Genomic DNA, 115,343 nt, shown 5'->3' with positions numbered 1-115,343 from the left:
CGCTCAAACATTCGCTTATAGGTTAATTGAATATTGAGCTGTCCTTCTTGCACAGAAGCACCAGACGTTGTTTTTAACAAACGGCCAAATGCCAGTTCGTCTTCATCTAATATCGCCAGCGCTTTTTCATACTTGCCTAACTTGATACGTTCAAGAGCCAAGCTCTCTTTTAAAACGTCTAACTCCATATTCAGAATGAGAGTCGATCGTTGGTTCCGCCCAGCTTTCGGATGCCAGCTCAACCACGCCTTCTGCTGCATTTGCGTTAGCAGGCTACGAGCATGCCGAGAAGAAGTGAACATGATGTCGGCAATGTCCTGTAACGTGGTTTTTGTTTCATCACCAACGCTAAACGAGAGTAATCGTTGGTAATAGCGAAACAAATTGAGATCAGACACTGAATCAACCTTAGATCTGTGAAGTTTGTGGATAGGAATAGTTTACTTAAGTTGGCGGTAATAAAATAAGAAAACTTCCTAATTATCTGTTCCCCTTTTCCACAATTAACCTCCAAATTCGGCTTTAAAGCTCCATATATTTACGTTATTAGGAAAAAAGCCAACAAAAGCACTCTCTTTTTTATATCCCCTTTTATACACATAATTTACTCGTCAGCTAAAGGAGGAAAAAATGAAGAAGCCAATGATGGCGTACTTTTTTCAGCAACGCCTAGCTCAATCGAGTAATAAAATAGAAGTGATGACTCTGGTTTATCTTAACGATATGTTCCAGTGGTCATAGCCTAACCTCAAGCAGAACTTAGCTCCTGATACTACACCCCCACTTCGTTGTATCTTAAGTTCTGCTTTTTCATCTTTTGCACTCTAATACCTTATTGCAGGTTACTAAAAGTTAACTAGTTGAAACACCGCAAAACAGAGTCTACATTGAAGTCTCATCCCCCAATCGCTTTGTTGAGAAAGGGGCATTCATGGATATACACCACCAATTCGGGAGTCAATATGGCAACTTCAGTGAAACTTAAAGCGGGCGACAGCTTCCCTCATCTTCAAGCCACTTTGCTAGATGGTTCAAGCGTAACGTTGGGTCAGCCGCAAGGTGATGCGACTTGGCAAGCAGTATTCGTTTATCGTGGTAAACACTGCCCTCTTTGTACTAAGTACCTCAACGAGCTTGAGAGTTACAAACAGGCTTTCGCTGATGCTGGCGTCGATATTCTTGCCGTTTCTGGCGATTCAAAAGCACAGCTAGAGGGGCATCTAGAGAAACTCGAAATCAGCTTCCCTATCGCTTACGGCCTGACCGAAGAACAAATGAAAACGCTAGGCTTGTATGTATCTATTCCTCGATCTGAACAGGAAACCGATCATAATTTCGCAGAACCAGGTCTGTTTGTGGTGAATGAACACGGCGACTTACACGTGGTGGATATTTCAAACAACCCGTTTGTTCGCCCTGAGCTTGGCGCGCTATCACGCGGATTGGCATGGATTCGCGATCCAAACAATAACTACCCTATCCGTGGCACATTGGATTACTAATATCTTCTACACCCAAGTAAACTTTCTATCCTTAAATAAGCTAGGATTCTTGCCTTAGTGAGAATAACTTGGAATGCATATCAGATCCGTGAGATCTGATATGTATCAACAAGTTGGAAATAGAGTCCTTGTTCATTATACAACGCCTTGATGAAAAACAAGATCAGTGAAGTTCAGGCTCCCCTCAAACAACGTTAAGTATTTACTTCTAAGTCACTTTCACGATAAACACATGAAATTAAGACTAAAAACTTAGACTTAACGGATGTATAAATCATAACGATACCTACACAAGTAGTTAGCTAGCGATTATTATCCTACTGCAACTCACTATTGTGCACTTCTAACAATTCACACCATAAATGAAAACATAGATACCGTAAGAGACAAAATAAAAGCAAACGATTAAATTAACAATAAAACACCGTTCAATTAAAAATAAAAAACATTTCACTTTATAAAAATGTAATTAATCGTTATTTGCAATCACACATCTTAATTGAGAAATACAGTATGAATAAAATCTCTTTGCTTTATATGGCCGTTTGTATCGGATTAGTTGGATGCGGTTCAGGAGGAAGCGACAACGATCCAGCAAAAGATATACATCCCACCATTTCAAATCCGGAACAAGTCAACGCAATGACGGTGGACAAAGGTCATTTCTATTGTTCTGTAAACCAACAAAAACTGGAACACGGAGGGACATCTGCAACTATGTCCTACCTGATTGAAAAGACAAGAAATTCTACGGTTGTCGACGATTATGAATGTACCGAATACGGTTTGAAGAAAGGTGAGTCAATTATCGTCACTAAAAGTGCAATTGAAAACTTTTCATACTCAAAACATTATAAAAGCACGAAGAAGAATGACATTAATGGGTTTAAAATCATCTACCCTACAGGGCTTACGACTCCGATTAATAAAGATTATGAAAAAATTACGATCACGTATAATACGGAGAGACCTGACGTTAACATTAAGATAATTCAATATTTTGACGAAAAGTCTAAATTATATACCATCAAAAAATATGAAAGCCACGTTAACGACAACTCACCAATAGGTTTAGTTGAGAAAGAGGAATTCGATAAATATTCCGATTTTGAAAAGAAACTGGAATTAAATAGTGCTTTTTTAAATTCAACTGAAGTGAGTGATTTATTCTACAACTTATTAAGTATGATAAGATAATAACTAAAAATCAAAAACTTAAAAAGTACGATTATGCTCAAGTAGCTTCGATATGCCTGACTCGAAAGAGTACGTTGTTTTACGAAACAAATTACGATTTGAATGAAGCACATCTAAGTTACTTGGGTATAAACGGCGATGTATTGTTAATCAGCTTTCAAAAGAGAGTGACGTTTGCGATTAACTACTTTGGTCTTAACGAAGCTCAATTTGATGCTTTTCAGACCAAATTCGCAAATCATCAAGAATCTTAAGTGCGGTACGGCCGAACTCTGTTAGTTCATAGCTGACTGCAATTGGGCGGTCGCTGATCACTTTACGCACCACCATACCTTCCGCTTCTAGCTCTTTAAGACGTTGGTCGATCATCTTTTTACTTGCACCGCCTAGCATGCGTGCTAAGTCATTGAAACGAACTGGGCCGTCTTTCAAATGATAAATCAGAGAACCTTTCCATTTACCACCAATTAAACGCATCCCTTTCTCGATAGCACATGGCTCCGCACATACGTTCGCCACTGACTTACGACCTTTGCTATCTACACTGATTCTGCTTTCCACAATACACCTCAAGATACGCACCTAATCTAGGTAACGAAAAGTAAGCTAGATACATTTAGTGCTTTAGAGTAATAAAAACGTCACCTCGCCGCAAACAAATAAAAATGGACCGCGTACAGCAGTCCATCTCAATTCATCATTCAGTTCGCACTATCTTTCTAAAAGGATTAGAAGTTTTCGTTAATGTGAGCTTCGAAACGAACAAAATCGTTTTCGATATCTGCGTTCTTCATCACGTCGTAGCAAGCGAATGTAGGTAATGCTGACATACCAAAGAAGCGGAAGTTAGCGTGCATGTGGAACATCAAATCATCCACGCCTTTACCTTGGAATAGGTATTCGCTCTCATCATCAAACGATTCTTCTGGCGCGTTGAATGTCAGTGAAAGCATGTATTTGCTGTTGGTTTGAGTACCGCCTGTACCATAGTTTTTCTTTGGTTCTTCTGCGCTACGGCCATCAAATGCACACAGTGCGCCGCCCATACCCGCAGTAAACACGTCGTCCATGTATTTTTTGAATGACCAAGGCACAGACATCCAGTTGATTGGGCTTTGGATGATCACGCGATCAGCCCATTCAAAGTGTGCGAGTTGCTCATCTACGTTGATCTCATCTTGCATTGTCACAACGCGAACTTCATGGCCTTTTGCTTGCAGAAGCGTCTGTGCTTTGTCGACAAGAGAAGCATTTAGACGACCTTCTGAATATGGTGATGGTTCGTGTGCATTGATGATCAGTACGTTGCTCATGGGATTACCTTTAAATAAGTTCACAAGATGACGCAGTAACCATTGTGCGTCGGATGTGGTTTATTATGGTAACCTAGAAATATAGTGCAATTAGTTAACTTTTAGTAACCTACTTAATTTTTAATTATATCACTGTTTTTAAAAGATATATTTTTTCAACTTTTTATCCATCGTTATTTCACGATTAATTTTTTCATCGACTTGTTGCATCTTCCACAGAGCAGGCGTACACTTTATCGCAATTCGACGATTAACTATTAAGGCCAGCGAATGAGTGATAAGTGCAAGGACACGTGCGAAGTCGTTTTTCAGACAACGCAACAACAGCTCGAGAAAGAACAAACTCTAGCAGCGCAAGCAAAAGCTTTGTCGCATCCAGCACGTTTGCGCATTCTGCATATCCTGCACACGCTCGATACCATGGGCGGTTGTTTGAACAGTGATTTGGTTTCTGAACTGGGTCTTGCGCAATCTACTGTTTCCGAGCACTTGCGTATTCTAAAGCAAGCAGGCTTTATCAGCGCCGAGCCAAACCCACCTAAGGTGTGTTACCGCATTCAACGCGACGCGTTTGATCAGTTCAATCTAGGATTTTCCAAGTTATTTGATTAATGCCCTTTGCACGCTGTTCAGGCGTGCAGAGATAAACTATACCTTTAACTATCGCCTTTCGACGATAAACGAATAAGAGAACACTATGACTACTCAAGTTTTAAATAGTGCCAGCGACAAAATGAGCTTCTTGGACCGTTACCTAACGGTGTGGATTTTTGTGGCAATGGCAATCGGTGTAGGTATTGGCGCAGCATTCCCTCAAGTTGCTGAGTGGAACGAGTCAATGTCAGTTGGTAGCACAAACGTACCGCTAGCGATTGGTTTGATTTTGATGATGTACCCGCCACTCGCAAAGGTGAACTACAACTTGCTAGGCACAGTGACGAAAGATAAAAAAGCGATCACGCTGTCTTTGGTCATGAACTGGATTGTCGGCCCTATTTTGATGTTCATCCTTGCATTGACTTTCCTAGGTGATCATCCGGGTTACATGGTTGGTATCATTCTGATCGGTCTTGCTCGTTGTATTGCGATGGTGCTTGTCTGGAACGATATCGGTGGCGGTAACAAAGAATACGGCGCAGCCCTAGTTGCACTAAACAGCGCTTTCCAAATCGTGACTTACAGTGTGATGGCATGGTTGTTCATCACTGTGTTGCCACCAGTCTTTGGTTACGAAGGTTTCGTGGTTGATATCTCGATGATGGACATCGCGGAAAGCGTTCTGATTTACCTTGGTATCCCATTCCTAGCGGGCTTCCTAAGCCGTAAATGGCTGGTCGCTGCGAAAGGTGAACAATGGTACAACGACGTGTTCATCCCACGCATTTCACCGATTACGCTTATCGCCCTGCTTGCAACCATCGTACTGATGTTCAGCTTGAAAGGTGAAATGATTCTTGAACTGCCAATGGATGTATTCCGTGTAGCAATTCCACTGGCTATCTACTTTGTGTTGATGTTCTTTGTCAGCTTCTTCGTTGGTAAGAAAATGGGCATCGACTACGACAAAAACGCATCGATTGCTTTCACGGCAACAGGCAACAACTTTGAATTGGCAATAGCGGTTTCTATCGCGGTGTTTGGCCTAAACTCAGACCAAGCTTTTGCTGGTGTCATTGGTCCACTGATCGAAGTGCCTGTATTGATTGCTTTGGTGAACGTAGCATTGCGAATGAAAGCCAAATATTATGGCTAACCTAAAAAGCACAAAAAATAAAAAAGCGGTAAAACATTAACTCACTACCGTTTTAATATACTCGCTGGGCGTTAGGCCGAACTTACTTTTAAAGCGTTGGCTAAAACGCCCCTCTGACTGATAACCACACAACTGTGCAAGCAGCGCAACGTTATACGAGCCATTTTGCATCAAGTAAAGTGCGTGATTTAAGCGCACTTCTGCCAATACTTCGCGATACTGGGTACCTTCTTGTTTCAGTTTTCGTATCAATGTTGCTCGGCTCATAGAAAAGTGCCCCGCGACCATGTCTAATGAATGCTCCTCCCCTGGAGAGCGCGATAAGTAACGACTAAGTTTCTGACTAAAAGAGATATGTGAACTCGAGAACAACCGATGCAATAACCCTCTCTCAGCTAGCTGCTGATATAGGCCCATAATCCAATAGCGTTGTGTCGCTTCACTTAAGCTTTCCCGCTCAAACGAAAACAAAGCATTTAACGTCGCTTGCAATGCTTTATCTGTCTCAACAACGGGTACATAGTTTCCTAATGCGTTGCTCATGCTTAGCTCCAACATTTCATCGCTAGGCACACAGTGAAAACTGAACATTCGAGAAAGAAATCGCCCTTGTAGAGGAAGATTTTCAAAATTTAGGGATGCATTTGCTTCACAAAGCATGATATTTGGATGATGGATGTCGAGTACTTCGTCTTTCCAGAAAAGATGTTTACTCCCCTTAACAATCTGAATAATGCTTGGGGAGTGAATCCTGACATTACGAAGCTTCTGCTGCTGCTCCGCACGAAACAGCGTAACCTGATATTGGTGACCCATTCTCTCCCCTTATATTCAATTATCGCGTGTAAGTCGTGGTTAATGTCGCTTTACCCAAAGCAACACTATTCAAAGTAAACCCTACAATGGCTGGTGGCGTGTTTTCATCCAAATTCAGTTCTTCAGTTGGCAATGCCCACACCGTAAACTGGTAACGATGCATCCCATCATTCTTTGGAGGACACGCGCCGCCGAACCCCGTTGTGCCGTAGTCAATACGAGATTCTTTGCCGCCTAACTTGTTCATATCAATGCCTCGAGGCAGCTCGCTAACGGTGGATGGAATATTAAACGCTATCCAATGCCAAAAACCACTGCCTGTTGGCGCATCGGGGTCATACACGGTGATCGCAAAACTTTTTGTGCCCTTTGGAGCTTCTTTCCACATCAATTGTGGTGATTGATTCCCGCCATCACATCCCCAACCAGAGTATTCAAATGTCTTCGCCATCGGGTGGCCTTCTTGAATATCTCTACTCACGAGTTCAAATGCATGGGCAGAACCGACCGCAAAAACACTCAATGCCAAAACTGATTTGTAGATCGCTTTCATGTTTTTCTTCCTTTCAATGAATTCAACACTAGTGTAAGTACCCAGCAGTCCGAATCCTTGTCAGTAAGTATCAAAAAACACAAAATAATCTATAATTTTGACACTTTAAGATTCTAACACAAATTTCTTACTCTCTTAATTGCACTTGGTTTATGCTAATTAATCGCTCACGGAATAAGGAAGGAAAATGGAATTGGATATCTACGTGGTGGACGCCTTCACCGATACGCAATTCAAAGGCAACTCAGCAGCGGTGGTACCGTTAGAGGAATGGCTAGCCCCAGAATTGATGCAAAATATCGCGACAGAAAACAACTTGTCGGAAACGGCTTTTCTAAAATCCATTGGCGCAAACCGATATGAGATTCGTTGGTTCTCTCCGATTACTGAAATCGATTTCTGTGGACACGCAACACTGGCCTCTTCGTTAGTTCTGTTTGATGAGTTTGGCATTAATGGCACGATTGAATTTCATACTCTGGAAGTAGGGACCCTCACCGTAGAGAAGAATGCGCAAGGTAAGATCGAGATGACGTTCCCTGCTCGTCCTCCAAAAGCCGTTTCTGATATTCCCTCGGCATTGATTGATGGCCTAAGTTGCGATGTGGAACGCGTACTGCTTAGCCCTCAAGCGTATTTCGTGGTGGTCGGCAACCAGCAGGAGGTACTTGAGGTTCAATACCGTTCAGAGCACCTCAAGACACTCGCTCCTTACGATGTGGTCGTTACCGCGAAAGGTGATCAACAAGACTTTGTATCGCGTTACTTTTGGCCTGCAAATGGTGGTGACGAAGACCCCGTAACTGGCTCGATTCACGCTGGGTTAGCACCATTCTGGGCAGAAGCGTTAGGCAAAACATCACTGGTCGCTTACCAAGCTTCTCAGCGCGGAGGCATTTTGCACTGTGAAGTTACTGGCGAACAAGTAAGAGTATCTGGCGACGGCGTGCTCTACATGAAAGGCAAGATTTTTGTTTAAATGATATTCATGTAATCAACTTAAAAGAGCCAAGTAAAGCACGGCTTCAGCAGGATAAAGCCAGTTTCAATAATTAATCAATTGATGAATATTGAAGGAATTAACTTCCTAGCCGGACAAAACTGACTCACGTTACACTGAATGCAGTCCCACACTCTTCTATAGCTTGATACGAATTCGAGCTCACCTTCTTAGAGGAAGCGTCGCATGATGAAGCGAATCATTCTTGGCACCCTAGCCCTGACTCTTTTAACTGCCTGTTCCAAAGATGACGGACAGCAAGCCCTTGGCACACTGGAACGTGACCGCGTAACCTTTACTGCAACCTCTAGCGAGATAATTCGTGCCCTACCCATCAAGGAAGGCAGCCAAGTCACCGAAGGAGAAGTGCTGGTTCAGCTCGATACAAAGAACCAAGAAGCCGTTTTAGCTCACGCCGTAGCCGAACAAGCCAAGGCTGACGCCTATCTTTTGAAATTGACCAATGGTGAGCGACCAGAAGACATTGCCGCAGCGCAAGCACGCGTTGCCAGAGCGGAAGCTCAATTGGTTGAAGCGCAAAAGAACTACCAACGTAAGGCGGAGTTAGTTCGTAAAAAACTCATCAGCCAATCAGAAAAAGACACCGCTTTAGCAGCCAGAGATTCTGCCCGTGCAGAGCTAGACTCCTCACAAGAAGAGTTCAGCAAACTGACCGCTGGCTCTCGTCCTGAAGATATTGAACAAGCAAAAGCCGCACTCATGGCAGCAAAAGCCGATGTGGCACTACAAGAACAGAAACTGGCAGAACTCACCATCACCGCCACGCGAGATGGCTTGTTAGATAACCTACCGTTTAACCTTGGCGAACGCGTTCCTGTGAATGGTGTAGTTGCTGTAATACAAGCCAGCCGCGTCCCATACGCTCGCGTTTACGTTCCTGCCAACTACCGAGTCGATTTTGTGCCGGGTAAAACGGTTAACGTGCATGTAGATGGCGTTGAGCAACCATATAGCGGCACCGTTCGTTGGGTTGCGACTGAGCCTTCATTCACGCCTTATTTCGCGCTTACCGAGGAAGAACGATCGCGTTTGATGTACCTAGCAGAAGTCGACCTTCAAGACTCCGCACAATCCTTGCCTTCAGGTATACCAGCGCAAGTGGATTTGGTGGAGTAAGCCAATGACCGAATTCGCGATTCAAGCTGAAAATGTAGTGAAGAAGTTTGGTGACTTCACCGCCATCAACAACATCACGCTCAATGTGCCCAAAGGCAGTATTTATGGTTTTCTTGGCCCGAACGGCTGCGGTAAATCGACAACCATTCGTGTGCTGACGGGCTTGCTTAGCCCAAGCGAGGGCAATGTCGATGTACTCGGGCTAGAGATCCCAAAACAATCTGAGCTTCTGCGCCTCAAGATTGGCTACATGACACAAAAGTTTTCCCTCTATGATGACCTGACGGTTCAAGAGAATCTTGAGTTTATTGGACAAATCTTTGGTATGGAAACCAAGGCCCTAAAGGCTCGCATCGAAGAACAACTAGCCACCTACGGTCTCGACCAACTGCGTAAACAGCGCGTCGGAGGAATGAGCGGCGGCCAGAAGCAACGCTTGTCTCTTGCCGCAGCCACTATGCACAAACCAGACTTGTTGTTTCTTGATGAACCCACGTCTGCGGTTGACCCAGAGAACCGACGCGATTTCTGGGAGCAGTTGTTTGACCTCTCTGACCAAGGCACGACGATTTTGGTCACTACGCACTACATGGACGAAGCAGAACGCTGCCATCGTCTGGCGATTATGGAAGCGGGGGAAATCCGCGCCGATGGTGAGCCAGAAGAACTCATGGCGCAAATGGGCGTTAACATCGTCGAAGTCAAAGCGGACAACCTACGCGAGCTAAAAGAGAAAGTCATTCAGCGTGAAGAAGTCCGCTCAGCCGCACAGCTAGGCATTCGCTTACGCATTTTAATCCACCAGCACATCGAACAACCGATCGAATGGTTAACCCAAACCTTTCCTGAGCTTGATGGCTGCGAGATGAACATTGCTCGTCCTAGCTTGGAAGATGTGTTTGTCAGCGTGACGGGAGAAGGTCGCCAATGATGAAATCTATTGCCCGTATGAAAGCGGTAATGATCAAAGAGATCCGTCAGCTTTCACGTGACCGCATTACCTTTGGCATGGTCGTAATGATCCCCCTGATTCAGCTTCTGCTATTCGGCTTTGCCATTAATACGGATATTCGCGACATCCCCGTTGGCGTCGTCGATCAAAGTGGCAGTACTGCCGGGCGTGTAATTACCGAGTCCGTTAAAGTAACGCAAGTGGTCGATGTGGTCGAAACCTTCGCTACCGCATCAGAAGCAGAACAAGCCATTCAAGACGGTTTGGTGCGAGCGGCTTTAATTCTGCCTAGCGACTTAACCCAACGTATGGTGCAAGGGCGAGAGCTTGGGCAGTGGATTGTAGATGGTTCAGACACCATGATCAGCTCGGCAATTCTCTCACTACAAACCATGCCGTTAACGGATTTTGATTTTGAGATACGCCCTGCCCCAACCAAAACCTTTGAAGTTGCGCTGTATTACAACCCGAGTCGGCGCTCGGCGGTGAACATTGTCCCCGGTTTATTGGGCGTGATTCTGACTATGACGATGATCTTGTTCACCAGTGCAGCCATTGTTCGAGAACGAGAACGCGGCAATTTGGAGTTACTGATTACTACGCCAATCCACTCCATCGAGCTCATGGTGGCGAAGATCATTCCCTACATCTTTGTTGGTCTGATTCAGGTGTTTATCATTTTAGGCTTGGGGCACTGGATATTTGGTGTGCCGATAAACGGCGCCATTAGTCAGATATTGTTTGGCACGCTGTTGTTTATCGCCGCGAGTTTAACCTTAGGTCTGGTGATATCCACCATTGCGACGACACAACTTCAGGCCATGCAGATGACGGTGTTTATTCTTTTGCCGTCGATTCTTCTGTCCGGATTTATGTTCCCTTATGAAGGAATGCCCGTCGCGGCACAATGGATATCAGAAGCGCTGCCTGCTACCCACTTTATGCGAATTATTCGTGGCGTGGTGCTGCGTGGTGCAGACCTAATGGAGCTATGGCGAGATACAGTTTGGTTACTTGGATTCACCGTTATCGGCCTTATTGTCGCTTCATTTCGCTTCAAAAAATCACTCGACTAATTCCACGATATTGCGTTTATTCCTTAAAAACAAAAATAGCCCCAACGAAGGGCTATTTTTTGTTTCTGTATTCATACACTGCGCTATCGAGCTCAACTCTCAGACAATATTAATAGTACTCACCGTAGGAACAATCTCGTAAATCGGAAATATTGTAGTTTTTCAAAGAGTTTATTTTAAAGTTGAACACTACCTGTTTACAGACAACGCCTTCGCGATCCGTGTACGTGATAATACCTTCACTGTACGCACGCTGACCATCAGAGGATGTCACGTCAGCAACAAGTTCCAAATGGCCCTTGTGCGCGTCTACGCGATTCATCATCTCAAACACATCGACCCACTCTTCGCGATTTGCCATTTGTATTAGCATGGACTTCGCCTGTGTTTCCAACTGCTGGGGGTATACATAATAACGGTTGTAACCAAAGTATGCGCACATAAGTAATAAAACGAGTGCAAATGAGGTTGTTCTTGTCATACAAGCTTCCTCTTGTTGTTATAAAAATCTTGCTTCGTTAATTCAGTATAGGAAGCGAGCAAAGTTTAGGTTATAGAACTTGCCCAAATAACAGGGGACAGTCAGAGACAGTCAATTCTATGACAAGCTCAACAACAAACTTTATTGCACTCTCATCATGGGCTTGAACAAAAATACGCCACAGAGACAGTAAGAAGTAAGAAGTAAGAAGTAAGAAGTAAGAAAGGAAAACTAACCGGAGCGCGGTGATAACAGAAAAGTAAAAGGAGTTGGAAGAAAAAGACAATCCGAGTGAATGTAGTGAGAGCGGAAATCAAGATTAGATTATCCGCCCATCAACTAGGCTCAAATTGTCAGTGACCACAACAATGTGACTCACCGAATTTAAACGTGTTGGTAACTATCTTCGAGAGACTCTGTCTGCGTTGTTTTTTCGCTCACTTCCACTTTAACCGCAGCGACCTTGAACTCAGGGATCTTCGCATGCGGGTCCGTCGCCGTTGTCGTTAAACGGTTCACCGGCGATTCAACAAAGTGGAAAGGAATGAACACCACACCTTTTTGAATCCGCTTAGTCACAAAGGCATCAATCTCAATGCTGCCGCGACGTGTAGACACCGTCAGACGCTGACCATTACTGATGCCAAGTGCCTCTGCGTCTTCCACGCTCACCATCGCACGAGGGCCAGCAAGATTATCCAACCCTTTGGTTTTGCGCGTCATGGTTCCAGTATGGAACTGCTCAAGTACGCGACCCGTCGTTAACACAAGTGGGTACTCTTCATCTGGCAGCTCAGCCGCATAACGGAACGGTACACCCACCATTTGCCCTTTACCACGAGTAAACTGGGTTTGGTGCATGATGCGAGTACCCGCAGGGTTGTTCTTGTTGCTAGGCCATTGCACACCGTTTGGCGTAATGGCATCCCAACGAAGACCCGCGTATTGAGGTGTCACTCGTGCGATTTCATTGGTGATATCAGACACGCAGTGGTAATCCCAATCACTGCCCATGGCATTGGCAATTTCTTGAATAATCCACCAATCTTCTTTCGCTTCACCCGGTGCCGTGACAACCGGATTCACACGCTGTACACGACGTTCTGTATTGGTGAAGTGACCCGCTTTCTCTGCAAACGAGCAAGAAGGCAGAACCACATCCGCGTATTGCGCAGTCTCCGTTAGGAAGATGTCTTGAACAACCAAGAAGTCGAGTGCTTCTAAACCTTCAATCACATGCGCTTGGTTCGGGTCACTCAACACTGGGTTCTCACCCATGATGTACATACCACGAACGTCACGATGGCAAGCCGCATCAATGATTTCTGTCAGGGTTAGACCTTGCTCAGAAGGCAGATTTGGCGCATTCCATTCAATCGCAAACTTCTGACGCACAATTGGGTTGTATACCTTTTGATAGCCCGGGAAGCTGTTTGGCAAAGCGCCCATATCACACGCGCCTTGCACGTTTGATTGACCACGCAGCGGATTGATACCACCACCTTCAATACCGATGTTGCCACACAGTAATTGCAGGTTAGCGATAGAACGCACGTTGTCATGACCTGTCGTGTGCTGAGTAATACCCATCGAGTAGTACACAGCTGTACGATCTGCCGTACCAATCATACGCGCCATTGCTTGAATGTCTTCGGCTTTTACGCCCGTAACCAATTCCACTTTATCGAGGTTGTAAGCTGGCGACATCACTTCTTGCAGTAAGGTATCAAAGCCGTCGACACGTTCTTCGATGTACTCTTGATCGTACCAGCCGTTCTTAATGATCTGCTGCATGACACCGTTTAGGAGCATCACATCCGTACCCGGACGATGCGCCATATACAGCTCAGCATGCTCTGCCATATCGACACGTTTCGGGTCAGCCACAATCAAGCGAGCGCCGTGGTGACGAATTGCTTGTTTGATGTGTGAAGCGATGATCGGGTGTGCTGATGTAGTATCCGAACCGATAATAAAGATCACATCCGAGTGCTTAATGCTTGGAATGTCGTTGGTCATTGCACCACTACCGAGTGATGCCTCAAGACCGGTTACACTCGATGCGTGACACAAGCGCGCACAGTGATCGACGTTATTGGTGCCTAGTTCACGACGGACAAATTTTTGGAACGCGTAGTTGTCTTCGTTGGTGGTTTTCGCTGAAGAGAAACCCGCCAATGCGTTGCTGCCAAAATCTTGCTTGATGCCAGAGAACTTGCTTGCAATCAGTTGAATCGCCTCTTCCCAACTCGCAGGCTGCAACCAACCGTCTTTACGAATCAAAGGCGTGGTAAGACGCTCTTCACTGCCGATGAAATCAAAACCAAAGCGCCCTTTCACACATAGCATGCCTTGGTTCACTGGCGAGTCACCGCCCTTCACGTAACGAATCGTATTGGTTGCTTCGTCCACGAACATAGTCAACTTACAACCCACACCACAGTACGTACAAATGGTGTCGACCGCTTTCAGATCTTCAGTACGACCTTGTGAGCGGTCACGACTATCGACCATCGCGCCCGTTGGACACACTTGAACGCACGCGCCACATTGCACGCAGTTCGAATCGCCCATTAGGGTTAAGCCATTCTTGTTACTTCCAAAGTGTGGACGGTCGTCAGGACGTAATGCAGGACGACCTTGTTTGTCGCACACAAAGTTCAGTACGCCGTGCACGGCTTTGTCACGACACGCTTGGATACACTGACCACAGCTAATACAGCGGTTGGCATCAAACTCAATAAACTCAGAGCTGCGGTCAACTTCGTACTTATGACGCAAGTCTTTCGCACGAAGATCTAACCAATCTTGATGTGATTTAATCTGTAAGGAGAAATCAAAGCTTTGCTCAGCTTCATATTCGGTGGAGTAATCACGCAGCGCACAATCGGTATTTGCCTGACAGCCACATTCTAGACAGCGCGCCGCTTCTTTCATCGCTTCTTCGTTATCAAAGCCTAACTCCACTTCAGCGAAGCTTTGCTCGCGTTGTGCTGGAGTCAGCTCAGGCATGATAGATCGAGCGACTTTCTGGATGTTCTCGAAGTGAAGCGGATCAACTTGAGAGAGTTTCTTCTCTTTACGCGAGTTGAACGCTGCCTTTGGCATATCCGCCATATCGCCATTCAAAAACAGGTCAATGGCTTTTGCCGCAACGCGACCATCACCCACGGCTTCAACTGCCGTTGCTGGACCACGGCGGAAATCACCGATACTGAAGATGTTACCCGTACCGGTGTGCATGGTCTTTTCATCGGCATCAGAGGTATTCCATCGCGTAAGTGGAATCGATAAATCTTCGCCTTCGAGGAAGCTCAGGTCTGGCTTTTGCGATACTGCCGCAATCACGGTGTCGAACTCTTCGGTAAAGAACTCGCCAGTTGGTTTAGGGCTTCGACGACCAGATGCATCCGGCTCACCCAACGCCATGCGCTCTAGACGAATCGCATTCACGCGTCCGGTTTCATCGGCAAGGTTTTCTGCAGGGTTGGTCAAGAAGTGGAATTTCACCCCTTCGTGTTCCGCTTCGACAATCTCGTAGTCTTCTGCCGGCATTTCGTCACGGGTACGACGATAAATCAACGTGGTGTCTGCACCAGCACGACGCGCAGTACGAGCACAGTCAATTGCTGTATTACCACCACCGATCACCGCGACTTTCTGACCCGTGACGTAGTTTTGCTCGGTAACGTAATCTTTGAGGTAATCAACACCTAAGTAGCAACCTTCAAGGTCACTGCCTGTGTAGTGCATTTCAACCGCTTGAGACGCGCCGACCGCCAAACACACTGCGTCGTATTCTTCGCTCAATTGAGAAAGCGTGAAATCCACACCCAGCTTTTGATTGGTGTGAACTTGCATGCCATTGCGGCACATCAGTTCGATTTCTTTATCGAGAATGTCTTTTGGTAAACGGTATTCTGGAATGCCATAACGCAACCAACCACCCGCTTTTGGCATGGATTCAAAGACCGTAACGTCGTAGCCTTCGTTCGATAGGTAGTAGCCAGCTGTCAGACCACCAGGACCACTGCCGACGACAGCAATGTTCAAACCTTTGCTTGGTTTCTTTTCTGGTACGTAGGCTTCATGCGCAGACAAATCCGCATCCGCGGCATGACGTTTTAGCTGACGAATTGCAATAGGCTCATCGACTAACGAGCGGCGACATTCACTCTCACAAAATGCCGGGCACACACGGCCAATCGATAACGGCATAGGAAGCGTACGCTTAATCACTTCAATCGCTTTTTGATGATCGTTCTGTGCGATGTGATAAAGGTACGATTGGATATCAACGCCCGCTGGACACGCGGTTTTACATGGCGCTTCACAATCGGCGTAATGGTCCGTCATGATGCGGTTGAGTGCTTTTCTGCGGTGCTCGCTTAATTGTTCTGATTGCGTGACCACATTAAGGCCCCGGTAAACTTCAAGTTCACACGCACGCTTAGTACCGCCGCTTTCGACTTCAACCACACACAAGTCACACGGTACTTTTTCATTACTTTTGTTCATTCCGCACAGCGATGGGATCTCGACCCCACACACTTTTGCTGCTTCTAAAAGGGTTAGACCCTCTTCTACAATTCTATATTTTCCATCGATGACAATTTCTATCATGCAACCCCCGCAGCAAAGCAAATCCAAATCTGCACAAGCAAAACCATGCATTCTATAAGGATAATCATTTGTAAGACAAGTTAGTGTGATGTAAAACTTATAAACCACATTTTTCACGTGTCATAAAAAGCGAGGGCTTCTTTCGCTAACTTTCAACACTCGGTGTTTAACAAACGTTTTACTCCCTCGAAAGTGCGAAAACAGAAGGGTTGGACTATTTTGATAATAAGAGTAATAAATGATTGACCTTACCCTTAGGTTAACCTTTAGAATCGAAGGGTTTTCATCATTTTCATCAAACACATGGGAAAGGGTATGCACTTAAAATCGCTGCATACAATCTGGTTAACTCTCTTCACGACGCTAGTGCTATTGGTATCTAGTGTGGCGAACAGTGAGCCGTTGATGAATATTCAAATGATGTCTATTGGCATGGCTCACCATCCTTCTATGATGAGTGACAGCGAACACTGCGGTATGCCTGGCATGATGGACGTCTCCATGACTGACGCTTCTATGTCCGAAGATGGCGATGCAAGAGAAACCAGCATGAACTGTGGTGGTGGCTCCGGCATGGTTCATACCTGCTGTACTGCCGCGTGTACGATAGTTTTCGTCCCCCTACCGAATCCTGTCAATAGCCCGATGCCCGTCGTCTATCGCGCAACTATTACTCCTGAAGTTGCTTCCCCTGTCGTACACGTCAGCCGCGACCTGTACCGACCTCCTATAGCCTAAATCCGTCCTAGCATTCGACCCTGCGCGTGTATCGCAGGTTGTTTTAATGCGCCTGAACGATGAGGTAACAAGGCTTTACTGTTCCCGCAATAAAATCCGCACCTCCATCGATCCGGCGAACACTGGATTTAGATTATGGATATCAAACCATACCGCTTAGCTGCACCTATTTTTATGGTGGCTCTGGTCGCTGCGCCAACCTTGGTTAACGCCGCAGATAAAGAGACGCACGCAGCACAAAATTCCGCATCAAGTGAGCGAGCTTCAACGACCAAGCTTGCCCAACTGATCAACGTCGCTTTGAGTAACGATGGCAATCGTAAGCAATACTCAGCGCAATCTGCTGCCATGCGTGAAACGGGCGTCGCGAGTGCGACCTTGATGGACCCAAAACTAAAAGTAGGTTTTGGTGGCTTGCCTGTCGACAGCTTCAAATTCGATGAAGACCCAATGACCAACATCTCCGTTGGTTTAATGCAGCAGTTTGAGCGTGGCTCTACGCTTGATTTACAGCAGAAGAAAGCCAATCAACAAGCCGACGGCCTTGGTCTTCAAGTGCATGCTCGTGAGCTTGAGGTAGCCAACAGCATGACTCAACTTTGGTTAGAACTTGGTTACCAGCAACGCGCGGAGCAAATCATGCTTGAGAACCGCAAGTTGATGAAGGAAATGGAAAGCTTTATTCAAACCAACTATTCGATTGGTAAGAGTGAAGCGCAAGATCTGCTCAACGCCCAACTTCAAGTCAGCAAGTTGGATGAGAAACTGCAAGCCAACGCACAAATGCAACGTCGTCTTATCTCTCAACTCTCCGAATGGTTGGGGTCAGATTGGTTGGCAAACGAACAGGCTCTGCACGCGAGCAATCAATTGAACTGGGACACACTGAACAGCAAACTTGCTGCGAGTCAGGGTTCCACCAAGCATTATCAGCAACTCAGCCAACACCCGATGGTTAAGATGGCCGACGTCAGTATTTCTGCCAATAAAACGCAGGTGGAAATTGCTGAGCAAGCCTACAACCCACAATTTGGCGTCGAAGTAATGTACGCCTACCGCCAAGCCGACAACATGATGGGTGAACCCGCCTCCGATTTGGTCAGCGCTTACCTAACCATGGACATTCCGTTGTTTACGGGTGACCGCCAAGATCGCAATCTCGCGGCCGCTCAATACCAAGTTGGCGCGGCACAATCACAAAAAGACACCTTACTAACGCAGATGAATGCCAAGGTGAACACTCTGTTGGTTGATCGCGGCAACTTAACCCAACGCTTAGAACGTTATCAATCCACCTTATTGCCTCAAGCGAAAGCGCGCATTCAAGCCGTTGAGCGGGGTTATCAAAACAACACAGCGCAGTTTAACGATGTGATTTCCGCCACGACTGACGAGTTGGCTCTGCAATTGGAGCAACAACGTCTACTGACCGATCTCAACATCGCAAACAGCAATTTAGCCACCCTACTCGGTGGTTTCGACTATCAAGTGGCTTCACCGGAAGCTCGCTCTATTTCGACATATTAATTTGTGATTCCCCAAGACAGTTGGGGCTACAGCTAGGCGGCAAACGAGAGAATCCCATGAGCACTTTCCCTAACAAACTAAGGGATCCTCTATGTGATTTGGGTGAACGAGAGCAGGCAACAACGCTGTAGCGTCAAATGTGAAGGGGAAAATAAGGTAAAACAATGAAAACATTAAAAATTGCAACCATTGCGCTGATTGTTGGTGGTGCTTTAGGGTTTGGTGCTAATCATTTTCTTACGGGCTCGGCTCACGACATGAGTGCGATGGGTGGTGAACCTGCTTCAAGCTCTAATGATCCGCTTTACTGGGTTGCCCCAATGGATCCGAACTACAAACGCGACAAGCCGGGTAAATCCCCAATGGGCATGGATTTGATCCCGGTTTACGCAGAAGATCTATCCGGTGAACAAGACGCACCGGGTACTGTGACTATCGACCCTTCAGTAGAAAATAACCTCGGGGTTAAAACCGCAAACGCGTCACTGCAACAGCTATCACCACGTATCGAAACGGTTGGTTATATTGCCTTTGATGAAAGTCTGTTATGGCAAACCAACGTTCGTGTGGCGGGTTGGGTAGAAAAACTCTACATCAATGCTGTGGGTGAGAAAGTGAAGAAAGGCGATGTGCTTTTCACGCTCTACTCTCCAGAACTGGTTAAAGCACAAGAAGAATTGCTGAATGCGTACCGCACTGGCCGCAAAGGTCTTGTAAAGGGGGCGACCGAACGCTTGGTAACGCTTGGTGTTGACCGTGCTCAAATCAAATCCATTACTCGTAGCGGGAAAGCATCACAAACCATTGAAATCAAAGCACCTGCTGATGGCGTTATCGCGAGCTTAAACGTGCGTGAAGGTGGCTATTTATCCCCTGCTCAAGCGGTGATCAGTGCAGGTCCCTTGGACAATGTTTGGGTTGATGCAGAAGTCTTTGAGCGTCAAGCACACTGGATGAAAGCAGGCTCTCAAGCCACGATGACCCTTGACGCGATTCCGGGCAATGAATGGCAAGGTGTTGTCGATTACGTGTACCCAATCCTCGATCCGAAAACACGTACGTTGCGTGTGCGTCTTAAATTCCCTAACCCAGATGGCGCATTGAAGCCAAACATGTTTGCCAATATTGCTTTGCAGCCTGTCACTGACGACGCAGTTTTAACGATTCCTAAATCATCTGTTATCCGCTCTGGCGGTATGACTCGCGTTGTTCTGGCGGAAGGTGATGGCAAATACCGTTCTGCTCGAATTGAAGTTGGCCGCGAAGCTGGCGAACAAATCGAAGTATTACAAGGACTTAAACAGGGCGACAAGATCGTTACTTCATCTCACTTCATGCTCGACTCTGAATCAAGCCAGTCGGCGGATCTGTCTCGCATCAATGGTGTAGAAGCAGCGGCAGAAACGGCATGGGCCAAAGGTGAGATCACGGATGTGATGAAAGATCACCGCATGCTGACCATCAACCACCAGCCTGTACCAGAATGGGATTGGCCGGGCATGGTAATGAACTTCACTTTCGCAGATGGCGTTGAAATGGGTGACTTGAAAAAAGGTCAGGCTATCGAATTTGAAATGCAAAAGACGGAGTCCGGTCAGTACCAAATCATCGACTATAAGGCAGACAACAGCGTCATTGCCGCAGAAGTTTGGCTAACTGGTGACATTAGCATGCTGATGGCTGATTTTGGCATGATCACCTTAAACCACCTACCGGTTGCAGAATGGAACTGGGATGCTGGCGAGATGAACTTCTCTGTGGGTGAAGCCGTTGATCTATCGGGTTTTGAAGAAGGACAGAGAGTTCGGTTTCTAGTTGAAAAACAAGGATCTGACTACGTTCTTAAACAGCTAGTTCCTGCAACAACAGCCGTCGAGGGTTAATTATGATCAATGCTATTATTCGTTGGTCACTGAGCAACCGATTCCTAGTGTTGGTCGCGACCTTAGCCCTTGTATTAGGCGGACTTTACAGTGTAAAGAATACGCCTGTTGATGCGATTCCGGATCTTTCTGATGTGCAAGTGATCATCAAGACAAGCTATCCGGGTCAAGCTCCTCAAGTCGTCGAGGATCAAGTCACTTACCCACTCACCACCGCCATGCTTGCCGTGCCGGGTGCTGAGACAGTTCGTGGCTACTCATTCTTTGGTGACTCTTACGTTTATATCATTTTCAACGATGATACCGACATGTACTGGGCACGTTCACGCGTGTTGGAGTACTTAAGCCAAGTAGCACCCAAGCTGCCACCGAACGCAAAACCAACGCTAGGTCCTGATGCGACAGGCGTAGGCTGGGTTTACAGCTACGTATTACAAGACAAAACTGGCAAGCATGATTTGGCTGATCTTCGCAGCCTGCAAGACTGGTTCTTGAAGTACGAGTTGCAAACCGTGGATGGTGTTTCTGAAGTCGCGACCGTGGGCGGTATGGTTAAGCAGTACCAAGTGCAGATTGACCCTGCCAAGCTGCGTGCGTACAACCTCACTTTGCAGCAAGTGAACATGGCAATCCAAAATGGTAACCAAGAAACCGGCGCGTCCGTTATCGAAGTGGCCGAAGCCGAACACATGGTTCGTACCACGGGTTACCTAACCAGCATCGAAGACATCAAATCACTGCCTCTCAAAGTCACTGAGAAAGGCACGCCGTTGCTATTAGGAGACATCGCAGACATTAACCTTGGCCCACAAATGCGCCGTGGTATCTCAGAGCTGAATGGCGAAGGTGAAGCGGTAGGTGGCGTTATCGTGATGCGTTTTGGTGAAAACGCCAGTGAAGTGATTGCGAAAGTCAAAGACAAACTTGCAGACCTACAACGCAGCCTACCAGAAGGCGTAGAAATTGTGGCAACCTACGACCGCTCTACCCTTATCGATTCAGCGGTAGAAAACCTATGGAAGAAGCTTGCAGAAGAGTTCATCGTCGTTGCGATTGTGTGTGCGTTGTTCCTGTTCCACATTCGTTCTTCGTTGGTTATCGCTCTGAGCCTACCGGTTGGCATTCTCACTGCGTTTATCGTGATGCATTGGCAAGGCATCAACGCCAACATCATGTCCCTTGGTGGTATCGCGATTGCCATCGGTGCCATGGTAGATGGTGCAATCGTGATGATTGAAAACGTTCACAAGCACATTGAACGAACGCCACTGACCGAAAAAAACCGCTGGCAAGTAATTGGCAAAGCCGCAGAAGAGGTCGGCGCACCGCTGTTCTTCTCGTTGCTTATCATCACTCTTAGCTTCGTACCGGTGTTCGCCTTAGAAGGCCAAGAAGGCAAGATGTTCTCGCCGCTTGCGTTCACTAAGACGTACGCCATGGCAGCGGCAGCAGGTTTGGCGATCACACTCGTCCCTGTTCTTATGGGCTACTTCATTCGCGGTAAGGTGTTACCGGAACACAAAAACCCGGTTAACCGCGGCTTGGTCGCGCTGTACCGCCCGCTGTTGAACACCAGCTTAAAATACCCTAAGACCATGATTGTTATCGCATTAGGCCTAATGGCATCGGCTTACTACCCAACCAGTAAACTGGGTAGCGAGTTCATCCCTCCGCTGGATGAAGGCGACTTGATGTACATGCCAACGACCTATCCGGGTATCTCAATTGGTAAGGCGCGCGAGCTTCTACAACAGACCAACAAGCTGATCAAAACCGTTCCAGAAGTGAAAACCGTATGGGGCAAGATTGGCCGAGCTGAGACTGCAACCGATCCAGCGCCACTCACCATGATTGAAACCGTGATTCAGTTGAAGCCACGCGATCAATGGCGTGAAGGGGTAACAACCGAGTCACTGCGCAAAGAGTTCGACAAGTTGGTTCAGTTCCCTGGTCTTACTAACGCTTGGGTAATGCCTATCAAAACGCGTATCGACATGCTAGCTACGGGCATCAAAACCCCTATCGGCATTAAGATCGCGGGCCCAGATCTGAAAGTGATTGAGAAGATCGGCTCTCAGCTAGAGCCAATTCTTAACGGCGTACAAGGCACGGCATCGGTTTATGCAGAACGTGTAGCAGGTGGTCGTTATGTCACGATCGACATTAAACGTCGTGCCGCAGCGCGTTATGGCTTAAGCATCAAAGACGTTCAGCAAGTGATCTCCACTGCGGTGGGTGGCATGAATGTGGGTGAAACCATTGAAGGCTTGGAGCGTTACCCAATAAACGTTCGTTACCCACAAGACTACCGTGATTCAGTGGTTAAACTGCAAAACCTGCCGTTAGTTACACCAAATGGCGCCCGTATTGCGCTGGCTGATGTAGCGGACATTCGTTACGAAGACGGCCCTCCGATGATCAAGACAGAAAACGCGCGTCCAAACGGCTGGGTATTTGTCGACATCGATGGTCGTGACCTTGGCTCTTACGTCGTAGAAGCACAACAGGTTGTTGCTGATCAATTGGAACTTCCTGCGGGTTACTCGCTGGCTTGGTCTGGTCAATACGAATACATGGAGCGTGCGAAAGACCGCTTGAGTGTCGTGGTACCAATCACCATCGCCATCATTATGCTGCTGCTTTACTTCAGCTTCCGTCGTGTCGGTGAAGTGATGATCATCATGCTTACCCTACCACTCGCTATGGTTGGTGGTTTGTGGCTCATGCATATCCTCAACTACAACTTCTCGATTGCCGTTGGGGTCGGCTTTATTGCCCTAGCAGGCGTCGCGGTTGAAATTGGGGTCATCATGCTCGTCTACCTCAACCAAGCATGGCACTACAAAAAGCTGGATGCGGAAGAGAGCCAACAGAAGCTTGAGGCGAAAGACCTAACCGATGCCATTCGTGAAGGTGCAGGCCTGCGTGTTCGCCCAGTAATGATGACGGTACTAACAGTAATTATTGGTCTGATTCCGATCATGTACGGCGAAGGGACAGGATCAGAAGTGATGCAACGTATCGCTGCACCAATGATTGGCGGTATGGCATCAGCACTGCTGCTGACGCTGTTAGTGCTTCCAGCCATCTTCAAGCTGTGGAAACAACGTGAGTTGCGCCCAAGCAATGCGACTAATCACCAAGCTAGCACTCAAGCTAGTGATGTAAACAACAACGCTTAATCCCTACCTTCCTCTCAAACATGCCGTTTGAGGGGAAGCAACCAAGTTATTAATGAATTAAAACAAGGATATAAAAATGAAAAAGACACTAATCACTCTTGCTCTAGCCCTAACAACAACGACTGCGTTTGCCCAAATGGATCATTCAAACATGGACCACGCGAACATGGACCATGGCAACATGAAGCATGAAAACATGGACCACGGCAGCATGAAGATGGACCACAGTAAAATGGACCATTCAAACATGATGGATATGCCGGGCATGTCGGCAGTAGGTATGCCAGCGAAAGGGGCAAAGCCAGACAAGGTGGTACACGTAATCTTGGGTGATGACATGACCATCAAGTTCAAGAAAGACGTTAAGATTGAGCCAAACGATGTGGTGCAGTTTGTAGTCATGAACACAGGTAAGATCAACCACGAGTTTACGATTGGTTCGGCTAAAGAGCAGCTAGAACATCGCGAAATGATGAAGACAATGAGCGGTGATCATATGCACGACTCGGGCAACTCTGTGACGGTCGAACCAGGCAAAGCGAAGCAGTTGTTGTGGCATTTCCACGGTGACAACAACGTTGAGTTCGCGTGCAACATTCCGGGCCATGCAGAATCGGGCATGGTTAAAAAGATTGAACTGTAAGTAATTATCCAACTAGACAAAGGAGCTGATGATTCAGCTCCTTTTATTTCTCTGGATCAAACTATTCGTTAGCTCATGATAAGAAATTCTGAGCCAGTGTCTCACGCTAAGATATTTTTATGACCGAATCACCGACGTAATATATAAGCCAAACTACGGGCCTTGATAGCAACACTCTTCTCCTCATATTGAGACCGTATAAGCGTATTGCAAAGAATCCTACATAAAATAGACATAGATTTAACAGTGTTTAGAGTATTGGCTCGTTATAGTTTACGTGACATCGCTACGGTGCGAACTAAAACTAAAATTGAAGAACACGATCCATGAAAAAGTTATTTTTGTTGGCTGGGCTAATGGTTTGCTCAACCCTAAGTTACGCGTCCCAACTGAATGAGGACATTTCTCTCCTCGAGCAACAAACCTCAAGCAGAATTGGGGTGTCAGTTTGGGATACCCAAGCAGACGAGCGTTGGGACTACCGTGGCGATGAACGCTTCCCACTCATGAGCACATTCAAAACCCTAGCTTGTGCCAAAATGCTAAGTGATATGGACAGCGGTAAGCTAAGTAAGAATGCGACCGCAAAAGTCGATGAGCGCAGTATCGTTGTATGGTCTCCAGTGATGGATAAGCTCGCAGGCCAAAACACACGCATAGAGCACGCGTGTGAAGCCGCTATGTTAATGAGTGATAATACTGCAGCCAACTTGGTATTAAATGAAATTGGCGGCCCTAAAGCCGTAACAATGTTTCTGCGAACAATTGGAGATAAAGCAACGCGCCTAGACAGAATAGAACCTCGCTTGAACGAAGCCACACCAGGCGACAGCCGCGATACAACCACACCTAACGCCATACTAAACACTCTGCGAACCTTGATCGAAGGCGAAACGTTGTCTTATGAGTCTCGTGTACAATTAAAAATCTGGATGCAAGACAACAAAGTTTCAGACTCGTTAATGCGTTCTGTATTACCAACAGGTTGGTCTATTGCAGACCGTTCTGGTGCGGGAGGTCATGGTTCGCGTGGCATTAACGCGATTATATGGAAGGAAAATCATCGACCTGTTTACATTAGTATTTATGTCACAGAAACCGAGCTCTCACTTCAAGCTAGGGACCAACTCGTTGCGCAGATAAGTCAGTTGATTTTACAAAAGTACAAAGACAATTAAGTCATCACTCACCTGACCCTATTTGTATCCTTTTCTAGCCCTTCTCTTCCAGAAGGGCTCATTCTGTACTTCCATCTTAAAAACACCACTTATTGAGTAATGACTTACTTATAAATAGGTATAAGATTTACTTATTTAGGGTGAGTTAACGCCCACATTAAGCAACCAAATTCACACAAATGGCGATAATTAAACCATACTCTTACCAAGAAGCACATTTTCTACAAAATAGCTTCACGTAATTTATTGTTGTTATTTGCAACATTGCCAAGGAGATGTCTATTGAGACTTGAAAGAACTTTTAACCCTGATGACTTATCGATGCAAAACATGGAAAGTCCGATATGTATGCCGATAGGGTTTGTTCACTTTTTAGCTCAATCGGAAACACTACAGCAAGTACTTGATACGGTGGCAGAATGGATAAATCGTATATTTAATTCTGACCGTGCGAGTATCACACTTTATGAAAACAATGATCATTTAAAGGTCTACTCTTTCTCTGGTAGTAAAGCGATTCCCGCTGAATTTTTAGTGCCCATTCATCAAGCGTTTGTTGGCCGAGTGTTCAAAAAGCAACAACTGATGATCTGCGACGATGTTACGCAATCTGATGAGATCGATTGTGTGATGCTCGCATCCAATGGTATGGGTACGTGTATGGACGCGCCTTTAATGCACGGTAAAGTCTGCCTAGGAACGCTTAATGTTGCGCATCATCAAACGCACATTTACACAAACGAACAAGCGGCACAGCTTCAGTGCATCGCTAATTGGATTGCTTTAAACATTGCCCTTCATATACAGATTATGAAAATGGAACACCTCGCCACGACGGATGATCTAACAGGTATTCCAAACCGCAGAGAGTTCATGCGACAAATCGAAAGCCGCCTAAATGAATACCGAACCCTGGGCATTGACTTCCATGTTGCTATTTTAGATCTCGACAATTTTAAAAGCCTCAATGACCGATTTGGTCATGACGCAGGCGATAAATCACTGATCCATGCAGTCAATACTATTAAAAGTCATCTACTTGATTGTGACTTACTTGCCAGAGTTGGCGGTGAAGAGTTTGCCATCGTATTAAGAAGTCGCTCATCACAGCAAGCTCTAGACACATTAGAAACAATTCGTAATGCACTAGAAACGACGACCGTTCAACATTCAGGTTGTGATATGAGCTTCACCGCGAGTATTGGGGTAACTCAAGTCTGTCGTCTCGACGACTCATTTGAACCATTAGTTAAACGCGCCGACTTAGCACTTTACAAGGCAAAAGAAACTGGAAGAAATCGCGTTGAGTTTCATATTGGTGAAGAAAGGTAGAAAAAATAAAAAAAGGTAGCGACTCATTGCGCTACCTTTTATCGATTCTAACCCGCTTAAAATAACTAGTACGAACTTTAAGCCAGTTAAAAATAAGAATGAGCAAATTTAATTATGCTTTCTTAAGATCTTTAGCTGGGTAAGTTAGTGTTTTTTCGCCTGCTTTTACATGTGTGTAAAAACCGCCACTGCTTAAACCTGTAACAACCATTTCGCCAAGATCGATACCTTTAGTCGCTACTACTACGTCACCGATTGAAAACATATTGAATACCTTGTTTGTTTAGATTAAGACACTAAGTCGTTGCGCGGTATTTAATACGATATTAGGCAAAGCACCTAATCGAGTTTTTTATCGTAAAGATTAATTTATATTTGTCGTGAACTCTAAGTTTCCACATTGAAAATCACAGGATATTTTCCAAAAAAAGATGCGCTATTCTTGTGAAATACGGTAATATTTTCTAGCATCAAGTGCGGAGGTATTCTCCGCCCTCATTGGAGAAAAATGATGAAGAAAGGCCTAAAAATGCGTGCATTAGAGCGTTCTGATTTGCGCTTTATTCATGAACTGAATAACAACCGAAATATCATGGCCTACTGGTTCGAAGAACCTTACGAGTCTTATGACGAGCTCGAAGAACTTTATCGAAAACATATACATGATGACGCTGAAAGGCGTTTTGTCGTCGAAGATGAAGACGGCATCGTAATTGGCTTAGTTGAGCTGATCGAGATTAACTACATTCACCGCAGCGCGGAATTTCAGATAATCATCGCCCCAGAGCATCAAGGCAGAGGTTATGCGACAGAGATGATTAATCGTGCGTTAGATTACTCATTCTCAATTCTTAATCTACGTAAAATCTACTTATTAGTCGCAGTGGATAACGAAGTCGCTATTCACTTATACAAAAAATGCGGCTTTATCGAAGAAGGTCACCTTGTAGAAGAATACTTTATTAACGGCGCTTACAGCGATGTTAAGCGCATGTATATATTAAAACACCAATACCAGAAAAAGATCGAAGAAAACAACTCAATTCACTAGTTCATTCTATCAAAGTAAAAACGCAGCTATTTGGGCAGCGTTTTTATTTATTCGAATTGATATTGATATGATAATACGATGCGCTTGTCTGCTTCATCCAAATAGGTGTTGTTGTCCATGACAAACGTCATTACGTTAAACGAGTGGCGTCTGTTCACAAGGTAACCAAGACCGATCCCACCAAAGAAGCCTTTGTAATTCTCTCCTTCACTGTTTTCTGAGCCGTAAGTGCCCGCTGCGAAGCTGATTAACGTCAGCTCTTTGGTAAACGATTTCAGCGCAAATACACCAACGTAACCGCTACTGCCTGAAGAGCTCATCATATTGAAGCCATTCTCTGCACTTGGCGTGCCCGTAAAGTTAGGCTCGCTACAGTGGCTACTTTCTGCACCGTCACAAACAGGAACATCACCAGTGTTGTACGTATAGCCTGCCATTGGGAAAATTTGGAAGCCTGCTGGCTCAATCCCGAAATAACTTAGCGGCATAAAGGTACCAACGCTGTAGTTGGTTTGATCCGCGCCGTTTACGTATTCATTTTTACCGAAGTTGAAGTTCACGATACCGACCGGAAACAACCACGAGCCACCAATACGCCACTCGCTCGCATCATCATTGATACGCAGGTTAATTTTGCGCGCTTGGTCAAGCGCAAGTGAGCCCGAGAATGAGATGTTTTGATCATCAAAATCGTAGTTGTTTGCGTACGACGCGCCAAATTTCGTGATGACTTTTGTTGGGTCATCCGCCAACTTGTTTTTATTGTCTTTTACTCGATGCTCGGCACCATGAGCCAGCGTACTGACCAACAAAGTCGTACACACTAACGCTAGTTTGTTTTTCATTTTTTAGTTCTTTGAGATGTTGAATACCCGCACTTAGCTGCGCAGATATTTTTTGAATCATCACTCACTGGATGTGACAAAAGCCGCCCTAACTACCTTAGATGGCGTGACAGCATCCAGTGCAGGTAGTTAGGGTAGAATGGCCTGTAAGGAAGGCGTTTTAGCGATTAGGAATGATTAGTTTTTCCAGTTGTAGCTCATGCTCATGAAGTACAGCGCAGGCTCATCAAAGCCAGCTTGTAAGCGTGGCGTTTCTGACGATTCCATCAAGATCGCTTCAAACGCGAAACCAATTGAGTTTTCTGAATCCAATTTGTAATCAATGCCTGTACCAATGCGGTACGCCTTGCCAGTAGGAACGGTAATGTCACCGTTTGATTGGCTTTCATACATGCTGGTATCGAATGCAAAACCTGCATTCCACATCATTTTTTCATTCAGTTTGTACTGAGTACCCAATGCGATTTGGTAAGTGTCTTGTGTCTCTACGCCCAGCGTGGTTGTGTATTCGCTCCAGTCTTGCCAGTTCACGTTCCACATCACCGCTAGGTCATCATTCACTTCATGGTAAGCACTGAAGATCAGTTGTTGTGGAGCAATGGAGTTACTATTGTCGAATTCAAATTCGGTTTCAGAAGAGTAAGACAACCCAAGACGCGTGCCTGGTGTTGCCTCATAAAGCACACCTACTCGGCCGTTGAGCTGAGTATCTTGGTCTTCGTCATTGAAGTTCAGGGCTCCCTTCGTTTCCACTTCATACATACCGTACTGAATGCCAAGCGCCGCACCCACAGACCAGTGATCATTGATGCGGTAAGAAGCGGAAGGTTGAATGGTTAAGGCTTGCGTCGTTGCTGTAGGAATATCTAAATGATTATTCAAAAGACCTTCGTACTCGAGGCCAAGACCGTAGTTGCCATACAGACCAATACCCAGCGTCCATTTGTCGTTTACTTGTTGGCTGTAAAATGCCGACGCCATAGGAACAAAACCAATCACGTTGCCCGCATCGCCAGTCATCGTGTCTAGTTGCGCGTCACCGTAAAGGCCAATCAGGTTACCAGAGAAAGATTTACCAGAAACATTCGCCAGACCAGCCGGGTTTGCTGCCATTACTGAGGCATCTTGCGTACGAGCCGCCATACCAGCGGATGCCAAACCAATATCCGATGCTGTTGTTTCGTAAAGGTATAACCCACCCGCTTGCGCAGCAGCACACGTCAGTAGAGAGCTCGCTGCGACGGTGGTTGTATATCAATGAAAGGCATTGGCCAATCGCACACAGCGTGGGGGTGTTGTGGAGTCAGTCAGTTGAAATCAGCGTTATTGCTCGTTCACCTTAAGTTCAGAGGGTTTCTTTCGCTTAAACTTCTCGCGCAGAGATTGCATCATCACGAAGAACACTGGCGTCAGCAACGTGCCTACAAACGTAGAAAGAATCATGCCGCCGAATACCGCAAAGCCCAGTGAGTGACGAGATGCCGCACCGGCACCCGATGCAATCACCAACGGGAATACCCCCCAGATGAAGGCGAACGCAGTCATCTGTACTGCACGGAAACGGATTCGAGCAGCTTCTTTGGCAGCATCAATGATTGATAAGCCCTTTTCTTCTCGCAGAACTTTGGCAAATTCCACGATAAGAATCGCCACTTTGGCGGACATACCGATCAAGATGACCACACCAATCTGCACGTACAAATCGAACGGTTGTCCCACCAGCAGTAGCGTGCCCATTGCGCCGAGAATCGCGACTGGAACCGCCATCATTACCGCAGCAGGAATAGTCCAACTTTCGTACTGAGCCACCAAGAACAAGTAGGTGAACAGCAAAGACAATGCGAACGCGATTGGCGCCATGTTGCCTGCTTTCATCTCTTGGTAAGTCATGCCTGACCACTCGTACGAGTAACCACTTGGCAAAGATTCCGCAGCCAGTTTTTCAATGGCTTTTACAACATCACCCGAGCTGTAACCTGGCGCTGACGCACCGTTCACGGTTGCAGAACTGAACATGTTGTAGTTCGATAAGGTATCAGGGCCGAAGATCGGCTTCACTTTCACTAGCGTTGCCAGTGACACCATTTTTCCAGAGCTTGAGCGAACAAACAGATGGTCGATGTCGTCGATGTTGTCACGGTATTGCTCTTCTGCTTGCACTTTCACTTGGTACGAACGACCAAACAAGTTGAAGTCAGAAATGTAGGCACCGCCCAACTGTGCTTGCAGTGTGCTGAAGATTTCATTCAACGGTACGCCCATCGAAATCGCTTTATCGCGATCAATATCGATGTAGCGTTGCGGAATGTTCGCACGGAAAATCGAGAACGCACGCGCCACTTCAGGCAGTTGGTTGATTTGGGCAACAAAATCAGCGGTTGTTTTTGCCAACTCTTGTGGAGAACGGCCCAAGTTGTCCTGCAGCACAAGGTTGAAACCATCCACCGCACCCATGCCTTTGATTGCCGGCGTCGCGAAAACGAACGAAGCGGCATCTGGCGTTGAGTTCAGCATTTGGTTAACTTTGTTCATCAACGCACGTTGGTGTAGTTCAGGGTCTTTACGTTTGCTCCAGTTATCCAGTTTGATGATCAACATGCCCGAGTTTGGAATCGACGCCATGTTAATTACCGAGAAGCCCGCAACCGAAACCACGTTCTCCACACCTTCCATCTGTTTTAGCTCATCAACGTACTTCTTCATTAATGGTGCAGTACGCTGCAATGCTGCTGCGTCTGGCAAACGCATTTCGACCATGAACACGCCTTTATCTTCGTTCGGAACGAAAGAAGAAGGTACGGTCATGAACGCAAATGCCAGCACCGCAATAAGCGCGCCATAAACACCGATACTCAGCACAATGCGGCGGCTCAAGAAGCCAACTAAACCTTGGTATTTGCGCGTTATTGCTTCAAAACCTCGGTTAAACGCACGCAAAGGCGCAATAGGTTGCGAGTGAGTAGATTTCAACATCAAAGCACAAAGCGCTGGCGTTAACGTTAATGCGTTGATCGCAGAGATCAGCACCGACACACAGATGGTGACCGCGAACTGGTTGAACATCCGACCAGAAATACCCGGCAATAGCGCAACCGGTACGAATACCGCCAACAAAATAAGCGTTGTTGCCAATACTGGACCCGTCACTTCTTTCATAGCTTGGATAGTGGCCGGAATCGGGTCTAAATGCTCTTCATGGATAACCCGTTCCACGTTCTCCACCACGATGATCGCATCGTCCACCACGATACCGATGGCGAGGATCAAGCCAAACAACGAGATGGTGTTAATGGTCATGCCCATCACGCCCATGATTGCGAACGTCGCAATGATGGAAACCGGAATCGCTAAGGTTGGGATGATGGTCGCTCGCCAGTTCTGCAAGAAAACGTACACAACGAAGGTTACAAGAAGTACCGCAATCACCAGCGTCTCGTACACTTCATCAATCGATGTCTCTACGTATTCGGTAGAGTCATAAGCGATGTCGTAGACCAAATCATCTGGGAACGATTTCTCGTACTCTTTCATGGCCTCTTTCACGCGTTCCATCACGTCTAGCGCGTTCGCTGTCGGCAACTGGTACAAGGCCAGAACGGCGGCTGGTTCGTTATTCATACGACCATCAGCTTCGTAACCTTGTGCGCCAACTTCGACACGAGCCACATCTTTCAAGCGAATCAAAGAACCTTTCTTGCTCGCGCGGATGATGATGTTCTCGAACTCTTCCGCAGAAGTAAGGCGACCTTTGGTTTGCAAAACATATTGATATTGCTGGTCACCCGGAGCTGGCATACCACCGATCTTACCCGCCGCCACTTGGATGTTTTGCGTTTTAATTGCGCCAATAACATCGCTAGCTGAAAGCTTCAAGGTGGCCAGTTTATTTGGGTTCAACCAAATACGCATTGAGTAGTCTTTCTTACCCAGCAACGTAATGTCACTCATACCTTCGATACGTTTTAGACGCTCAACGATATTGAGATCCGCGTAGTTAGAAAGGTAGATACTGTCGTAAGACTGTTTCGGAGAACGCAGTGTGATAACGCCCAGCATGTCGGAAGATTTCTTCTTAACCGTCACACCGATTTGGTTTACTTCTTGTGGTAGAGATGACGTCGCCTGTGCCACCAAGTTGTTCACACGAACCTGCGCCATATCGCCATCTGCGCCCACTCGGAAGTAAATACGCAATGTGTATGAGCCATCGTTACCAATCACAGAAGACATGTAAATCATGTCTTCAACGCCATTGACTTTGGCTTCTATCGGTTGTGCTACCGTCTTTTTAACCACGTCCGCGTTTGCACCCGGATACATGGTGCTCACCGTAATTACCGTTGGAGAGATTTGAGGATACTCAGAAATTGGCAAGACTTTCAGGGCGATCATACCCATCAATGTCATCGCCAGTGAGATCACCAAAGCAAACTTCGGCCGGTGAATGAAAAATTTACTTAACATCAGTACTCACTCAGCCTTGTTCACTCTGTAGTTCAACGTCTTTCACCGTTGCACCCGGACGCACTTTTTGAAGACCATTAACGATGACTTTTTCGTTAGCCGCCAAGCCAGTCAGCACAGCACGTTTCACACCGTAGGTCTGACCAAGTTCAACGTTACGACGAGACACCACGTGATCATCACCAACCACCATGACGTAGTCACCCGCTTGGTCTTGCTGAACAGCCGCCGATGGGATAAGCAAACCATCAATGGTTTTGTTGCGCAGCTTGATGGTCAAGTTGCCATATTCACCCGGCATAAGCGCGTAAGTTGGGTTATCAAATTGTGCTTCTGCTCGAATTGAGCCTGTTTCTAAATCGATCTTGTTGCCAACGGCGTAGATCTTGCCATCAAGCGGATACAATGAACCGTCTGAAAGCGTCAGTGTTAAATCAACATCCAGTTTGTCATCGTTACGATGAGCCACATCAATCGCGCTTCTTACGCGGCGGTAGAGCTTCTCATCCACATCAAAGCCAAAGCGAATTGGGTCGATTTGAGTGATCGAAACAAGAGGAACGAGTTGAATTTTCGAAATACGGTCACCCACTCGGAAGTTGCTGAACCCCACGCGGCCAGAGAAAGGAGCACGCACAGAGCTAAATTCAAGATCGAGCCTTGCTGAAACCAGCGTCGCCTTCGCCTCTTCTACCGAAGCAATCGCTGCGGCTTGCGCGGCAATGGCGTCATCGTATTGCTGCTCACTGATGCTTTTATCTTTGATGAGTTTCTTCACACGTTCTGCATCACGCGTAGTTTGAACGAGTTGTGCTTTTGCTTTTTGCAACGACGCTTTTGCATACGCCAGTGCCGCTTTGTAAGGACGGTCGTCGATTTCAAACAGCAATTGGCCTTTTTCGACCATATCGCCATCTTTAAAATGAATCGCGGTTAATTCGCCACCGACTCGAGGCATAATATCAACGTCATTTACCGCTTCAGTTCGACCGATAAAAGTATGATAAGGAGTGATTTTTGTTTCGGTTAGGGTAACGGTTTCAACAGAGGGTGCTTGGGCAGTTTTCGTTGCGATATCGCCAGTTTTGCATCCTGATAGTAATGCAGAAGATATAGCAATAGATACCAACGCAAATTTATATTTGGCTTTCATGATAAACCTACTTTATGTAGAAAGTGCCCTAGCCTAAATATTTAAATATATGGATAAACACACTTTCTATTCTGGAAATAAACGAGGGAGTTAGAATTGGTAGTTAAATTCGATACGGTGATCACCATCACCGAAATTAACGTGATCATTCCAGTTTGCAAAGTAACGAATATTTGCGCGAGGATTAATTTGATAAGACAACGCAAACTCATGAGCCAAGATATTATCTTCACCTGCATAATAAATATCTTTATATTGACTAGACCCTGACAACGTATGCATATACATTGGGTTGTAGTTAATCCAGATTTTATCGGTTAATTCAATTTTTGAGTACATACCCACAACAGTGAAAGTACCTGGAATTTCATAACCTTTGTCATCACCACTAAAATCATTAGCAATAGTGACACCCGCACCAGCTAAAGGAAATAGCTGCAACATACCAAACTTAGGTAGACCTTGAATAAAGCTATAAGATGCATCTAATTTATCGTTATCAACGTCGTAGTTTACATCTAATTGACGGCCTAGACCTTTTGCGAATTCTACTTGGAAATTACGTAGTCTGAAAGAGTCAATGCTGTCATCAACGTTGGCATATATTGGATCGTCATTGTCGCGAATGCCAAATAGCTCACCACCAATGCCTTTCATTTCAATGATGTTCATCGCCATGGTACCAGGCTGGCTAGATTGGTAAGTTTGACCGATTTTGATGTTCGCGCCTTTATCAGTAATACCAAAGCCAGCTTGGGTGTATACCGCAAGTGGGTCAGACATATCTTGTAGTTCTTCGTTATTGTTTGTCTGCGCATAGGCAGAAGACGCGAGTTGTAGGGCTGCAACCATAATGGCAACAGACGGTTTCACTAAATTCATAAAACTGTATCCATTTTAATGATTATAAAATTATTCACGTAATGAGGTCATCATAAATAGCAAGCAACACAACTCGCTTTGGATAACATAAATTATCAAAGCAAATTCAATAATGACGAAACATTCGACGTTTTAATTAAAATAAAATAAAGCATCGTAAAAGTTCAATCACCGCTACTTATATCTTATATAACTTGAAATTTGGTAATACTAACGAAGAAGGAAATATTAAAAATTATGAAAATTCAATTATCATTAGAAAAAATGATTAATTAATTTTACCATATAAATAGAGAGTGCAATGGATTTAGGTGATCGCGATCAATGTTTCATTTCGATCGTACAACACTCTTCAGATTAATTAGAACATTATAATAATTTAAAAAATCTTAGTTTGATTAGCCTAGCATCAGATTAGAATAGTAGGCCTATAATAAATAAAAAGGGAATCACTCTCTGTGATTCCCTTTTATTATCGAGCGATAAAGCGCCGATGCGTTTCGATAACTAAAACGCAAACAATTCGCACTATTGCAGTTTCTCTATTCCCATATTGAACAGTGCAAAACTATAAATATCTGCATTTGTCTCAATTATTTTACGCGTTGGTGTGCCTGCACCATGTCCTGCATTGGTTTCGATGCGAATTAAGGTCGGATTTGAACCCGCTTGCTTCGATTGCAACTCAGCTGCAAATTTGTATGAGTGAGCAGGAACAACACGGTCATCATGATCACCGGTTGTAATCAATGTTGCTGGGTATTCCACCCCTGCTTTTACATTGTGCACCGGCGAATAACTTTTCAGATATTGGAACATCTCTTTACTTTGCTCTGCCGTGCCGTAGTCATACGCCCAACCAGCACCTGCGGTAAAAGTATGGTAACGCAGCATATCCAGTACGCCGACTGCTGGCAGCGCCACTTTAAACAGCTCTGGACGTTGCGTCATAACGGCCCCTACTAACAAGCCACCATTCGAACCACCGTTAATGGCTAACTTGTTTGATGACGTTACCTCTTCATCAATTAGGAATTCAGCCGCAGCAATAAAGTCATCAAACACATTTTGCTTTTGCATTTGAATGCCAGCGTTGTGCCATTCTTTGCCATATTCCCCACCACCACGAATGTTCGCTACCGCGTAAACACCACCAAGCTCTAACCAAGCCGCGCGTGTCGGGCTAAAAGATGGCGTGAGGCTAATGTTGAAACCGCCATAACCATATAGAATGGTTGGTGCGCTGCCGTCCATCGGAGTCCCCTTTTTATAGGTGATGATCATCGGCACTTTTGTTCCGTCTTTTGAGGTGTAAAACACCTGGCGAGATTCATATAAAGCTGGATCAAATGGCGCTTTAGATTTGTAGTACACCTCGCTATCACCATCTTTGATGTTCAGACGATAGGTAGTGCTTGGCATCTTGTAGTTGGTGAAAGAGTAGTAGACTTCGGTTTCTTCTTTTTTCCCCGAGAAACCGTATGCGCTGCCAATATCAGGCAATTTGATTTCTCGGATGAGTTTGCCGTTCATGTCGTATTGCTTCACCATCGAGATCGCATCAACAATATAGCTCGCAAACAAATTGCCACCCGCGGTAGAAACACGTAACACGTTCTTTGTTTCAGGAATCACATCTTTCCAGTTTTTGGGCTGCGGCTGACTTGCATCCACCGTCACGACGCGTTTGTTCGGCGCATTAAGGTTCGTAACCAAGTACAGTTTCGTGCCTTGGTTGTCTATCACCCAAGTATCAGAACTGGTGTTATCTAAAATGGTTTTCAGCGGGCTATTTGGCTTACTCAGGTCTTTAAAGAACAGTTTGTTGCCCGACGTCGATACGCTGGCTGAGATAAACAAGTAGCGTTCATCTTCCGACGTGTAACCCCCAACGTAGCGATACTTTTCGTCCTTTACACCACCGAAAATTAATTGGTCTTCACTTTGTTTCGTCCCTAGCTTATGAAAGTAGAGCTTGTGTTGGTCTGTCTTCGCGGAAAGTTCACTCCCTTTTGGCTTGTCATAACTTGAGTAATAGAAGCCTTGATTGCCGAGCCAACTGATGCCACTGAACTTAATATCCACCAGCGTTTCGCCGACGGGCTTTTTGGTTTCTGTGTCTAACACAATGACTTTGCGCCAATCGCTACCGCCTTCCGAAATGCTGTATGCAACCAAAGAACCATCACGTGAAAAGCTCACTCCCGCTAACGATGTGGTGCCATCTTCACTAAAAGTATTTGGATCGAGGAAAATTTCTGCTTCGCCATCACCTAACTGCCGATAAAGCACATCTTGGTTTTGTAGCCCGTCATTTTTGTAGAAATAAGTGAACTTACCCTCTTTGAACGGTTGGCTTTGCTTTTCGTAGTCCATGAGCTTAGTGATGCGCTCTTCAATCTGCTCGCGGTAAGGGATTTTCGACAGATAATCAAACGTCACTGCATTTTGTGCCTTAACCCATTCTGCGGTTTCTGGGCTGAGATCGTCTTCCAACCAGCGATAAGGATCACTCACTTTTGTACCAAAGTAGTCATCGACAACATCCACTTTTTGTGTGGTTGGATACGTGATGGCTTTGGGGCTTACCTGTTCAACCGACGATTGCGCCGCTTCATTTGCATACGCCACAGACAACACACTTCCGAGTGCGAGAGCCGTTGTGAGTGCTAGGGTGTTCTTTTTCATGAAATTCCTTTTTATTTTTCTGTTGTCTTTTTGTGCAATACATCAGAACTCTACTATATATCGACAAAATGAATCTAATTTCATTAAACGAGTTGTGAAAGCCATCCTAACTCCCTCATTTCCTTCCAGTTCTACAAACTAGTAAGTGGAAGTGTAGAACTTGGGAACAATACTGAAGAGCCACGATGGCGTTTACTCTCTTTCGTCTAAGTCAGCTTGATTTGGCGCAAAACCCCAGACTCAGAAGCGAAATCTTGGTCGTGACTAATCAGAACAAATCCACCTTTGTATACATTTAACGCCTGACTAAGCATTATTTTTGACTCCAGATCGAGATGATTATCTGGCTCATCAAGCAGCAGCAAAGGCTGAGAGTTTTGGTGGCTGACTATCAGCATCGCGAGCTTCATCTTCTCGCCACCGCTCAGTAGGCGCCCCAACCGAAACACAGCATCTCGACGAAAACCGATCCCGGCCAATAAGGTCCTCGCTTCACTTTCCGTCATCTCTTGGCAGCTCTCCATCACGTTTTCAAGTAACGAAAGATTTGGATTCACTGCACCAAAATGTTGGTCGAGATAATACAAAGGCGTATTCACTTTCAGCTCACCACTCTGCAACGATAACTCGCCAAGCAACGTCTTTAACAAGGTTGATTTTCCGCAGCCATTTTTCCCTTTGAGATGGACTTTGTCGTTCGCAAAAATCTGCAACGTGATAGGTGTAGAATTCCCAAAAGGTAATATACCTTCTTGTATCGACAATACTTTTCGCGAACGGTTCGGATTATCTGTAAGATAAAGCTTTTGCGCCTTGAGTTGCTCATGTCGCAATTGCAACGCCTGTTCTTTGGCTTGTAAATGCGCTTGTCTGAGTTGCTCATTCTTATTGCGATTTGAGGCGCTGGCGGTCGCGCTATCCTTTTTTCCATCAAGCAAAATTTTGGGCTGACTGCCGTCTTTGCGCAGTTTGTTCCCTTGCGCGGCGCGTTGGTCTGCTTTTTCGCGATTTTTTTGGGCTTGCTCGGCTAACCGTTTTTTCTGTTTATCGACTTGCGCTAACTGCCTCTCGATCGCTTGCAGTTCAGTGCGTTTTTGCTCGGCGTACACATCGTAGTTTCCACCAAAAACCTGTAAGCCTAGGCCCGAGAGTTCCCAAATTTCCTCCATCTCTCGCAGCAGCTCACGATCGTGACTGATGAGTAAAATCGCGCCGCTGAAATGCGTCATAGACTCTATCAGCCATTGTTTCGCCTCGATATCGAGGTGATTGGATGGTTCATCGAGAATCAAAAGCTCCGTTTCGTTTTCAAACAACTGCCATAACTGCAAACGTGCCAACTGACCACCACTGAGCCGAGCACAAGAGAAATCAGGGTCTTGCGGCAAGCCCATCGCAGCAAGCTGCTGTTTGAGTTTCAGTTCAATATCCCACTGTTCGCCAACCAGTTCGAACCAATGCTCAGAAACATCACCTTGTTCAATCTGCTTCAAAGCATGTAAGGCCGAGTCTGTTCCCAGAAACTGGGCGATCGATTGCTGACCTGAAAGCAGATCAGACGGCTGCTGGCGATACATCATGAAAGAAGAGGGAGCAGTCACAACACCGCTGGCAGGCTGAGTTTCGCCCGCCAAAATGGAAGCCAAAAGCGACTTACCGATGCCATTGCGCCCAACCAAACCTACACGTCGTTTAGTCATGGAACAAGAAATAGACTGGAATAGCGTATCGCCATTATCAAACTGATGGCTAACATTAAAAGCTTGTAAAACTGGCATAATTTGCCTCCTGTATGACAGGGACAACAGCCGTAGCTATGATTTGAAATGGCAACAAAACGCGTGCACAAACGCATTAAGCTCTATGTAAAGTTCGACGATATACGTCAAATCAAAAAGTCGTCTTGTTGCAAAGAAATATCGGAAAGTGAGCTACGCCTACTAACCCTGCAGATCCAAAAAATAAGTAAAAATATGGATAACAGGTTTAGTTCTTCATGTTGGCGTAATCTCCTAGAGAAATGATGCGCAGAGTGTAGCCGCTTTTTTGTTCAAGAAGCAAGCTTTCTAACCAAATGTGAACAAAAAGAAAGTTTCACAGTAAGTTGTTATATCACATTAACTTTTTAACAAGTCTTTGAACAATTTCGAGATCTTAGCAACACAATTTTTATCCAAGCCATACTATGCTTAGGGTAAAGATAATCCACATAAGGGCGTGGTTATGAAATACAAACATATCCTTGTTGCACTCGAACTGTCAGATGAAAGCACCGTGCTTATCGACAGAGCGGTATCAATGGCAAACTATCTCGACTCCGATATATCCTTTATTCATATTGATGGTACGCACGGAGAAATCTATCGTGAGCTTGTAGACATCAAAGAAAACCCGGATCAAAGGCCGTTGAATGAGCATTCAATGGAATGTTTAAAAACATTTAGTGATTACATGGATTACCCACTTAAACATTTCTTCGTAGGTACTGGCGACTTGGCTGATAAATTAGAGGTCACCATTAAAGAGCAAGAAGTGGATCTTCTGATTTGTGGTCACCACCAAGATTTCTGGAGCAAGATTATTTCTTACTCCAGACACTTAATTAACAAGTCACCGGTGGATATTCTAGTCGTCCCTATTCATGATTAGTAAAACGTAACGCTTCCCAAAACCACCAATTTATTTGGTGGTTTTTTATTGATATTGAAACAGCTTAAACAGTTTTCCAAACTAGCTTGGCGATCATTTATGAGTTACATTTTCTAACCAACCCGCGCTCCTACTGGGCATGGTTATTTAGATAGCAAGGATCCCTATGGCAAATAAAAAAGTACTCATTCTCTTTGCTCATCCTTCCCAGCATCGTTCAGAAGTGAATACTCCACTTTTCAAAGAAGCTCAAAAAATTGAAGGCGTGACATGTGTTGATCTCTATGGCGAATACCCTCGTTTCGATATTAATATCGACCGTGAGCAGCAACGCTTACGTGAGCATGACGTGGTGATTTTCCAATTCCCACTATATTGGTATTCAACGCCTGCGATTTTAAAAGAGTGGCAAGATCTGGTTTTGGAATATGGCTTTGCTTACGGTACAGATGGCACAGCACTGCAAGGCAAGACCATGCTTTGTGTGCTGTCTGCAGGGGGCAAAGAAGAAGCTTATAAGGCAGAGGGCTACAACCACTTTACGATTCGTCAACTGCTTGCGCCCATTGAACAAATGTCCGCACTGACCGGCATGAACTACATTGCCCCTCTCGCGATGTTTGGCGCACGTACAGCAGATGAAGAAGGGCGAATCCCTCGTCATGTTGAGCGGTACAAGAGCCTGCTAACAGCTTTAGTCGAAGATAGGTTGGATGTTGAAGCTGCGGCGTCATTAATCAAGCTTAACAGCGCATTGCCAGAGCTCATTAAGGAGGCTTCATGACAGGAATATTCTTACAAGCCTTCATATATTTGATTGCTGCTGTAATTGCAGTCCCACTTGCTAAGCGTTTGGGACTTGGGTCCGTTTTAGGCTATCTCATCGCAGGTGTGGTCATTGGCCCAATTATCGGTTTAGTCGGTGAAGAAACAACAACAATCCAGCACTTTGCCGAGTTTGGCGTGGTGATGATGCTGTTTCTCGTTGGTTTAGAGCTCGAACCCAAAATGTTGTGGGCGATGCGCAATCGCTTAATGGGCTTAGGAGGTCTGCAAGTCGGCGGTACCGTCGCGGCGATTATGGGTATTGCCTTGTATTTTGACCAGCCTTGGACCATAGCCTTAGCCATAGGTTTGATCTTCGCCCTCTCTTCTACTGCGATTGTTTTGCAAACTTTTAGCGAAAAAGGATTAACGAAGACGGAAGGTGGACAAAACGCTTTCTCCGTGTTGCTTTTTCAAGATATTGCAGTGATACCAATGTTGGCGTTCATTCCTCTATTGGCCTTACCTGAATTAATTGAACAGGCACAGTCCGCGGCTCAAACAGCCGCAGCGCACCATGAAGAATTAAGCCTCGTTGCGGGGTTGCCCGGCTGGGCATACGGCATCGTAATCACAGCATCGATTGCAATCGTCGTCGTTGGTGGACACTTTTTAAGTCGACCTCTGCTCAATTATGTGGCTAGCTCTGGTTTGCGAGAAATCTTTACCGCAACTGCACTCATGCTGGTCATTGGTATCGCTGCACTGATGAGTTTAGTGGGCTTATCTCCTGCCTTAGGAACCTTCTTGGCTGGCGTTGTATTGGCGAACAGTGAATTCCGCCACGAGTTAGAATCCAATATCGAACCATTTAAAGGCCTATTGTTAGGTCTGTTCTTTATTACCGTTGGCGCAGGGATCAACTTCTCGGTCCTTTTTGGTGATTTCTGGTTGGTCATGGCATTGACTATTGGCGTGATGGTTTTGAAAGCCTTGGTGCTGTTTATTCTTGCACTGATATTTAGGGTGAAAGGCAGCAACCGCTGGCTGTTTACCCTAAGCTTGGCTCAAGCAGGTGAATTCGGCTTTGTGCTTCTAAGCTTTTCAGTGCAAAACCACGTCATCCCATTTGAACTTTCACAAACTCTTGCGTTAGTGGTTGCGATTTCGATGTTCCTGACACCAGGTTTGTTTATTCTGTTTGATAGAGTGATTCTGCCGCGCTTTGAAAGCCAGTCAAATGAACGCGAAAGCGATACGATTGAGGAAACAGGCACGGTGATCATCGCCGGCATCGGCCGCTTTGGACAAATAGTGAATCGCCTATTGGTATCAAACGGCGTGACTACCGTGGTACTTGACCATCAATCTGACCAAGTCGATAACATGCGCCAGATTGGCACTCGCGCCTATTTTGGCGACGCGACTCGACCAGATATGCTACATACAGCCGGCATTGAGCACGCCGCTGCGTTGGTTGTGGCGATTGATAACCAAGAATCGAGTGTAGAACTGGTGAAGTACGTTAAGCACACGTACCCAAAAGTAACAGTGATTGCACGTGCCTTTGACCGTGGACATGGCTATCTTTTGCGTCAAGCGGGGGCTGATATTATTGAATCAGAGACCTACCATTCTGCATTGGAGATGGGCGGTCACACAATGAAAGCCCTTGGCATTCACCCCTTCTTTGTTGAACAGCAGAAGGCGACATATAAGCGTGTTGAAGCACGTAAGTCAGAAATACTCTACAAAGCTTGGGAAGATGATTCTGAAGGTGAACGCTATGACAACAATTTCCGACAACTGTTTATTCAGTTAGAGGAGAAAATGGCGGAAGAGATGCAAAAAGATCGTCATGACAAACTATCGCGGTCAGAACGTGGTTGGACACCGCCACCTAAAGGTTACGCCGATGATTTTAATGAAGATAACGTCCAAGAGCTAACACCACCAAGAGAAGAGCCTATCCAACGATAACGCACTCCATATTAAAACCTCCCACTTGGGAGGTTTTTATTTTTTCAGTACAGAGCCACACGCCGTGCAGGATAAAATGATCTTCTCGATATTACATAAGATCATTCATTAAAATCTCATACTCTTCGTTTGCTTCTTCCACTAAATGAGAAAGCTCTAACGCATCAGTAACTGCAAGATTGAACTGCCACGGAGTTGTGTCTTCTTTACCACAGATTCGAGTTTCACACCCACGACTCTCAAAAGACAAATCATCAAACTCTGTGGTGTGGCGCTCTTGAAGTTCAACAATCTCAACTTCTAATTTACCAACAGGGTTGACTTTAACGTGGGCATGTAAATCCGAACTGTTAGACAAACAATAATCTCTATGAACCGCAATCATGGCCGCCTCCTTGGTCTGCCAACTGACAACTCAACATTGAGTGTAGACGAGGGATTTTGAACGTGGCGTGAAATAATAATGAAGATTGATCTGTCTCATTAGAACAGACAATTGTTGTCATGAAGGCATTAGCCAGCATGAATCTCATCTGATTTAAATTGTTCTGAGATCGTAATAGTTGGCATTTACCGAGACTTTCCCTATTATCGAAACAAAATTACTGTGGTCATTCTTTAGAGGTCAGTATGGAGCTTGAAGCCGTTGCTAAAGCACTAAAAGAGTTAGGGCATCCGACTCGTTTAAGTATTTACAAAGAAGTCGTCAAAGCGGGATACAAAGGTATCGCGGTAGGCGGCGTACAAGAAAAGCTTGGCATTCCAGCATCCACTCTCTCTCATCATATCTCGAGCCTTGCTTCAGCTGGTCTTCTCACCCAGCGCCGCGAGGGTAGAACCCTTTTTTGTGTTGCAGAGTATCAGTGCTTAGATGACGTAATTGGTTTTTTAAAAGCAGAATGTTGCGTTAACGAGTGCTCATAAATTTCTAGCAAAAACGAGAGAGTTTGAGTTTCTATTGAACTTCAGCAGAACGTGAATGACGATGAAAAACATACACACCGAAGTTGCTAAGCTCGGTGTGTACATCTTCTAGTTCGCGACAAGTAACATCGACGACTTAGATGGTACGATTAACTTACCGTCAGTTGGAATGATTTGTTCTGTCATCAAATCAACCCAATTGCCATCCGTTTTTAATGTCAAAGACTGTTGACGCTGTGATTTATTAAGCACCACAATACCTTTGTCACCTCGCTTAAGTACGAGCATGTCATCGTTACCTTCAAGAACACTCATCGGCTCGCCATGCGTCATATTATGGAACTGGATCATTTTTGCCATTCTCGGGTCGCTCCATGCACCTTGCCACCTTGGCTGACCATTTTTACCTTTAATACCGCTGGTGTTTAAGTCGGTATAAATCAACGGCACACCGCCATCTCGGCCTAGAATATAGGCATAAGCTAACCATTCGTTTTCCTCGTCCATGATGAGATCAAGAAAGACATCATTGTTAGGAATATCATGTGTGATAGCAAATGTAATCGCACGACCGGGGGACAAAGCCTGACCAAAACAATAGGGATCAATCAGAGACTTGAAGCTGCCCTTTTTAGCAAACGCCTTAAACATGGTTGAGAACAAAGGGAAATCGTACGCACCTAGGCGAGTTTCCTGTAGATACGGCTCAAGAAACAGCTGATACTCTTCTTCCGTCGCACCGCCATCGGTAATAATTTCACCAAATATATGCACATCCCGCGTGATGTCGTCTGTCCAAACACGCTTAAGATGCTCTAACGTCATGTGTTTCGCAGCGTCAATACGAAAACCTTTCACACCAATAGCTTTCAGCGCCTTTAGGTACGCTCGCTGCTGCTCAACGACATGGTCACAAACACGAAGAGTTGGCAAGCCAGGATCGGTTGGTCCACCTGTGATACGTCCGTTTTGAACCTGCCACTTATCTTTCCAGTCTTTGATGCCGAATGCTTCAACAAAGTCCTCTTCATCAAAAAGTGGTTGAGATAGATCGCCAAACAACGCTAGCGACTGATATTTCTGTTTGTTGTTCTGGTATTCCTCCAAGACCTCTTGTCTTGGGTACTGAAGGTCTCTGCGAAGGTGGGCCTCATTTGCCATATGGTTAAACACTACGTCGGCATAAACCCACACACCAACTTGCTCCAGTTCACGAACCATATGAATAAAATCTTTGGTATCACCCAAAGCATTATCGATAACACGATAATCTTGTGGTTGATAACGCTGCCACCAGCGCTCATCGTGTGCGCTTTTCATTGGTGGCGAAACCAACACAGAGCCATAACCAAGCTCGCGGATTTCTTTTGCTCGTTGGGCAATGTCAGCATACTTCCAATCAAACGCATGTAAGATAACGTTTGCACCGAATGATTGTGTTTCCTGTGAGCCACTCATGTTGTTCTCCTGCTCGTTTCCACTCACGATTACTTGTTTGCATTTTTTTGTGAGTGAATTCAATAATCGAAATTATAAAAGCTATTCATCAGAGGCACTCACCCTTTTAGCACTAACTCAAGGCTGAAATCGAAGGCGTAGCGACTCATCCATTGCACAGCGATAAATCGTTCTGAGTGAATAACGGGCACACGACATACAACCCGAACAGACCAACACAAAACTAAGGCATTGTTTTGATTAACAAAAACTTAAATTTAAAAAGATAGAACATAAGACCTATGTACGCCCTAAAATAGGCCCAAAGGATAAAAATAGCCAAGCCAACCCGTTGAGTAATCAATTGTTAATAAAACGAAACTGGCAGATGGATCACGTTTGGCGCGTTTCAAAAATCCAGTAAATCACCATACCTAGCGTTAAAAGACTAAAGATTTCTGTTTGTATCTGTCCCGAAATGACTTCAAAATGCGAAACTTAGCTTATCTCTATGGGGTATGCTCTACCTTGGAGGATAATAATGAATATCAAAGAATTTTCTGACCTCGTCGGGCTATCTGCTCATACACTTCGATACTATGAAAAAATCGGTTTACTTAAACATGTCCATAGAAACGCGAGTGGACATCGAATGTATAGTTCGAAAGATCTAAACTGGATAAGCTTTGTTAAGCGTTTAAAAGAAACTGCAATGCCACTTGAAGAGATTCTAGAGTATGCCAAATTAAGGGAAGTCGGCTCTCAATCTGTACCACAACGTCAAGCCCTGTTAGAACAACACCAAGAAAACCTCAAACGCCACATTGAGCAACAGAAAAAGCACTTATCGGCTCTAGAAGAAAAAATTGCCTTGTATAAAAGCGGAAAAGTTCGTTGACTTAGAGTTAACTCTAACGATTAAGGTGTGTTTACGTTTATTCACTAGGAACATACCGATGGAACAATCACGCTTTAACAAAGGATAAGAACTACTCTCTCAAATTGATGGCGACGCTGGTCATAATGTCATCGAAACCTTACAAGATATTTGTCCAGATTTAGCTCAGTACACCATTGAGTATCCGTTTGGCGATATTTATGCTCGCCCGGGCTTAGACCTAAAATCGAGAGAAATCGCAACCGTCGCCGCGCTAACGGCAATGGGGAATTGCGCGCCGCAACTAAAAGTGCACTTAAATGCAGCGCTGAATGTAGGCTGTAGCGAGGATGAGATTAAAGAGATCATTTTGCAGATGTCCGTCTACGCAGGTTTTCCCGCGGCATTAAACGGCATGTTTGCATTCAAAGAAGTGCTAGCGGAAAGAGCAGAGTAAAAACGACGTTGAAATCAATTTAACCGCAATTAAAAACGGCCCTTGGGGTTCGGGCCGTGATTAAAACAACGAGTGAATTAGCGCTCAGGAGTTTCAAGCAGTTTAACCGCGCAATCTACCGCGTTGTTAATGCCTTGACTGCTCTCCAACTTGCCTGAACTTGCAGGACCAAGGGCACAAGAATACAAAGCCAGCTGCTTATCGAACGGCAGATCCAACTGTTCATAGAGATTTTGTCGGATTCTTGCATGTTGTTCTGGTTCTTGGTTAGCAAGGCTAATCAACGTTTCATAAATAAGCGTTTTCATGTCTTTCCCTTTTCACTTTATTGCACGGGGTGCATATATATTGTATCCATTTGGGAAGCACAAATCAGAAGCTAGGTCACAGAACGCGTCGCTAAAAAAGTTTATGTGCGCGGTAAATTGCAATACAAACCTAAAGCCGTTTAGAAAAAGGGCAACTGATAACTCGATAGATCAGCCGATTAACTAGCATTCGCCGCTGTTTGTTTATAATCGTGTCCGATATAAACAAAAACGTCGCTGTATCAGCGACGTTTTATCTCGACTTTAGTTAATCGAACCTGTTTAGTTGAAGTGCACTAGCATTTCAACGTCATCGCCTTGCTCTGGAGCCTGAAGAGCGAAGTGCACGTACCCTGCTTCAGTAACAGGAATCGCAAGGTATTCATTGCTGCCTGCATAGTTGGACGCATACTCGTGCTGCTCTACTGTAGGCCAATGCTCCCTACTCGCGTATAGATCGACATTACCAGTTTGAGAGTGAGCCGTTAGCCATACACGAACCTCTTCAACACCTTCAGGCACATAAACTGCTGCATAACGCTGCTTGTGAACGGTAAGCATTTTGGCTTCACCAGACTCTAATACCACAGGTGCTAAATCATCTTGCACTTGGGTTGGCGGTGTTTGCGCTTCCACTTCTAACGCAGCCACAAGATTCACTGAGTCATAGCTATCACGTCCAGTTAAGCTGATGTAGTAACGACCCGCTTTAACGTAACCATCTTGCTCTGGTTCAAACACAATCTCTTCATTGCTGCCATCAGCATATTGACTCATTTCGAAATCATAGTAATGCGCGACTTTGTTGTAGCTCATGTAAAGATCCGCATCACCCGCACCCTCAATAGATACATTGAAGTTAACGGTGTTGGCTGGAACATCAACGTAGAACAGTTTTTCGCTGTATGCTTCGCCACTGAGCTGAAGGCTTTGGTTCGCCGTCAATTCAGTCACTTGTGCTTCAGGGCTTGTTGGTTCTGTTGGCTCTTCTGGGTCTGTATCAGGTTGCTCAGGTTCCACTTTTAATGTGTCCAACCAACGTTCAAACTCAGCATCGTATTGTTGACCTAAAGACGTCACCTGCTGTGCCCATTGTTCGAACTGGCCAGAGCGCGACAATGCCAACAAGCTTTCGACGTCTTGTGGATGATTTTCTAACATGAATCGAACAGCTAGATAACCCCAACGATAGATACGATTGGTATCGTGAGAGTACGTGGTATCAAACACAGTGGAAAGGCTAAGTTTACCATCTGCAATCAGCTCAATCGCAGCTTGGTAACCTTGCTTGTAATGCATGTATTCAGCAAAACCTTCTAGCCACCAAACAATATGACCATGAGCCAAGTTATCGCTGAACGAACCGTATTGGTTAAATCGTGCATCTAAATAGTGCGTGTATTCATGTTCTAGGTTCAAGATAGAGAGATCTTCACCATTCGCGTAGCGATAAGCGACGAAACGCGCAGTATTGTCCGCTTTTGAAGGGTCACCTTCTAGGTACTGACCACCGTTGTCCGTTGTATTACCAAATAGGAATGAAGAGTAATCAACGTAACTAGTGTTACTCGCGAATACCGCCACTTCAACACGATCATTCAAATCATCAGCGACAGGTTGATTACCCGTATTCGCAACTCGATGGAAGTCGGCTTCTTTTGCCGCTAGCACTTCACACGCTTTCGCTGCTTGAGCATCGGTCAGATCCTCAGAGCGAATAATGGCAGGTCCCTGACATTCAAAACGATTTGGCATTACACGTGCAGCTAAATCTTGCTTGGCTTGCTCAATATTCAGACCATTTAGGCCTTCTGGTGCGTAGTAGCTCATCATTTCAACGGCAGCAAGCCATAGTTTGTCATGCTCACTACCCAGTGGATAACGCTGCATCACCTGTTGCATTACTGCCAATGCTTTGCGTTTGGTCTCCTGATCTGGGCTCGCGAGCAAACGACCAGTTTCACGTAATGCATTGAAAACGATAAAGCTTGCATCCGTATCTAATGCCCAAGCATTATCAGATGCGAATTTCACCAACGTATCAATATGGTGTGTATTGTTTGCCATGTATCGGTAGAACGCATCGTTCGCCGCATGGCCTGCCATAGAGCGGAACAAGTTGTTTAAACCATCGACCCATTGCGTGTCCTGCGCGGTTTCACGATTAAAGTGCATCAACGCGGCCATCATGCTATCCATGGTCAGCGGCAACTGCTTAACGTTATCAACCATCAAAGTCAGGCTCTTCATTGCACCAACTTGTTCACGACCTTGATCCAAAGCATGAGGGTTGTTTAGGAATAGGTTCGTCGACTGAGCAAAACGCTGACTCAACGCTTGCGAAAACTCAGGTGTACCAGTACCAGCGTTGTAGCGAACGTAGTAGGCCGCTCGAATAAATTCGCCTAGGTTCTCTAGAATACGAGCTTGATCTGCTTCACCACGATAGCGAGCGATTTCTTGATCCAGCGCGACTTGGATACGGCTTAGGCTCGCTTCACTATAGATATCATTCAGCGTTTCTGAAGGTGCTGAAAACCAAGCGTGGTAGCAATCATACTCAGCACCAGAAACGGCAGTAGCCAGATCTCGCGATTGTTGTAAATCAGCAACAGCACACTGATTTTGTGCAAAAGAGAAGCCAGACACACTCGCTAGCATACAAGCAAGCGCCAAACGATGGCGCGGGAAAAAACGGATATGAGACATAACAACACTCATTGATTATTAACATACATTGAGTGGGGATTTATATTCTTTACAGCTCAAACAGTGAAATCAGTGTCATAAAATTTATGAAACCGCTCCCAAAAATAGGTCTTTTACTCTAATTAAATGGGAGCAATCCCACTCCCAAAAAACTCACAATTATCAATAAAAACATTAATTTACCTTTTTCTAAATAACGACTTTATGAGGAAAATTGCCCTTAAACGCCCCCCTTAACTCTTCCAGATAGAGTTCACGACAATCAAAGGTTCTAAATTAAATTTTGATGCTTGATACCATCTATTTTTATTTGTGACTCATTCCCAATAAGTCATCGAGTGCATATCAAAAGGCTGGCATTAATGGTAAATTCTCCGCCAAATCAAACACATTTACTCCTCCAGTCATTGATGAGTGAATAAAGCAGATATTTGGCTAGGGATAATACATGTCACTTTGGGGATTTTTGGGAGCGGGGATTGCCTACTTCATGACAACGTTTGCCTTTGTTTTTGGTGGCATTTTTTGGTTATGTGCTGAAGGTAATACATTAAGAGAAACAAAGCGCCAATCATCAATAATGTCCGGGGTTATTGCTTGTACTATTGGAACTTGGGTGCTTGCTTTTGGTGTTTACGTTTACGGTTACTTTTGGGATAACTCTTCTCACTATTATTTTTATTTGCTCGCTCCATGGGGACTTGCCATTTTTGGGGTAAAACTTCGTAACCGCTGGGTTAAGCAATACGCGCGTGTAAAACACGCAAAAGAAGAACAGTGGCAAAAGCACTGGCGAGAATTATTAGGGGAAGATACTGAAGAGCTTCCACCATATACACATGATTACGAGCTCTACTCGGGCATTTGGCAAGCCAATGAAGCGCTCCAAGAACAGTGTTTTGCAGCCCTTCCTCACGGGAAAGCAGTCTACGAGAGAGTGAAAGCCTTCCAAACGATGGCCTCCCCCGCTGGTGACATAAACAATCAAGTTTTGCTGAGTAAACTCGATCAACTAGAGGATGAAATCATTCAAGTTCTTGAGCAACACTCACAAAAGAAAGTAAGCATTGAAACTGGCGCAGGTACTTTACGCAAAGAGTCAAAACGCAATGTTTATCACCATGAGAATGGCCCAACAGAAGAGCAACTGTACGACTCAATCAACCTCCAACATGATTTGGATCGAGAGCTACGCTACATTATCTATGATCGGCTCGGTTACGATGGCGAAGATGAGTACTTTTTCCTCCAAGCGCCACTCGAAGAGCTTACCGAGAATGAAACCGCAATCAACTGGATGCTCTGGGGGTTAGTAAGCGACCATTTTGCTGTTGACCCATACCAAACGGCGTTGGATCTCAGCCTAATGAATGCGGAACCAAGATGGGGGCAAAATGAACGGTTTGTAATGATTACGGCTCAATAAACGCAAGTACTAAGTCTAACTTTAATACAACCTATTCTGAGACCACCCTCGCGTTGGTTAACTTAGCCAGTAAGCGGCCAACGCGATCGCGCATTTCACGTCTATCGACAATCATATCTAGCGCACCATGCGCTAGTAAAAATTCACTTCGCTGAAACTCGTCTGGTAGCTTTTCACGTACCGTTTGCTCAATGACCCGTCTTCCCGCAAAGCCAATACTTGCTTTAGGTTCACCAATATTGATGTCTCCTAACATGGCTAAACTCGCCGAGACGCCACCATAAGTTTGGTCCGTCAATACTGAGATATAGGGTAATCTGTGCTCAGATAAGTGGTTTAACGCGGCGCTGGTTTTTGACATTTGCATGAGTGCCACCAAAGACTCTTGCATGCGCGCCCCTCCGCAAGCGGAAAAACATACTAACCCAGATTTTGTATTAATTGCGCTTTCAACTGCTCGGACAAACTTCTCGCCAACCACTGCGCCCATCGAGCCTGCCATGAAAGAGAATTCGAATGCACACGCAACAACAGGCAGACCCAATAACTTGCCCTCCATCACCACCAACGCATCTTTTTCTCCAGTCGTTTTCTGTGCTAAAGCAATTCGCTCTTTATATCGCTTTAAGTCTTTAAAACCCAAAATATCTTGTGGCTCCAACTCACTTGCCAACTCTTGTTGTGTTCCATGGTCCAGAAAAGAGATCAACCTTTGACGCGCAGCCATTCTCATGTGATATGAGCATTTAGGGCATACTTCCAAATTTTCTTTTAACGCGGCACTATAAAGTATTTGTTCACACTCAGGACACTTTGTCCAAACGCCCTCAGGGATAGACGCTTTGCGCGAACCTATTATATTTTTATTCTCAAATAACCGTTCTAACCAGCTCATAAATTCACCACTATTGATTACGTTCTAGCGCGATATCTCGTTGTTTGTTCGCTTAAACTTGTAAATAAAATTGTATGTAACTTAGTACAGGGATAAAGTGCGATATGCTGGCTTGATAATCCAATAAAATGGGATAATGAAATGTTTGATAACGTTGACCAAATCTGGTTAAAAAGTTTTCACTGTGTTTATGAGAACAGCAGCTTTAAGCGAGCCGCTGAGTGTTTGAATATACCAACATCAAATGTCAGCCGACACATTGCCCTGCTTGAAGAAAAGTTAAACATTAGGTTGTTCAATAGAACAACAAGGCGAATGACGCCTACCGAGGCTGGAGAAGAGCTCTATAGCAGCACTCGTCCGTTATTGGAGCAACTCAACGCCGCACTAGAAACGGTAACGCGCCACTCACACACGGTAACAGGGGAACTGCGAATTCTTATGCCAGACACACCTGTACTGGCCAAAGCGGTTGTCACCTTTTGCACGCAATACCCGTCAATCTCTTTGTCTTGCGATACAACGCTAAACCCTAAAGATGATGTTATTGATAGCTTTGATGTCATTTTGAGTTTTCATAGAGGGACTTTGTCAGACAGTAACTGGGTGGCGAGAGAGATAAAACGCTGGCCCAGTGCCATTTTAGCCGCGCCTCAACTAATTGAGAAATACGCCACCCCTTACCAAATTACGGATCTAAGTCATGTTCCCTGCATCACGACGCTTACCGCAGTAAATGGTGCACCATGGGTATTCAAAAACCCTGTTGGGGGCCATATTACTCAAACTGTGCAATCTTCATTCAAAGTAAACAGCGGTCATCTCGCCAGATATGGCGCGTTATCAGGGCTTGGATACGCAATATTGCCAATTGAGTCATGCCAAAATGAGATCAAAAATGGTGAGCTAGAAATCGTCACTCTAGAGTACGAACCTGAGGATTTAGTGCTTTACGCCTTTTACTCGTCTAGAAAACATGTAGCTAAGAAAATATCTATGTTTGTTGAACATTTAAAGCAAAACGCAAAACTTAACGCCTAGCTAAGCTTTACTCAACTAATTTATCGTATTCTGTTTTATCGTCTAGAAAGGACAAACACCGCTAAGCGATTTGAGACTCGATTTTTCAAATAAAAAAGCCAGCAATTAACATTTACTGGCTTTTTATTAAAGAGGGTCAGTTGGCGTTTAGATTCTAAACGCTCCTACGTGATGATCGAGTGTTCGCGATAGCTCCGCGAGTTGTTGACTTGATTCTTCTAGTTGCTCACTCGCCGTTAGCGCACTTTTCACTGAGTGGCTGACGGTATCCATGTTCATATTAATTTCGTTTGCTACCGTTGATTGCTGTTCTGTTGCGGTTGCTACTTGAGTATTGATATCTGAAATAGTCGTCACTTGTTCAGCTATTGCTTCTAAAGCCTGTCGAGCTAACTCAGTTTCTGCCGTTCCTTCTTCAATAAGAGTCTTACTATTACTCATTGAATTCACCGCACTTTGAGCTTCAGTTTGTAGCTGGTGAATCATATTGTCAATTTCATCGGTAGAATGAGCCGTTTTAGTCGCTAGGTTGCGAACTTCATCAGCGACTACTGCAAAACCTCGGCCGGCATCACCAGCGCGTGCCGCTTCGATAGCCGCATTGAGAGCCAATAGATTGGTTTGCTCCGAAATACCTCTAATCACCTCTAGAATACTACCAATCGACTGAGTATTTTCAGCAAGACTCACGATAATATTGGAAGTGCTGTTCATCTCGTTTTCAAGATTAGTCATCGCCGTTTTGGTTCTTTCTAGCGTCGTGTAGCCATCTTGCGCTTCATTACTTGCTGCACTCGCAGCATTTGCCGCTCCGGCAGCATTGGAGGCAATTTCATTGACCGTCGCAATCATTTCGTTCATGGATGTGACAACCAGCATGGTTTGCTCGTTCTGCTCTTGCCCTCTTGTGAGCGCTTGCTGAGATTGCCCACGCAAAGCGACAGCTGAACTATTAAGCTCCACACCAGTATTTACAACTTGTGTAATAATCTCATGTACTTTCCCAACAAAAACGTTGAAAGCAGAAGAAATTTGCGCGACTTCGTCATTACCTTTCGCTGGCAAACGAACGGTTAAGTCTCCGTCTCCTTTTGAGATGTCTTGTAGAGCGTCTTTAAGCGCAGAAAGCGGTCTCATCAGTTTATTTAGCAGAAGTGACAGAATCAAAACACACATAACGAAGATCGCCACCATAGAGATCAACTGGTAAGTAATAATTCCATTCGTCGCTTGGCTCACTTCGGTAATAGGAATACCAATATCAAAAGTACCGTATAACTGACCATCCACATAAATTGGTGCCATGATGTCAAACACCCATACTTTCTGGACATCGGCATACCACTTTGAGTACTGTTGAACACCTCTCGTCGCGCCTTCAACAGTATATTCATCGTTATAGGTTTTGTTCAGCTTGTGCTTATCACTGTGGGCTACTGCCGTTACGTTACGGTCAATTACAACGGCATAACTCACGTCTGAACGTTGTTTCAGCCCCTCAACAAGCGATTGTAAATCTTGCATTGGATTGGCTGAGTTCTCCAAAATATAACTCGCATTTCCCGCTAGAAACTCAGCTTGAACTTGGGATTTGTTTAAGATGATGTCATCGATTTTCTGACTCGAAATTAGGTACGTTGATGCCATACTCGCCACGACAGCAATACCAAACATGGCGCAGACTGCTAATAAGATGATTCTTTTCATTATAATTGTCTCAATACAATTCAATTGATGCTCATTAATCGAGCGCTAAGCCTTTCTTCTCCAAAACCAACCAAACTGCATTTTGGGTCTGTTTGGCAGAGCAAGACATAACTTTATAACTATGTATCTGCTTGGTTCCCGATTACTTTAGACAGAAGGAAAAAAAGTCTTCAAAACGTCACATTTCTACGAGGTTTGGCGAAGGGACGAGTACGCAAAAGGAAACGTTTGCATAGTTAAATTTAACTATGCGACCAAATTGGTATCGAACATTAAAGAAAAGAGTTCTAATTAGCGTTTTGCCGTCGGGAGCGCTGTGGTCAGTGCTCCCGTTTTATCATTTAGTATCTCAGGTTCAGATATTAGAGCCACAATTGCAGCGGTTGTAATCCGAGATGCTTGGTGAAGCGAGAATGACTTGGTTTGTAGATATGGCAGCGATGTCGGATCGAGTGATTCTCAATCAAGAATCGGCAGCAAAATAGGCAAACCAAGGCATGAAGCCATTACCCATACAAAAAGAAAGGAAAAGAGTCTTTATCACAGAGTTTAACTCGTCAGCGATATGTATCCATGCATACCCATGTATAAACCAACTGCACTGATCAAGACGCCCGATAAGTAAGGAGCTCGACGTGCAACATCATTCAAACCGCTCCATTTAGATGTCGCTTTTTGCACGCCCAATGCTGCCACAACGCCAACAGCAACCAGAGTCAAGGCTAAGCCAATACTGAATGACACAACTAAAGTCGCACCAAGAGTCATTGCCTTAAGCTGCAAACAGATAAGCAAAACCGTTACCGCAGCAGGGCATGGAATCAAACCGCCCGTTAATCCAAACAGCAGAATTTGCCCATTCGTCACGTCTCGATTCTCAAAGCGTTTTTGAATGTCTAAAGCGTGAGCGCGTTCGTGAGCATCTTGATATTCCTTATCTTCGCTTTCTAAATGAGAACTAGAACGGAAATGTACATCAAAGTCATGGGTATGATCATGGTGCCCGATGATCAAAGTGACAGAAAGTCCATTAGAGACTTCAATGCAAGACGCCGATTCCAAGTATCCATCACGCTCTATAAAGTGATAGATATCAGCAGGTTGATAACCATCACTCGATACCGAAACCTTGATACCTTCAGCAGTTAAAGGTTTACCGCTGAGTGTTCGCAACTGGAAACGGTGATGCTCCCCTTCCTCTGTAATCGAAAGCGAAACATGCCCATGTCCTGTATCCACAACTTGCGTCGTCCAATCGCGAGCATGATCCTGAGCTTTGTTCCAAGCTCGCTCATCGCTCCATGTCCGCCAAAACATCCATACGCCGGTTGTCACGATAATGACCCCAGACATAAGTTGCATCCATGGTTCAGCCGCTTCAGCGGTGAATTTCTGGCTAATATACATCCCGCCAACAGCGATTAACCATACAATTACAGTGTGAGAAAGTGTGGCAGCTAAACCCAGCATCACGGCTTGTTTGACCGTTCCTTTCACCGCGACAATGAACGCCGCCATCATCGTTTTAGAGTGCCCAGGTTCTAAACCATGCAAAGCGCCAAGCAAAATGGCACTGGGAATAAAGAACCACCCATTACCTTGTTGTAGTAACGCGACAAAATCCATTGTTGTTCTCTGTTGTTGATTCTAATTTATCGCAAACTATACTCCCCCCTAGTATTAAATACTACCCCCCAGTATAAATTGAGTGCTACATTATCAGTTAGAATAACTCGGCCCGTAACTTAAAGAAGATAAGACATGTCGCATACAACCAGAGATCAAAAGAAGCTCAACACTCGAGTCAGTAAAATACAGGGTCAGGTGAATGGACTTAAAAAAATGCTGGAAGAAGAGCATGAATGCCAAGATGTGTTGCAGCAGATTGCCGCTATTCGGGGGGCAGTAAATGGTTTGATGCGAGAAGTAATTAAAGGTCACTTACTTGAACACGTCGTACTTGAGGAAGACAAAACTCAACGTGAAAAAGATATGGAAGTCGTATTAAAAGTACTGGACTCTTATATAAAGTAACCCTACTTCGCTAGAGTAAAGTCACTAGGGTTAAACTCGAATAGATCCTTTATAGGTAATCGCTTACTAAGCGGGAAATAACAATTCCATTTCATATTGATTAAGTTGAAAACGGAACCTATATCGGTTCAAGTTAAATAGTTTATTTATAAGAACTAAAACGGCCCAAACATAGGGCCGTTCATACTATTAACAATCTCTAAACCATCTGATAAAAATACATGTTGTGATAGGTTTTTACTTTATGGAAGAGTACAAGTAAACCTTTATACCTCTTGTAATTCGACGTGCTTAGCGCTGTAAGATTTTGTAAATGCAACACACCCCAAAAGTACAGCAAGTGGTAACACGGGATCAAAGATTGAACCATGAGATCCGAAGAATAAGTTAAGAATCATTACTAATGAACCACCAATAGCCCAAGCAATTGTTGTTGGAATAGTCCAAATAATGAGTTGTTTCTTAACCTCAGTCACCCCCATTAATCGATTAACAATATGGAATAGCGAGTCATTAAAGTAGCCAGCAAATAGAGATCCCATCGTAGCTGCCGTCGCTGCGAATAAAAGGTTAACGTCAGGAATATTCACTAAAACTGGGGCAGATATAGAAGCAGCGGTTATCATGGAGACTGTACCAGAGCCCTGAATAATACGAACTAACGTCGCAATAATAAATGGAATCATAACCGCAGAAATAGGAAGCCCTGCAACTTGGTTGGCAATCTCTGCGCCCGCACCCGTTTCACGCAATACGGCACCTAACGCGCCACCAGCTCCTGTTACTAACAAAATGATGCCACAAGTGGAGATTCCTTGTTCCATCTTTTCATTCGCTTCTTCTTTGGTAAGGTTATTACCCAATGTGTAAACCGCTAGTAACGTCGCTATTGATAGTGCAATAGTAGGGCTGCCGATAAAAGCGATAAATTGACCAAATGTTGTTGCAGTCAGCCCTTCGAAACCGAAAGTCCCCTCTAATAAACCCATAACTGATTTCGCAAGTATAAGTAAAATAGGGATAATAATTGGAGCGATAGATTTACTTAAAGATGGTAGGTCTTTCGCTTCTTTACTTGCAATGTACTCTTTGTGATCATTAATCAGTTGCTCACTAGACTTCGAGAAATGTTCGGTTGGAATGAATTCAGGAAACTGCTTTTCTAACCATCTTGCATACCAAACAATACCCATGACACAAGGCGCTGCGATCATCAAACCAAAACCTAACATGCTGGCAAGATCGACACCAAAGATACCAGCAACGCCCAAAGGTCCTGGAGTCGGCGGAATAGCGTGATGCGCTACGACCAAGCCGCCCGCCAGAGCAACCGTAAGCGTTAAAATCGAGCGATTGGACGTTTTTGACAAAGACTTCGCAATTGGATAAAGAATGATAAGCGCGCTATCCACAAAGATTGGGATGCTAACAATATAGCCAGTTACAGCAAGAGCGGCCTCTTCTTTCTTTTTTCCTAACCACTTTATAAAATTATAGGCAATACTTTCTCCTGCTCCAGAAGCCTCTAAAATAGCCCCCATCATAACGCCGAGACCGATGACAATCCCTATACCGCCTAATGTTCCACCAAATCCTTTGCTAACGGTCGCAATCGTGTCGTCAACACTTAACCCACCAATAATACCTGCGATACATGCCGCAATTAACATCGCAATTAACACATGTACTTTTGTACGTAATACAAGAAAAACAAGGACTGATACGGCTACTATTAGTCCAATTACTGAGGTTGGTAACATTAGACAATCTCCATATTGTTAACAGAAATAAATTGTTGTAATACATCCTTGAAATTACTGTCTGATTTAAATCCAAGCTCCAGTTCTTTAGTACAATCAATTTTTTGTGGCCAACTACTCACAATACGATCAATACCCGCATCATGCTCATAGGTAATATAATTAGAAAGTTGTTTACCCATTAGAGTGTCCATTGTTTGAATCATCTCAGCTGGTGTAGTTTGAATACCAGGTAAATTAAGCGTTCTATAGGACAGATTATTTAACTGCTCATAAGGCATTAGCCCTGCATATTGAATATTGTCCACCACTCTAGACGGGCTCGATATCCAAAGTTTTAGCGTAGGGTCTACAGGACAATTTGATTCTTGAGCATTCAAAGGCTCACGAATAATTCCGCTTACGAAAGAGCTAGCGGCAAGGTTTGGTTTCCCAGGGCGAATACAAATAGTCGGTAAACGTACGGATACAGCTTTAACAAAGCCTTTACGGGCATAGTCGTTCACCAATAACTCACCTATAGCTTTTTGCGTCCCGTAGGATGACTGAGGATGAAGTGCTGTTATTGGTGTAATCGTTTCCGGAAGATCACCACCAAATACAGCTAAAGATGAAGCAAACGTAAAACGAATATTAGGGTTTACTTTACGGCAACGCTCAAGCAATAACTGTGTGGTCGTCAGGTTTACAGCTACGCCTAAATCAAAATCTTGCTCAGCATGGCTCGATACAATTGCCGCTAAATGAAAAATGTGTGTCGTTTCGGCAGTAATAACTTGGTCTATATTTTCTCGCTTTGTCATATCCATGACTAAAGAAACGACTCGGTCATCAATGCCCTCTAAGCGCGACTTTTGAATGTCGACAATAGTAATACTTTCAGCTTTGTTTTCTTTTAGTAGTGATTTGGCAAGTAGGGTTCCGAGAAAACCCGCCCCTCCAGTTATGATAATATTCATAGTCACGACCCTTTGTTTTTGTAATTGGTTTCAAGTTATTTATGGATAGAAATTAAAATTGTTATAGGTATGGTTTAACCCAACTAAGGCCCAGCTGCGTGCTATGCCTTGGGTTGTATTCACAACCGATCCAGCCTTGGTAACCAGAGTCATCCAAAACATTGAATAGGTGTGGGTAATTCAGTTCGCCTTCCGATGGTTCGTGCCTTTCAGGCACAGAAGCAATTTGAATATGGCCTGTGTATGGCGCCACATCGCGAATCAACGTACTCAGATCACCGTCCATAATTTGTGCGTGATAGAGATCGAGCTGCAATTTCACGTTTGGACGAGCCACTTGTTTGATGAGTTCCACCGCTTCACGTTGATGTGCAACGAAGTAGTTCGGTACATCGCGATTGTTGAGTGGCTCAATCATCAGCTCAACACCATGTTCGGCAAACTTATCCGCTGCATAACGAATGTTTGAGATAAAGGTTTCAATATGCTGATCACGAGTGAAGCGTGAATCAACAATGCCAGACATAGCGTGAACCTTTTTACAGTTCAGTGCCTTGGCGTACATCAGCGCAGTCTCGACGCTCGTTTTAAATTCATCCTCACGCCCCGGAATAGCCGCAAAACCTCGTTCACCTGCATCCCAATCACCTGGAGGCATGTTGAATAACGCTTGCTCAAAACCAAACTGCTGTATCTTGCTTGCTAGTTCTTGCGCTTCGAATGCGTATGGGAAAAGGTATTCCACCGCTTTGAAGCCCGCTTGGTGTGCTTTTTCGAAACGATCTAGAAAAGGAACTTCTGTGAATAACATTGTCAGATTTGCCGCGAATTTAGCCATTACTTACCTCTCCCTTTTAGGTCTTGAATCTCAGTATCCGTTAAGTAGCGGATGTTGCTGTCTTTAAGAATGAACGCTAGCTTCGCTGTCTCTTCTAGCTCTTCTGCGTTATCCACTGCATCTTCAAAGTCCGTACCCGTGATCACTGGACCATGGTTCGCCAGGAGGAAAGCTCGGTAGTCACTAGCCCGTTGCGCAAGTTCTTCAGCAATCTGAGGGTCGCCCGGGCGCAGGTACGGAATCACTGGCAGTTCGCCAATGCGCATTACAAAGTAAGGTGTAAAAGCTTTGATGGCATTCTCGCGATCTAGACCTTCAAGACAAGAAAGCGCCGTCAAGTAAGTAGAATGCAGATGCACAATCGCATTACACTTTGAGTTATTTCGATAAATCGCCAGATGAAAAGCGACTTCTTTTGATGGCTTTTCACCAGAGATATGGTTGCCATCAATATCCACAACCGAAAGCTCTTCAGCAATCAAGCGGCCGAACGAAGAACCAGTTGGCGTTGCCAGAAAGTGTCCATTAGGCAGTTTTAGAGAAAGGTTGCCAGCGCCGCCAGTCGCATAGCCACGTTCAAACATAGAGCGCGCCATAGTGACCATTTGCTCTCGCAGTTGTTGTTCTGTCATCAATTCTTTATTCATCACAACCTCACCTATTCAAAAAACGACTGTGCTTTGGCAAAGAAGTGTTCATCGCCGAAGTTGCCCGATTTCAGAGCCAAAGAAAGCTCGCCTTCAAGTGACTTCACCCAAGGTACACCTGGTGCGATTTGAGGACCGATATGAAAACCTTTTACGGCTAGGCTTTGGGTTACAACCCCTGAGGTTTCCCCACCCGCAACGATGAAATTTTTCACACCGTTCTGCTGAAGTTTAACTGCAAGTTGGCTAAAGAATTGTTCAACCGCGTGACTTGAAGCATGCGCGCCAAACTCTTGTTGAATCGCTTTTAACGCCGCTGCATCTGCGGTTGCGTAAACCAGTGGTGCGAACTCGCTTTCGATGTTGGTCATGACCCAATCAAACACTTGATTTAAGTAATCTTCTTCCGTCAGACACGCCTTCACATCAATAGCAAAGTGTGGCGCTTTTTCTTTGTAAACAGCGACCTGTTGGTTGGTCATGACAGAACAAGATCCAGATAACACAACGGTTGGTGCCTTTTTAGGGTTCCCCTCTTGCTTCGCATCACTTTGATCTTCAAGGTTCTCTATCCAGTTCTTAGCAATACCCGCAGCCAAACCAGAACCACCAGTTACCAGTTTTAGAGACTTCGCCGCTTGACCAAGTGTGACAAGATGCTCTGCATTGAATGCATCAACCACTGCATAGCGGTTGCCTTGTACTTTTAGCTCTTCAAAGCGCCCAATTACCGCTTTTGCACCTTGTTCAATTATTTGGAAGTTCACCAGGCCAGATTTGCCTTGAGATTGAGCATCCATCATACGAACTAGGCTTGAATCAGTCATTGGTGTCACAGGGTGATTACGCATACCTGAGTCGCTTAGCAAGTCTTGGAATACAAATAGATGGCCGTTGTAAACTGTGCGACCATTCACTGGTAATGATGGGCATACAATGGTGAACGCTTCACCTAGCTCTGCAAGCAGTGCATCCGTTACAGGACCAATGTTACCTTCTGCTGTGCTGTCAAACGTTGAGCAGTACTTGAAGTAAAACTGCTGACAGCCATTTGCTTGCAGCCACTTAAGCGCCGCTACTGAATCCTCGATTGCCTCATCTACAGGACAAGAGCGAGATTTAAGACTGATCACGACCGCATCTGCGTTTACATCAATCTCTTCTTTTGGAATACCGTTAAGCTGAACTGTGCGCATGCCGTTTTCTACAAGAAAACCTGCGATGTCTGTTGCGCCAGTAAAGTCGTCTGCGATAACGCCTAATAACATCATTTTTTCTCCGTTTTACGTGCGCTTATTTCTGTTTGTTTTCTACACCTGGAAGCTCAATACCATCAAAAATCTTGATAACGGCACTGTCGTCCTCCTGGCCAAAACCAGCATTGCTTGCACTCAAAAACATGTTTAGTGCTGTGCTTGATAGAGGAAGTGGAAATTTGAGATCTTTTGCTGTGTCCGATACGAGGTTTAAATCTTTCACAAAGATGTCGACCATAGATTTAGGGGAGTAATCACCATCAACTACATGCTTCATGCGGTTCTCAAACATCCAAGAGTTACCCGCTGCATTCGTCACCACGTCGTACATCAGGTCAAGAGGAATGTTTGCACGTGCCGCTAATGCCATTGCTTCAGCACCAGCTGCGATATGAACACCTGCTAGCAATTGGTGGATAATCTTCACAGTTGCGCCTAGGCCAATCGCTTCACCGATGTTGTAGACTTTAGCTGCCGTTGCGTTGAGTACTGGTTCAAGTGCATCAAATGTGCTTTGCGCTCCCGACGCCATAATAGTCATCTCACCTAATTCTGCTTTTGCAGCACCACCAGATACCGGTGCATCAAGCATCACAAGATTGTGTTCTGCCAATTTCGCTTCAATTTGTTTTGCGTCTTCTGCTGAGATGGTTGCTGAAACCATTACTGGCGTATTCGGCTTAAGCGCTGTAGCAAGACCGGTTTTGAACAAGACCGTGTTAACTTGAGCTGCGTTCACAACAAGAACTAGAACCGAATCAAGCTTATCTGCAAACTCAACTGCATTTGTAGAAACAGCTTTTGCACCGAATGAACCTAACTCTTCAAGCGCTTGAGAATTTAAATCGAAACCATAGACATCTAGGCCTGCACGCACACATGACTTTGCGGCGCCCATTCCCATAGAGCCTAAACCGATAACACCTACAGATTGAACTTCACTCATAAAAACAATGCCTTCTGGTCTATTAAACTTTGTTAATTCTTGTTTGGTTGATGTGATTATATGTGAAGATTAATACTAAGACCTCGCTTTGAATCACATTTTTTCACACAAATTAACAATGTCGTGATATATACCTCTTTATGGGCAGAGATATTCCGAGCAGTTAACACAAGCGAAGGCTGTTCTTACAACGTTGAGAACATAATTCACAGATATTCACAACAAATGAAAAGATTGGTAGGATACTGAAAAACAAGAATATAGAAGTGAAACTATGATCCCAGCAGAACGTCAAAGAACCATATTATCCCTGTTATCACATCAAGAAGTGTTAAGCATTTCAGATTTAACCGACCACCTTGGCGTATCACATATGACCATTCGTCGTGATATCGTGAAGCTTGAATCCTCAGGTAAAGTCGTTTCTGTTTCTGGTGGAGTGCAACTCGCTCAAGCTCTACATTCCGAACTTTCCCATGATGCGAAGGTCGAGCAACAAGCGGATGAAAAAATTCAAATTGGTAAGCTGGCGGCTACGTTAATTGGTCAAGACGCTACGATTTACTTGGATGCGGGAACAACCTCTCTAGAAATCGCCCATCAAATAGCAAATCGTAATGATCTTTTAGTGATCACCAATGACTTCTCTATTGCTGCTTTCCTTATGACGCACAGTGAATGTGAGCTTTACCACACTGGGGGAAAAATTGACCGCGAGAACCAATCCACCATTGGAGGAAAAGTCGCAGAGTTCTTGAATGGGCTAAATATTGATATCGCCTTTATTTCGACTTCATCTTGGAGCTTGAAAGGCTTATCAACACCTAATGAAAATAAAGTTCTCGTTAAAAAAGCAATCATCAAGGCGGCACAAACCAATTATCTGATCTCAGACTCAACTAAATACGGTCAGATAGCGAGCTTTCATGCATTAGACATCGAGCAATTGGACGGAATTATTACCGATCGAAACCTATCCGAAGTGGTCACTCAAGAATTAACGGATAAAGGATTACGTGTGTATAAAGAGTAACACTACCTAAATATCTGAGTTCGCGTAACTTTTATACTCGTTAATTTATAGGTGCTTCCAATATACATAGACCGTGCTGTGTACTTTCTGGCAGAAAACACATCCTTTTGTTTTCTAAATTACCAAATTACTGATTACATCTGGGATATGGAAGCTCACTTCGCTTTATCGCTGCTCGTCACTTGTCATCAAAAATCAAATTCACCGCAATTGCCATCAAAACTAAGCCTAAGATTGGCAGCAAGACACCCAATGGTGAGCGCTCTATGTAAGGCAAGTTTTCAGCAATCAATAAGCCCCACTCAGGTTCGGGCGGCTTAACGCCAAGTCCGATAAAACTCAGAGACGTCAGGCTAAGCGTAATGTAAGGCAAACGCAGAAACGCATGACGAATCAATGGCGGCAGCACATAAGGCAACAAGTAGTAACGGAGTACTCGCCACTGACTGGTTCCCCAAATGGGCGCAAGATGCGTATATGGCTGCGCTTTGGCTTCCATCAACAAGCTCGCACAGTGCGCCGCTAATGGTGCCCATGACACCATAACAATCGCAATCAAGGCACTGTTTGGGTTCATCCCCGTTAGACCAGCAATCAGTAGACCCGCCACGATGTATGGCACACCTTTGGTGATCTCAATTAAGCCTTGGCTATAACGAGTCACGAAGCCGAGCAGCAAACCAATCACCAAACTTAGGAACGTCGCGATGATGCCCATTTTGATTGTCGACATCATACCGCCACCAACGCGAGCAAGCAGATCTCGCCCGACCGCATCGGCACCAAACGGGGCAGCCAAGCTTGGCGATTCAAGGCGGGTAAATTGGATGGTGTAAGGATCGCGCATTAACGCCCATCCCGCACAACCAATCAGCAACGCAAAGATTGTCGCACTGACGATGCGTTTGGTGGTGTTTTGGGTAAAACGGAACGTACTGTGACTGCTGATCAGCTTGCCACTTGTGACACTGTGCCCGAGTAACCAGCGTTGCAATAAGATGCTCGCACTGCTGATCAACATCGAGAACACCAGCAACACCAACAAGCCACCTTGCAGCATCGGCAGATCTTGTGACTTCGCCGCGCCTAAGATTAGTCGTCCGATACCCGGAATGGAAAACACTTGCTCCACAGCAACCGCGCCGCCGGTTAAACCGATCACCGTCATTGCGATTTGAGGAATCAAGTTACTAACAGCACGCCACAAGGCAAAGCGTAATATTTGAAACTTACTGACGTTCGCCGATAGCCAACTGATCACCCAAGGCTCATCTAGTACACGCTTGAGGCTGTCATTGAGCAAGCGCCCAAACAAGCCAGCAGCAGGCAATGCCATTGCCAAACTTGGTAGCCAGAGGTTTTGCACGCCTTGCCAACCATAAGGCGGGAACCAGCCCAACCAAATGGAAAACACCATGATCAGCAACGAAGCAATCACGTATTCAGGCAGTGAGACCAACACCGAACTGAGCGTGTCATGATGTTTGTCTAAACGATTCTGTTGCCAACGACGCACAGTGTAAAGGACGCTCGCCATACACATTACAAATGCCATAACTAACGCTGTAAGCATCAGTAATAGCGACGTTTTTGCGGTTTGTTGAACGCTCTCCATCACGGATGCGCCGCTCACCCAAGAGACACCTAAGTCTCCTTGCATGGCAAGCGTCAGCCAATCCCACAATCGCTCAGCAGCGCTGCGGTCAAGTTGAAGATCTTCTCGAATTGCTTGCAGAGCTTCTGCCGTCAGCAATTGTTGAGCACCCGCACGAGCACGGAGGATTGATTGGCTTGGGTCGATACCGGCAATATCCGGCATCAAACCCACCAGCACAACCACTACCCCGAGTGACAGGAAGCGCGACAAAAAACGCGTAAACCATTCAGGCATACAAGCGCTCCAACGAGAACGCATGTTGGCAACAGACGACATCGAGTTAGTTCACCTCAGTAAACTGGTCGATCAGGCGACGCTCACGTGGGTCACGTTGTGCATTCTTCACGCGATCACTCTCACCTTGGATTACACGCTCGTGAAGCAGTGGAATCACAGCGTATTGCTCAAGGATTTTGCTTTCTGCTTCGATGATCGCTTGTTGGCGTTTCTCACCCAAAGGTTGACGATCAGCGTGTTTCAATGCTGCGTCCACTTCTTCAGAGCAGAACTGACCTAGGTTGTAAGAACCTTTACAGCTAAAGTCACTTTGCATGTACGCCACTGGATCGCCAGAATCCAGCACCGTTGCACGTGACAACAAGAACGCATCGAACTTACCTGCTAGTGCATCGTTTTCGATTTGTGCGTATTCACGAACGTCTAGCTCAACCACAAAGCCAGCCGCTTCAAGTTGTTGCTTTAGCAGCACCGCTACTTCTGGCAACTCAGCACGGTCGGTAAATGTACCGATGGTGATCTTCTCTCCGTTCGCGTGGCGCATTTCCATGGTTTCCATACGAGGGTTCGCATCACGAATTGGTTGAGCCCATGCCAATGCAGGACCTAACAAACCTTTTGCTGAATCGGCGTGGTTCTCGTAAACCGTTTTGATGATTTGCTCACGGTTAACCGCTTGAGCCGCTGCTTTACGCAAACCGAACTGGCTAAACACATCTGATTTATTGTTTAGGTAAAGCGTGTTGGTACGTGGCATTGCAACTTCATGCAGTTGTGAAGATTCCATCATCGCGATTTGCGAAACAGGAACGGCTTCAACTACATCCGCCTCACCGGTACGTAGTGCAGCAGCACGAGCAAAACCGTTTGGTACGTATTCCGCAAAAATGCTATCTACTTTCGCTTTTTCACCCCAGTAACCATCAAAACGCTTCAATTTAGCGCTGGTTGTCCCGTTGATTTCTGTCAGAACGAATGGGCCCGTACCCGCATTGATTGGCACAACACGACCGTTTTCTTGATATGCAGCACCAGAAAGGATCGCTAGCTGTGGGCTAGAAAGACGGCTTGGCAACAGTGGATCGTTAAAGGTCGTTTTGATTTCAACAGTGAAGTCGTCCAATGCGCGAACTTGCCATTCGATACCGTCCAAGATGCGTGGTTTAGGTGCGGCATCTAATGCTTTTTGCAGAGAGTTCACGACCGCGTTGGCATCAAGCTCAGAACCATCGTGGAATTTCACGCCTTTACGTACCTTAAATTGCCACGTCATTGGGTCAACTTGTTCCCACTCTGTTGCCAGCATAGGCTCTGCTACCGACTGATCGTTTAGGTTCACTAGCGTTTCTGCCGTGCTCCAACGTGACAGTTTGAACGCGTCATCTGAAAGTGGCGACAAACCTGTGCGTGGTGGTTGCATCATGGCAACGCGAATTTCCGTTGCTTGCGGTGCAGCTGCTTTTCCCGCTTCTGGCTTGCTTTCGCCAGAGTCAAAACAACCCGTCAGCAGTGCGCTTAAAGCCAGCGACAAAGCTAACTTGGGAGTACTAAGGTGCATAAGAAACCTCTCCAATGGTTTTTGTGAATTCATTACTTTTGTGTTGAGCTCTCATCAAGGCTCTCGTGATCAAGTGTGATGGATTATTTGTCACGTTTTGTGCCGTGCCGTGCTCGACAACGCGTCCTTTGTCTAACACTAGGATTTCATCGCATAGGGTTTGTGCCGCATCGAGGTCATGTGTCACCAAAATCAGGCGCATCTGACGACTCTTTTGAATGCCTGCCAACAGGTCGAGAATCTGTTTACGACTGACGGGGTCTAGGCTGCTGGTTGGCTCATCGGCAACCAAAACACAAGGCTCGACAATCAAAGCTCTGGCGATAGCCACACGTTGCGCTTGCCCAACCGATAACTGCTGCGGGTTACGCTCCAACAATGTGAGATCTAAACCGACATCCGCCAAAACCTTTTCCACCTTCTCGTTAAGCTCTTGCGTTAAACCAATATTGCTTAGCGGCTCCAGTAAGATCTGACGAACGGTGTAATAAGGATTCAAGCTCGACTGCGGCTCTTGCGGAATCAATTGAATGTGCTGACACAACTCTTGGCGCTGCTTAGCCGAGCTACGCGATAGCGGATAGCCACACACATACACTTCACCAGATGTGGGTTTACGAAGACCAAATAGAAGTTCAATCAAGGTCGATTTACCCGCGCCAGAAGGACCAACAATCGCAATGTTCTTTGTGTCGATGGCAAGATCCAATTGTTCGAGCGCTTTAAACGGTTTGCCCCCCAACCAATTTGGTTTGGAGTAATAGTGAACACTGGCTTGCTCAAAGCGAACTTCCGCCGATTTAGGCTGCGTGTGCCCGCTCAAGTTGTGCTTAGTCAAAATAGGCTCCAGAGATGAGGTTAAGGCAGCAGTTGCGCAAGTTGTTGGCAGAAAGGATGCGAACTTTGCTGAATGGCTTGCCATGGTGCGCCATAAGCCACCATGGTGTTGTCCGCAATCACCAAGACTTTGTCACACGCCAAAGCCGCAGATAGGTCGTGCGTGATCAACAAACCACTGATGTTGCGTTGCTGAACACTACTGCGAAACAACTCAAGGATCTCCGCTTCGGTGATTGGATCGAGCGCACTGGTGGGCTCATCCGCGATGATCAAGTTGGCACTACCAAGCAACGCGATCGCAATACAAATACGCTGGCGCTGACCACCAGATAGCTGGCTTGGATGCTGCGCCAATGCTGCTTTTGGATCTGCAAATCCGAGTTGAGACAACAAGGTCGTCACCGTGTCTCGGTTTGCTGAAGACAAGCGTGTTTTGTTGCCCGTCAATGCCAAACACAGTTGTTGTTCGACAGACGCCAATGGATTCAGCGCTTTAAGTGCATCTTGGAAAATGACCGCAGGACGCTGCGATTGACTGCGTTGCAGCATGGCAGTTTGTGCGACTTCACTGCTGTTAAGCTGGATACTTCCGTCTACCCAAATATCAGACGGCAAAAAACCTGCGACGGCTTTCGACAACATGGATTTACCAATGCCGGAAGGTCCCATAATGGCAAGAACTTCACCTTGAAACAGCTCAAAAGAAATGTCTTTGAAGAGTGTGCGTTCTGAGTCTATAAGGCTGAGATTATTAACGGAGAGTATTGGTCGAGAAATCACGGCATCAAACTAAATGTAATAATATAACATCACAAATAATATCATGCGGGTTAAAGCAAGGAAACCAGTCGGAAAGGTTATTTCATCACCTTTTTCAGATTTATCAACAAGGGCAGATAGCTCCCCCCCTTGTGATAAGAACATCTAAGTTAGGTCATTTGTGACAGTGTGTATTAAAGACACTTTTGTTTAACTTGACCGAGGTATGGAAACAAGAAGACAAAGCGCCCAACGTAGAACAACGTGAATGCCAGCCATAAACCGTGGTTGCCCCAATATTGCACCGCAATAAATTGAGTCACTAAGAACAACACCATGGTTAGAAAGGTAGAGTTACGCACTGGTCGCGTCGTCCCTGTACCGGTAAAGATTCCGTAAAACGTAAGACCAAAACCAGCAACCAACGGGAATGCCAATAACCAAGGGCTCATGTCCAAATACAGCTCAACAAGATTTGGCAAAGTGGTAAATAACGACACCACTTGGTGTTTGAACTGCACTAGCAGCAAGGTCAAGACAACAACGAACGCTGCGGTCCATTGCGTGTTTAGCTTAATCACGTTATCAAGCAATGTCTTATTCTTCTGCCCTACTGCTTTACCTGCAAAGACGCTCGACGCATTCGCCACACCGTCGAACATGTAGCTGACGATAAAGGTCACTTGCATCAAGATTGCGTTCGCAGCAAGCACATCAGAACCAAGCTGAGAGCCTACACGCGCCATCATGTTGAAGAACACCAATAGACACACAGTACGAAGCAGCAGATCCATATTGGAAGACGCGATGACTTTGAGATCTTTACGCGTCATTTTTGCGGTCTGAATGTAATCAAACAGCGGGAAGCGACAGGTTTTCAACACCAGCACTGCACCGATAACAAACGTCGAGATTTGCGCGATAAGTGTCGCCACCGCAACACCAGCAATCCCCATATCGAAGTACAACACAAATACGATATCCAGCACGATGTTCAGCACGTTACCAAACACTTGCGTGAACAAGGTTTCTTTGGCTTTCGCCTGCCCCATCAACCAACCAATCACGGTGTAGTTCAGCAGTACAAATGGCGCACCAAAGATCATAATATCGAAGTAAATCTTAGCGTTTTCGGCCACGACTGCATCAGGGGAGATAATCAGCTCTGCCCCCATCCAAATCACGGACTGCAACGCAATGAAAATCAAGCCAAGGCAGAGCGAAAGCACGAAAGGACGCAATAAGCTACTCGCTTGATCCTCTGGGCTATTTTTACCTAATGCGATTGCACTTTGCCCGGTAGTACTGACGCGGAAGAAGCCAAACAGCCAATACAAGGTATTCATGATGACGGTGCCGATCGCTACACCACCAATCATCTCAGCCACACCGAGTTTACCGATCACCGCGGTGTCCACCGCCCCCAATAATGGTTGGGTAACAGTAGAAACGATGAAAGGAAATGCGATTTTAAAATAGTCTTTATGAGTCAGGGACATCTTAAATTATGAACGGGGTTAATTTTTTATAAGGTCGCTATCATATGCGAATGGCGTCCGAACATGAACCAAAGTTCGCCAGCAAGGAATAGCATTGATAATTGATACAACCAGCAAACGTATTCTCATACCAAAGCTTGAAATAGGATAACGACTTATGAGAAAAGCCAAGTTAACTGCATATAAATGAGTTTCTAGTTTGGAAAGATTAGCGTTTGGTTGAGCATGGCAGATCAGAATGTATCTGCCATGTCATAACGGTAGTGATTGGTGAAAAGAGACCGTACAGATGATATTTAATGCTTGTGGGTTTCATCTGACAATGTTTAGGTCGATACCAAGCCTTATGTTCTGTAAAGCACCTTTACAACATGCCAACCGAACTTGGTTTTAACTAAATGCGGCGTTAACACTTCGCCAGAAAAGCACACTTTGTCGAACTGAGGTACCATTTGACCACGGCGGAATTCACCAAGGTCACCACCGCGTTTGCCTGACGGGCAAGTTGAATACTTCTTCGCTAATGTCTGAAACTTAGCGCCTTTTTTCAGTTGCTTGATTATGTCTTCCGCTTGCTCTTTGTGCTTCACAAGAATATGTAATGCGGCTGCTGTATTTGCCATTGATCTATCTCTCACTATTCTGGTCGCGCAAGTGTACCCAATCCTTTTTAACAGACCAAACATTTCTTAATAATAGCTCAGCGGTAAAGGCCCCAATACACGAGGAATATAAAATCGTCTACATAATGAGTTTAAAATACAAACAAGTTTTGCTCAGTTAATCACTATTCTCTAAAAGATTGTCTAAAAAGCTCACATTTGTCTCTCCGATGGTTGAAGCCTTCGTCTGATAAGATTAGATTAGACACAATTCGGTGGTATTTATAAGGTTATTTTCATGGCAAAAGTCGTAAGCAAAGCGAATCAGTCTCAGGGCATGTTGATGTTTAAGCTCACCCTGCAACAGAGTTTCGCTATCGGTACGCTAAAAGTCCGTGAAATCGTCCCATACATGCCAACGACGAAGATCCCTTACTCGCATCATCACGTCATTGGAACAGTTACGATACGTAACTTAACAGTACCAGTGATCGATATGTCAGCAGCTGTTGGCTTTCGTCCTATAAGTGAAGAAGAATATAAAAGCTGCTACTTGATCGTGACAGATTGCTTGCGAACCGTGGTTGCTTTTATGGTTCGTAGTATAGAGAAGATCATTGAGTGCGATTGGAAAGCTATTGAAACGCCACCTCCGAGCGCTGGAAAAAATATTTTCGTGACTGGAATTACTCGCTACGAGGACAAAACTGTTCAAATGCTGGATGTGGAGCTGCTACTTTCCAAAATTTATCCGCAGTACGAGAATTCAAAGATCCCAATGCTGACAGATATTGAGCGAGAACGCCTAAAAGCACTCAGTATTCTATTGGTGGATGACTCTTCCATCGCTCGTAAACAGCTGTGTGACGCACTCGATAGCATCAATATTGGGTATCAAATCTGTAAAAATGGTTTAGATGCATTGGAACTGATGAAAAGTGACGCTGCGGCTCATCGCCCAATTGATATTCTGGTCAGCGATATTGAAATGCCCGGATTAGACGGTTATGAGTTAGCATTTGAAGTTCAGAATAATTCCTCTCTGAACCATTCATACCGCATTTTACATACATCGTTATCGAGCGAAATCTGTGTAGACAGAGCTCACCAAGTTGGCGCGCATGAGGCACTTGAGAAGTTCAATGCTGGAGAACTAATCGAAGCGATGCTTCGCGGAGCAAAAGAGCTAGAAGCCAAAGCTATGACTTCTTAACTCTTATTGGACGAGTTGATTTGAGAATATAATGCAGTGCTTGTCCTATCCCTGATGCTCACATCCGCTAATTTCTCAGCTCACTTCTTTGGCATCGCGTAACTACGAGAAACGAATTCCGTCTCTTTGACTTGGTGAGCATGATTAATATAAGAAGCTAGGCTGTAAAGTACATTCGCTAATAAGTTCGCGTAACGAAACAAAATAGGTGAGGGCTGCTTCTTACCTGTATGTTCAACGGCAACTAATGCTCGTACCGTTTTTTTAGCTTGGCAACGGCACAAATGCAATTGACTGGCTGCCGAGTGCCCTCCGGGTAGAACAAAGCCTTTGAAGCCGCCATCAATACGTTGCTTGAGCAAAGCATAATCGGCCTTTAACTCTTCAACTTCCGCTTCTGTAATCGCTAATTTTCCGCGAACCGAACCATTTAGATGATAAACATTAGGCTGCATTCTTGTCAGTATATCGCGGCTAAACTCGTCCAATTCCATAGCGAGAACAAGGCCAATACGACTACAAAGTTCATCTGCTGTAATTTCAAAGTCACAAACCGGACTGTCCTCGTAAATAAACGGATAGCAAATCTCGCTCAATTCCTTGCTTACAGGTTTCATGCTTTTGTTCCAATATAAAAAAGGGAGTCAGTATAACCTAACTCCCTTTAAACGTTCATTATGCCAAATGATCGACATTCATATGATCGGTTTACAATCAGGCACTTTCGACTTTCTTGTGACCTTCTTGAAGGTGAACAAAATCGACTAAATCATCACCAGACACTTGATACGCCTGACCAAAACCTTTAACAAATAGCCCCGATTCTGGCTTTAAGTTGAACAAAACGAAATCCTCTAGCTGGCTTAGACCATCAATAATCTCACCAAAACGCTCTTTCATTTGTCCAACAACTTGTTGCCACATCTCTGTGTCTCGCTCAACTACATTTGCTACCGCATCAAAAGTTAAGCGCTTACGAGCAAACAGCTGCTTTGAAGACTCTTCATCTTCGATCATCATCAATGAAACATTTGGATTTTCTAAAAGGTTACGGGCATGACGAGCGATTTTAGAAATGAGAACGAAATAACCTTCCTGGTTTTGGACATAAGGCGCGTAGCTTACATTCGGGCGACCTTCTGCATCGACAGTTGCAAGCTGAAGTGTACGACGCTCCTGACGGAACTCTTTGATCTCTGGCCCTAAACGACCTTGCAAACGCTCTTGTTTAACTTGTTGATCCATATTGATACCTGACTTTACTAATTAGTATTCGAGTTAAGCCTCGATTATGTTTGTGATTACTTTTTTAATTCGGCTTGTAGGGCGCGAAATTCGGTTACTTGCTCTTCAATCAACTCGCGCTTTTCGTTACGGCCTAAATAAACCTTGAAAATATTGCTTCCGCACTCTGAGAAAAAACCAAAATAGTGACTCTCTCTACCCATAAACGGTTTACTGACTAATGCGACATTTTTAACGTTATCTAATTTAAGGTGGCCGTGCAGTTCACCTTCTCTACCCATTAAATTGTAATAGCCACGCGCCACTTTTCCTTTTGGAAACGGCGCTTTAACTTCAAAGATAGAACCAAAAGAGTGGACGATGGTCGTCACCGGGCCAAAACCAACCAAACTTTCTAAGATGCTTTGCGCTTGCTCTCCTGGTGCAATAGCCACCATTTCCTGAGGTAGAGCCGCAACAACCTCAAACTCGGAAATGCCAAGACGCTCTGCCATCGCAGCTGGCAATAATTGTGGTTCTTGCTCTAGTAATACTTCAACTTGTTGCTTGATTGATTCCATTGTGTCTTCCGTTTTTGTTCAATTTGTTTTCATTAATTATTGGATGCTTTCGGTACGGTTTCGTTCATCTCTGACGTGAGTACCTGAATACAACTTTGAGCCAATGACACAGCCCAGAAGCTGCCTGCAAGAGTAAGGACTGCGCTACGTTCATGTAGTTGTACTAAGCCTTTCGCTTGCCACACTTTAAATAGAGGCAATAAAAACCCGAACGCGTCCTCTCCCATAAATGATGGAAGTTGATTTGCTTGAACAATGCCACGGTCAAACGCAGATTTGAGTGCAGAAAAAAGTGGTTCTAGAGGGCTTTGCTTCATCATCATCGCGATGGTGCTTTGACCTTCTTTGACCGCTTTAATATAGGTCTCTAGTGTGCGGTGTTGCATCATCCCGTAGCCACCGATATTACCTCCAGCACCACAGCCAATTGGCAATACCTCTGCATAAGTCTTGGCTAAACTATTGTATAAACTACGCTCGCGGTTATCGATTGCCCAATGGTTCACACTCAGTTGCTTCATATGGTGTTTGGCCATAAAGTTCACACCGAGCTCATACATTCCCGCTTTTTCTGGTGTGGTCGCAGGTGGCGGGATTTTTCCCTTTTCTACGAGGTTGAGCATGGGAGCTGACCCACCAACCACTAACTGATACAAGTCCAGTCCGTGTGCGCCAGTCGAGAGGAAATCATTTAAATCTTGCTCTAACACTTCTTTGGTTTGATAAGGTAAGCCATAGAGTAAATCAATAATGACCGGAATTTTGTCTTCTTTGGCGATCTCGCTCACCCGTTTGAGGACATCTTCTCTATCATCTAAACGTTTTGCGCTGCGGCGCACTTGTGTATTAAAACTTTGCACACCAAAAGAGAAACGATTAAACCCACCGTCTAAAGCGCCTTGATACAACTCATCAGAAAAACGATTGATGCGACCTTCTAAGGTGATTTCGCAGTCTGCGGCCAAAGGAAAGTGGTCTCGGATAGCCTGGCCTAACACACGAACCTGTATTGGAGATAAATCCGTTGGCGTTCCGCCCCCGATATATACGGCGTGAAAAATACCATTTTGTGTCCAAGGTAATGCCGCTTTCTCTCTAAGCTCCTGCATTAATGCTTCAAAGTACTCATCAACCAGTGTGCGACTTGCAGCATTTTGAAAGAAGTTACAAAAAGTGCAACGAACGCGACAAAACGGAACATGAATATAAAGACAGCGCTTATTGGTCGCTTTAATTGAGTTAGCCGTAATACTCGAAAAAATCGCCTGTTGTTGAGACGAGGGCACAGGTACGCTCGCTCCCCCGGCATGTGCAGAATGCTTCTTAACAAAAGCAAATCGCAATGGATCAGGACTATCACTGCCCAACACTGATTCATCAAGCTTATCGATATCGACGCTCATATATACTCGCTTAACTCCCATCATGTAAGGGATGGAAGCTGATCTTAAAAATTCTGCAAGAATCATAATTTGAGCGTAATGATAATGCAATTGATAATTGATCTTATTTCCATTGTAAGTAATAATCTTCCCAAGTTTTCATAGTTTCCCGAGATATTCCGTGAACGTACAAAGATATGTCATTGCAGGAGGTGCTTCCCTTGTCATCCATGCCGCACTTCTTTTTGTTTCTCAAGAGACAAAGGTGTTCGCGATGCCGGCTGGAAACCCAGCAAGTTCGGTAAGTCTAAATCTTGTGTCTGCTCCTCCCGCTGTCGAAAAATCTACACCAGAAAATGTAGCGCCATCAAAAGAGCAGCAGCCTCAAGACCAACCTGAACCAGAAAAGAAAATTGTAAAAAAACAGGTCGTCAAGAAAGACGCTGTTAAGAAGAAGGTAGTAGAGAAAAAACCTGAACCGGTTAAACAATCTAAACCTAAAGCGGTCGAGCCCACCAAAACCGTAACAAAGCAAAAGGTTCAGCCCGAAGCGAAACCAAAGAAAAAAACGGAACCAGTGAAGAAAGAGACGGTAGCTCAACAATCCGCACCTGCGAGCCAATCCAAAGGGGCAACGTCTCAGCCTGTCTTGGTCGACAAACCAACGTTTGTGAGTCAACCAACACAACCCCGTTACCCAAGATCTGCACAAAGACGCGGTATTGAGGGTGTAGCCTTGTATGAGATATGGCTAGATGAGAATGGTAACCAGATTAAACAGGTTTTGATTGAGTCTTCCGGCACAGAGTCGCTAGATGCCTCAGCACTTCGTGCGATCAAACAGTGGCAATTTACACCACATATTTCAGGTGGGCTAAAAGTCGCTCACCGAGTACAAGTACCTGTTCGTTTTAAGTTGGATGGATAATGGAACAACTACAAGAATTACAAACTCAATTTGGGCTGATGACATGGCCTTTGATCATTTGCTCAGCTCTAACGGTGATGATCATCGCCGAGCGATTATTCCATGTGTTAATTAGCCTTGGTGTAGGAAAGCGAGCCATTCGCCAAAAGCTCACAGGATTAGACCCAACAAATGGGAGCGAGCTTGAAGCACTTGCTGAAGAGTTGTCGAATAAGCGGCCGCTTCTGTACCGTGGTGTTGCGATGTTGCTTGCTCATCATTCTTTCTCGAAATCTTTAAGAGAGGATGCCGCAGGTATTTGGCTGCAAGAAAAACGCCATCAGCTGCATTCCGGCCTTCGTTTGCTGACGCTGATTGGCGTCATCAGCCCTTTAATTGGCTTGCTTGGTACGGTACTTGGCTTAATTGACATGTTTAAAGGCATCGCGGTTTCAACGGGGAATATCACTCCGAATGATTTGGCTGACGGCCTAGGTCTTGCTATGCGCACCACTGCCGCGGGTCTCATTATCGCACTTCCTGCCATTTCAGGAGCGCAGATCATTGGTTTGTGGGCGGATCGTGTAATCGCCAAGCTTGAGCACACTTTAAACTACGTCAACTTATGGCTTGAAGGTATCTCGTTACAGCATGTCTCGCCAGACCACTCAAAAGTAACACTGCGCTCTTCTGAGAAGATTGAGGCAGCAACTAAATGATTAAAACACCACAAGAAAATAGTCGTAACGGTTTAACCCCCGATTTAACACCGCTGTTAGACATTATTTTTATCGTCATGGTTTTCCTGATGTTAACCGCAGCGGTCAAACTCGATTCATTAGACGTCAATTTACCGAGCACAGAATCTCAGGCTGTTGCAGATGTCGATAAGCAATCCATCACGGTAAATATTCTTAAAGACGAGCCTTACTGGGCTATTAACGGCAAGACATATATCGATTGGGACAACTTTACCCTCGCGCTGTTAGAAGAGAGTAAGTCAAGCGATAAACCGATTGTAATTGGAGCAGAAAAAACCGCGAATATTCAGTCGCTAGTACAACTTCTCGGCTTTTTACAAGAAAACGGAATTCAAGCAACTCAGTTACTCACTGAAGAGCCATCATAAAAATAAGTAAGATAGAGATCCTTTCAAAATGAAGAACACACGCATCACTATTCATGCTGTTATCACGGCAGCTATTTCCCTACTCGCGAGTAGTCAACTTTTTGCCAATGAAACGCCATCCTCAGAGCGCGTTGTTAGCGCAGGCAGCGCCGTCACTGAACTCTTGCTTGAACTCGACGCTAAAGATAGCTTGGTTGCTATCGACGTCACCAGTCAATTACCAAAAGGGATGGAACTGCCTAAAGTGGGCTACCATCGTCGTCTTTCAGCGGAGGGGTTGCTCGCCTTACGTCCGACAAAAGTCATTGGTTCTGATGAGATGGGGCCGAAAACAACATTGAGCCAATTGAAATCGGCTGGCGTAGATGTAGAAATTGTTAATACTGATGCAAATGTCGAGGGCCTTTATCAACGTATTGATCAAATTGCGAACCTTATGGATCGCAAGGCTCAAGCTGAAAGCTTAAAGCAAGATGTCCAGGCGCAAGTACAAGCACTCAATGCAAACCAGCCTAATCAAGCAAAGAAAAAGAAAGTGCTCTTTCTGCTGATCCATGAAGGGCGACCTGCAAATGTTGCGGGCTCACAAACGACACCCGATGCAATTATTCAACTCGCCGGCGGACAAAACCCAGCCGCTACACAACTCTCGTCTTACAAGCCTCTATCCACAGAAGCGATGGTAGAGATGCAGCCTGACGTGATTCTTGTTAGTGGTCGCAGCTATGAAACGTTGGGTGGTGCCGATGCAATTTTAAAAGCAATGCCGCTTCTTGCTGCAACACCCGCTGGAAAGAACAAAGACATCATAACGATTGATGGCCATGCTCTGGTAGGTGGTTTGGGCCTTAAAAGCCTTGCAGAAGCTAAACGCTTGAATGCACTGCTTTACCCATAGAGACATGACATGTTGTTAAGACGCATCCCCCTTTCAACGACGTTATCAGTGCTTAGTGGATTTTTAGCATTTATTGCTATCGCCTCTATTACCGTTGGCCCAATGAACATTAGCTTTGCTGACAGTTTGCGTAGCCTAACGGGAGGCAGTTCTGATCTCGCTCCTCACATTCAGTTGGTCATTAACGAAATCCGATTGCCTCGCACCATTTTGTGTATGTTCATCGGCGCCATTTTGGCAATTTGTGGTGTGGTTATGCAGGGCTTGTTCCGTAACCCATTAGCCGAGCCTGGTATCATTGGTGTGTCTGCTGGCGCTGCTCTTGGTGGTGCATTCGCTATTGTTGTATTTGCTGAATTTAGCCAAAACTATCCGCAACTAATGAACTTAGCGGCTCTGCCTCTTTTTGCTTTCCTTGGCGGTGCACTAACGACTATTCTCGTTTATAAACTCGGCACAAGTAAGTTTGGTACCTCAGTTACAATTATGTTGTTAGCCGGCGTTGCCATCAGTGCGCTCTCGGGTGCTGCGATTGGCTACATGAACTTTATCGCAGATGATCAGATGCTGCGAGACTTGACGCTTTGGTCGATGGGCTCATTAGCTGGTGCAAATTGGTCAGGGATTGCTCTATCTGCTGTAACACTCGTCATCCTATTACTCTGGTTCCAGAAGAAGTCGATGGCGCTGAATGCTCTGTTGTTAGGGGAATCAGAAGCAAGACACTTAGGAGTTCCGGTTCAAAAACTCAAACGTCAGCTTATTTTACTTTCTGCACTGGGTGTTGGTATTACGGTGAGCATCAGTGGTGCAATTGGCTTTATTGGGCTCGTGATTCCTCACTTAGGGCGCATGCTCGCTGGGCCTGACCATCGAACGCTATTACCAATATCTGCCTTAATGGGAGCACTGCTTCTTACTGCCGCAGATATGTTTGCTCGTGTTGCCGTGGCACCAGCTGAATTACCAGTTGGAATCGTGACCGCATTGATTGGCGCGCCCTTTTTCATCTACTTATTGTTCCAGCAAAAAGGGAAGATTTTGTAATGAACCAGATCGTTTTATCGGGGAAAAACATTTCGATGACGTATGGCAACCGTGTGGTGCTCGATGACATCAACATTGATATCCGAGCTGGTGAAGTGACCGCCCTACTCGGCCCCAATGGCGCAGGTAAAAGTACTTTGCTCAAGCTTCTATGCGGTGAGATCTCTTCGAATCATCACATCACCTACTTCGGTAAACAAAAGCATGATTGGGAGCCTGAAAAAAGCGCCAAACATATTGCAATGCTCCCGCAGCACAGCACCTTAACCTTCCCATTTCTAGCCAGAGAAGTAGTAGAGCTGGGGGCAATACCGCTATCACTGTCCAATAAAGAAACCACTAAACTGGCTTTACATTACATGGAACAAACCGACGTATTGCATTTAGCAGAAAGCCTGTACCCGTCTTTATCTGGTGGAGAAAAGCAACGACTGCATCTAGCACGAGTGATGACACAACTACATCAATCTGGCGAAAAACGAATCTTAATGCTTGATGAACCTACCTCAGCGTTGGATCTCGCCCACCAACACAACACGTTAAAGATTGCTCGTGAAACGGCAAAAGCACAAAACGCAGCGGTGGTTGTGGTGTTACATGACTTGAATCTAGCCTCTCAGTACGCAGACCGCCTTGTACTCTTGCATAACGGGAAACTAGTTTGTGATGACACGCCATGGAATGCACTAACGTCAGAGCGCATTGAGCAAGTTTATGGCTATCGATCTATTGTGACAAAACATCCGACGCTAGACTTCCCTCAAGTGCATGCCGCAGCATAAAGCGTATCTCCTCTAAGCCGTCTCTAAAACACTTCGATACGACAAAGGCCCGCAATATGAGAGTTGCGGGCCTTTGCTTTAATAGTGGCAGAATTCGTTGCTTTAAAGGCTATTACTTGCTCATTTGGATCAATGAACGACCAATCAACCACTCAAGCTCTTTGTCACCACCCGCACCAAACTGGCTTTCAACCATTTTGTATAAGCGGTCAATACCATTAGCAGCAAATTCTTGCGCATTTTCAGCGGTGACAATGTGATGGAATAGCAGTCGTAAAATCGCGAGGAACTCAGCATCTTCCAGCGCTTTAATCCAACTTTGTGAAAATGCATTTAATCCTTTATCAAACTCTAAGTGTTCAATAAACATTTTAAAGATACGGCCATCCAGTGCGGCGGTGAAGTCCGTTTTCTTAGGGAAGTGATGGCTAATACCGGTACGCGATATACCTGTCTGCTGGCTTAGCGTCGTGTACGACATTTTGTCGTAACCTAATCTGAGTAGCTGATCAATAACGGCATCCATGATCTTTTGGATAGTGATTTCGGTATCTTCTTTACTACGCTTTGGCATATTTTAAGCTCTTCTCTTTGTAAATCCATCTAACTCACTATTAAATGAGGCCAGAATGAAATCATTCTTAGCATTATACCCGGCTCGCCGATGCGGTTCGATTAGCGAAAACCTAGAAATCAGGTTGCTAAGCGCTGCACTTGAAAGCGCTTTGGGTATATGTATTGCGACTATTTAATATCATGTCGAGTTCCAAACCATAACGTCTTTACACTGCGTAATGTGTAATTTTCAGTTATGTTTTTGTCAATACATGCTACTCAAAATAAGGCGAAAAGTTAGTCTCATCAAAACCTTGCGCCAATTATTCATCGAAACTATTCAAAGACCAAGAATGATAATTATTAAAAATAATCAATCAAGAAATAGTCTTATAAATTAACCATTAGTTCAACTGGACTGAGCAAAATCTCGTCACTATGTTCGTTAATTGATTTTAAATGTTGATATATATCACATTAACGTTCTTGATGATTTAGTAATCCAATCTTTAACCCTTACTTAACAAGTGCCTATTCTGTTCCTTTTTTAAACAAAAGTCGTCATTTTTGTAGATACAGATCAAATACCTGATAGAATACCCTTAGTATTTACAAGAGGATTCGTTATGAGTGTCGAATTAGAAAAAAACCAAGTATGTGAGGCCTGCGGCTGTGCTGGCGAGATTGGCTTTATCATCAAAGAAGGTGACGAAGTTGCCGACGTAACGGTTTTCGCACAGACAAAAACAGAGCTAGAGTCTGAACTACAAAAATACATCGAGCTCGCTAAATCAGTATGTGTTGATGTTGAATACAATGTTTCAGAAATAACCGAAGAATCGAACCAAGCGACGGCTCGATTCAAATTTGAAGTAAGTGCTGAAAAACTTATCTTTGAATTAAAAACTCGCTCACTCGCGCGTTAATGAAAAAAGCGAGCATGATGCTCGCTTTTTATTTTTCCAATCTCTTAATCTTAAACCGCTCTAAATGAAACAGACAACTTCGGCGCGTTTATTTATCTTTTTTGAACACGACCCACTTTAACGAGCCATTGGTTTCAAAATCGTTCTCAGCGGTACACATCAGTAATACGCCTTCAACATTAATCACGGCCCCTGTGCTGTAGGCTTTATCATCGTAGTAACAGATATGCTGACCTACCTTACCGTCAGCAACTATTAGCGCTTTGTTTTCTGGTGTACTGTATGATTTAGCAAAAACGGAACCCGACAGCAGTACTGCAAAAACACCAGCGGTAAAAATAGATACACTTTTTAACTTCATGAAAATCTCCCTCAAACCTCAATAATACTAACAAGGACCCTTGTGAAGTTCTTGGAAGAATCTCATATTATTCAAATATCTACTGATATTTTTCTCACCTCTACGCTTGAATCTGCTTCACATTCAATCATTTAATTTATCTCATTTTAGTAAGCTTGAAGTTACTTAGCGCAGTAAAGAAGCGCACACTTTTAGCGTGCATCTCTAATTTGAATATTTAAGTTATGAATCAAAAACTGTGAGCAAAAAATGCATAATAGGTTTATTTAAGTATAAGATAAGCACCTGTTGATCTCGGTATTTAACTAACTCTTTGACTATGCGTTTTGTTTCCCTATGCCTTACTTCAATCCTGCTCTGCTCGTCTCCTTTGGCATATGAGCTAGATTACTATTCTAAGTTTGGTCACATCGATAATTACGGCAATCTTGATCTTAGAAACAAGCCTTATACCCAACTACCCTCTGGCCTAGTGGTAAAGGGCAACTTAAACATCTCACAAACCCCTATCAAAACCTTGCCTAAAGGGCTTGATGTTGAAGGCAGTCTGGAAGCAACTAACAGCGCACTCAAAGTTATTCGCTCAGGAACAAAGATAAAAGGCTATGCAAACCTACTAGGTAGTAAGATCGAAAACTGGCCTAAAGGCATCAAACTAGGCGGTTACCTAAATCTGACAGATACACCGTTAAAAGCGCTTCCAGCTAAACTTCGAGTAAAAGGTGATCTAAGTGTTATTCGCACTCCCATTTCTGAACTTCCTGAAGGATTGGTGGTTGATGGTAATCTTTATATTGGAGGATCAGCGCTGAAAGTATTTCCAGACACAATGACGGTGAAAGGGAATATCTATTTAGGTGGTAACAGGATCACCAAATGGCCTAGCAATTTAACCCTTGGTGGCGCCGTCGCACCTTAAAGAGCAGATAAACAAAAGCCCCGGCAGACCGAGGCTTTAAGGCATTCTGAATCAACAGAGTTCAGTGACGAAAGTTACTCTTGGTTATTCACAGGATTGGCATAGCTCGCCACCAAATAAGGTCTTGCGCCTTCAGGTAGCTGATCCAACTTATCCGCGAGATGACGCTTAACTGCTTCCGTAATGATGCTCGAATCTTCATGCCCAGCAGCTAACAAGTTGATTGGGTACAACTTGTAGTTGTTGTGAATTTGGCGGTCGATTTCACCAGCAAGAGATTCCGGCGTTTCAAACTCTTGCTCAATCACATCACCAAACGCAACATGTACACGGCCTTTATAGCCAACGATACCTTGAATGATGCTTTCGATATCTTCAAATTCGCCTTTTTCATAGCGGCCATTTTCTGCTTTTTCGTACAGCTCTTTTGCTTTGGCAATGTCACATGGATCATTTTCATAGGAAATCGAGACAGGAACGATTTTCAGAGAACGCGTGTACTCACCAAAGCTGATCTTTTGTTTACGACCTTCAACATGGAACATTTTTAAAATCGCAGGATCAGTAAAGTCGTTTCCATCTTTAGCACGGCCTTCCTTTTGGGCAATCCAAATTGAATTGCCAGTATCAAGCGAATGTTTGATATAGCTTGAAAGTTGTCCCAATGCTTTCATCATTTCTCTAGGCGCTTTAGCAGAGCGCTTAACGATGAAGCTCTTATTGAGTCGCATCAATTCTGTCGCACATGGCTTCTTCAGCAGGTTATCGCCAATCGCTATACGAACTGTACGGTGCCCACTTTGGTACAAGCCATAATTTACGAGCGCAGGGTCCATCGCAATATCACGGTGGTTAGAAACGAATAGGTATGACGTGTTTTTATCCAGCTTATCCAAACCAGAAAAAGTGACGCCATCCGTTGTCTTATTCAATGTATCTTTCAGATACTTCTTCACTTCAATCTGAATTGCTTCGACAGAATCAAGCTTGCTCCACTTGGCTTTCAGGTAGATGCGCAGGATCGGGCTCATTAGCGTTTTGAACCACGCTGCTTTATTAGCAAAGCGATGTTCTAGGATAGCAGTGATAAATTCATCATCTTGGATTAGACGATCCAGCGCTGCTGGAATTTCTTCGTCGTTGTAAGGACGAATTTCAATATAAGGATCGGTATTGGCTGTCATTGTTCATTACATATCAAAAAAAGCTGGCACATTTTACGCATAGTTTTGCTGACAAGCAGCATTTCAACCCATACTTTTAACATGGTCATACCAGTTAAGCCACCATTTATCATGCTAAAAAATTCTCTCAGCAGGTTGGAATCGTATGGGTTTAACGTTACCCTTAGCGCCAAAAAACACTGGTACTCATAATGAACTACGCAATTGAATTTCACGACGCTAAATACCCCTTTCTTGATGTAGCTGCGCGTAAAAAAGCACTGAAGCACAGTCTATTGTCTGTCATCGAAGGGTTAGCCGTCATTAAATTGGGTAAGCAGGAGTATGCCATTGAACCAGGCCAATATTTTTGGATTCCTCAAGGATGTTTGAGCTCCCTCACCTTTTTACCTAATTCTCGTGTATATCGTTGTGATTTTTCTGTGCGTTTAAATGACGACTTCTCACAACAGGCGGGCTTTGTGAAGCCTTCACCGCTACTAAAAGCGCTCGTCGAGAAGCTAGCAACAACAGCCGAACGCTCGGATCTGCAAACCGATCTACTGACAGTAGTAAGGCATGAAGTATTGACGCTGTCTCCTAAACTAGCGCACTCAACATTAACAAGAACCATCAATCAGTGGACACCTGGCTGTGACATGAATATTTCTAAAGAGCTTTGCTTGGTACTAACACTACGTGAAGCAAGAAAAATGAAACTGTCGGGGAAGAAGGAAGAGCAGATTGTTGACTCTCTTTTTGCTGGTAACACCGAAGAATATGAACAGCTTTGCTTTTTAGTCTTTGGAGAAGCGCTATAACTTGCTCTTTAACAAGCTACGTTTTCAGCATTACGTAGAGTTACGGATACAGAAAGTAGAGATTCAAGTAAAAACAAAAAGGGCGTACATTGATAATGTACGCCCTTTTTTCATTTGCTTGAGGTGTCTAGAAAGGTACTTCTATCTGCATCATCCAGTCAGCGTCATAATATTCGTGCCAACGATAATCAAACCGCATTCTTGGCTGTCCGTCGGATTTATCACCAAAACCAACGCTGAACATCAACCCGTGACTACGAAGCCACTCTTCTGTATCCATTTTACTCTCTTCGTCTCGGAGCTCTTCCGGCATCCAAAAACCAAGACCAAAGTAATTCTTTTCTAAGTTTTGAGTTAGAAGTGGGGTGTCTTCCGGCTTAATCGCCCACTCCTCCCAATAGTTTTCTGTTGGTCCTTCAAGCTTCGCTTCCGCTGCATACCAAATCAATGCTTCAGTACTTAACACGCCGATGGAATCTAAAATTTCTTCACAGATTGGAAGCGTGTTATCTTCAAACACCACGGAACGATCAGAAAAATAGTTACACGCGGAATGAGCTTGTGTCACCACAAGCAGCGCACATGCACTAAATAAAACTACTCTGACCATGAAAATCTGACCTCTCAGTTCCCAGACAATGTTTCTCTGTATAAGCCTTTACTAAGTAATAAATCACGTACGGAAGGTGTTGTATAGGCGCCGATCTCTTCACCCTCGGCCAATGCTTTGCGAATATCTGTGCTTCTGACTTTTACTTTTTCAGGACATGCCATAACAGTCCAACGTTCCGTAATCTCTTCAGCTCTACTAAATTTAGCAAATTTGAAGAAATTATCAGGACCAATGACAAAAGTTATATCGGCAGTTGGGTAAATTTCTTGAATTTTTTCTAACAACGCATAGGTCGTCACACTTTGTCCAGGTTGGTATAAAGCTTGCTCTGCATCAGAACGCTGAACATTAGAAAGCCCCATATCCTTGATGAACGCGTCAACCATTTTGCACCGAGTTGGGTAATCAAGCATGTTCTTGCCCCAAGCGTGTGCAATGCTTGGCTCAAGTAACACAAGATCAAAGTGGCTCAAAGACTCAATAACACTTTTATGCCCTAAACTAGGTGGGTTAAATGCACTACCAAAAATGGCGATTTTTTTCATATCCGGTGATTACCTGGTTGAAGAGAGTTTTCTAATCTGATGATTTCGGTATGATACTACTAATCTTTACAGCTTTTGACCCTAAAGTCGCGTTTAATGAGCCTCAACTGTATGGTTTATCACCATTTGAGCAAATGTGCTTTAGAGTCTGAAATATTTGCAGGAAAAGGAACCCTAAATGGAACAATCCATCCGTGACGAAATGCGCGTACTCCCTTCAATTGATCCGCATTTTGAAATTGAACGCCGTGTCGCTTTTATTAAGCGTAAATTGCAAGAAGCGGGCTGTAAGTCTCTTGTTCTTGGCATCAGCGGTGGCGTTGACTCAACGACATGTGGTCGTTTAGCTCAGTTGGCTGTAGACCAGCTGAACGAAGAAGCGGGCAACAATAGCTACCAATTTATCGCAGTTCGCCTGCCTTATGGGGAGCAAAAAGATGAAGATGAGGCTCAGCTCGCTCTGTCTTTTATCCAGCCAACCCATTCTGTATCGGTGAACATCAAAGCAGGTGTTGACGGGCTTCATTCGGCTTCTCACGTTGCATTAGAAGGCACAGATCTTCTACCAACTGATGCAGCAAAAGTCGACTTCGTAAAAGGCAATGTAAAAGCGCGTGCTCGCATGGTTGCTCAATACGAGATCGCGGGCTACGTAGGCGGCCTTGTTCTTGGTACTGATCACTCAGCAGAAAACATCACTGGTTTCTACACTAAATTTGGTGATGGCGCTTGTGACATGGCACCATTGTTCGGATTAAGTAAGCGCCAAGTTCGTGAAGTAGCTGCTACATTGGGTGCACCTGAGCAACTAGTTAAGAAAGTGCCAACAGCAGACTTAGAAGAGCTTGCTCCACAAAAAGCAGATGAAGATGCCCTAAGCCTAACTTACGAGCAAATCGACGACTTCTTAGAGGGCAAACCTGTTCCACAGCAAGTGAGTGACCGTCTGGTAGCGATTTACAAAGCAACGCAGCACAAACGCCAGCCAATCCCGACGATTTACGACTAAGCGATATTTTCAGCTCTCTTTAAAACTCAAAACGCTGCTAAAAATAGCAGCGTTTTTTTGTCTAGGAACAGTTTTTGTCGAAGGACAAAATTGCTCTCGCCTAGTTGGTTACTGTTACGTCCGTCTCTGGCACAGCACAACACGCCAATACGGTTCCCATTGCACGTTCCTCATCTGTCAACGCAGGCACGTCCGGATGATGTACTTGACCCGACGTAAGCTGAACCTTACACGCGCCGCATAAGCCAGCACGACAGCTATTGCTAACAACCTTCCTTGCGTCTTCAAGCTGATCTAACAACGTTTTCTGATTATTCCCTACAACTTTCGTCCCATTGAAATCGATCGCTATGCTCTTCTCTGGTCTTGAAGTGACTGAAGATACGCCAAACGCTTCTTGATGGTAGTTTTCTTCTGGCAGCCCTTTTCTTAGCAGGAGATTTTTCGCTTTCTCCATAAAACCATCAGGACCACACACAAACACTTGGCGCTGTTCAACATCTTTGATTTGCTTAATGTGTGACAAACTTAAACGCCCTTTCAAACCAAACCAATCAACAGCAGGTTGCGTTAAACAGACTTTTACTTCTAGCCCTGGGTGCTCACGCTTTAACTGCTCCAACTCTGAGCGACAAGGAATATCATTCTCGGTGCGACATTGATGGTAGAAAACCACATTATCCAACTGATTGTGATCCGCTAAGTAACGCACCATTGATAACATTGGTGTTACTCCGCTACCCGCAGAGAGTAACAGCAGAGGCTGCGCTTCATGCGTTTTAAGGTGGAACTGACCGTCAGGTTGTTCTGCCTCTAAAACATCACCGACTTGTAAGTTGTCTAAGAGTGAGTTAGAGACTCTTCCGCCCGCGATACGCTTTACAGAAATAGCATAACGACCCGGGCGAGAAGGACTGGATGATAAGGTATAGCGTCGACCCACTTTCTTACCATCAATATTCACCTCTATTGGCAGGTGTTGTCCTGGCAAGTAATTAGGCAACGAGCCTTTGTTTGGCTCTAACCATAAGGTCACAAAGTCTTGGGCAATTTCTTCACGCTCAACACATGTAAGCTTCATGCGCACTGGCGAGTTATCTGCGTAAAACTCCGGCTCTTTGTACTCCAATACTTCAACTTTATCGCCTTGACGAATAATGCCTTCATTTCGCGCGACAAGATTCTGGCCAAAGAACACACCACCGACATCGTTTGCACGGAACTGTTGCAAGGTTTTGAGCGGCTCTTTGCTCTCACGGAATGTGCCTCTTTGGGTATTCACCGTAGTCAGGATACAGCGCTCGCAAGGTTTGAGAGACTCAAACTCTACCTCACCGATTCGTATGCGCTTCCATGAATCTTCTTCAAATGGTTTAGTATCAGAGACAACTAAGTTAGTACGAAACTGACCCATTGAGTGTAGTTCTGAACTTCTTCGGTTCAGCTCATCAAGTGAAGCTTGACTGATCACTAAAACCGGATAACCATCAGCAAAACTGACGTTTTGACCTAGCTTTTCACGGACACGATTCGATTGCTCACCACTAAATAACAACTCAACGCGCAGCCCCAAAACACGACTAAACCAGTCATCTGCATCATCTGTCGTGGTATAGGCAGTAAATGTATCTTTCCAAACCGTTGCAGGTGTCTCCTGCATTTTGAAATCTTGGTAACGGATTTTAAGTGGCTCCATACCCAAACTACTAAACACCACTCCATCGGACAATAGGGCAGACTTAATGGTTACCATTTGCGGATACTTTCGCGCGGTGATCATCGAGCCATCAGCTTTCGCAATCATAAAGCGACGATCGAAGCTCAATCCTTGCTTCTCAACCCATACGGACGACAGCGATAAACCGCCAACTGACTTAACCGGAAAAACATTAATTTGGGATAAAACGGGTTGCGACATGGCCTTCTTCCTACGGGTGTTTTTTATTTGTTGCGGTATTGTATACTCAAATCACATTAAGTTGCAGAGTCTACTGCCTCTTCATCCATCGCAACTTTCTCGAAACCATATTCTTATAAATTTGGTTTTAGTGACAAGTATTTACTACACTCAATATTCGCGTTTTTTAACACCGTTCTGACCAAATACCGTTTGATAAAGTGTGATACGACACACATAATTCACCCAAGTTATCACTACTCCCATTTATCGATTTGGAGCTTAATTATGGATACAAGAAAACTGGTTCTGATTTTGTTATGTATCTTTCTTCCGCCTGTCGCGGTGTTTATGGAGAAAGGTCTAAATAAAGACTTTTTGATTAATCTAATATTGACGTGTTTCTTCTTTCTACCAGGTACGATCCACGCGCTTTGGTTAACAATGAAGTAACCACTTACACTCTCACTCTTTATAAAATTGAAAAATGGGATGAAATATGAGGGCAATTCCTCTATCATCCTGTCGCCTAAGCGCAAGCGTTTGCTCAAAAGCAAATACGGCGCTTAGGCTCCAATCAGACAACTTTTCAATGGTGGGAGCAATTAATGACAACACTGACTATCACTCGTCCTGACGACTGGCACGTTCACTTACGCGATGGGGAAGCTCTTAAAGACACCGTTCGCGACATCAGCCGCTACAATGGCCGTGCGCTGATTATGCCAAATACCGTCCCACCTGTTACCACAACTGAGCTCGCCCTAGCCTACCGTGACCGAATTATTAAAGAGCAACATGGCGAACAGTTTGAGCCTTTAATGGCGCTTTACCTTACAGATAACACGACACCAGACGAAATACGTAAGGCTAAAGCAACCGGACACATTGTTGCTGCCAAGCTCTATCCTGCTGGCGCCACAACAAACTCAGATTCCGGTGTGACCAATGCGAAGAACATTTATCACGTTTTAGAAGCGATGGAAGAAGTCGGAATGTTACTTCTGGTTCATGGCGAAGTAACACATCACGATGTTGATATCTTCGACCGAGAGAAAGAATTCCTTGATACTGTCCTCGCTCCTATCGTCAATGACTTCCCTAATCTTAAAATCGTTCTAGAACATATCACCACCGCCGACGCAGCAAACTTCGTTAGCAACGCCTCAGACAACGTAGCGGCTACCATCACTGCCCACCACCTTCTTTTCAACCGTAACCACATGCTTGTGGGTGGTATTAAACCTCATTTCTACTGTTTGCCAATTCTTAAGCGCGGAACCCACCAGCAAGCGCTGATCGAAGCAGCAACTAGTGGTAGCAAGAAGTTTTTCCTAGGTACAGACTCGGCGCCACATGCGAAAGGGGCAAAAGAATCGGCTTGCGGTTGTGCTGGTTCTTACACTGCACACGCAGCGCTAGAGCTTTATGCAGAAGTCTTCGAAAAAGAAGGCAAGTTGGAAAACTTGGAAGCTTTCGCAAGCTTCAACGGTCCTGATTTTTACGGCATTGCACGTAACACAGATACGGTAATGTTAGAAAAATCCGCTTGGGATGTGCCAGAAACGATGCCATTTGGCAATGATATCGTTGTGCCTATTCGAGCAAATGAACAGATCGAGTGGAAAGTGAAGTAAGTACTTTACTGACATTTCACCTATAAACAGGGTCATGCTTTTTGTAAAAAGAAGTCATGACCCTTGTTATTATCGTCTCATGTTTTAGATGTGATTATTGACCACGAAGCTTTTCAACCATCGTCCATACCGCAACCACAACCAACCCCGCCACAAAGCCGATAATACCGTTCAATAAAATAGGCAAAATGGCTGTAGCAACCGAATGACCACTAAAGTTCATAATAATCGGCTCTACAAAGTGATGAATGGCTGGCACGTTGTGCACCACAATTCCCCCACCCACCAAAAACATCGCAGCAGTTCCTACAATGGTTAACAACTTCATCAACTTTGGTGCAAAAGCGACCAAGGCCCCTCCGACTTTCGCCACCCAACCTTTACCGTTTGAGCGACTTTCAAGGTAAAGGCCTAAATCATCTAGCTTCACAATCCCAGCGACTAGTCCATAAACTCCAACCGTCATAATTACTGCAATTAAACTGACAACTAAAATTTGCGTAACAAGACTGGCTCCTGTCACGGTACCTAACGCAATCACGATGATTTCTGCGGAAAGGATAAAGTCTGTTCGAATTGCACCAGAAACTTTACGCCTTTCATACTCTTCTATCGACTCGCCAGTATTAACTAGCTCCTCTTTTTCTTCGTGCGGATGCGAGTGAGGAAACACTTTCTCAAGTACTTTCTCTGCCCCTTCAAAGCAGAGAAATAAGCCGCCAATTAGCAATAATGGCATGATAAGCCATGGAATAATCGCGCTAATAAGTAAAGCTGAAGGAACTAAAATCAATTTATTTTTGAATGAGCCTTTTGCAACCGCCCAAACTACTGGAATCTCTCGCTCAGATGCAACACCAGACACTTGTTGAGCGTTTAACGCTAGATCATCTCCCAACACACCTGCGGTTTTCTTTGCCGCCATTTTTGACATTAAGGCGACATCATCAAGCACCGTGGCAATATCGTCCAACAGTGTGAGTAAACTTGCTCCAGCCATTTTTGGTCTCTTATATGAAATTGAGTAAGTAACAAAATGTAACACCAATGAATCACTCATCAAAGTGATGATTTTGCAAAGAATACCACCCCAAATGGTGTTTTATATTGCCGTAAAGATAAGACGGGTCTAGTCTTGTGATACCTTTCAGCAGTCAAAAGAAAAAGTATAGATGAAAAGTGGATACATTTACCCGATCGGTACTCCTGGCCAACCTTGGACCGAAGAAGAACGTAAAGCTTGGTTAGCAACGCAAGAAGTAAAACGTAGCTACCAAGATGAAGTCGTCAGTAAAATCGATGCCCTACGCGGGCATTTTGATGTTGAACAATATGGTGCGCTCTCATACAACGAGGCACGCTTCCCTCTGTTTTGTATCAAAACACGCAATTGGGATTCAACTAAACCTGTTGTGTTGGTCACAGGCGGCGTGCACGGTTACGAAACCAGCGGTGTACATGGCGCATTAAAGTTTGTAGAAACGGAAGCAGAGCGCTATGCAGAGCATTTCAATATTGTCGTTGCCCCCTGCGTAAGCCCTTGGGGTTACGAGGTGATCAACCGCTGGAATCCAAACGCGATTGATCCAAACCGCTCTTTCTATAAGGATAGTCCTGCCGAAGAATCCGCTAACCTCATAAAGCTAGTTGCAACTTTAGGCGATGTGTTAATGCACATTGATCTACATGAAACGACAGATTCTGACGAAACTGAGTTCCGTCCAGCCTTAGCTGCTCGTGATGGTATTGAGTACATTGAAGGTATGATCCCAGATGGCTTTTACACGGTGGGAGATAGTGAAAACCCTCAGCCTGACTTCCAAAAAGCGGTCATTGAGTCAGTTGCAAAAGTGACTCACATTGCACCAGCAGATGAAAACGGCGAAATCATTGGTTCACCCGTCGTACAGTTTGGCGTTATCAACTACCCAATGGTAAAACTGGGCCTGTGTGGCGGCGTAACAAATTGCGTTTACGGCACGACAACGGAAGTGTACCCAGACAGCCCAACGGTGACCGACGAAGAATGCAACGATGCGCAAGTTGCAGCCGTAGTTGGTGGTTTGAATTACGTACTAAGTAAGCTCGAATAACACAGGTTAACAATAAAGCAACTGACGATGTCTTTGAATTGTGAATCAGCTTTACTTTGCTCCAAAAGCAAGTTGAGACATTAATCCGCTAGTTTATTAGAAATTACCGCATTAACATCGCTAACACTGAAGATGCGAAGCATCACGACTTTATGACGCTATTTTAATGCGGTATCTAATAAATCCTAAAATACAAATGACATCTAGACATCATCGTCACTACTAACTCCTCTTCCTGAACAAACTATCGTCATACCATTTAAATCAAACCTCAACCAACGAGCTTCTGAAGCGAAAAACATCCTTAAACAATAAGAAAGCTTAATGCTCTTTGGCTTTATTTTTTAATCACTTACCCAAAAGCACATGCATTAGCCATTGCCTTGTTTTTATACGCGATTGATCTTTTTAGAGAAACACATATGAACCTCATTGCTTAACCGAAAAAACAAAGATATAATGAAAATAATTATCATTTGTATTTTAATTTTAAATCGAGAACCTCTTTCTCTTTGCATTGAAAGCGGCACTTTTCTTTTGCTAGTTAATCCAGTTTTAAAGCCAAATCAGCACGTTGAATTTTTAGGTATGGCCTAGTGATACTTTGAGGGCTGGATTGTGACCTTAATGTTTATAAAAAATAACTTGGTTATGTTTTGTTGGAATTTAGAACCTATATGCGAATAGATATTCATTATTCATATTCCATCCCCAAGTCATAAGTTAAGAGAAACTCACTTTATTTTGGGGCAGATTCTGTATGAGTATTCACGTAGTAAGCCTGTTTTTTATACTGTGCTTAACTTCAATTTTCGTCGGCGCAAACCAACTAGATTGGTCGTTATTGCTGACCATGGATGACAAAGCTTGGCTACCGATTACTGCTAGCAGATTACCAAGGCTAATCGCACTAATTCTTACCGGATCTGGTCTCGCAATATGTGGTGTTATTCTTCAACATATTGTTAGAAATCGTTTTGTTGAGCCGGGCACCACAGGCGGTATCGATGCGGCAAAGCTCGGTATTTTGGTATCTATCGTCATGCTTCCATCCTCAGACAAGCTTGAACGTATGCTCTTCGCCGTACTATTTTGCTTCGCCGCTGGCCTTATCTACATTGCCATCGTACGAAAAATTAAATTCAGTAACTCTGCGTTAATACCTGTGATTGGGCTTATGTTTGGTAGTGTACTAAGTGCTATAGCGGAGTTTTATGCTTATCAAAACAACATCTTACAGAGTATGTCCGGTTGGTTAATGGGAGATTTCTCCAAAGTGGTCCAAGAACACTATGAAATAATTTTCTTGATTTTACCCATCACCCTACTGACTTACTTATATGCACATAAGTTTACTGTGATGGGAATGGGCGAAGATGTTGCGTCCAACTTAGGAATTAATATTGCGTTCACTGCCGCCTTGGGTCTAATGCTAGTTTCCGTGACAGTTGCTATAACAGTGGTGACCGTAGGTGCCATTCATTTTATCGGTTTAGTCATACCTAACCTAGTCGCACTAAAATATGGCGATCACCTTAAAAATACCCTACCAATCGTTGCACTAGGCGGCGCTTCGTTACTTATTTTTTGCGATGTCATAGGCAGAGTTGTTGCCTTTCCTTTTGAAGTCCCAATTGGATTAACAGCCAGTGCTATCGGGGGAGTTATGTTTCTTGTGTTTCTTTTGAAAGGAGCACGAGTATGAGATCACATTACTCAAACATGCGAGTGAGCATTATACTCGTTTGCATACTATCTATCGCCTTTATCTTTACAAGCTCTGGGTGGGATTTTGATTACGTCATCCCCAAGAGACTGATTAAACTTGGTGCCATAGTTATTGGGGGCAGCTGCGTGGCCATCTCTGCTGTTATTTTCCAAGCTTTGGCTGGTAATCGTATTCTTACGCCATCCATTATGGGATATGAGTCGGTTTATCTGGTTTGGCAAACCCTACTCTTATTACTAGCGGGCACTTCTGGCATCGCTACATTAGGCGTTGTCGGTAATTTCGCTGTCTCTGCAATACTCATTCTGTTGTATTCCTTAGCGATTCAATCTTGGGTACTCAATAGATTTAAACATGACATGCACCAAGTTCTGCTGATTAGCTTTGTTTTGACAATGGTGCTGACAACTCTTGCTCAATTTATCCAGCTCAGAATAAGCCCTGGAGAATTCTCTATCCTTCAAGGATTCAGCTATACCTCGTTTGAGCGAGCGAAACCTTCTACGTTACTTTTTTCCAGTATTGCGTTAAGCGTTTTGGCACTCTTTGCTAACAGATGGTCACGCGAGCTAGATGTGATAGGTCTAGGTCGAGACCAAGCGATGTCATTAGGACTAAATGATAAGCAATATGTACCAAAGTTCTTTGCTGTAATCGCCATTTTGGTAGCAATTTCGACGAGCTTGATTGGCCCAACGGCTTTTATGGGAATTTTTATTGCCAATATTGCTTATTCCATTACTAGCGCACCGAACTACAGACACATATTGCTCGTTGCTTGTGCTATTGCAATTGTCATGTTCTTGTCTGGTCAACTTCTGGTAGAGCACTTATTTAACTTTAAAACCACCGTCTCTATTTTGGTGAATGTCCTTTGTGGGGGATATTTCCTAGCCATCACGATAAGAGCAAGAAGCCAAATATGAAAACTGTTACTCGCCTGTTTAAAGACAACTCACTGACAAAAAGGAAATACCCCATGTTTAAGAGCCCCCTACGTTTGAGTATCGTGCTTGCTTGCTGCGCTCTAGGAACCTTATCAGGTTGCGAGCCGGAAATAACTAAAATTGAAGATACTCAGCCATTAGAAAAGCTCATCGTGATTGAACACAATCTCGGAGCAACTACTATTTCTCATCGCCCTCAACGAGTGGCAGCATTAGATATGAACGAAGTGGACTTTTTAGATCAGCTAAATGTTCCAATCTCAGGAATGGTGAAAGACTTTGTTCCTCACTTTCTAGCGAAATACAAAGACACACCTGAGATAGCGGATCTTGGTGCGATAGTTCAGCCTAATATGGAAAAGATCTATGCCCTAAAACCAGATCTCGTATTGATGACTCCGCTACATGCTAATCAGTATGAAGAACTCTCTCAACTCGCTCCGACTTTACATTTTGACATCAGCTACCGTAATAGTCGTGACCATCACGTCGATACCATTAAGAAACACCTTGTAGAGCTTGGTGAGATCTTTGAAAAGCAAGAGCTAGCCCAACAGAAAGTTGCCGAAATCGATGCAAAAGTCGCAGAAGTGCGCGCTGTTACGAAAGAGCGTTCAGAAAAAGCTTTGGTTGTCATGCATAACAATGGTGCTTTCAGCTCATTTGGCGTTGAGTCTCGTTATGGCTTCGTTTTCGATGTTCTGGGGGTAAAAGCAGCGAGTGAAAAAGTGGAGACAGGTTTGCATGGTCAGCCAATTTCTAGCGAGTTCATTAGCCAAGCTGATCCAGACATTCTTTACATCATTGATCGAACAGCAGTAATGGAAGGAAAGCCTGTCATTGATGCGGAACACTTAGCAAACCCGCTACTCCGTCAAACCAAAGCATGGAAAAACGACAACGTCGTTTTTGTTGATGCCGATGCTTGGTACATCACTTCAGCAAGCATCACATCTCTGAAAATCATAATTGATGACATCCTAAAAGGTTACCAAAGCTAAATCTAATAACAATGAGTTGGATCTTAAGTAATTCAACACTCAACCGACGTCAGAACGGATGTGAGCTAGCCCAAACAAAGAAAAGGAATCTATAATGACTCATGACTATCATCAGATAGCGATGGACTCTTCACAGAAAAACAAACCAAGCCCGTGTCATATCGCCCTCTTTATTTCACTTCAATTTAGTACTTTTGTCGTACCAATTAGTATCGCTCAAGCTGAAGAAGTCGTAGATGAATCAATGACAGTTTATGGTGAAGCAAACAGAGTTTATGCCGCTGGCAAAGTTTCTCACGCGAGTAATATGGGAATGCTTGGCGACAAAAACTTCATGGAAACGCCTTTCAATACGATTGGATACACAGAAAAACACATTCAAGACCAACAAGCACGCGATATCTCAGATGTAATCTCAGCTTCTGATCCCTCTGTTTTCACCAGCGGTGAAACCGGCTTAAACAAAGAAAGTTTCAAAGTAAGAGGTTTCAACTCAGACATTAGCGACGTTATGTTTAATGGATTGTATGGTATCGCTCCTTATTACCGAACCTCTCCTGAAATGTATCAACGTATTGATGTACTTAAAGGTCCTGCTTCTTTGCTCAACGGTATGCCACCGAATGGATCTGTTGGTGGCACCATCAACTTAGTGACAAAAAGAGCACAAGAAACACCAATCACATCTTTCACCGGCAGCTACTTATCGGACACTCAATTCGGAGGACATATCGATATTGGACGTCGCTTTGGTACAAATGAAGAATTTGGTATTCGTTTCAACGGTGCATTTAAAGATGGAGACACCGCGATAAACAACCAAAGCAACAAAACTCAACTTGCATCATTAAGCCTTGATTGGCGTAATGACATTGCTTTCCTTGAAGCAGATTTTTACTACAGTACAGAGCGAGTTGAAGGTGCAAACCGTGGGTTAAGCATCGCTTCTGGTCTCAAAATCCCATCACCTCCTCCATCTGACACATTATTGACGCCAAGTTGGGCCTACAATAATAGCGAAGATAAAGGGATGATGATTCGCGGGGAGCTAAACGTTAGTGACTCTGTAACTGTATACAGCGCATTGGGTGGTAGCCGTACAGATTTTCATTCAAATGTACCGCAACGAATCAAAATCATCGATAACGAGGGTAACCTAGAGGTATCTCTCGGATCAGTTAAGCTTGAGAACAAACGAACTTCAGGTGAGATAGGTGTTCGTAGCAACTTTGACATTGGCCCAGTAGAACACCACCTTGTACTGAATAGTACTTACTTTAGAGAAGATAAAAATGATTCTCCAACAGGTAATAATAATCCAGCCCCTTGGAACTCGAATATTTATGATCCTGTTTGGGGACCAGAAAATTCAGTTTACGACAACTACTATGGTTTACCTGTCGATTCAACTCAGGTCAGCTATGGCATTGCCGATACGTTATCTTTTGTTGATGGGAAATATCAAATCACGCTCGGCTTGCGTTACCAGAGCATTGATTATGAATCTGGAATAATAATGAACGGAATGTCGCTTCCTACCACCAAGTTTAAGGAAAGTACTTACACTCCCGCACTTGCAGCATTATACAAAGTTTCGAGCTCAGTTTCGCTTTATGGTAACTACACCGAAGGCTTAACGAATGGGAAAACAGCAGGCTCTAGCGCTGCAAACGCAGGAGAGGCTTTTGAACCCCAAAAAACCAAACAGACTGAAGCAGGCGTGAAGCTTGACCTGGACGGCTTTGCTCATACGTTCAGTTTATTTGAGATTAAAAAGCCAAATGGGTACCAAGATCCGGATACCAACATTTTTTCTTTCGGTGGTGAACAGCGCAATCGCGGTATTGAATGGGGGTTCTACGGCACACTATCAAAGGACTATACGCTCATCGGTGGTATCGCCTATACAGATGCAGAGATTACAAAAGCAACAGATGTGACAGAGGAGGGGAAACAAGCAACTAAGCTACCCGATTTACAAGCTAAACTCGCATTAGAATGGAACCTCCCTGCGATGCGTGATCTCACGCTTATCGGCCAAGCGAACTATATGTCTGAACAGTACATTGATGCACAAAACACTCAGGCATTACCTGCACAGACTATTCTTGATCTTGGCGCACGCTACAACTCAAAAATTGCTGAAACAAGCGTGGTTTGGCGCCTTAGCGTAAACAATGTACTGGATGAAGATTACTGGACAACCACCCACTATGCGGACCTAGCTCTAGGCGCACCACGCACAGTGATGCTGTCAGCTACTGCGGATTTCTAATCCCTCCACCTCCCCTTTAGCCTGCCTTCTAAGGGGGACTTACTCCCATTTGGCTGTTCATGAAAATTCACAACAAATCAAAGGAAGTACTCATCTTCAACATTCAAGCAGACAAAGAGCTCGCAACACCTACGGCCAAAGTTAATTCAAAACATAATCCATCAACGTCCACTTCCATAGGCTTTATATGAAAAACGATAAGAGCTCAATATGCTCTACCACGTTCTCCTTATTTTCGCTTGATAGGCTAGATAAGGTGACAATATGATAAGTAAAATCAGCCAACATTACGTTACGCCTAGCTTAATGCCAGCCTTAAAGCCATCGATTAAGAAGCTTGCTTTGGGAACGTTTTGTGAAGCACTTGCCGCTGTGGCAAAAGTTGGTGCACTGCTATGCTTGATAAACCTTATCGATAAATTTGCAAACCAATGGATTTACGGTGCCATAGGACTTTGGGCGGCTAGCGCACTTGCCTCATCAGTGGGCTCGTGGTTAGTTCATGATGCCGAGTCGCAGTTTTCCACTCGATTACGTCGCCAAGTTGCTCAGCACTTGACGCGCTTGCCAAGCAAGACCATCTCTCAATATGGTGATAATCAACTGCGTCGCATAGTTTCCGAAGACATCAGCACGCTTCACCACATGGTTGCGCATTTGCCTTCAGAACTCGTGACATTCATTGTCGTACCCGCAACTTCTATTTTTATCATGTTGAATCTCACAGGTCCGGTAGCGATGCTTACTCTGCTCCCTGGTCTAATTGCATCATTGTACTACCTACTCTTTTTACCTAGGTTCGCCGCTAAACATGGCAAAGAGCGCATGACAATAATGGGTGATATCGTTACCGCAGTAAACGACTACACAAGAGGTATCCGAGTAAATCGAATTTACGGCACGCAAGCAGGAGCACTCGACAGCTATAATGATGCCACAAGACGCTTTACTCACGGCATAGTGAAATGGGTTGGTAGCGTTGCCCTTCCAGCAGCAATTGCTACCGCATTACTTCAAGCGGTTTCGACTTTCGCAATGGCCTATACCATTGGCTATGAATTAAGTCCCGTGGCAATGGCGTCGCTATTCTTTTTTGGTTTGGCCGTCGTATCACCCGCACTGAAGCTTGGCCATGGATTGGACTACGTTAACGCAGGAAAGAATGCTGCAAAGAACATCAGCGACTTTTTACAGCAACCACAAATAGAAAGTGGCAGTTTGAGCGCGGGAGAAAAACCGCTATCACTACAAGCATCAAATATCGTAGTGGCTAATGGAACTGTTAATATTATTGATAACTTCTCCCACTACTTCCCACGGGGTTCATTTACAGCCATCATGGGGCCTAGCGGAGCAGGCAAAAGTACGTTACTACGTCTATTAGCAGGTCAAGAAACACCTCTTTCAGGCTTCGTTACCTTAGGAGGCAATCAACTGTCTAAACTCTCTGAGATATCCCGATACTCCGCCATACGCTATGTACCCCAAGATATCGGTGTACTCAAAACTACCATTAGGCAGAATTTGAAACTATCAACGCCAAGTTCAAGTGACGACGAGCTGAACCAAGCTTTGCAACAAGCTCAATTAAAGATTGACCTCAATTCTGATGCAAGCGTGCTTTCAGGAGGCGAGCAACAACGTGTCGCAATAGCTAACACATTTCTAACTAAAGCCAACGTTCTATTACTGGATGAACCAACCAGTGCTCTCGATAAAAATACGGCCTTCACTGTGATCAGAAATCTCGCGAAGTTTGCGAAAACACAAGACAAGATATTGATCATAATTACTCACGACTCAGAACTCGCGAAACTTGCAGACACTACATTGATGCTCAACAGAAAGGCTCAACGACAGGATGAAGAAGTATGACGGCTCACAATACCCTCTATTCCAATTCGACAATTCCACAAAGTGCAAAGCACCGTCTATATCGAGTCGCTATAGGTTGGGGACTAGTTGCATTATTTGAGGCAACGGCTTACACATTTCTTGCAATATCTATTGTCGAACAAGCTTCACCATTGAACGTCATAATAGCTGCTGTTCTAACTGTGATAGTTACCGTTATTGTAACTCGTTCTGGATTTCTCTCTGGTGCGAAACTGGCTGGGGATCTTTATTCATCAGTAGGTCATTCGCTCAGTAAAGCAAAGTTAGCTTGGTTTAATGATCAGCATAGAACTCAGCTCACTCAACTAGCAGAACGAGGAATACCTGGCTTTATGGCCATTCCTGCTCATCAGCTACAAACATTTTTACACGCTCCAATGTTACCCATATTTTTAATTATCGGTATTGGGGTCGTTGGAGGAGGTGAAATTGCACTACTCAGTGCCGTACTGTTACTAGTTGCACTGCTCGTTCAGTACAAGGCGCAAAGATACCTAAGTCGCTCAGATAGCGACCGACATGACGCAGAGCTTCAAGCGACTAAATCAACACTTGAGCTCATAGATCACCTTGAGTTACTTCGCTCAACAGCGGGGCCTGAGCGCTCAATCGAGCGTATTGAACAGAGTTGGCACGCACAAGAAGAAGCTCATTCAACTATTAATCGTAACGCTTCTATCGCAACCTTAGTATCAGGATTGGCAACGATTTTACCCCTTGCAGGTATCGCCATCTATCTCGTCTTAGAGCCGATTACTCAACCCTTATTAGTCTTGGCTTTATTGATATTGATTACCCGTGCAGCTGCACCTTTGGGTGAACTCGCGTTGGCAGGCTTTGCGATTAACGACGTAAAATCCTCAATTAAAAATTACGCTCAGTTAACGAATGTCCCTGTTCTGCCTGAGCCTAATCCTCAATTTGCAACCTCCCCCAAAAACCATAAGTTCGAACTGAACCTTGTGGGCCATTTAGATCTCTTTGAAGATGCTAGCACGGAGATCAAACAAGGTGATACCGTCGTCATCAATGGAGTCAGTGGCAGTGGCAAAAGCACTTTACTGGGCCTGTTTCTAAGGTTTGATGATCCTGACCAAGGTCTTATTTCGCTCGGAGGGATAGATCTAAAGAATATCCCTTATGACGTGCTCACCCAGCATATAGCCTATGTTGCTCAAGAACCGGTCATTTTTACTGGCACATTGGCGGATAACATTCGGTTAGGTAATCCCAATGCAAGTGATTATGAAGTTGAGAGCTTTGCAAGACACGCACAATTGGACAAACTTATTGACTCATCTCCTAAAGGAATACATCAAACAGTAGGACAAAGAGGCTCAGGGTTGTCAGGAGGTGAAAGACAGAGAGTCGCAATTGCGCGAGCTCTCATTAAAAAGGCGCCAATCCTCATTTTCGACGAAGCGACGGCAGCATTAGACGAAGCAACCGAAAAAAGTATTGCTCAACATATTCAAACATTGAACTCGACCGTGATTATTGTGACGCATCGCGATCAGAATATATGGTCACCCACATTGGAACTCACGATTGAGGGTAGAAGAGTTATAGTTGCACAGTACAACTCTACTTCCTTGAAAAGTAGGGACAAATTGGCGGCTGAAGAAACTAATAACAATCAATACTTAAATCTAAGCGGTGTCAATTGAGTTTTTTGTCACTTTAGCACATTGTATCATCTAAAGAATCTTACAGGCATGTTGTAAAGCAATAATAATAAAGCGAATTCTCAAGGTTATAATTCTGACTCAATCTGACACAAGATAGACGTAAGTCTTTCCAATACCATCAGCTTTTCGAGTCGGTCATCATACAGCGCATTGTCAATTTTTTTAAAATAGACTCTACACTTTTACAACAATCGATTCTTGTATTGCTCCGGTGTCATGCCGGAGTATTTCTTGAACATCGCGATAAAAGGGCTAGCTTGGTTATAACCTAACGTCAGAGCGACTTCTTTTACGGTCTGCCCTTTACGCAGCAACTCCATAGAATGCAAATAACGTACACGTAAGCGCCACTCAGTAAAGCTCATTCCTAATTCACTCTGGCAATGTCTCGCTAACGTGCGTTCTGTGGTATGCACTTTTGCCGCCCACTCCGCCAAGCTGATTTCATCGGTTGGCGATTCTTCTACCGCTTTTAAGATTGGCTGAAGATATTTGTTGTCGGTTGTCGGTAAAAAGTGATGTTCCACTTCTTGTTTCGCCAGTTGATCCAACAACACTCGCACCAAGCGTTTGTCTTCATCGCTCTGCGCGACGTTAATGTCACGCTGACGAAAGTCCTCAATGATGGCAGAAACGATGGGGGTGACTTTGATTAAACTGGTTTTGGTTGGAAAATGCGCTGTCAATTCAGGGGCAATGTTCAAAGAACAATATTCGATTGGCTTACGGTTGTAGCTAGTGTGACGAATTCCGGCGGGAACCCAAATAGCAAGATGTGGAGGTGCTAGAAATCTTGTGTCTTCTGCATCCATCTCCAGAATCCCACCGCTGATCAGTTGCACTTGCCCCCAAGGGTGGCTATGAATTCGTGTTTCTGTATTAGAGAGAAACGCTTCGAAATTCATAAATACATCTGATGGCGCACGATCGATTGATAAGGAGGGGTGAAGATTTCTGGCGCTCTTTTTCAAAATTGTCTTCCTATCGCTTACGATGTCTTTTAAGAGATACTTTTTATTATAAAGACCTGCCAGACTAGCGCCATCAATAATTGTGCTATAGGGTTCTCATGATTTATTTACTTCCGTTTTTCACCGTTATGATTTGGGGTGGTAACTCAATTGTGAACAAGATGGCTGCGAGCGCCATTGAACCAAGTGCGATGAGTTTCTACCGTTGGTTTGTCGCAATGGTACTCCTAACGCCATTTTGCCTGCCTGCAATCATCAAACAACGACACATTATTCGACCTTACTTAGCTAAGTTGGCGTTTCTTGCGTTACTTGGTATGGTTCTCAACCAGTCACTTGGATACTATGCCGGTTTAACAACAACGGCCTCTAATATGGCCCTGATCACCTCTTTAGTTCCTTTGATCAGTGTGTTTTTAAGTGTCCCATTGCTCGGTAAATCTATATCAATGTTAAGTATCGTCGGTGGTGTCATTTCGCTCGGCGGCTTAGCATTTATGCTTGGTCACGGTGATATCACTTACTTTTTACATCAAGACTTAACGCAAGGTGACAGCTTAATGCTCGTTGCTGCCATGGTATACGCGGCTTATTGTGTTCTGCTAAAACGCTGGAAAATGCCATTCAGTAGTTTGACTCTGGTTTACATGCAGGGCTTCTTTTCTGTTTTGATGCTCACACCACTTTGGCTCTCTAGTGAGCAACTGTTACCAAGCCAAGACGCGCTACCATTAATCGCTTATGCTGGTATTGCTGCTTCCATTTTCGCGCCGCTGATGTGGGTCAAAGCGATTGATTCAATTGGTGCTGATTCAAGTGCTATGTTCATGAACCTAATGCCTGTGGTTTCCGTCATACTTGCTTCAACACTAATTGGTGAGAAAATTTACACTTACCACATTATTGGTGGGTTGTTAGTCATCTCTGGCGTTATCTTGTCGCAAATAAAAGTAAGACAGAGAAAACCATTGTCCAATTCTGAGATTGCCTCTACCGCCAATTAACATCTACACCCCAAGCCACAGAACTACGCTGTGGCTTGTCACTTCCAGCGTTCGAATAAAAGTTAATATTTTGTTTCATTCGCTATTCCCGAAAATTCATCTTGCTGCTAAATTGGGAAAACAATAACCCATCAAGGAAAGACAGATGAGCAGTGGTCAAAGAGACATTACCCTTCGCTTTTTAGCAGAACCCAGCGACGTAAATTTTGGCGGAAAAGTGCACGGCGGCGCCGTAATGAAATGGATCGACTTGGCAGCATACGCCTGCTCTGCAGCGTGGAGTGGTAAATATTGCATTACCGCATATGCTGGCGGCATTCGGTTTGTTGCGCCGATTCATGTCGGCAACTTAGTCGAAGTTAGCGCGAAAGTCATTTATACCGGACGAAGCTCAATGCACATTGCGATTGACGTGCAAGCTAGTGATCCAAAGCAAATGAAAAACAGACTCACCACTCACTGTATCGTTATCATGGTTGCTGTAGATGAAAACGGAAAACCAACCGATGTACCGAAATGGATTCCAGAGTCAGATGAAGACAAAGCCTTAGAGCAATCCGCTATCCGTCTTATGAACATGCGTAAAGAGATTGGGGAAGAAATGGAAGCACACGTTAAATATCTCAAGTAACTGGCATCCGTTAAGAACGCTATTAAGTACCTCAACGTTACCCAGACCCAGAGTGTGGAGCAACATCATGGTTTTGCCATTTGTTTCACGCTCGCCCTTCTCTGTCATAAATCCTTCACCTAGCTTTGCTTAAATCCATCCATTATTTTAGAGTTGGATAGAGTTTGGATCTTGAGACTAAAAGAAACGACCTTAAGTGAAGAGACGTTGACCAATTTAAAAGCGGTCGAGTACCAGTGGGTGAGAACCATGTACGTCGAGGGGTATAACGAAACAGAAATTAATCATTACATTCAAACTTGCTTTGGCGGTGACGTTACCTTTGCTAATTTATTTCGTCGCGTCGCACTGCAGCAAGAAAGTTTGTACACGCTGCTTCAATACGTTGGATGCGCACCTTCCAGCCGAGAGTTTTAATCTCTTCCTTCCCTACCTCAATTTAGCTTTTTACTAAGCTCTAGTTATTTATGTGAAGTGCTACGCAGGGCATTATTCAAGCCCTGTGTAATCCATTGCAAAGCCGCTAATCTCTATCTACTTATTGCAAAATTGCCTTTAACAGGCATAAAAAAACCTGAGTCTAAACTCAGGTTATGGTTACAAAAACTGTTAGTGATTGAATCGTAAGGAACTAAGCTAACAGCCAGCTATGCGTAACGCCAATAAAAGCCAAGATATTACTGATCGGCGGCCAAACCAAAATTGTAATATCCGTGCTAAGTATAAGGGCGACCATGTGGTCGCCCTTTTCTAGTTATTCTTATCAATCTCAGACCACAAGAGATTATCCTTTCACACCACCAGCGGTTAGACCACCAACCAACCAGCGCTGCGCAAGTAAGAATACGGCAGTGATTGGCACTGCTGAAAGTACAGCAGCTGCGGCAAAGTCACCCCACAAGTAGTTTTGTGGATATAGGTATTGCTGCATACCCACTGCAAGTGTGTACGAGTCTACATCAGAAAGCAGTAGTGACGCTACAGGAACTTCACCAATTACCATGATGAACGACAAGATGAAGACTACCGCTAGGATTGGCACAGACAGTGGCAGCAATACCAAACGGAATGCTTGCCATGGTGTAGCACCATCAAGAGCCGCTGCTTCTTCTAGAGACGAGTCAATACTTTCGAAGTAGCCTTTAATGGTCCAAACGTGCAGTGCGATACCACCTAAGTAAGCGAAGATCAGACCGCCATGCGTGTTCAGACCAAGGAAAGGAATGTACTGACCCAGTTTGTCGAACAACGCGTACAGAGCAACCAGTGCCAACACCGCAGGGAACATCTGGAAGATCATCATCGCTTTAAGAATGGTGTTCTTACCTTTGAACTTCATACGAGCAAACGCGTAAGCCGATGTGGTTGATAGCGCCACGATTAGGATTGCAGAAATACCACCCACTTTTACCGAGTTCCACAGCCATGTCATTACTGGGAATGGTGGCGGTGTAACTGTACCGTCTGGATTAGTCACCGAGAAACCTAATGCCAATTTCCAGTGATCAAGTGTTGGGTTGTCTGGGATCAGGCTACCCGTTGCAAAGTTACCTTCACGGAATGAAATCGCGATGATCATCAGTAAAGGGAAAATAATCAGTGCCAAGAATGCCCACATTGCAATATGAGTAGCCCAAACACGATACTTTAATGACTTACCTTGTACCATTGCCATTGTAATTTCTCCTTAGTCCTGAGCTACTTTAGTTACGCGTAGGTTGATAAGTGCCAATGCGCCAACCAATAGGAAGATAAGCGTTGCTACTGCACTTGCTAGACCGAAGTCTTGACCACCAGCACCTTCGAATGCGATTCGGTAGGTGTAACTTACTAGCAGGTCGGTGTAACCCGCAGGCTCTGATGTACCAATCATGTTTGGACCACCGCCAGTCAACAACTGGATAAGTACAAAGTTGTTGAAGTTAAATGCAAAACTCGCGATCAACAATGGTGTTAACGGCTTCAGCATCATTGGTAGTGTGATACGTGTAAAGTTCGTGACAAAGTTCGCACCATCAATTGCTGATGCTTCATATAAATCGTCTGGAATCGCTTTTAGTAAGCCCATACACAAAATCATCATGTAAGGGAAACCAAGCCAAGTGTTCACAATTAAGATCATGGTTTTCGCCATGAACGGGTCAGAGAACCAAGCCGGGCTAATGCCGAATAAGCCTTCCAACAACATGTTGATCTCACCAAAGCTTTGGTTAAACAAACCTTTAAAGATCAAGATAGAAATAAACGCCGGAACTGCATAAGGCAGGATTAGCAACAAACGGTAAACTGAGCGACCTTTAAGTGCTTCCCACTGAACCACACTGGCAAGGACAAGACCAATAACAAGCGTAAACAATACGGTTAGCGCAGAGAAAACAATGGTCCAGATAAAGATACTGATAAACGGCTCTTTGATACCATCATCTTTCCAAACACGCTCAAAGTTGTGGGTACCAATGTTCACCACGAAACCTGGTGACACTGTGCTGCCAACAAATTGACCGTTTTCATCGACAGGCTGGTAGTAACCTACTTCCATATTTGGACGTAGCGTTTCTTCAGTCCGGTTGTTGTAAAGCGTTTCACCATCTTCTTGTAATGTGTACAAAGGTACAACTGCAGCAAATTTGCGCAGCCCACTCATGCGGATATCATCACCACTTGGCAAATGTAAATCGACACTGCTCAACGCACTGCGGTTCTTAACAATCGCCTTGATTGATTCTTTTTCACCCGTTACTTCTTCAATTGGTGAAAGATCAAACTCCGATGCTGAAAGGTTATCAAGCTGAAAAGTCGGGCTTGCAAGTAGCTCACCATCTTTTTCAACCACAAGTTGATGGCCTTGCTCCGTTTTATACAAAGTGAACGGGTAGCTATCACCACTTTGGTAAGTTCGGTCCAAAAGTACGTTCTGAGCGCGATCAAAAGAGAGTTGGTTCTTCGCGCTATAGTTGGTAAACGCCAAACCTATGGTGTACGCCAAAGGGAAAAGAATGAAAAGGATCATCCCTGCTATACCAGGGTAGATGTAACGGTGTGCGTACGTCTTTTTACTACCAAAGATGAACAACGCTAAAGCGGTAAGAATGAGCGTAAGTAGTGCAAACGCAATCTCACCGCGAGAATACATAAGGATTGTTGCGTAGCCATTGATGATGCCGACTGTGCCTAAAAGTGACCATTTCATGAACACTTTTTTGCTGCTCGGAAGGCTGGCTTCTGGTGCTGTCATAGCATTTGTACCTTGAACTGACTGCATAGGGAACCTGCTAGCGAATATAGAATAAATATAGAAAAGTAAGGAGGAGTTGCCTCCTCCTTAAAAAGGTCTTACTTAATTATTTAGTCATTTGTTTTTCTGCATCTGCAAGAGCTGCATCGACAGTTTGACGACCGTCAACTACGTTGATGATTGCGTTCTTAGCCGCCCCCCAGAATGCGTTCATTTGAGGGATATTTGGCATGATTTCGCCGTTCATCGCATTGTCCATTGTTGCTGCGATACGAGTATCTGAATCTAGCTCACGTTGGAACGAGTTAAGCGCTACCGCACCTAGAGGCTTATCGTTGTTAACCATACGTAGGCCGTCGTTTGTTAGTAGGTAGTTCTCAATGAACTCAACCGCTAGGTCCTTGTTTGGAGACGCAGTGCTGATACCAGCTGTTAGAACACCAACGAATGGCTTAGAAGATTGACCTTGGAACTTAGGTAGCGTAGTCACGCCGTAGTTAACGCCAGACTTCTCAATGTTGCCCCAAGACCATGGACCGTTGATCGTCATCGCTGTTTTGCCTTGGTTGAACGCAGACTCAGACACTGAGTAATCCATATCCGCAGAGATTACGCCTTTATCAACTAAGCCTTTTACGAAGCTCATTGCGTCTTTAACGCCTTCTTTCGCGATACCAGCGTCTTTAACATCGTAACCTTCAGAAGTGTATTTGAACGCGTAGCCGCCATCAGCCGCCATTAGTGGCCAAGTGAAGTACGGTTCTTTTAGGTTCCACATGATTGCAGACTTGCCGTCTTTTTTAAGTTTTGCATCTAATGCTGCAACCTCTTCCCAAGACTTTGGTGGGTTTGGAACTAGGTCTTTATTGTAGATTAGAGATAGAGACTCAACCGCAACTGGATAGCCGATCAATTTGCCGTCGTAACGTACTGCATCCCAAGCGAAATCAACGATACCTTCTTGAATATTCTTAGAAGGTTTAATTTCTGCTAGCAGGCCAGCTTCTGCGTAACCACCGAAACGGTCGTGAGCCCAGAATACGATATCAGGACCGTCGCCAGTCGCTGCAGTTTGAGGGAATTTGTCTTGAAGGCCATCTGGGTGAGCCACAGTCACTTTAATGCCTGTGTCTTCTTCAAATTTCTTACCAACTTCAGCAAGGCCGTTGTAGCCTTTATCACCGTTGATCCAGATAGTAAGTTGTCCTTCTTCGATGGCAGCATTAGCACCAAAAGAACCCAAAGCAACAAGAGTACCTAGTGCTACAGCGCTTAACTTTTTCATGTTCGTATCCTTTTTATATTTTTGATGTAGGGCTAGTCCATTGAGGTTCAGCCGTATTTCGACATATATCATCTGAAATAATCCAATATGTCTCATCCTCCTAATCCCTACGCCCTTACAATTATGACGTATTTTCGTGATCTAAATCGCCAAGGGTAAGAGACTCAAATCACAAAATGGATAGTTCCTGTGATCGGTTTCAACTTTAGGTGGTGCAATAATGTGATTTCCGACCAACTGCTTTCTTCCTCCTCCTTTTTTACTCCTCCCTTTCTACTCCCCCTACAATTATTTCTATTAGGAGGATGTCGCACTACGCACAATCTTAGAAACTGCAGTCATCCAAGAGTGGATGGTAAGAACCCTTTCCCAGCAGTGCCTACGTATTAGGAAAAAGATTTGCTGGTTTTGCATTGCCAGACGAGTGGAATGTCATTATTAGTGTTGTTTGTGGTAATTATTTCACGGGGGAGACAATACGAATAATGTGGGGGAGAGAAACTCGTACTTGGCTATGATGGGTAGCACTTCTATTCAGGACATTTTATTGAAGTGCTACCCTACTTTTCTTACCAACCGCAAGAACTTACCGATTCCTACTGTTACTGCTCGCTAGATAATTCATATAATGATGAGCGGTGAATAATAAAAAATTGATCGAGGACGAGCTACATGGCGAGTGTCACGTTAAAAAATGTTTGTAAAGCGTATGGCGACGTACTGATTTCTAAGAACGTAGACCTAACAATCAACGAAGGTGAATTTGTTGTTTTCGTAGGTCCATCAGGTTGTGGTAAATCTACCCTTTTACGTTGTATTGCCGGTCTTGAAGACATTACTTCAGGTGATTTGTATATTGGTGACCAGCGCATGAATGACGTCGAACCATCCAAACGTGGTGTTGGTATGGTATTCCAGTCTTACGCTCTTTACCCGCACCTTAACTTATATGACAACATGTCATTTGGCTTGAAACTAGCAAAAGCAGACAAAGCAGAAATCGACAAGCGTGTTGAACAAGCAGCAGAAATCCTACAACTAGGCCACTTGCTTGAGCGCCAACCAAAAGCACTTTCTGGTGGACAGCGTCAACGTGTGGCGATTGGCCGAACATTGGTATCGCAGCCAAATGTATTCCTTCTAGACGAGCCACTATCAAACTTGGATGCGGCACTGCGTGTAAACATGCGTGCACAAATTACTAAGCTACAACGCCAACTTGGTTGTACCATGATCTACGTAACGCACGATCAGGTAGAAGCGATGACAATGGCAGATAAAATCGTTGTACTAGACGGCGGTTATGTATCGCAAGTTGGTAAGCCGCTTGAGCTTTACCATTACCCACAAAACCGCTTTGTAGCTGGCTTTATCGGTTCTCCGAAAATGAACTTCATGAGCGTGTTCATTGATGAAGTAGAAGCAGAGCGCGTCAAAGTTCAACTATCTAACGGCGTATCTTTCTGGATTCCAGTGGATGGTACAACAGTTAACCGCGGCGACCGAATGTCTTTAGGCATTCGCCCTGAGCACCTATTATCCGCTTCTGAAGCTGATGCAAGTATTCACGGTGAAGTGATGATTGTTGAGAAGCTAGGTAACGAAACTCAAGTATACCTAAATCTAGAAGGCGCGGACGCCGACGTTATTTTCCGTCAGCCGGACACGCTTGCAGTCGACACTGGCGATAAAATCGAGATCGGTATTCCAGCTCATCGTTGTCACCTGTTCCACAGTGATGGTCGCGCATGCCGCCGCCTATACAAAGAAAACGGCGTAGAAGTCGAATAGTTCATTCGTCCTTACTCAAAAATCCCTCTCACTTGAGAGGGATTTTTTTATCTTAATAAATATCAGCAATTCGATACTAAATCATTAATCGTGAACGAATCAAATCACCCGTTTCTTCTACCCTCACATAAACCATTGTCTTTGTACTGATACTTCATTTTTAATACTTTTCCTCATCCCTCATAAGTAAGTACCAGCTTTTTCCTAACCCGCCAAACTTAGCCAAAGGGCTAAATATCATTCTTATTTCCACTTACCTCAACAACGCAAATTTTTACACTTATCAACGAAATTACACGTGACAAAAAACTCAGCAGCATTCCACAGAATGCTCTGTGCACTAACTACTAATAACGTTCACGACACGGCAATTGGGGAAGACACCCAAGGGCGGTAGCGTGTCAGAAGGGAAACTGAGTCATGAAACAAAAAGGACTTATCCGCTCTCATGAGATGGAGTTCGCTTTTTTATATCGCATCTCAGATCTTGCTGTCATCGTCTCTTTTATGCTGCTTTTAGTGTTCAAAGACATGAATACTGCGATGGGGAAAGATTACGTCATATTGGCTTTCGTTGGAGGCATCTCTTTTCTATTTATGGCAGAAAGCGGCAATCTGTATCGCTCTTGGCGAACCAGTTCGTTTAAAGAGCAGATGTTTATTGTCTGTGTTTCTTGGGCGGTGACTTCTGCACTTATCTTTATTGTGCTGTATTTTTCTGAAGTCCATACCTTATTTGATAACACAATTTTAGTGCTGTGGTTTGCGATTACGCCCGCTCTGCTCTTAGCATGGCGAGTAACATTCCGTACCGGATTAGCCTATTTGAGAAAGAAAGGATTCAACACTCGCACTGCGATCATCATCGGCCAAACTCCTCACGGCATTACCCTAGCTAACGAAATTCAAAACCACACAGAACACGGCGTGCTTTTTGATGGCTTTTACGACGAACGATCTTCCGACAGATTGCCAAATTCTGATTATCCTATTAAAGGAGCTGTTGACCACGCCCTTGAGCGAGCTAAAAAAGGGGAAGTAGATTACGTCTATATCGCGATGCCAATGCACGCAAAAGAGCGCATTGCGTCACTTCTTAACCAATTCTCAGATACCACCGCAAATACGTATCTGATTCCCGACTTCTTCACTTATAACCTTTTACATTCTCGTTGGGCGCAGATCGGCCAAGTTCAAACACTAAGTGTCTTTGATACACCTTTTGCTGGAATTTCTTCTTGGGTAAAACGGTTTGAAGACATCTTGTTTTCGAGCATTATTTTGGTCTTAATCGCCCCTATTCTATTCGTCATTGCGATTGTCATTAAGGCAACGTCTAAAGGCCCTGTCATCTTTAAACAACATCGGTACGGTCTTGATGGACGCAAGATTGAAGTCTGGAAGTTCCGTTCAATGACAACCATGGATCAAGGTTCCAACGTGAAACAGGCGACAAAGAACGATCCTCGTATTACGCCTTTTGGCGGATTTCTACGTCGCACCTCTTTGGACGAACTGCCTCAATTTATCAATGTCCTGCAAGGGACCATGTCTATTGTTGGTCCACGCCCTCATGCCGTGGCGCACAATGAAGAATACCGTCAGATCGTGGATCGCTACATGCTACGTCACAAAGTAAAACCAGGCATTACTGGCTGGGCGCAGATTAATGGTTATCGCGGCGAAACCGACACCTTAGAAAAAATGGAAAAGAGAGTCGAATTTGATTTGGATTACATCCACCACTGGTCGGTTTGGATGGACATCAAAATCATCTTTATGACCGTTTTCAAAGGCTTCACTGGTGCTAACGCTTACTAAGGTTAAGATTATGAAGAAACTGACAATGGCAATAGCATTGAGTCTGTTTTCTACTGACTTGCTCGCAGAACCGATGGCTTACCAAACCGAGTCTGGTATAGAGTTGATTCCCCTCGTAAAAACTTTCTACGAGGGAGATGACAACATCAATAAAGCGGAAAAATCCGGCAATGTAGAATCGGTCAATATTTGGGGTATAGAACCAAGCTTACTAGCACGTATAGAACGGAATCGCTATCGCGCAGATATTTTATATAAGTTAAAAGCGGGCTTTTCATCTGACGATCGCAACGACTTCGACGACCACACTTTTCAGTTTTCCAACTTTTTCGAATTTAATCATCGTCATCGTTTAGTGGTTGATTACCGTTTTCGCGCCCAGCATGAAGTTCGAGGAGAAGATATTACCGAAGGTAATGGTAGCGCAATCGACTCACCAATAGAGTTCAACCGTAACGATGTAAAAACCAATTATGTCTTTGGATCTAACGGTGCCAAAGGCAGACTCGAATTCGGTTTAGGCTATAGTGATAAAACCTATCAAAACTATCGTGACGGCTTGCCTGGTCGCCCAAACGCTAAAACTAAATACAACGATTTTCGAGCTCCCAATGCACATTTGGAGTTCTATTTAAGAGCGACGCCAAGAACCTATTGGTTAGTCGGAACAAACCAAATCGTAACCGAGTATCAGCACCGAAATTCTGCGCAGCCATCGAAAGATAACAACACCAGTTTCTATTACACCGGTGCCGAATGGGAAGTCACAGGAAAAACCAAAGGCATCGCTCGAATCGGTTATCAAATCAAAGATTTTGACAGCGCTCAACGAGAGACATTTAAAGGCTTTAGTTGGGATATCGGCTTTGAATGGTTGCCTCAAGAACAAACTCTAGTCAGCGTGAAAACCACTCAAGCGGCGGTTAACCCCGATCAAGATGGCGATTACAACCTACAAACTCGTTACCGACTGAACCTGAAGCACGATTGGAATAGTTACCTTGCAACTCGCTTAGGTGCTGTTTATCAACAAGATGATTACACGGGAATCTCCAGAAACGACGATCGGTACACTCTATCTTTTGGTATCGATTATCAGATCAAACGTTGGATACAGCTGCAAGCCGATTGGCAATACCAAGATAAAAACTCTAGCCGATCGGGTTATAGCTTCGAACAAAACATTTGGACTTTAAGCGCTCAGTTTTCTCTGTAAAAAGGATTATTAATGAAGGCATTCATCAAATTCATGAGTGTAGCGTTGTTGCTATTTAGCACTTTGGTCAACGCTGACTCAAACGAGGAAGATTACTTACTCGATACTGGCGATACCATTTCCGTGCAGGTCTATGGTGAAGAAGATCTTACGATTAAAAATATTCTAATAACGTCAGATGGCTATTTTGATTACCCCTACCTTGGCCGAATCAAAGCAATCAAAAAAACACCAAAACAACTCAAGTACGAAATAGAAACGGGCTTAAAAGGCGATTATCTCATCAATCCAAAAGTGATGGTCACCATCAATAACTTTCGTCTGTTTTACGTTAATGGCGAAGTCAGGAAACCTGGTGGATTTGAGTACCGTCCAGGGTTAA

102 protein-coding genes (2 of these 102 cut by a window edge) are annotated in these 115,343 nt (G+C 44.5%); 53 read left to right on the top strand and 49 right to left on the bottom strand.

The annotated features are described in order from the left end of the window. A protein-coding gene (locus tag R8N46_RS02760; RefSeq protein WP_017635839.1) for an SgrR family transcriptional regulator crosses the window boundary here: on the bottom strand, positions 1–398 show its start. Its footprint begins 1,360 nt before the window's first position; 398 of the gene's 1,758 nt are visible here — the first part of the coding sequence; its start codon is at positions 396–398; its stop codon lies beyond the left edge, outside the window. A 564-nt stretch (positions 399–962) separates the two neighbouring features. Here R8N46_RS02760 and R8N46_RS02755 point away from each other — a divergent pair. Then, positions 963–1,502 (top strand): redoxin domain-containing protein, encoded by a 540-nt coding sequence (locus tag R8N46_RS02755; protein WP_005385152.1) that lies wholly within the window; start codon positions 963–965, stop codon positions 1,500–1,502. A 513-nt stretch (positions 1,503–2,015) separates the two neighbouring features. Beyond that, positions 2,016–2,699 carry a hypothetical protein gene (locus tag R8N46_RS02750; protein ID WP_318098149.1) on the top strand — a complete coding sequence of 228 codons (684 nt, stop codon included), beginning with the start codon at positions 2,016–2,018 and terminating at the stop codon, positions 2,697–2,699. Positions 2,700–2,894: 195 nt separating this feature from the next. Here the strand turns inward: R8N46_RS02750 and R8N46_RS02745 are convergent, their stop codons facing one another. Both R8N46_RS02745 and R8N46_RS02740 read right to left on the bottom strand, forming a co-directional pair. Further along, a complete protein-coding gene (locus R8N46_RS02745; protein ID WP_005375456.1) occupies positions 2,895–3,260 on the bottom strand; it encodes a winged helix-turn-helix transcriptional regulator in 366 nt (121 codons plus the stop codon). A gap of 167 nt (positions 3,261–3,427) precedes the next feature. Continuing rightward, positions 3,428–4,012 (bottom strand): NAD(P)H-dependent oxidoreductase, encoded by a 585-nt coding sequence (locus tag R8N46_RS02740; RefSeq protein ID WP_017635228.1) that lies wholly within the window; start codon positions 4,010–4,012, stop codon positions 3,428–3,430. 270 nt (positions 4,013–4,282) lie between these two features. Between R8N46_RS02740 and R8N46_RS02735 the strand changes: the two genes are divergently transcribed. Together R8N46_RS02735 and arsB are read left to right on the top strand one after the other, a co-directional pair. Further along, the gene (locus R8N46_RS02735; protein WP_005375451.1) at positions 4,283–4,624 is read left to right on the top strand and encodes an ArsR/SmtB family transcription factor; all 342 of its coding nucleotides are present in this window, start codon (positions 4,283–4,285) and stop codon (positions 4,622–4,624) included. 85 nt (positions 4,625–4,709) lie between these two features. Then, positions 4,710–5,765, top strand: a complete 1,056-nt coding sequence (gene arsB / locus R8N46_RS02730; RefSeq protein ID WP_005385145.1) for an ACR3 family arsenite efflux transporter — start codon at positions 4,710–4,712, stop codon at positions 5,763–5,765. Between the two features lie 36 nt (positions 5,766–5,801). Here the strand turns inward: arsB and R8N46_RS02725 are convergent, their stop codons facing one another. Together R8N46_RS02725 and R8N46_RS02720 are read right to left on the bottom strand one after the other, a co-directional pair. Next, positions 5,802–6,581, bottom strand: coding sequence for an AraC family transcriptional regulator (locus R8N46_RS02725; RefSeq protein WP_136976486.1), 780 nt, complete (start codon positions 6,579–6,581; stop codon positions 5,802–5,804). Between the two features lie 19 nt (positions 6,582–6,600). Then, positions 6,601–7,134: a YbhB/YbcL family Raf kinase inhibitor-like protein gene (locus R8N46_RS02720; protein ID WP_005375444.1), complete on the bottom strand. Its 534-nt coding sequence runs from the start codon at positions 7,132–7,134 to the stop codon at positions 6,601–6,603. 187 nt (positions 7,135–7,321) lie between these two features. Here R8N46_RS02720 and R8N46_RS02715 point away from each other — a divergent pair, with 187 nt between their 5' ends. The 4 genes from R8N46_RS02715 (at position 7,322) to R8N46_RS02700 (ending at position 11,299) form a co-directional block, all read left to right on the top strand. Next, entirely contained in the window at positions 7,322–8,113 is a 792-nt protein-coding gene (locus R8N46_RS02715) for a PhzF family phenazine biosynthesis protein (protein WP_213889713.1), read from the top strand. A gap of 207 nt (positions 8,114–8,320) precedes the next feature. Then, positions 8,321–9,271, top strand: coding sequence for an HlyD family secretion protein (locus R8N46_RS02710; protein WP_005385136.1), 951 nt, complete (start codon positions 8,321–8,323; stop codon positions 9,269–9,271). A gap of 4 nt (positions 9,272–9,275) precedes the next feature. After that, positions 9,276–10,202 carry an ABC transporter ATP-binding protein gene (locus R8N46_RS02705; protein WP_213972134.1) on the top strand — a complete coding sequence of 309 codons (927 nt, stop codon included), beginning with the start codon at positions 9,276–9,278 and terminating at the stop codon, positions 10,200–10,202. Next, positions 10,202–11,299 (top strand): ABC transporter permease, encoded by a 1,098-nt coding sequence (locus tag R8N46_RS02700; RefSeq protein ID WP_206225814.1) that lies wholly within the window; start codon positions 10,202–10,204, stop codon positions 11,297–11,299. Before R8N46_RS02705 ends, R8N46_RS02700 begins: the two co-directional genes overlap by 1 nt. Positions 11,300–11,408: 109 nt before the next feature. On the opposite strand, the gene R8N46_RS02695 is transcribed toward R8N46_RS02700, so the two are convergent. Together R8N46_RS02695 and fdhF are read right to left on the bottom strand one after the other, a co-directional pair. Then, positions 11,409–11,780, bottom strand: coding sequence for a hypothetical protein (locus tag R8N46_RS02695; protein ID WP_005375433.1), 372 nt, complete (start codon positions 11,778–11,780; stop codon positions 11,409–11,411). 384 nt (positions 11,781–12,164) lie between these two features. Next, on the bottom strand, positions 12,165–16,403 hold the full coding sequence (fdhF, locus tag R8N46_RS02690; RefSeq protein ID WP_054578678.1) for a formate dehydrogenase subunit alpha: 4,239 nt from the start codon (positions 16,401–16,403) through the stop codon (positions 12,165–12,167). Between the two features lie 315 nt (positions 16,404–16,718). On the opposite strand from fdhF, the gene R8N46_RS02685 reads away from it, so the two are divergent. The 7 genes from R8N46_RS02685 to R8N46_RS02655 all read left to right on the top strand — a co-directional run bounded on the left by R8N46_RS02685 (position 16,719) and on the right by R8N46_RS02655 (position 26,886). Then, positions 16,719–17,141, top strand: coding sequence for a hypothetical protein (locus R8N46_RS02685; RefSeq protein WP_115386744.1), 423 nt, complete (start codon positions 16,719–16,721; stop codon positions 17,139–17,141). 135 nt (positions 17,142–17,276) lie between these two features. Then, positions 17,277–18,668: a TolC family protein gene (locus R8N46_RS02680; protein ID WP_171345477.1), complete on the top strand. Its 1,392-nt coding sequence runs from the start codon at positions 17,277–17,279 to the stop codon at positions 18,666–18,668. A 164-nt stretch (positions 18,669–18,832) separates the two neighbouring features. Continuing rightward, positions 18,833–20,551 (top strand): efflux RND transporter periplasmic adaptor subunit, encoded by a 1,719-nt coding sequence (locus R8N46_RS02675; protein ID WP_213889717.1) that lies wholly within the window; start codon positions 18,833–18,835, stop codon positions 20,549–20,551. Between the two features lie 2 nt (positions 20,552–20,553). Continuing rightward, positions 20,554–23,733 (top strand): efflux RND transporter permease subunit, encoded by a 3,180-nt coding sequence (locus tag R8N46_RS02670; protein ID WP_275115246.1) that lies wholly within the window; start codon positions 20,554–20,556, stop codon positions 23,731–23,733. 76 nt (positions 23,734–23,809) lie between these two features. Beyond that, complete coding sequence (gene copI / locus R8N46_RS02665) at positions 23,810–24,376, top strand: copper-resistant cuproprotein CopI (RefSeq protein WP_017635240.1); 567 nt, start codon at positions 23,810–23,812, stop codon at positions 24,374–24,376. A gap of 326 nt (positions 24,377–24,702) precedes the next feature. Then, complete coding sequence (locus tag R8N46_RS02660; RefSeq protein ID WP_017821520.1) at positions 24,703–25,554, top strand: carbenicillin-hydrolyzing class A beta-lactamase CARB-56; 852 nt, start codon at positions 24,703–24,705, stop codon at positions 25,552–25,554. Between the two features lie 282 nt (positions 25,555–25,836). Continuing rightward, positions 25,837–26,886, top strand: coding sequence for a sensor domain-containing diguanylate cyclase (locus R8N46_RS02655; RefSeq protein ID WP_025998663.1), 1,050 nt, complete (start codon positions 25,837–25,839; stop codon positions 26,884–26,886). Positions 26,887–26,998: 112 nt separating this feature from the next. On the opposite strand, the gene R8N46_RS02650 is transcribed toward R8N46_RS02655, so the two are convergent. Then, positions 26,999–27,151, bottom strand: coding sequence for a hypothetical protein (locus R8N46_RS02650; protein WP_005375418.1), 153 nt, complete (start codon positions 27,149–27,151; stop codon positions 26,999–27,001). A gap of 246 nt (positions 27,152–27,397) precedes the next feature. Between R8N46_RS02650 and speG the strand changes: the two genes are divergently transcribed. Continuing rightward, the gene (speG, locus tag R8N46_RS02645; protein ID WP_005375417.1) at positions 27,398–27,937 is read left to right on the top strand and encodes a spermidine N1-acetyltransferase; all 540 of its coding nucleotides are present in this window, start codon (positions 27,398–27,400) and stop codon (positions 27,935–27,937) included. 47 nt (positions 27,938–27,984) lie between these two features. On the opposite strand, the gene R8N46_RS02640 is transcribed toward speG, so the two are convergent. From R8N46_RS02640 to R8N46_RS02610, 7 genes are all read right to left on the bottom strand, one after another. Continuing rightward, entirely contained in the window at positions 27,985–28,782 is a 798-nt protein-coding gene (locus R8N46_RS02640) for a hypothetical protein (protein ID WP_053307859.1), read from the bottom strand. A 177-nt stretch (positions 28,783–28,959) separates the two neighbouring features. Further along, positions 28,960–30,006 (bottom strand): OmpP1/FadL family transporter, encoded by a 1,047-nt coding sequence (locus tag R8N46_RS02635; RefSeq protein ID WP_213972196.1) that lies wholly within the window; start codon positions 30,004–30,006, stop codon positions 28,960–28,962. A 99-nt stretch (positions 30,007–30,105) separates the two neighbouring features. Continuing rightward, positions 30,106–33,246 (bottom strand): efflux RND transporter permease subunit VmeQ, encoded by a 3,141-nt coding sequence (vmeQ, locus tag R8N46_RS02630; protein ID WP_054577085.1) that lies wholly within the window; start codon positions 33,244–33,246, stop codon positions 30,106–30,108. A 10-nt stretch (positions 33,247–33,256) separates the two neighbouring features. Beyond that, a complete protein-coding gene (gene vmeP / locus R8N46_RS02625) occupies positions 33,257–34,399 on the bottom strand; it encodes an efflux RND transporter periplasmic adaptor subunit VmeP (RefSeq protein ID WP_054578671.1) in 1,143 nt (380 codons plus the stop codon). A 90-nt stretch (positions 34,400–34,489) separates the two neighbouring features. Further along, positions 34,490–35,281 (bottom strand): hypothetical protein, encoded by a 792-nt coding sequence (locus tag R8N46_RS02620; protein ID WP_213972132.1) that lies wholly within the window; start codon positions 35,279–35,281, stop codon positions 34,490–34,492. 528 nt (positions 35,282–35,809) lie between these two features. Continuing rightward, a complete protein-coding gene (locus R8N46_RS02615; protein WP_213972130.1) occupies positions 35,810–37,969 on the bottom strand; it encodes a prolyl oligopeptidase family serine peptidase in 2,160 nt (719 codons plus the stop codon). A gap of 206 nt (positions 37,970–38,175) precedes the next feature. Further along, the gene (locus R8N46_RS02610; protein WP_213972129.1) at positions 38,176–39,747 is read right to left on the bottom strand and encodes an ABC-F family ATP-binding cassette domain-containing protein; all 1,572 of its coding nucleotides are present in this window, start codon (positions 39,745–39,747) and stop codon (positions 38,176–38,178) included. A 445-nt stretch (positions 39,748–40,192) separates the two neighbouring features. Between R8N46_RS02610 and R8N46_RS02605 the strand changes: the two genes are divergently transcribed. The 3 genes from R8N46_RS02605 (at position 40,193) to R8N46_RS02595 (ending at position 43,363) form a co-directional block, all read left to right on the top strand. Continuing rightward, positions 40,193–40,618, top strand: coding sequence for a universal stress protein (locus R8N46_RS02605; protein WP_005375398.1), 426 nt, complete (start codon positions 40,193–40,195; stop codon positions 40,616–40,618). A 166-nt stretch (positions 40,619–40,784) separates the two neighbouring features. Next, entirely contained in the window at positions 40,785–41,402 is a 618-nt protein-coding gene (locus R8N46_RS02600; RefSeq protein ID WP_005375391.1) for an NAD(P)H-dependent oxidoreductase, read from the top strand. Further along, positions 41,399–43,363 carry a monovalent cation:proton antiporter-2 (CPA2) family protein gene (locus tag R8N46_RS02595; protein ID WP_005385095.1) on the top strand — a complete coding sequence of 655 codons (1,965 nt, stop codon included), beginning with the start codon at positions 41,399–41,401 and terminating at the stop codon, positions 43,361–43,363. Before R8N46_RS02600 ends, R8N46_RS02595 begins: the two co-directional genes overlap by 4 nt. A 91-nt stretch (positions 43,364–43,454) precedes the next feature. On the opposite strand, the gene R8N46_RS02590 is transcribed toward R8N46_RS02595, so the two are convergent. Beyond that, entirely contained in the window at positions 43,455–43,748 is a 294-nt protein-coding gene (locus R8N46_RS02590) for a hypothetical protein (protein ID WP_005392536.1), read from the bottom strand. 245 nt (positions 43,749–43,993) lie between these two features. Here R8N46_RS02590 and R8N46_RS02585 point away from each other — a divergent pair, with 245 nt between their 5' ends. Continuing rightward, complete coding sequence (locus tag R8N46_RS02585) at positions 43,994–44,287, top strand: ArsR/SmtB family transcription factor (protein WP_005375388.1); 294 nt, start codon at positions 43,994–43,996, stop codon at positions 44,285–44,287. 108 nt (positions 44,288–44,395) lie between these two features. Here the strand turns inward: R8N46_RS02585 and R8N46_RS02580 are convergent, their stop codons facing one another. Beyond that, on the bottom strand, positions 44,396–45,745 hold the full coding sequence (locus R8N46_RS02580; protein WP_005385092.1) for an alpha-amylase family protein: 1,350 nt from the start codon (positions 45,743–45,745) through the stop codon (positions 44,396–44,398). A gap of 520 nt (positions 45,746–46,265) precedes the next feature. Between R8N46_RS02580 and R8N46_RS02575 the strand changes: the two genes are divergently transcribed. Next, positions 46,266–46,622, top strand: coding sequence for a MerR family transcriptional regulator (locus R8N46_RS02575; protein ID WP_005375386.1), 357 nt, complete (start codon positions 46,266–46,268; stop codon positions 46,620–46,622). A 103-nt stretch (positions 46,623–46,725) separates the two neighbouring features. Beyond that, positions 46,726–47,058, top strand: a complete 333-nt coding sequence (locus R8N46_RS02570) for a carboxymuconolactone decarboxylase family protein (RefSeq protein WP_258870117.1) — start codon at positions 46,726–46,728, stop codon at positions 47,056–47,058. A 77-nt stretch (positions 47,059–47,135) separates the two neighbouring features. Here R8N46_RS02570 and R8N46_RS02565 read toward each other — a convergent pair whose 3' ends face one another. After that, complete coding sequence (locus tag R8N46_RS02565) at positions 47,136–47,366, bottom strand: PAS factor family protein (RefSeq protein WP_005375384.1); 231 nt, start codon at positions 47,364–47,366, stop codon at positions 47,136–47,138. A gap of 282 nt (positions 47,367–47,648) precedes the next feature. Further along, positions 47,649–50,075, bottom strand: a complete 2,427-nt coding sequence (locus R8N46_RS02560) for a M9 family metallopeptidase (RefSeq protein ID WP_005375382.1) — start codon at positions 50,073–50,075, stop codon at positions 47,649–47,651. 448 nt (positions 50,076–50,523) lie between these two features. Between R8N46_RS02560 and R8N46_RS02555 the strand changes: the two genes are divergently transcribed. Further along, positions 50,524–51,501, top strand: coding sequence for a hypothetical protein (locus tag R8N46_RS02555; RefSeq protein WP_213972128.1), 978 nt, complete (start codon positions 50,524–50,526; stop codon positions 51,499–51,501). 31 nt (positions 51,502–51,532) lie between these two features. Here the strand turns inward: R8N46_RS02555 and accD are convergent, their stop codons facing one another. Next, positions 51,533–52,396: an acetyl-CoA carboxylase, carboxyltransferase subunit beta gene (gene accD / locus R8N46_RS02550; RefSeq protein ID WP_064354563.1), complete on the bottom strand. Its 864-nt coding sequence runs from the start codon at positions 52,394–52,396 to the stop codon at positions 51,533–51,535. Positions 52,397–52,537: 141 nt separating this feature from the next. Between accD and R8N46_RS02545 the strand changes: the two genes are divergently transcribed. After that, entirely contained in the window at positions 52,538–53,437 is a 900-nt protein-coding gene (locus R8N46_RS02545) for a LysR family transcriptional regulator (protein WP_318098162.1), read from the top strand. A gap of 147 nt (positions 53,438–53,584) precedes the next feature. Here R8N46_RS02545 and R8N46_RS02540 read toward each other — a convergent pair whose 3' ends face one another. Both R8N46_RS02540 and R8N46_RS02535 read right to left on the bottom strand, forming a co-directional pair. Next, positions 53,585–55,144 (bottom strand): methyl-accepting chemotaxis protein, encoded by a 1,560-nt coding sequence (locus R8N46_RS02540; RefSeq protein ID WP_213972126.1) that lies wholly within the window; start codon positions 55,142–55,144, stop codon positions 53,585–53,587. A gap of 549 nt (positions 55,145–55,693) precedes the next feature. Beyond that, a complete protein-coding gene (locus R8N46_RS02535) occupies positions 55,694–56,770 on the bottom strand; it encodes a nickel/cobalt efflux protein RcnA (RefSeq protein ID WP_213972125.1) in 1,077 nt (358 codons plus the stop codon). A 135-nt stretch (positions 56,771–56,905) separates the two neighbouring features. Here R8N46_RS02535 and rcnR point away from each other — a divergent pair, with 135 nt between their 5' ends. Beyond that, positions 56,906–57,178 carry a Ni(II)/Co(II)-binding transcriptional repressor RcnR gene (rcnR, locus tag R8N46_RS02530; RefSeq protein ID WP_005375370.1) on the top strand — a complete coding sequence of 91 codons (273 nt, stop codon included), beginning with the start codon at positions 56,906–56,908 and terminating at the stop codon, positions 57,176–57,178. 266 nt (positions 57,179–57,444) lie between these two features. Here rcnR and R8N46_RS02525 read toward each other — a convergent pair whose 3' ends face one another. The 6 genes from R8N46_RS02525 to ltnD all read right to left on the bottom strand — a co-directional run bounded on the left by R8N46_RS02525 (position 57,445) and on the right by ltnD (position 63,584). Further along, the gene (locus tag R8N46_RS02525) at positions 57,445–58,938 is read right to left on the bottom strand and encodes a GntP family permease (RefSeq protein WP_005375369.1); all 1,494 of its coding nucleotides are present in this window, start codon (positions 58,936–58,938) and stop codon (positions 57,445–57,447) included. Continuing rightward, the gene (gene denD, locus R8N46_RS02520; protein ID WP_005375367.1) at positions 58,938–59,897 is read right to left on the bottom strand and encodes a D-erythronate dehydrogenase; all 960 of its coding nucleotides are present in this window, start codon (positions 59,895–59,897) and stop codon (positions 58,938–58,940) included. The genes R8N46_RS02525 and denD overlap by 1 nt, the downstream gene beginning before the upstream one ends. Positions 59,898–59,958: 61 nt before the next feature. Further along, on the bottom strand, positions 59,959–60,735 hold the full coding sequence (gene otnI, locus R8N46_RS02515; RefSeq protein ID WP_005375365.1) for a 2-oxo-tetronate isomerase: 777 nt from the start codon (positions 60,733–60,735) through the stop codon (positions 59,959–59,961). Next, positions 60,735–61,382 (bottom strand): aldolase, encoded by a 648-nt coding sequence (locus R8N46_RS02510; RefSeq protein WP_005385078.1) that lies wholly within the window; start codon positions 61,380–61,382, stop codon positions 60,735–60,737. Before R8N46_RS02510 ends, otnI begins: the two co-directional genes overlap by 1 nt. An 11-nt stretch (positions 61,383–61,393) precedes the next feature. Beyond that, complete coding sequence (otnK, locus tag R8N46_RS02505) at positions 61,394–62,650, bottom strand: 3-oxo-tetronate kinase (RefSeq protein WP_213972195.1); 1,257 nt, start codon at positions 62,648–62,650, stop codon at positions 61,394–61,396. Between the two features lie 25 nt (positions 62,651–62,675). Continuing rightward, positions 62,676–63,584 carry an L-threonate dehydrogenase gene (gene ltnD, locus R8N46_RS02500; RefSeq protein ID WP_005375356.1) on the bottom strand — a complete coding sequence of 303 codons (909 nt, stop codon included), beginning with the start codon at positions 63,582–63,584 and terminating at the stop codon, positions 62,676–62,678. A 274-nt stretch (positions 63,585–63,858) separates the two neighbouring features. Between ltnD and R8N46_RS02495 the strand changes: the two genes are divergently transcribed. Then, positions 63,859–64,617 (top strand): DeoR/GlpR family DNA-binding transcription regulator, encoded by a 759-nt coding sequence (locus R8N46_RS02495; RefSeq protein ID WP_005375354.1) that lies wholly within the window; start codon positions 63,859–63,861, stop codon positions 64,615–64,617. Positions 64,618–64,795: 178 nt separating this feature from the next. Here the strand turns inward: R8N46_RS02495 and R8N46_RS02490 are convergent, their stop codons facing one another. The 6 genes from R8N46_RS02490 to ppiC form a co-directional block, all read right to left on the bottom strand. Further along, positions 64,796–66,550: an ABC transporter permease subunit gene (locus tag R8N46_RS02490; RefSeq protein WP_412034983.1), complete on the bottom strand. Its 1,755-nt coding sequence runs from the start codon at positions 66,548–66,550 to the stop codon at positions 64,796–64,798. Positions 66,551–66,554: 4 nt separating this feature from the next. Beyond that, entirely contained in the window at positions 66,555–68,069 is a 1,515-nt protein-coding gene (locus R8N46_RS02485; protein WP_205461286.1) for an ABC transporter substrate-binding protein, read from the bottom strand. Further along, on the bottom strand, positions 68,059–68,907 hold the full coding sequence (locus R8N46_RS02480) for an ABC transporter ATP-binding protein (RefSeq protein ID WP_193837192.1): 849 nt from the start codon (positions 68,905–68,907) through the stop codon (positions 68,059–68,061). The genes R8N46_RS02485 and R8N46_RS02480 overlap by 11 nt, the downstream gene beginning before the upstream one ends. A 20-nt stretch (positions 68,908–68,927) precedes the next feature. Then, on the bottom strand, positions 68,928–69,689 hold the full coding sequence (locus tag R8N46_RS02475; protein ID WP_193837191.1) for an ATP-binding cassette domain-containing protein: 762 nt from the start codon (positions 69,687–69,689) through the stop codon (positions 68,928–68,930). Between the two features lie 173 nt (positions 69,690–69,862). Further along, on the bottom strand, positions 69,863–71,167 hold the full coding sequence (locus R8N46_RS02470; protein WP_193837190.1) for an MATE family efflux transporter: 1,305 nt from the start codon (positions 71,165–71,167) through the stop codon (positions 69,863–69,865). A 344-nt stretch (positions 71,168–71,511) separates the two neighbouring features. Next, positions 71,512–71,853, bottom strand: coding sequence for a peptidylprolyl isomerase PpiC (gene ppiC, locus R8N46_RS02465; protein WP_080276970.1), 342 nt, complete (start codon positions 71,851–71,853; stop codon positions 71,512–71,514). A 214-nt stretch (positions 71,854–72,067) separates the two neighbouring features. Between ppiC and R8N46_RS02460 the strand changes: the two genes are divergently transcribed. After that, positions 72,068–72,982 carry a chemotaxis protein gene (locus tag R8N46_RS02460; RefSeq protein ID WP_005385059.1) on the top strand — a complete coding sequence of 305 codons (915 nt, stop codon included), beginning with the start codon at positions 72,068–72,070 and terminating at the stop codon, positions 72,980–72,982. A gap of 80 nt (positions 72,983–73,062) precedes the next feature. Here the strand turns inward: R8N46_RS02460 and R8N46_RS02455 are convergent, their stop codons facing one another. From R8N46_RS02455 to hutW, 4 genes are all read right to left on the bottom strand, one after another. Further along, a complete protein-coding gene (locus R8N46_RS02455) occupies positions 73,063–73,599 on the bottom strand; it encodes an ATP:cob(I)alamin adenosyltransferase (protein ID WP_053303815.1) in 537 nt (178 codons plus the stop codon). A gap of 97 nt (positions 73,600–73,696) precedes the next feature. After that, positions 73,697–74,227: a heme utilization protein HutZ gene (hutZ, locus tag R8N46_RS02450; protein WP_005375331.1), complete on the bottom strand. Its 531-nt coding sequence runs from the start codon at positions 74,225–74,227 to the stop codon at positions 73,697–73,699. A gap of 56 nt (positions 74,228–74,283) precedes the next feature. After that, a complete protein-coding gene (gene hutX / locus R8N46_RS02445) occupies positions 74,284–74,787 on the bottom strand; it encodes a heme utilization cystosolic carrier protein HutX (protein WP_053303816.1) in 504 nt (167 codons plus the stop codon). 32 nt (positions 74,788–74,819) lie between these two features. Then, positions 74,820–76,190 (bottom strand): heme anaerobic degradation radical SAM methyltransferase ChuW/HutW, encoded by a 1,371-nt coding sequence (gene hutW, locus R8N46_RS02440; RefSeq protein ID WP_025768508.1) that lies wholly within the window; start codon positions 76,188–76,190, stop codon positions 74,820–74,822. A gap of 160 nt (positions 76,191–76,350) precedes the next feature. On the opposite strand from hutW, the gene R8N46_RS02435 reads away from it, so the two are divergent. From R8N46_RS02435 to R8N46_RS02410, 6 genes are read left to right on the top strand one after another with little or no spacing between them, the layout of a single operon-like run. Continuing rightward, positions 76,351–77,097 carry an energy transducer TonB gene (locus tag R8N46_RS02435; protein ID WP_080773752.1) on the top strand — a complete coding sequence of 249 codons (747 nt, stop codon included), beginning with the start codon at positions 76,351–76,353 and terminating at the stop codon, positions 77,095–77,097. Continuing rightward, positions 77,097–77,795: a MotA/TolQ/ExbB proton channel family protein gene (locus tag R8N46_RS02430; RefSeq protein WP_005375324.1), complete on the top strand. Its 699-nt coding sequence runs from the start codon at positions 77,097–77,099 to the stop codon at positions 77,793–77,795. Before R8N46_RS02435 ends, R8N46_RS02430 begins: the two co-directional genes overlap by 1 nt. After that, complete coding sequence (locus R8N46_RS02425; RefSeq protein ID WP_005375322.1) at positions 77,792–78,205, top strand: ExbD/TolR family protein; 414 nt, start codon at positions 77,792–77,794, stop codon at positions 78,203–78,205. Before R8N46_RS02430 ends, R8N46_RS02425 begins: the two co-directional genes overlap by 4 nt. Positions 78,206–78,233: 28 nt before the next feature. Continuing rightward, on the top strand, positions 78,234–79,103 hold the full coding sequence (locus R8N46_RS02420; protein ID WP_193837189.1) for a heme/hemin ABC transporter substrate-binding protein: 870 nt from the start codon (positions 78,234–78,236) through the stop codon (positions 79,101–79,103). A gap of 9 nt (positions 79,104–79,112) precedes the next feature. Beyond that, a complete protein-coding gene (locus R8N46_RS02415; protein ID WP_005375318.1) occupies positions 79,113–80,150 on the top strand; it encodes a FecCD family ABC transporter permease in 1,038 nt (345 codons plus the stop codon). Beyond that, positions 80,150–80,932, top strand: coding sequence for a heme ABC transporter ATP-binding protein (locus tag R8N46_RS02410; protein ID WP_005385036.1), 783 nt, complete (start codon positions 80,150–80,152; stop codon positions 80,930–80,932). The genes R8N46_RS02415 and R8N46_RS02410 overlap by 1 nt, the downstream gene beginning before the upstream one ends. A 112-nt stretch (positions 80,933–81,044) precedes the next feature. Here R8N46_RS02410 and R8N46_RS02405 read toward each other — a convergent pair whose 3' ends face one another. After that, the gene (locus R8N46_RS02405; RefSeq protein WP_005385033.1) at positions 81,045–81,506 is read right to left on the bottom strand and encodes a TetR/AcrR family transcriptional regulator; all 462 of its coding nucleotides are present in this window, start codon (positions 81,504–81,506) and stop codon (positions 81,045–81,047) included. A 607-nt stretch (positions 81,507–82,113) separates the two neighbouring features. On the opposite strand from R8N46_RS02405, the gene R8N46_RS02400 reads away from it, so the two are divergent. After that, entirely contained in the window at positions 82,114–82,413 is a 300-nt protein-coding gene (locus R8N46_RS02400; protein ID WP_042521564.1) for a YfcZ/YiiS family protein, read from the top strand. Positions 82,414–82,501: 88 nt separating this feature from the next. On the opposite strand, the gene R8N46_RS02395 is transcribed toward R8N46_RS02400, so the two are convergent. Continuing rightward, positions 82,502–82,774, bottom strand: a complete 273-nt coding sequence (locus tag R8N46_RS02395; RefSeq protein ID WP_047101743.1) for a YnjH family protein — start codon at positions 82,772–82,774, stop codon at positions 82,502–82,504. 319 nt (positions 82,775–83,093) lie between these two features. On the opposite strand from R8N46_RS02395, the gene R8N46_RS02390 reads away from it, so the two are divergent. After that, entirely contained in the window at positions 83,094–83,693 is a 600-nt protein-coding gene (locus R8N46_RS02390; protein WP_017821237.1) for a hypothetical protein, read from the top strand. Positions 83,694–83,767: 74 nt separating this feature from the next. Here R8N46_RS02390 and R8N46_RS02385 read toward each other — a convergent pair whose 3' ends face one another. After that, a complete protein-coding gene (locus tag R8N46_RS02385; protein WP_053350090.1) occupies positions 83,768–84,877 on the bottom strand; it encodes a 1-acyl-sn-glycerol-3-phosphate acyltransferase in 1,110 nt (369 codons plus the stop codon). Between the two features lie 191 nt (positions 84,878–85,068). On the opposite strand from R8N46_RS02385, the gene R8N46_RS02380 reads away from it, so the two are divergent. After that, positions 85,069–85,677, top strand: a complete 609-nt coding sequence (locus tag R8N46_RS02380; protein WP_005375302.1) for a hypothetical protein — start codon at positions 85,069–85,071, stop codon at positions 85,675–85,677. Between the two features lie 127 nt (positions 85,678–85,804). Here the strand turns inward: R8N46_RS02380 and R8N46_RS02375 are convergent, their stop codons facing one another. Continuing rightward, complete coding sequence (locus R8N46_RS02375) at positions 85,805–86,287, bottom strand: hypothetical protein (RefSeq protein WP_017635276.1); 483 nt, start codon at positions 86,285–86,287, stop codon at positions 85,805–85,807. 14 nt (positions 86,288–86,301) lie between these two features. Continuing rightward, positions 86,302–86,835 (bottom strand): nicotinate-nicotinamide nucleotide adenylyltransferase, encoded by a 534-nt coding sequence (locus tag R8N46_RS02370; RefSeq protein WP_005375300.1) that lies wholly within the window; start codon positions 86,833–86,835, stop codon positions 86,302–86,304. Between the two features lie 178 nt (positions 86,836–87,013). Between R8N46_RS02370 and nadE the strand changes: the two genes are divergently transcribed. Then, positions 87,014–87,844, top strand: coding sequence for an ammonia-dependent NAD(+) synthetase (gene nadE, locus R8N46_RS02365; RefSeq protein WP_005375299.1), 831 nt, complete (start codon positions 87,014–87,016; stop codon positions 87,842–87,844). A gap of 100 nt (positions 87,845–87,944) precedes the next feature. On the opposite strand, the gene R8N46_RS02360 is transcribed toward nadE, so the two are convergent. After that, on the bottom strand, positions 87,945–89,762 hold the full coding sequence (locus R8N46_RS02360; RefSeq protein ID WP_171345490.1) for a hybrid-cluster NAD(P)-dependent oxidoreductase: 1,818 nt from the start codon (positions 89,760–89,762) through the stop codon (positions 87,945–87,947). A gap of 267 nt (positions 89,763–90,029) precedes the next feature. Between R8N46_RS02360 and R8N46_RS02355 the strand changes: the two genes are divergently transcribed. Beyond that, positions 90,030–90,194 carry a YqaE/Pmp3 family membrane protein gene (locus tag R8N46_RS02355; RefSeq protein WP_005375297.1) on the top strand — a complete coding sequence of 55 codons (165 nt, stop codon included), beginning with the start codon at positions 90,030–90,032 and terminating at the stop codon, positions 90,192–90,194. Positions 90,195–90,349: 155 nt separating this feature from the next. Next, positions 90,350–91,378, top strand: coding sequence for a dihydroorotase (gene pyrC, locus R8N46_RS02350; protein WP_213972122.1), 1,029 nt, complete (start codon positions 90,350–90,352; stop codon positions 91,376–91,378). A 94-nt stretch (positions 91,379–91,472) separates the two neighbouring features. On the opposite strand, the gene R8N46_RS02345 is transcribed toward pyrC, so the two are convergent. Beyond that, complete coding sequence (locus R8N46_RS02345; protein ID WP_062730918.1) at positions 91,473–92,378, bottom strand: DUF808 domain-containing protein; 906 nt, start codon at positions 92,376–92,378, stop codon at positions 91,473–91,475. 172 nt (positions 92,379–92,550) lie between these two features. Here R8N46_RS02345 and R8N46_RS02340 point away from each other — a divergent pair, with 172 nt between their 5' ends. The 7 genes from R8N46_RS02340 (at position 92,551) to R8N46_RS02310 (ending at position 102,986) form a co-directional block, all read left to right on the top strand. Continuing rightward, positions 92,551–93,471 (top strand): M14 family metallocarboxypeptidase, encoded by a 921-nt coding sequence (locus R8N46_RS02340; protein WP_054578652.1) that lies wholly within the window; start codon positions 92,551–92,553, stop codon positions 93,469–93,471. A gap of 760 nt (positions 93,472–94,231) precedes the next feature. Next, a complete protein-coding gene (locus R8N46_RS02335; RefSeq protein ID WP_033906772.1) occupies positions 94,232–95,176 on the top strand; it encodes an ABC transporter permease in 945 nt (314 codons plus the stop codon). Further along, positions 95,173–96,126 (top strand): iron chelate uptake ABC transporter family permease subunit, encoded by a 954-nt coding sequence (locus R8N46_RS02330; protein WP_284143896.1) that lies wholly within the window; start codon positions 95,173–95,175, stop codon positions 96,124–96,126. The genes R8N46_RS02335 and R8N46_RS02330 overlap by 4 nt, the downstream gene beginning before the upstream one ends. Positions 96,127–96,179: 53 nt before the next feature. After that, on the top strand, positions 96,180–97,148 hold the full coding sequence (locus R8N46_RS02325; protein ID WP_031778891.1) for a siderophore ABC transporter substrate-binding protein: 969 nt from the start codon (positions 96,180–96,182) through the stop codon (positions 97,146–97,148). Positions 97,149–97,242: 94 nt separating this feature from the next. Beyond that, positions 97,243–99,423 (top strand): TonB-dependent receptor, encoded by a 2,181-nt coding sequence (locus R8N46_RS02320; RefSeq protein WP_115386763.1) that lies wholly within the window; start codon positions 97,243–97,245, stop codon positions 99,421–99,423. 264 nt (positions 99,424–99,687) lie between these two features. Continuing rightward, on the top strand, positions 99,688–101,298 hold the full coding sequence (locus R8N46_RS02315; protein WP_213972121.1) for an ATP-binding cassette domain-containing protein: 1,611 nt from the start codon (positions 99,688–99,690) through the stop codon (positions 101,296–101,298). After that, entirely contained in the window at positions 101,295–102,986 is a 1,692-nt protein-coding gene (locus tag R8N46_RS02310) for an ABC transporter ATP-binding protein (protein ID WP_033906768.1), read from the top strand. The genes R8N46_RS02315 and R8N46_RS02310 overlap by 4 nt, the downstream gene beginning before the upstream one ends. Positions 102,987–103,189: 203 nt before the next feature. Here R8N46_RS02310 and R8N46_RS02305 read toward each other — a convergent pair whose 3' ends face one another. Beyond that, positions 103,190–103,978, bottom strand: a complete 789-nt coding sequence (locus R8N46_RS02305; protein ID WP_017447919.1) for an AraC family transcriptional regulator — start codon at positions 103,976–103,978, stop codon at positions 103,190–103,192. Between the two features lie 98 nt (positions 103,979–104,076). On the opposite strand from R8N46_RS02305, the gene R8N46_RS02300 reads away from it, so the two are divergent. The 3 genes from R8N46_RS02300 to R8N46_RS02290 all read left to right on the top strand — a co-directional run bounded on the left by R8N46_RS02300 (position 104,077) and on the right by R8N46_RS02290 (position 106,030). After that, positions 104,077–104,982: a DMT family transporter gene (locus R8N46_RS02300; protein ID WP_085569343.1), complete on the top strand. Its 906-nt coding sequence runs from the start codon at positions 104,077–104,079 to the stop codon at positions 104,980–104,982. Positions 104,983–105,127: 145 nt separating this feature from the next. Next, the gene (locus R8N46_RS02295) at positions 105,128–105,613 is read left to right on the top strand and encodes an acyl-CoA thioesterase (protein WP_005375279.1); all 486 of its coding nucleotides are present in this window, start codon (positions 105,128–105,130) and stop codon (positions 105,611–105,613) included. 171 nt (positions 105,614–105,784) lie between these two features. Then, on the top strand, positions 105,785–106,030 hold the full coding sequence (locus tag R8N46_RS02290; protein WP_005375277.1) for a hypothetical protein: 246 nt from the start codon (positions 105,785–105,787) through the stop codon (positions 106,028–106,030). A 367-nt stretch (positions 106,031–106,397) separates the two neighbouring features. Here the strand turns inward: R8N46_RS02290 and malG are convergent, their stop codons facing one another. The 3 genes from malG to malE form a co-directional block, all read right to left on the bottom strand. Continuing rightward, positions 106,398–107,288, bottom strand: a complete 891-nt coding sequence (malG, locus tag R8N46_RS02285; RefSeq protein WP_005375275.1) for a maltose ABC transporter permease MalG — start codon at positions 107,286–107,288, stop codon at positions 106,398–106,400. Between the two features lie 12 nt (positions 107,289–107,300). Continuing rightward, entirely contained in the window at positions 107,301–108,875 is a 1,575-nt protein-coding gene (gene malF, locus R8N46_RS02280) for a maltose ABC transporter permease MalF (RefSeq protein ID WP_005375273.1), read from the bottom strand. A 79-nt stretch (positions 108,876–108,954) separates the two neighbouring features. After that, positions 108,955–110,133 (bottom strand): maltose/maltodextrin ABC transporter substrate-binding protein MalE, encoded by a 1,179-nt coding sequence (gene malE / locus R8N46_RS02275; RefSeq protein ID WP_005375272.1) that lies wholly within the window; start codon positions 110,131–110,133, stop codon positions 108,955–108,957. Positions 110,134–110,805: 672 nt separating this feature from the next. Between malE and malK the strand changes: the two genes are divergently transcribed. From malK to R8N46_RS02255, 4 genes are all read left to right on the top strand, one after another. Beyond that, the gene (malK, locus tag R8N46_RS02270) at positions 110,806–111,924 is read left to right on the top strand and encodes a maltose/maltodextrin ABC transporter ATP-binding protein MalK (RefSeq protein ID WP_005375271.1); all 1,119 of its coding nucleotides are present in this window, start codon (positions 110,806–110,808) and stop codon (positions 111,922–111,924) included. A gap of 420 nt (positions 111,925–112,344) precedes the next feature. Next, the gene (locus R8N46_RS02265) at positions 112,345–113,745 is read left to right on the top strand and encodes an undecaprenyl-phosphate glucose phosphotransferase (protein ID WP_005375269.1); all 1,401 of its coding nucleotides are present in this window, start codon (positions 112,345–112,347) and stop codon (positions 113,743–113,745) included. A gap of 10 nt (positions 113,746–113,755) precedes the next feature. Further along, positions 113,756–114,961 (top strand): outer membrane beta-barrel protein, encoded by a 1,206-nt coding sequence (locus tag R8N46_RS02260; protein ID WP_047102587.1) that lies wholly within the window; start codon positions 113,756–113,758, stop codon positions 114,959–114,961. 12 nt (positions 114,962–114,973) lie between these two features. Further along, positions 114,974–115,343, top strand: partial view of a polysaccharide biosynthesis/export family protein gene (locus R8N46_RS02255; protein WP_005375265.1) — the 5' portion only. 164 nt of this gene lie beyond the right edge of the window; 370 of the gene's 534 nt are visible here — the first part of the coding sequence; the start codon lies at positions 114,974–114,976; the stop codon falls past the right edge of the window.

Source organism: Vibrio sp. 1874, from assembly GCF_033344395.1.
Lineage (GTDB): Bacteria > Pseudomonadota > Gammaproteobacteria > Enterobacterales > Vibrionaceae > Vibrio > Vibrio alginolyticus.
The sequence above is the reverse complement of the archived record's forward strand: the minus strand, read 5'-3'. Positions and strand labels throughout refer to the sequence as shown.

Excerpts from the sequence above, each read along its gene's own strand:
- R8N46_RS02410 (WP_005385036.1), top strand. The coding sequence starts at position 80,150 with ATGAACCAGATCGTTTTATCGGGGAAAAACATTTCGATGACGTATGGC.
- denD (WP_005375367.1), bottom strand. The coding sequence starts at position 59,897 with ATGAATATTATCATAACTGGAGGGGCGGGTTTTCTCGGAACCCTACTT.
- R8N46_RS02345 (WP_062730918.1), bottom strand. The coding sequence starts at position 92,378 with ATGGCTGGAGCAAGTTTACTCACACTGTTGGACGATATTGCCACGGTG.
- R8N46_RS02300 (WP_085569343.1), top strand. The coding sequence starts at position 104,077 with ATGATTTATTTACTTCCGTTTTTCACCGTTATGATTTGGGGTGGTAAC.
- R8N46_RS02715 (WP_213889713.1), top strand. The coding sequence starts at position 7,322 with ATGGAATTGGATATCTACGTGGTGGACGCCTTCACCGATACGCAATTC.
- R8N46_RS02495 (WP_005375354.1), top strand. The coding sequence starts at position 63,859 with ATGATCCCAGCAGAACGTCAAAGAACCATATTATCCCTGTTATCACAT.
- R8N46_RS02590 (WP_005392536.1), bottom strand. The coding sequence starts at position 43,748 with ATGATTGCGGTTCATAGAGATTATTGTTTGTCTAACAGTTCGGATTTA.
- R8N46_RS02310 (WP_033906768.1), top strand. The coding sequence starts at position 101,295 with ATGACGGCTCACAATACCCTCTATTCCAATTCGACAATTCCACAAAGT.
- R8N46_RS02320 (WP_115386763.1), top strand. The coding sequence starts at position 97,243 with ATGACTCATGACTATCATCAGATAGCGATGGACTCTTCACAGAAAAAC.
- R8N46_RS02420 (WP_193837189.1), top strand. The coding sequence starts at position 78,234 with ATGAAGAACACACGCATCACTATTCATGCTGTTATCACGGCAGCTATT.
- R8N46_RS02385 (WP_053350090.1), bottom strand. The coding sequence starts at position 84,877 with ATGACAGCCAATACCGATCCTTATATTGAAATTCGTCCTTACAACGAC.
- ppiC (WP_080276970.1), bottom strand. The coding sequence starts at position 71,853 with ATGTTTGGTCTGTTAAAAAGGATTGGGTACACTTGCGCGACCAGAATA.
- R8N46_RS02460 (WP_005385059.1), top strand. The coding sequence starts at position 72,068 with ATGGCAAAAGTCGTAAGCAAAGCGAATCAGTCTCAGGGCATGTTGATG.
- R8N46_RS02525 (WP_005375369.1), bottom strand. The coding sequence starts at position 58,938 with ATGTTACCAACCTCAGTAATTGGACTAATAGTAGCCGTATCAGTCCTT.
- R8N46_RS02360 (WP_171345490.1), bottom strand. The coding sequence starts at position 89,762 with ATGTCGCAACCCGTTTTATCCCAAATTAATGTTTTTCCGGTTAAGTCA.
- R8N46_RS02540 (WP_213972126.1), bottom strand. The coding sequence starts at position 55,144 with ATGAAAAGAATCATCTTATTAGCAGTCTGCGCCATGTTTGGTATTGCT.
- hutZ (WP_005375331.1), bottom strand. The coding sequence starts at position 74,227 with ATGGATCAACAAGTTAAACAAGAGCGTTTGCAAGGTCGTTTAGGGCCA.
- R8N46_RS02605 (WP_005375398.1), top strand. The coding sequence starts at position 40,193 with ATGAAATACAAACATATCCTTGTTGCACTCGAACTGTCAGATGAAAGC.
- R8N46_RS02490 (WP_412034983.1), bottom strand. The coding sequence starts at position 66,550 with ATGTCGTCTGTTGCCAACATGCGTTCTCGTTGGAGCGCTTGTATGCCT.
- R8N46_RS02560 (WP_005375382.1), bottom strand. The coding sequence starts at position 50,075 with ATGTCTCATATCCGTTTTTTCCCGCGCCATCGTTTGGCGCTTGCTTGT.
- R8N46_RS02395 (WP_047101743.1), bottom strand. The coding sequence starts at position 82,774 with ATGAAGTTAAAAAGTGTATCTATTTTTACCGCTGGTGTTTTTGCAGTA.
- R8N46_RS02315 (WP_213972121.1), top strand. The coding sequence starts at position 99,688 with ATGATAAGTAAAATCAGCCAACATTACGTTACGCCTAGCTTAATGCCA.
- R8N46_RS02755 (WP_005385152.1), top strand. The coding sequence starts at position 963 with ATGGCAACTTCAGTGAAACTTAAAGCGGGCGACAGCTTCCCTCATCTT.
- R8N46_RS02620 (WP_213972132.1), bottom strand. The coding sequence starts at position 35,281 with ATGAATTTAGTGAAACCGTCTGTTGCCATTATGGTTGCAGCCCTACAA.
- R8N46_RS02265 (WP_005375269.1), top strand. The coding sequence starts at position 112,345 with ATGAAACAAAAAGGACTTATCCGCTCTCATGAGATGGAGTTCGCTTTT.
- R8N46_RS02545 (WP_318098162.1), top strand. The coding sequence starts at position 52,538 with ATGTTTGATAACGTTGACCAAATCTGGTTAAAAAGTTTTCACTGTGTT.
- hutX (WP_053303816.1), bottom strand. The coding sequence starts at position 74,787 with ATGGAATCAATCAAGCAACAAGTTGAAGTATTACTAGAGCAAGAACCA.
- R8N46_RS02380 (WP_005375302.1), top strand. The coding sequence starts at position 85,069 with ATGAACTACGCAATTGAATTTCACGACGCTAAATACCCCTTTCTTGAT.
- R8N46_RS02340 (WP_054578652.1), top strand. The coding sequence starts at position 92,551 with ATGAAAAGTGGATACATTTACCCGATCGGTACTCCTGGCCAACCTTGG.
- R8N46_RS02470 (WP_193837190.1), bottom strand. The coding sequence starts at position 71,167 with ATGTCCCTGACTCATAAAGACTATTTTAAAATCGCATTTCCTTTCATC.
- R8N46_RS02405 (WP_005385033.1), bottom strand. The coding sequence starts at position 81,506 with ATGCCAAAGCGTAGTAAAGAAGATACCGAAATCACTATCCAAAAGATC.
- R8N46_RS02610 (WP_213972129.1), bottom strand. The coding sequence starts at position 39,747 with ATGCCAGTTTTACAAGCTTTTAATGTTAGCCATCAGTTTGATAATGGC.
- R8N46_RS02615 (WP_213972130.1), bottom strand. The coding sequence starts at position 37,969 with ATGAAAAAGAACACCCTAGCACTCACAACGGCTCTCGCACTCGGAAGT.
- nadE (WP_005375299.1), top strand. The coding sequence starts at position 87,014 with ATGGAACAATCCATCCGTGACGAAATGCGCGTACTCCCTTCAATTGAT.
- ltnD (WP_005375356.1), bottom strand. The coding sequence starts at position 63,584 with ATGAGTGAAGTTCAATCTGTAGGTGTTATCGGTTTAGGCTCTATGGGA.
- rcnR (WP_005375370.1), top strand. The coding sequence starts at position 56,906 with ATGTCGCATACAACCAGAGATCAAAAGAAGCTCAACACTCGAGTCAGT.
- R8N46_RS02260 (WP_047102587.1), top strand. The coding sequence starts at position 113,756 with ATGAAGAAACTGACAATGGCAATAGCATTGAGTCTGTTTTCTACTGAC.
- R8N46_RS02680 (WP_171345477.1), top strand. The coding sequence starts at position 17,277 with ATGGATATCAAACCATACCGCTTAGCTGCACCTATTTTTATGGTGGCT.
- R8N46_RS02595 (WP_005385095.1), top strand. The coding sequence starts at position 41,399 with ATGACAGGAATATTCTTACAAGCCTTCATATATTTGATTGCTGCTGTA.
- R8N46_RS02750 (WP_318098149.1), top strand. The coding sequence starts at position 2,016 with ATGAATAAAATCTCTTTGCTTTATATGGCCGTTTGTATCGGATTAGTT.
- R8N46_RS02535 (WP_213972125.1), bottom strand. The coding sequence starts at position 56,770 with ATGGATTTTGTCGCGTTACTACAACAAGGTAATGGGTGGTTCTTTATT.
- R8N46_RS02695 (WP_005375433.1), bottom strand. The coding sequence starts at position 11,780 with ATGACAAGAACAACCTCATTTGCACTCGTTTTATTACTTATGTGCGCA.
- arsB (WP_005385145.1), top strand. The coding sequence starts at position 4,710 with ATGACTACTCAAGTTTTAAATAGTGCCAGCGACAAAATGAGCTTCTTG.
- R8N46_RS02295 (WP_005375279.1), top strand. The coding sequence starts at position 105,128 with ATGAGCAGTGGTCAAAGAGACATTACCCTTCGCTTTTTAGCAGAACCC.
- R8N46_RS02430 (WP_005375324.1), top strand. The coding sequence starts at position 77,097 with ATGGAACAACTACAAGAATTACAAACTCAATTTGGGCTGATGACATGG.
- malG (WP_005375275.1), bottom strand. The coding sequence starts at position 107,288 with ATGGCAATGGTACAAGGTAAGTCATTAAAGTATCGTGTTTGGGCTACT.
- otnK (WP_213972195.1), bottom strand. The coding sequence starts at position 62,650 with ATGTTATTAGGCGTTATCGCAGACGACTTTACTGGCGCAACAGACATC.
- R8N46_RS02370 (WP_005375300.1), bottom strand. The coding sequence starts at position 86,835 with ATGAAAAAAATCGCCATTTTTGGTAGTGCATTTAACCCACCTAGTTTA.
- copI (WP_017635240.1), top strand. The coding sequence starts at position 23,810 with ATGAAAAAGACACTAATCACTCTTGCTCTAGCCCTAACAACAACGACT.
- R8N46_RS02725 (WP_136976486.1), bottom strand. The coding sequence starts at position 6,581 with ATGGGTCACCAATATCAGGTTACGCTGTTTCGTGCGGAGCAGCAGCAG.
- R8N46_RS02740 (WP_017635228.1), bottom strand. The coding sequence starts at position 4,012 with ATGAGCAACGTACTGATCATCAATGCACACGAACCATCACCATATTCA.
- R8N46_RS02600 (WP_005375391.1), top strand. The coding sequence starts at position 40,785 with ATGGCAAATAAAAAAGTACTCATTCTCTTTGCTCATCCTTCCCAGCAT.
- speG (WP_005375417.1), top strand. The coding sequence starts at position 27,398 with ATGAAGAAAGGCCTAAAAATGCGTGCATTAGAGCGTTCTGATTTGCGC.
- R8N46_RS02425 (WP_005375322.1), top strand. The coding sequence starts at position 77,792 with ATGATTAAAACACCACAAGAAAATAGTCGTAACGGTTTAACCCCCGAT.
- R8N46_RS02685 (WP_115386744.1), top strand. The coding sequence starts at position 16,719 with ATGCACTTAAAATCGCTGCATACAATCTGGTTAACTCTCTTCACGACG.
- R8N46_RS02575 (WP_005375386.1), top strand. The coding sequence starts at position 46,266 with ATGAATATCAAAGAATTTTCTGACCTCGTCGGGCTATCTGCTCATACA.
- R8N46_RS02650 (WP_005375418.1), bottom strand. The coding sequence starts at position 27,151 with ATGTTTTCAATCGGTGACGTAGTAGTAGCGACTAAAGGTATCGATCTT.
- R8N46_RS02710 (WP_005385136.1), top strand. The coding sequence starts at position 8,321 with ATGATGAAGCGAATCATTCTTGGCACCCTAGCCCTGACTCTTTTAACT.
- accD (WP_064354563.1), bottom strand. The coding sequence starts at position 52,396 with ATGAGCTGGTTAGAACGGTTATTTGAGAATAAAAATATAATAGGTTCG.
- R8N46_RS02660 (WP_017821520.1), top strand. The coding sequence starts at position 24,703 with ATGAAAAAGTTATTTTTGTTGGCTGGGCTAATGGTTTGCTCAACCCTA.
- R8N46_RS02330 (WP_284143896.1), top strand. The coding sequence starts at position 95,173 with ATGAGATCACATTACTCAAACATGCGAGTGAGCATTATACTCGTTTGC.
- R8N46_RS02580 (WP_005385092.1), bottom strand. The coding sequence starts at position 45,745 with ATGAGTGGCTCACAGGAAACACAATCATTCGGTGCAAACGTTATCTTA.
- vmeQ (WP_054577085.1), bottom strand. The coding sequence starts at position 33,246 with ATGTTAAGTAAATTTTTCATTCACCGGCCGAAGTTTGCTTTGGTGATC.
- R8N46_RS02355 (WP_005375297.1), top strand. The coding sequence starts at position 90,030 with ATGGATACAAGAAAACTGGTTCTGATTTTGTTATGTATCTTTCTTCCG.
- malK (WP_005375271.1), top strand. The coding sequence starts at position 110,806 with ATGGCGAGTGTCACGTTAAAAAATGTTTGTAAAGCGTATGGCGACGTA.
- fdhF (WP_054578678.1), bottom strand. The coding sequence starts at position 16,403 with ATGATAGAAATTGTCATCGATGGAAAATATAGAATTGTAGAAGAGGGT.
- R8N46_RS02375 (WP_017635276.1), bottom strand. The coding sequence starts at position 86,287 with ATGGTCAGAGTAGTTTTATTTAGTGCATGTGCGCTGCTTGTGGTGACA.
- hutW (WP_025768508.1), bottom strand. The coding sequence starts at position 76,190 with ATGAGCGTCGATATCGATAAGCTTGATGAATCAGTGTTGGGCAGTGAT.
- R8N46_RS02640 (WP_053307859.1), bottom strand. The coding sequence starts at position 28,782 with ATGAAAAACAAACTAGCGTTAGTGTGTACGACTTTGTTGGTCAGTACG.
- R8N46_RS02565 (WP_005375384.1), bottom strand. The coding sequence starts at position 47,366 with ATGAAAACGCTTATTTATGAAACGTTGATTAGCCTTGCTAACCAAGAA.
- R8N46_RS02670 (WP_275115246.1), top strand. The coding sequence starts at position 20,554 with ATGATCAATGCTATTATTCGTTGGTCACTGAGCAACCGATTCCTAGTG.
- R8N46_RS02720 (WP_005375444.1), bottom strand. The coding sequence starts at position 7,134 with ATGAAAGCGATCTACAAATCAGTTTTGGCATTGAGTGTTTTTGCGGTC.
- R8N46_RS02415 (WP_005375318.1), top strand. The coding sequence starts at position 79,113 with ATGTTGTTAAGACGCATCCCCCTTTCAACGACGTTATCAGTGCTTAGT.
- vmeP (WP_054578671.1), bottom strand. The coding sequence starts at position 34,399 with ATGAAAGCCAAATATAAATTTGCGTTGGTATCTATTGCTATATCTTCT.
- R8N46_RS02675 (WP_213889717.1), top strand. The coding sequence starts at position 18,833 with ATGAAAACATTAAAAATTGCAACCATTGCGCTGATTGTTGGTGGTGCT.
- R8N46_RS02485 (WP_205461286.1), bottom strand. The coding sequence starts at position 68,069 with ATGCACCTTAGTACTCCCAAGTTAGCTTTGTCGCTGGCTTTAAGCGCA.
- R8N46_RS02700 (WP_206225814.1), top strand. The coding sequence starts at position 10,202 with ATGAAATCTATTGCCCGTATGAAAGCGGTAATGATCAAAGAGATCCGT.
- malE (WP_005375272.1), bottom strand. The coding sequence starts at position 110,133 with ATGAAAAAGTTAAGCGCTGTAGCACTAGGTACTCTTGTTGCTTTGGGT.
- R8N46_RS02735 (WP_005375451.1), top strand. The coding sequence starts at position 4,283 with ATGAGTGATAAGTGCAAGGACACGTGCGAAGTCGTTTTTCAGACAACG.
- R8N46_RS02335 (WP_033906772.1), top strand. The coding sequence starts at position 94,232 with ATGAGTATTCACGTAGTAAGCCTGTTTTTTATACTGTGCTTAACTTCA.
- R8N46_RS02390 (WP_017821237.1), top strand. The coding sequence starts at position 83,094 with ATGCGTTTTGTTTCCCTATGCCTTACTTCAATCCTGCTCTGCTCGTCT.
- malF (WP_005375273.1), bottom strand. The coding sequence starts at position 108,875 with ATGCAGTCAGTTCAAGGTACAAATGCTATGACAGCACCAGAAGCCAGC.
- R8N46_RS02555 (WP_213972128.1), top strand. The coding sequence starts at position 50,524 with ATGTCACTTTGGGGATTTTTGGGAGCGGGGATTGCCTACTTCATGACA.
- pyrC (WP_213972122.1), top strand. The coding sequence starts at position 90,350 with ATGACAACACTGACTATCACTCGTCCTGACGACTGGCACGTTCACTTA.
- R8N46_RS02510 (WP_005385078.1), bottom strand. The coding sequence starts at position 61,382 with ATGAATAAAGAATTGATGACAGAACAACAACTGCGAGAGCAAATGGTC.
- otnI (WP_005375365.1), bottom strand. The coding sequence starts at position 60,735 with ATGGCTAAATTCGCGGCAAATCTGACAATGTTATTCACAGAAGTTCCT.
- R8N46_RS02325 (WP_031778891.1), top strand. The coding sequence starts at position 96,180 with ATGTTTAAGAGCCCCCTACGTTTGAGTATCGTGCTTGCTTGCTGCGCT.
- R8N46_RS02400 (WP_042521564.1), top strand. The coding sequence starts at position 82,114 with ATGAGTGTCGAATTAGAAAAAAACCAAGTATGTGAGGCCTGCGGCTGT.
- R8N46_RS02585 (WP_005375388.1), top strand. The coding sequence starts at position 43,994 with ATGGAGCTTGAAGCCGTTGCTAAAGCACTAAAAGAGTTAGGGCATCCG.
- R8N46_RS02705 (WP_213972134.1), top strand. The coding sequence starts at position 9,276 with ATGACCGAATTCGCGATTCAAGCTGAAAATGTAGTGAAGAAGTTTGGT.
- R8N46_RS02455 (WP_053303815.1), bottom strand. The coding sequence starts at position 73,599 with ATGAAACCTGTAAGCAAGGAATTGAGCGAGATTTGCTATCCGTTTATT.